At 32.8% G+C, this 115343-nt stretch carries 105 protein-coding genes and 2 tRNA genes (1 of these 107 only partly in view); 41 read left to right on the top strand and 66 right to left on the bottom strand.

Translation table 11 applies throughout. The features are described from left to right. The 22 genes in view from Q0876_RS02290 to Q0876_RS02185 are tightly spaced (at most 28 nt apart) and all read right to left on the bottom strand, a layout consistent with a single transcriptional unit that may run on beyond the window. A protein-coding gene (locus Q0876_RS02290; protein ID WP_299223601.1) for a glycosyltransferase family 4 protein crosses the window boundary here: on the bottom strand, nt 1-834 show its 5' portion. The gene continues 348 nt to the left of window position 1, outside the view; the window shows 834 of its 1182 coding nt (coding positions 1-834); it begins with the start codon at nt 832-834; its stop codon lies off the left edge, out of view. Then, a complete protein-coding gene (locus Q0876_RS02285; RefSeq protein ID WP_299223599.1) occupies nt 827-1519 on the bottom strand; it encodes a sulfotransferase family 2 domain-containing protein in 693 nt (230 codons plus the stop codon). Before Q0876_RS02285 ends, Q0876_RS02290 begins: the two co-directional genes overlap by 8 nt. Before the next feature lie 3 nt (nt 1520-1522). Beyond that, entirely contained in the window at nt 1523-2422 is a 900-nt protein-coding gene (locus Q0876_RS02280) for a sulfotransferase (RefSeq protein WP_299223597.1), read from the bottom strand. Beyond that, nucleotides 2415-3725: a flippase gene (locus Q0876_RS02275; protein ID WP_299223595.1), complete on the bottom strand. Its 1311-nt coding sequence runs from the start codon at nt 3723-3725 to the stop codon at nt 2415-2417. Before Q0876_RS02275 ends, Q0876_RS02280 begins: the two co-directional genes overlap by 8 nt. 26 nt (nt 3726-3751) lie before the next feature. Next, entirely contained in the window at nt 3752-4297 is a 546-nt protein-coding gene (locus Q0876_RS02270) for a hypothetical protein (RefSeq protein WP_299223593.1), read from the bottom strand. 7 nt (nt 4298-4304) lie between these two features. Further along, nucleotides 4305-5822 (bottom strand): hypothetical protein, encoded by a 1518-nt coding sequence (locus Q0876_RS02265; RefSeq protein WP_299223591.1) that lies wholly within the window; start codon nt 5820-5822, stop codon nt 4305-4307. A gap of 3 nt (nt 5823-5825) precedes the next feature. Beyond that, nucleotides 5826-7283, bottom strand: a complete 1458-nt coding sequence (locus tag Q0876_RS02260) for an MBOAT family protein (RefSeq protein WP_299223589.1) — start codon at nt 7281-7283, stop codon at nt 5826-5828. Between the two features lie 18 nt (nt 7284-7301). After that, the gene (locus Q0876_RS02255) at nt 7302-8555 is read right to left on the bottom strand and encodes a GTP-binding protein (RefSeq protein WP_299223587.1); all 1254 of its coding nucleotides are present in this window, start codon (nt 8553-8555) and stop codon (nt 7302-7304) included. Between the two features lie 10 nt (nt 8556-8565). Further along, nucleotides 8566-9471, bottom strand: a complete 906-nt coding sequence (cysD, locus tag Q0876_RS02250; protein WP_299223585.1) for a sulfate adenylyltransferase subunit CysD — start codon at nt 9469-9471, stop codon at nt 8566-8568. Nucleotides 9472-9473: 2 nt separating this feature from the next. Beyond that, nucleotides 9474-10067 (bottom strand): adenylyl-sulfate kinase, encoded by a 594-nt coding sequence (gene cysC / locus Q0876_RS02245; protein ID WP_299223583.1) that lies wholly within the window; start codon nt 10065-10067, stop codon nt 9474-9476. Between the two features lies 1 nt (nt 10068). Further along, nucleotides 10069-10524 carry a DUF2061 domain-containing protein gene (locus tag Q0876_RS02240; RefSeq protein ID WP_299223581.1) on the bottom strand — a complete coding sequence of 152 codons (456 nt, stop codon included), beginning with the start codon at nt 10522-10524 and terminating at the stop codon, nt 10069-10071. A 4-nt stretch (nt 10525-10528) separates the two neighbouring features. Next, entirely contained in the window at nt 10529-11326 is a 798-nt protein-coding gene (gene cysQ, locus Q0876_RS02235; protein ID WP_299223968.1) for a 3'(2'),5'-bisphosphate nucleotidase CysQ, read from the bottom strand. Then, on the bottom strand, nt 11316-12371 hold the full coding sequence (locus Q0876_RS02230) for a GDP-L-fucose synthase (RefSeq protein ID WP_299223579.1): 1056 nt from the start codon (nt 12369-12371) through the stop codon (nt 11316-11318). Before Q0876_RS02230 ends, cysQ begins: the two co-directional genes overlap by 11 nt. Before the next feature lie 9 nt (nt 12372-12380). Beyond that, nucleotides 12381-13499, bottom strand: a complete 1119-nt coding sequence (gmd, locus tag Q0876_RS02225) for a GDP-mannose 4,6-dehydratase (RefSeq protein WP_299223577.1) — start codon at nt 13497-13499, stop codon at nt 12381-12383. Nucleotides 13500-13502: 3 nt separating this feature from the next. Continuing rightward, complete coding sequence (rfbD, locus tag Q0876_RS02220) at nt 13503-14372, bottom strand: dTDP-4-dehydrorhamnose reductase (RefSeq protein ID WP_299223575.1); 870 nt, start codon at nt 14370-14372, stop codon at nt 13503-13505. Further along, nucleotides 14372-14917 (bottom strand): dTDP-4-dehydrorhamnose 3,5-epimerase, encoded by a 546-nt coding sequence (rfbC, locus tag Q0876_RS02215; protein WP_299223573.1) that lies wholly within the window; start codon nt 14915-14917, stop codon nt 14372-14374. Before rfbC ends, rfbD begins: the two co-directional genes overlap by 1 nt. A gap of 1 nt (nt 14918) precedes the next feature. Further along, a complete protein-coding gene (rfbA, locus tag Q0876_RS02210; protein WP_299223571.1) occupies nt 14919-15782 on the bottom strand; it encodes a glucose-1-phosphate thymidylyltransferase RfbA in 864 nt (287 codons plus the stop codon). A 15-nt stretch (nt 15783-15797) separates the two neighbouring features. Further along, on the bottom strand, nt 15798-16853 hold the full coding sequence (rfbB, locus tag Q0876_RS02205; RefSeq protein WP_299223570.1) for a dTDP-glucose 4,6-dehydratase: 1056 nt from the start codon (nt 16851-16853) through the stop codon (nt 15798-15800). Beyond that, nucleotides 16846-17910 carry a hypothetical protein gene (locus Q0876_RS02200; protein ID WP_299223569.1) on the bottom strand — a complete coding sequence of 355 codons (1065 nt, stop codon included), beginning with the start codon at nt 17908-17910 and terminating at the stop codon, nt 16846-16848. Before Q0876_RS02200 ends, rfbB begins: the two co-directional genes overlap by 8 nt. Further along, the gene (locus Q0876_RS02195; protein ID WP_299223567.1) at nt 17907-19598 is read right to left on the bottom strand and encodes a hypothetical protein; all 1692 of its coding nucleotides are present in this window, start codon (nt 19596-19598) and stop codon (nt 17907-17909) included. The genes Q0876_RS02200 and Q0876_RS02195 overlap by 4 nt, the downstream gene beginning before the upstream one ends. A gap of 28 nt (nt 19599-19626) precedes the next feature. Then, nucleotides 19627-21129 (bottom strand): GH3 auxin-responsive promoter family protein, encoded by a 1503-nt coding sequence (locus Q0876_RS02190; RefSeq protein ID WP_299223565.1) that lies wholly within the window; start codon nt 21127-21129, stop codon nt 19627-19629. Next, complete coding sequence (locus tag Q0876_RS02185) at nt 21129-21998, bottom strand: M23 family metallopeptidase (RefSeq protein ID WP_299223965.1); 870 nt, start codon at nt 21996-21998, stop codon at nt 21129-21131. Before Q0876_RS02185 ends, Q0876_RS02190 begins: the two co-directional genes overlap by 1 nt. 113 nt (nt 21999-22111) lie before the next feature. Between Q0876_RS02185 and tatA the strand changes: the two genes are divergently transcribed. Continuing rightward, nucleotides 22112-22297, top strand: a complete 186-nt coding sequence (gene tatA / locus Q0876_RS02180; protein ID WP_299223563.1) for a twin-arginine translocase TatA/TatE family subunit — start codon at nt 22112-22114, stop codon at nt 22295-22297. A 56-nt stretch (nt 22298-22353) separates the two neighbouring features. On the opposite strand, the gene Q0876_RS02175 is transcribed toward tatA, so the two are convergent. The 4 genes from Q0876_RS02175 to Q0876_RS02160 form a co-directional block, all read right to left on the bottom strand. After that, entirely contained in the window at nt 22354-23328 is a 975-nt protein-coding gene (locus tag Q0876_RS02175; RefSeq protein WP_299223561.1) for a DUF4837 family protein, read from the bottom strand. Nucleotides 23329-23348: 20 nt separating this feature from the next. Next, nucleotides 23349-24941 (bottom strand): LysM peptidoglycan-binding domain-containing protein, encoded by a 1593-nt coding sequence (locus Q0876_RS02170; protein WP_299223559.1) that lies wholly within the window; start codon nt 24939-24941, stop codon nt 23349-23351. A gap of 136 nt (nt 24942-25077) precedes the next feature. Next, nucleotides 25078-26265 carry a phosphoglycerate kinase gene (gene pgk / locus Q0876_RS02165; RefSeq protein WP_299223557.1) on the bottom strand — a complete coding sequence of 396 codons (1188 nt, stop codon included), beginning with the start codon at nt 26263-26265 and terminating at the stop codon, nt 25078-25080. Between the two features lie 13 nt (nt 26266-26278). Further along, the gene (locus tag Q0876_RS02160) at nt 26279-27349 is read right to left on the bottom strand and encodes a DUF2652 domain-containing protein (protein ID WP_299223555.1); all 1071 of its coding nucleotides are present in this window, start codon (nt 27347-27349) and stop codon (nt 26279-26281) included. A gap of 99 nt (nt 27350-27448) precedes the next feature. Between Q0876_RS02160 and Q0876_RS02155 the strand changes: the two genes are divergently transcribed. Beyond that, on the top strand, nt 27449-28600 hold the full coding sequence (locus Q0876_RS02155; protein WP_299223553.1) for a DNA polymerase III subunit delta': 1152 nt from the start codon (nt 27449-27451) through the stop codon (nt 28598-28600). A 35-nt stretch (nt 28601-28635) separates the two neighbouring features. Here Q0876_RS02155 and Q0876_RS02150 read toward each other — a convergent pair whose 3' ends face one another. The 5 genes from Q0876_RS02150 to Q0876_RS02130 all read right to left on the bottom strand — a co-directional run bounded on the left by Q0876_RS02150 (nt 28636) and on the right by Q0876_RS02130 (nt 36053). Then, nucleotides 28636-29154, bottom strand: a complete 519-nt coding sequence (locus tag Q0876_RS02150) for an OmpH family outer membrane protein (protein WP_299223551.1) — start codon at nt 29152-29154, stop codon at nt 28636-28638. 207 nt (nt 29155-29361) lie between these two features. Next, the gene (locus Q0876_RS02145; protein WP_299223549.1) at nt 29362-30225 is read right to left on the bottom strand and encodes a class I SAM-dependent methyltransferase; all 864 of its coding nucleotides are present in this window, start codon (nt 30223-30225) and stop codon (nt 29362-29364) included. A 33-nt stretch (nt 30226-30258) separates the two neighbouring features. Beyond that, nucleotides 30259-32130, bottom strand: coding sequence for a tRNA uridine-5-carboxymethylaminomethyl(34) synthesis enzyme MnmG (gene mnmG / locus Q0876_RS02140; RefSeq protein ID WP_299223547.1), 1872 nt, complete (start codon nt 32128-32130; stop codon nt 30259-30261). Between the two features lie 76 nt (nt 32131-32206). Further along, complete coding sequence (ybeY, locus tag Q0876_RS02135) at nt 32207-32614, bottom strand: rRNA maturation RNase YbeY (protein WP_299223545.1); 408 nt, start codon at nt 32612-32614, stop codon at nt 32207-32209. Beyond that, entirely contained in the window at nt 32601-36053 is a 3453-nt protein-coding gene (locus tag Q0876_RS02130) for a DUF4175 family protein (RefSeq protein WP_299223543.1), read from the bottom strand. The genes ybeY and Q0876_RS02130 overlap by 14 nt, the downstream gene beginning before the upstream one ends. Before the next feature lie 99 nt (nt 36054-36152). Between Q0876_RS02130 and Q0876_RS02125 the strand changes: the two genes are divergently transcribed. Continuing rightward, nucleotides 36153-37196: an alkane 1-monooxygenase gene (locus tag Q0876_RS02125; RefSeq protein WP_299223962.1), complete on the top strand. Its 1044-nt coding sequence runs from the start codon at nt 36153-36155 to the stop codon at nt 37194-37196. 53 nt (nt 37197-37249) lie between these two features. Next, entirely contained in the window at nt 37250-38761 is a 1512-nt protein-coding gene (gene gltX, locus Q0876_RS02120) for a glutamate--tRNA ligase (protein WP_299223541.1), read from the top strand. Here gltX and Q0876_RS02115 read toward each other — a convergent pair. After that, nucleotides 38758-39441: an outer membrane beta-barrel protein gene (locus Q0876_RS02115; protein ID WP_299223539.1), complete on the bottom strand. Its 684-nt coding sequence runs from the start codon at nt 39439-39441 to the stop codon at nt 38758-38760. The two genes, gltX and Q0876_RS02115, sit on opposite strands and share 4 nt — an antisense overlap. Before the next feature lie 77 nt (nt 39442-39518). Here Q0876_RS02115 and Q0876_RS02110 point away from each other — a divergent pair, with 77 nt between their 5' ends. Further along, complete coding sequence (locus Q0876_RS02110; protein WP_299223537.1) at nt 39519-40445, top strand: SPFH domain-containing protein; 927 nt, start codon at nt 39519-39521, stop codon at nt 40443-40445. A gap of 51 nt (nt 40446-40496) precedes the next feature. On the opposite strand, the gene Q0876_RS02105 is transcribed toward Q0876_RS02110, so the two are convergent. From Q0876_RS02105 to Q0876_RS02090, 4 genes are all read right to left on the bottom strand, one after another. Next, nucleotides 40497-40997 carry a hypothetical protein gene (locus tag Q0876_RS02105; RefSeq protein ID WP_299223536.1) on the bottom strand — a complete coding sequence of 167 codons (501 nt, stop codon included), beginning with the start codon at nt 40995-40997 and terminating at the stop codon, nt 40497-40499. Nucleotides 40998-41059: 62 nt separating this feature from the next. Next, the gene (locus Q0876_RS02100) at nt 41060-42214 is read right to left on the bottom strand and encodes a GNAT family N-acetyltransferase (RefSeq protein WP_299223535.1); all 1155 of its coding nucleotides are present in this window, start codon (nt 42212-42214) and stop codon (nt 41060-41062) included. A 62-nt stretch (nt 42215-42276) separates the two neighbouring features. Then, nucleotides 42277-42756, bottom strand: a complete 480-nt coding sequence (locus tag Q0876_RS02095; RefSeq protein WP_299223533.1) for a DUF1761 domain-containing protein — start codon at nt 42754-42756, stop codon at nt 42277-42279. 92 nt (nt 42757-42848) lie between these two features. Beyond that, the gene (locus Q0876_RS02090) at nt 42849-44855 is read right to left on the bottom strand and encodes a glutamine--tRNA ligase/YqeY domain fusion protein (RefSeq protein WP_299223531.1); all 2007 of its coding nucleotides are present in this window, start codon (nt 44853-44855) and stop codon (nt 42849-42851) included. A gap of 67 nt (nt 44856-44922) precedes the next feature. On the opposite strand from Q0876_RS02090, the gene folB reads away from it, so the two are divergent. After that, entirely contained in the window at nt 44923-45291 is a 369-nt protein-coding gene (gene folB / locus Q0876_RS02085; protein WP_299223529.1) for a dihydroneopterin aldolase, read from the top strand. Nucleotides 45292-45373: 82 nt separating this feature from the next. Further along, nucleotides 45374-45444, top strand: a tRNA-Cys gene (locus Q0876_RS02080). Nucleotides 45445-45481: 37 nt separating this feature from the next. Here the strand turns inward: Q0876_RS02080 and Q0876_RS02075 are convergent. From Q0876_RS02075 to Q0876_RS02055, 5 genes are all read right to left on the bottom strand, one after another. Further along, nucleotides 45482-46168, bottom strand: coding sequence for a LysE family transporter (locus tag Q0876_RS02075; protein WP_299223527.1), 687 nt, complete (start codon nt 46166-46168; stop codon nt 45482-45484). Between the two features lie 42 nt (nt 46169-46210). Continuing rightward, nucleotides 46211-46885, bottom strand: a complete 675-nt coding sequence (locus Q0876_RS02070; protein WP_299223526.1) for a head GIN domain-containing protein — start codon at nt 46883-46885, stop codon at nt 46211-46213. 84 nt (nt 46886-46969) lie between these two features. Then, complete coding sequence (locus Q0876_RS02065) at nt 46970-47266, bottom strand: YbjQ family protein (protein WP_299223525.1); 297 nt, start codon at nt 47264-47266, stop codon at nt 46970-46972. Nucleotides 47267-47327: 61 nt separating this feature from the next. After that, nucleotides 47328-49523 (bottom strand): ribonuclease R, encoded by a 2196-nt coding sequence (gene rnr / locus Q0876_RS02060; protein ID WP_299223524.1) that lies wholly within the window; start codon nt 49521-49523, stop codon nt 47328-47330. A gap of 161 nt (nt 49524-49684) precedes the next feature. Further along, nucleotides 49685-51139 carry a T9SS type A sorting domain-containing protein gene (locus Q0876_RS02055; protein ID WP_299223522.1) on the bottom strand — a complete coding sequence of 485 codons (1455 nt, stop codon included), beginning with the start codon at nt 51137-51139 and terminating at the stop codon, nt 49685-49687. A 604-nt stretch (nt 51140-51743) separates the two neighbouring features. On the opposite strand from Q0876_RS02055, the gene rpiB reads away from it, so the two are divergent. The 3 genes from rpiB to Q0876_RS02040 are packed head-to-tail and all read left to right on the top strand — an operon-like array spanning nt 51744 to nt 53544. Next, on the top strand, nt 51744-52178 hold the full coding sequence (gene rpiB / locus Q0876_RS02050) for a ribose 5-phosphate isomerase B (RefSeq protein ID WP_299223520.1): 435 nt from the start codon (nt 51744-51746) through the stop codon (nt 52176-52178). Then, entirely contained in the window at nt 52179-53096 is a 918-nt protein-coding gene (locus tag Q0876_RS02045) for a cation diffusion facilitator family transporter (protein WP_299223519.1), read from the top strand. 7 nt (nt 53097-53103) lie between these two features. After that, entirely contained in the window at nt 53104-53544 is a 441-nt protein-coding gene (locus tag Q0876_RS02040) for a GNAT family N-acetyltransferase (RefSeq protein WP_299223518.1), read from the top strand. Here the strand turns inward: Q0876_RS02040 and Q0876_RS02035 are convergent. Genes Q0876_RS02035 through Q0876_RS02020 form a run of 4 tightly spaced genes read right to left on the bottom strand, consistent with a single transcriptional unit; the run spans nt 53541 to nt 57271 of the window. Continuing rightward, entirely contained in the window at nt 53541-54386 is an 846-nt protein-coding gene (locus Q0876_RS02035; protein ID WP_299223517.1) for an OmpA family protein, read from the bottom strand. The two genes, Q0876_RS02040 and Q0876_RS02035, sit on opposite strands and share 4 nt — an antisense overlap. A gap of 54 nt (nt 54387-54440) precedes the next feature. Continuing rightward, entirely contained in the window at nt 54441-56075 is a 1635-nt protein-coding gene (locus Q0876_RS02030) for a S41 family peptidase (RefSeq protein ID WP_299223515.1), read from the bottom strand. Between the two features lie 14 nt (nt 56076-56089). Next, nucleotides 56090-56461: a ribonuclease P protein component gene (gene rnpA / locus Q0876_RS02025; RefSeq protein ID WP_299223513.1), complete on the bottom strand. Its 372-nt coding sequence runs from the start codon at nt 56459-56461 to the stop codon at nt 56090-56092. Continuing rightward, on the bottom strand, nt 56462-57271 hold the full coding sequence (locus tag Q0876_RS02020; RefSeq protein WP_299223511.1) for a S24 family peptidase: 810 nt from the start codon (nt 57269-57271) through the stop codon (nt 56462-56464). It lies immediately after the preceding gene. A gap of 346 nt (nt 57272-57617) precedes the next feature. Here Q0876_RS02020 and Q0876_RS02015 point away from each other — a divergent pair, with 346 nt between their 5' ends. The 9 genes from Q0876_RS02015 (at nt 57618) to Q0876_RS01975 (ending at nt 68429) form a co-directional block, all read left to right on the top strand. Continuing rightward, nucleotides 57618-61088 carry a hypothetical protein gene (locus tag Q0876_RS02015; protein ID WP_299223509.1) on the top strand — a complete coding sequence of 1157 codons (3471 nt, stop codon included), beginning with the start codon at nt 57618-57620 and terminating at the stop codon, nt 61086-61088. Nucleotides 61089-61281: 193 nt separating this feature from the next. After that, nucleotides 61282-62868 (top strand): hypothetical protein, encoded by a 1587-nt coding sequence (locus Q0876_RS02010; protein ID WP_299223507.1) that lies wholly within the window; start codon nt 61282-61284, stop codon nt 62866-62868. 144 nt (nt 62869-63012) lie between these two features. After that, nucleotides 63013-64857, top strand: a complete 1845-nt coding sequence (locus Q0876_RS02005; RefSeq protein ID WP_299223505.1) for a hypothetical protein — start codon at nt 63013-63015, stop codon at nt 64855-64857. Between the two features lie 5 nt (nt 64858-64862). Then, a complete protein-coding gene (locus Q0876_RS02000; RefSeq protein ID WP_299223503.1) occupies nt 64863-65669 on the top strand; it encodes a hypothetical protein in 807 nt (268 codons plus the stop codon). 12 nt (nt 65670-65681) lie between these two features. Beyond that, nucleotides 65682-65972, top strand: coding sequence for a hypothetical protein (locus Q0876_RS01995; RefSeq protein ID WP_299223501.1), 291 nt, complete (start codon nt 65682-65684; stop codon nt 65970-65972). A gap of 122 nt (nt 65973-66094) precedes the next feature. Continuing rightward, complete coding sequence (locus Q0876_RS01990; RefSeq protein WP_299223499.1) at nt 66095-66598, top strand: endonuclease V; 504 nt, start codon at nt 66095-66097, stop codon at nt 66596-66598. Between the two features lie 232 nt (nt 66599-66830). Further along, nucleotides 66831-67259, top strand: a complete 429-nt coding sequence (locus tag Q0876_RS01985) for a TIGR02594 family protein (RefSeq protein ID WP_299223497.1) — start codon at nt 66831-66833, stop codon at nt 67257-67259. A gap of 18 nt (nt 67260-67277) precedes the next feature. Continuing rightward, a complete protein-coding gene (locus Q0876_RS01980) occupies nt 67278-67724 on the top strand; it encodes a phage holin family protein (protein WP_299223495.1) in 447 nt (148 codons plus the stop codon). A gap of 96 nt (nt 67725-67820) precedes the next feature. Continuing rightward, complete coding sequence (locus Q0876_RS01975) at nt 67821-68429, top strand: hypothetical protein (RefSeq protein WP_299223493.1); 609 nt, start codon at nt 67821-67823, stop codon at nt 68427-68429. Nucleotides 68430-68442: 13 nt separating this feature from the next. Here Q0876_RS01975 and Q0876_RS01970 read toward each other — a convergent pair whose 3' ends face one another. From Q0876_RS01970 to Q0876_RS01960, 3 genes are all read right to left on the bottom strand, one after another. Continuing rightward, a complete protein-coding gene (locus Q0876_RS01970) occupies nt 68443-70239 on the bottom strand; it encodes a M1 family metallopeptidase (protein ID WP_299223959.1) in 1797 nt (598 codons plus the stop codon). Between the two features lie 103 nt (nt 70240-70342). Next, the gene (locus tag Q0876_RS01965; protein WP_299223491.1) at nt 70343-71956 is read right to left on the bottom strand and encodes a S8 family peptidase; all 1614 of its coding nucleotides are present in this window, start codon (nt 71954-71956) and stop codon (nt 70343-70345) included. 9 nt (nt 71957-71965) lie between these two features. Continuing rightward, nucleotides 71966-72826 (bottom strand): MBL fold metallo-hydrolase, encoded by an 861-nt coding sequence (locus Q0876_RS01960; RefSeq protein ID WP_299223489.1) that lies wholly within the window; start codon nt 72824-72826, stop codon nt 71966-71968. A 503-nt stretch (nt 72827-73329) separates the two neighbouring features. Between Q0876_RS01960 and Q0876_RS01955 the strand changes: the two genes are divergently transcribed. Then, nucleotides 73330-75165 (top strand): sodium:proton antiporter, encoded by a 1836-nt coding sequence (locus tag Q0876_RS01955; protein ID WP_299223487.1) that lies wholly within the window; start codon nt 73330-73332, stop codon nt 75163-75165. Nucleotides 75166-75228: 63 nt separating this feature from the next. Here the strand turns inward: Q0876_RS01955 and Q0876_RS01950 are convergent, their stop codons facing one another. The 6 genes from Q0876_RS01950 to lepA all read right to left on the bottom strand — a co-directional run bounded on the left by Q0876_RS01950 (nt 75229) and on the right by lepA (nt 83794). Next, the gene (locus Q0876_RS01950) at nt 75229-75900 is read right to left on the bottom strand and encodes a hypothetical protein (protein WP_299223485.1); all 672 of its coding nucleotides are present in this window, start codon (nt 75898-75900) and stop codon (nt 75229-75231) included. A 40-nt stretch (nt 75901-75940) separates the two neighbouring features. Next, nucleotides 75941-76597 (bottom strand): outer membrane beta-barrel protein, encoded by a 657-nt coding sequence (locus tag Q0876_RS01945; RefSeq protein WP_299223483.1) that lies wholly within the window; start codon nt 76595-76597, stop codon nt 75941-75943. A 27-nt stretch (nt 76598-76624) separates the two neighbouring features. Next, nucleotides 76625-77398 carry a hypothetical protein gene (locus tag Q0876_RS01940; protein WP_299223481.1) on the bottom strand — a complete coding sequence of 258 codons (774 nt, stop codon included), beginning with the start codon at nt 77396-77398 and terminating at the stop codon, nt 76625-76627. A gap of 30 nt (nt 77399-77428) precedes the next feature. Next, on the bottom strand, nt 77429-77722 hold the full coding sequence (locus tag Q0876_RS01935) for a hypothetical protein (protein ID WP_299223479.1): 294 nt from the start codon (nt 77720-77722) through the stop codon (nt 77429-77431). 166 nt (nt 77723-77888) lie between these two features. Further along, on the bottom strand, nt 77889-81914 hold the full coding sequence (locus tag Q0876_RS01930; RefSeq protein WP_299223477.1) for a hybrid sensor histidine kinase/response regulator transcription factor: 4026 nt from the start codon (nt 81912-81914) through the stop codon (nt 77889-77891). 83 nt (nt 81915-81997) lie between these two features. Then, nucleotides 81998-83794: a translation elongation factor 4 gene (gene lepA, locus Q0876_RS01925; protein ID WP_299223474.1), complete on the bottom strand. Its 1797-nt coding sequence runs from the start codon at nt 83792-83794 to the stop codon at nt 81998-82000. A 154-nt stretch (nt 83795-83948) separates the two neighbouring features. Here lepA and Q0876_RS01920 point away from each other — a divergent pair, with 154 nt between their 5' ends. Continuing rightward, nucleotides 83949-86363: an outer membrane beta-barrel family protein gene (locus Q0876_RS01920; protein ID WP_299223472.1), complete on the top strand. Its 2415-nt coding sequence runs from the start codon at nt 83949-83951 to the stop codon at nt 86361-86363. Here Q0876_RS01920 and Q0876_RS01915 read toward each other — a convergent pair. Then, a complete protein-coding gene (locus tag Q0876_RS01915; protein WP_299223470.1) occupies nt 86360-87475 on the bottom strand; it encodes a hypothetical protein in 1116 nt (371 codons plus the stop codon). The two genes, Q0876_RS01920 and Q0876_RS01915, sit on opposite strands and share 4 nt — an antisense overlap. A 42-nt stretch (nt 87476-87517) precedes the next feature. Here Q0876_RS01915 and Q0876_RS01910 point away from each other — a divergent pair, with 42 nt between their 5' ends. Together Q0876_RS01910 and Q0876_RS01905 are read left to right on the top strand one after the other, a co-directional pair. Next, complete coding sequence (locus Q0876_RS01910; protein WP_299223468.1) at nt 87518-88753, top strand: M28 family peptidase; 1236 nt, start codon at nt 87518-87520, stop codon at nt 88751-88753. 8 nt (nt 88754-88761) lie between these two features. Next, the gene (locus Q0876_RS01905; protein ID WP_299223466.1) at nt 88762-89151 is read left to right on the top strand and encodes a DUF4345 domain-containing protein; all 390 of its coding nucleotides are present in this window, start codon (nt 88762-88764) and stop codon (nt 89149-89151) included. Here Q0876_RS01905 and Q0876_RS01900 read toward each other — a convergent pair. The 3 genes from Q0876_RS01900 to Q0876_RS01890 are packed head-to-tail and all read right to left on the bottom strand — an operon-like array spanning nt 89135 to nt 91514. Further along, nucleotides 89135-89341 carry a hypothetical protein gene (locus tag Q0876_RS01900; protein WP_299223464.1) on the bottom strand — a complete coding sequence of 69 codons (207 nt, stop codon included), beginning with the start codon at nt 89339-89341 and terminating at the stop codon, nt 89135-89137. The two genes, Q0876_RS01905 and Q0876_RS01900, sit on opposite strands and share 17 nt — an antisense overlap. A 45-nt stretch (nt 89342-89386) precedes the next feature. Next, nucleotides 89387-90781: a radical SAM protein gene (locus tag Q0876_RS01895; protein WP_299223461.1), complete on the bottom strand. Its 1395-nt coding sequence runs from the start codon at nt 90779-90781 to the stop codon at nt 89387-89389. Next, on the bottom strand, nt 90771-91514 hold the full coding sequence (locus Q0876_RS01890) for a prolipoprotein diacylglyceryl transferase (protein WP_299223458.1): 744 nt from the start codon (nt 91512-91514) through the stop codon (nt 90771-90773). Before Q0876_RS01890 ends, Q0876_RS01895 begins: the two co-directional genes overlap by 11 nt. A gap of 81 nt (nt 91515-91595) precedes the next feature. On the opposite strand from Q0876_RS01890, the gene dusB reads away from it, so the two are divergent. Next, complete coding sequence (gene dusB, locus Q0876_RS01885) at nt 91596-92588, top strand: tRNA dihydrouridine synthase DusB (protein ID WP_299223456.1); 993 nt, start codon at nt 91596-91598, stop codon at nt 92586-92588. Here the strand turns inward: dusB and Q0876_RS01880 are convergent. Both Q0876_RS01880 and rbfA read right to left on the bottom strand, forming a co-directional pair. Beyond that, entirely contained in the window at nt 92585-93787 is a 1203-nt protein-coding gene (locus Q0876_RS01880; RefSeq protein WP_299223454.1) for an FtsX-like permease family protein, read from the bottom strand. The two genes, dusB and Q0876_RS01880, sit on opposite strands and share 4 nt — an antisense overlap. Then, entirely contained in the window at nt 93788-94183 is a 396-nt protein-coding gene (rbfA, locus tag Q0876_RS01875; RefSeq protein WP_299223452.1) for a 30S ribosome-binding factor RbfA, read from the bottom strand. A 178-nt stretch (nt 94184-94361) separates the two neighbouring features. On the opposite strand from rbfA, the gene mce reads away from it, so the two are divergent. The 6 genes from mce to Q0876_RS01845 all read left to right on the top strand — a co-directional run bounded on the left by mce (nt 94362) and on the right by Q0876_RS01845 (nt 98919). Beyond that, nucleotides 94362-94766 carry a methylmalonyl-CoA epimerase gene (mce, locus tag Q0876_RS01870; RefSeq protein WP_299223450.1) on the top strand — a complete coding sequence of 135 codons (405 nt, stop codon included), beginning with the start codon at nt 94362-94364 and terminating at the stop codon, nt 94764-94766. A 46-nt stretch (nt 94767-94812) separates the two neighbouring features. Further along, nucleotides 94813-94886, top strand: a tRNA-Ile gene (locus tag Q0876_RS01865). A 198-nt stretch (nt 94887-95084) separates the two neighbouring features. Further along, nucleotides 95085-95456, top strand: a complete 372-nt coding sequence (locus tag Q0876_RS01860) for a YciI family protein (protein ID WP_299223448.1) — start codon at nt 95085-95087, stop codon at nt 95454-95456. A 16-nt stretch (nt 95457-95472) separates the two neighbouring features. After that, nucleotides 95473-96687, top strand: coding sequence for a sigma-70 family RNA polymerase sigma factor (locus tag Q0876_RS01855; RefSeq protein ID WP_299223446.1), 1215 nt, complete (start codon nt 95473-95475; stop codon nt 96685-96687). A 129-nt stretch (nt 96688-96816) separates the two neighbouring features. Further along, a complete protein-coding gene (locus Q0876_RS01850; protein ID WP_299223444.1) occupies nt 96817-97536 on the top strand; it encodes a hypothetical protein in 720 nt (239 codons plus the stop codon). 348 nt (nt 97537-97884) lie between these two features. Continuing rightward, nucleotides 97885-98919, top strand: coding sequence for a DUF2911 domain-containing protein (locus Q0876_RS01845; protein WP_299223442.1), 1035 nt, complete (start codon nt 97885-97887; stop codon nt 98917-98919). Between the two features lie 40 nt (nt 98920-98959). Here Q0876_RS01845 and Q0876_RS01840 read toward each other — a convergent pair whose 3' ends face one another. Further along, nucleotides 98960-99415 (bottom strand): hypothetical protein, encoded by a 456-nt coding sequence (locus Q0876_RS01840; RefSeq protein ID WP_299223440.1) that lies wholly within the window; start codon nt 99413-99415, stop codon nt 98960-98962. 127 nt (nt 99416-99542) lie between these two features. Then, entirely contained in the window at nt 99543-100397 is an 855-nt protein-coding gene (locus Q0876_RS01835; protein ID WP_299223438.1) for an AraC family transcriptional regulator, read from the bottom strand. Nucleotides 100398-100783: 386 nt separating this feature from the next. On the opposite strand from Q0876_RS01835, the gene Q0876_RS01830 reads away from it, so the two are divergent. Further along, nucleotides 100784-101773 carry a YHS domain-containing (seleno)protein gene (locus Q0876_RS01830; RefSeq protein ID WP_299223436.1) on the top strand — a complete coding sequence of 330 codons (990 nt, stop codon included), beginning with the start codon at nt 100784-100786 and terminating at the stop codon, nt 101771-101773. 12 nt (nt 101774-101785) lie between these two features. Here the strand turns inward: Q0876_RS01830 and Q0876_RS01825 are convergent, their stop codons facing one another. Genes Q0876_RS01825 through Q0876_RS01815 form a run of 3 tightly spaced genes read right to left on the bottom strand, consistent with a single transcriptional unit; the run spans nt 101786 to nt 104849 of the window. After that, nucleotides 101786-102769, bottom strand: coding sequence for a hypothetical protein (locus Q0876_RS01825; protein WP_299223434.1), 984 nt, complete (start codon nt 102767-102769; stop codon nt 101786-101788). Between the two features lie 6 nt (nt 102770-102775). Further along, the gene (locus Q0876_RS01820; protein WP_299223432.1) at nt 102776-103471 is read right to left on the bottom strand and encodes a hypothetical protein; all 696 of its coding nucleotides are present in this window, start codon (nt 103469-103471) and stop codon (nt 102776-102778) included. A gap of 10 nt (nt 103472-103481) precedes the next feature. Continuing rightward, nucleotides 103482-104849 carry an alpha/beta fold hydrolase gene (locus tag Q0876_RS01815; protein ID WP_299223430.1) on the bottom strand — a complete coding sequence of 456 codons (1368 nt, stop codon included), beginning with the start codon at nt 104847-104849 and terminating at the stop codon, nt 103482-103484. 133 nt (nt 104850-104982) lie between these two features. Here Q0876_RS01815 and Q0876_RS01810 point away from each other — a divergent pair, with 133 nt between their 5' ends. From Q0876_RS01810 to Q0876_RS01785, 6 genes are all read left to right on the top strand, one after another. Next, nucleotides 104983-105753: a hypothetical protein gene (locus Q0876_RS01810; protein WP_299223428.1), complete on the top strand. Its 771-nt coding sequence runs from the start codon at nt 104983-104985 to the stop codon at nt 105751-105753. Nucleotides 105754-105800: 47 nt separating this feature from the next. After that, nucleotides 105801-106286: an OsmC family protein gene (locus tag Q0876_RS01805; RefSeq protein ID WP_299223426.1), complete on the top strand. Its 486-nt coding sequence runs from the start codon at nt 105801-105803 to the stop codon at nt 106284-106286. A gap of 200 nt (nt 106287-106486) precedes the next feature. Next, a complete protein-coding gene (locus Q0876_RS01800) occupies nt 106487-107221 on the top strand; it encodes a hypothetical protein (RefSeq protein ID WP_299223424.1) in 735 nt (244 codons plus the stop codon). Between the two features lie 138 nt (nt 107222-107359). Beyond that, nucleotides 107360-110374 carry a two-component regulator propeller domain-containing protein gene (locus Q0876_RS01795; RefSeq protein WP_299223422.1) on the top strand — a complete coding sequence of 1005 codons (3015 nt, stop codon included), beginning with the start codon at nt 107360-107362 and terminating at the stop codon, nt 110372-110374. A 2-nt stretch (nt 110375-110376) separates the two neighbouring features. Continuing rightward, on the top strand, nt 110377-111123 hold the full coding sequence (locus Q0876_RS01790) for a LytTR family DNA-binding domain-containing protein (protein ID WP_299223420.1): 747 nt from the start codon (nt 110377-110379) through the stop codon (nt 111121-111123). A 285-nt stretch (nt 111124-111408) separates the two neighbouring features. Then, nucleotides 111409-111609: a hypothetical protein gene (locus Q0876_RS01785; RefSeq protein ID WP_299223418.1), complete on the top strand. Its 201-nt coding sequence runs from the start codon at nt 111409-111411 to the stop codon at nt 111607-111609. Here Q0876_RS01785 and Q0876_RS01780 read toward each other — a convergent pair. Then, on the bottom strand, nt 111606-112205 hold the full coding sequence (locus Q0876_RS01780) for a riboflavin synthase (protein WP_299223416.1): 600 nt from the start codon (nt 112203-112205) through the stop codon (nt 111606-111608). The genes Q0876_RS01785 and Q0876_RS01780 overlap by 4 nt on opposite strands. A gap of 60 nt (nt 112206-112265) precedes the next feature. Here Q0876_RS01780 and pdxA point away from each other — a divergent pair, with 60 nt between their 5' ends. The 4 genes from pdxA to Q0876_RS01760 all read left to right on the top strand — a co-directional run bounded on the left by pdxA (nt 112266) and on the right by Q0876_RS01760 (nt 115312). Beyond that, nucleotides 112266-113312, top strand: coding sequence for a 4-hydroxythreonine-4-phosphate dehydrogenase PdxA (pdxA, locus tag Q0876_RS01775; protein WP_299223414.1), 1047 nt, complete (start codon nt 112266-112268; stop codon nt 113310-113312). Between the two features lie 73 nt (nt 113313-113385). Further along, the gene (locus tag Q0876_RS01770; RefSeq protein ID WP_299223956.1) at nt 113386-113928 is read left to right on the top strand and encodes a DUF177 domain-containing protein; all 543 of its coding nucleotides are present in this window, start codon (nt 113386-113388) and stop codon (nt 113926-113928) included. Between the two features lie 8 nt (nt 113929-113936). Beyond that, entirely contained in the window at nt 113937-114137 is a 201-nt protein-coding gene (gene rpmF, locus Q0876_RS01765; RefSeq protein WP_299223412.1) for a 50S ribosomal protein L32, read from the top strand. Nucleotides 114138-114316: 179 nt separating this feature from the next. Continuing rightward, nucleotides 114317-115312 (top strand): beta-ketoacyl-ACP synthase III, encoded by a 996-nt coding sequence (locus Q0876_RS01760; protein WP_299223411.1) that lies wholly within the window; start codon nt 114317-114319, stop codon nt 115310-115312. The last annotated feature ends 31 nt before the right edge of the window (nt 115313-115343 follow it).

Below are 115343 nucleotides of genomic sequence, written 5' to 3'. Positions count from 1 at the left end.
GGGTAAAATAACAACATTTGATGTCATTCCTTCTTTTTCTATTTTATCTTTTATATCATGTAAAAAATGCTCTTGCCCATCAGGTGGAGAGCCTACCAAACACAGTTTTACATTAGGATGATTTAAGTGTATGGTTTTGAATGCTTCTAAAAGTAGTTTATGCCCTTTTAATCTATTGAACCTTCCAATCAGACCAATTAAAATATCATCAGCATTAGATTTAAACAGCTCTGATTTTAATTGAAGCACTTGAGCATTATTAAGAAAAGGTCGAAGTCTTTCAACACCATTGAAAATCATTGTAGACTTTTTTTTCAAAAGACCTATGGTATTGGTATAGAATCTCTCAGTAGCGTTAGAGTTATAGACAATTTTATTTGCAAAAATTAACTGTAATAAAGAAAAAAAGTACTTTATATACCAAGGTGTGTCCATAATTTCATGTATGTGAAAAAGATGAACTGTATTTCTTCTGAAACAATAAATAGATCCAAACAGTGTAGCTAAAGTGTTTGAATGCACACAATGAATCTTTCTACCATTCAACTTCGCGTGAAGTATCTTCTTTGCCATCTTGTAATCTTTGAAAAATTGTTGAAATTTCAATGATTTCAGCATTTCACGCTTCAATTTCAAAACGGGCATTTCTACTATTTCTATATTTTCTCTAATTAATCTGTCTTTCAACAAGCCTTCTTCATAAGGTAAACATACGATCGGGTGAAACTCTTTTGAAAGTTTTTTTAATTGAAGAACTAGTGTAAGAAGTAGTTTAGAAGACCCATATAAATCTGAAGATATACTAATAAATACAATCTGCTTCTTATTACTCAAATTCATATTGAAATTTATCTATATCTTCTTTATATATTAGCTTTATAAGTTCTATTGAAGCTTTGTCATAAGCTTTTTTATAATCTTTAAATATAGGATTATTCGTTTTTAATCTTAGCAAAAAAGCTGGGTTTTTTAAAACTTTGTTGACACCTCGTTTTGTTTCATTTTTTGACTTATTAACATGAGGCAATACTTTTTCAGTTAAATTGGCTTTTTCAACAACTACCTTTATATCTTCTTCGATGGTTTCAAATTTTCCAACAAAGTCAACTAAAAGTTGGTTTTTATAGTATAAATAATCTGTTTGCGGAATAAAGAAGAAATGACCTTGTTCTACTTTTTTCTTCAGCACTTCGGAAAGAAAGTAATCGAAACTGATGATTTTAGAATAACCTAAGTACTTATAGTAAGAATAGGCTCTTGAATAAGGGTTTCTTACAAATGAAAACTTAAAAAATGAATCAAAACTCTGCTTGTCAATATAATTTAAATCTAAGTATTCGTATGCTTTTAGATGTGCGAGTCTTTGAGGGCCTTTCTCATTGATTCTTTTCTTTCTTAGCAATAATTCGTCCCTTTGCTTCCAGTTCAAGTTTAAATCATTCAAAAACATAGATTCAATACTTTGCCCGGCAACCTTAGGAATATGAACAAAAATGGTTTGGTGTTTTTTACTAATCATTATTTAACTCCATTTTTGAAGTAATTCTTTTTGAATCATACTTTCTAGGTTACATATATCTTCTTTATAGTAGTGTTTCAAGTTTAAATAGGTCTCTGGCTTAATTTCTTGTTTTTCAAAATTTTCACTAAAAAAGTTACGTTTCAACTTGTCTTTCAATCTATCAGACAATAATTTGTTTAAAGTTCTTTTTATTTTTTTTTGTCTTAAAAAATTAATAACGCTACTGTTTTTTAAATGGACTGTTTCATTGTGCTTTTCTGACAGATCATAATCATTAAAAGAATCTATACTTAAAAAATCATACAAATCATTCATGGTGTTTTCAATACTCTTAGTCCAGTCTTCATAAATAATAATCTTAATATTATCCTTATCGAAGAGGTCATAGTAGGGTTTAACTTGATCATGGTAAAGCCCCATTTCTAAATACAAATTGCCTCCGCCCCAAATTTTGAGTTTATCTGCTTTAATGGCATCTTCAAAAGTGGTTTCTTTTTCATAACCAGTACTCAAATGCATCAAGTAATGACTATATGCTCTATGTATTGGATTACGAAGCGAAATAATTATTTTAGCATCAGGATTGTAGTCATAAATTCTTTTTGCTGCGTCTTTATCCCATAAATATGATGGGCTTACCTCTCCTTTAAGTAGATCTCCTGCTTCAGAAAAAAGAGACTCATAAACACTATTTGAATTAATTATCTTCATATGATATTGCTTCCCTGGTTTGGGAATTTCATATACCTCTTGATCTAAAGATTCTACATTGGAAAAAAAATTACATTCTTTGACTTTCGGCACAAAAACACCTGGATGCATAGAAAGGTATTTATATATTGAGGTGGTGCCTGATCGTGCTGCTCCTACTACAAAAAAATCAACCTTAGCATTATTCATTAGCGTGTAAAAAAGTTTTTATTTTATCTTTTTTGTAAATATAAACTACGGTTGTTATATTCCAAAATATCATGCTAAAAGATGTAGAAAAAGCAGCACCATTTATTCCATAAAGCGGAATTAAATACCAATTAAGAATTAAATTCAAGAAAAAGGAGAACAGTAATATTTTTTGGAGAACGTTTTGTTTTCCTGTCATATTCATATACACACCTACTGAACCACATAATGCATTGATTGACTGTCCTGCAAGCAATATAAATAACGCAGTTTGAGCAACCAAATAAGCTTCCCCATACCACTTTAAAACAACATTAGAAAGCACAGCTAGACCTATTATAATTGGAAATGTTAATAAAAAAATTAAACGTGTAGCGCTCTTAATTATCTTGTTTAATTCTTTGAAATTTTTGAGACTATAGAGTTCTGCTATTTTTGGTGCTTGAACTGTATTGACTGAGGCCAACACAAGAGAGATCATTGTTGTTAATTTAATAGCAACAGCATAAAATGCTACACTTTCAAAATTTGTGAATTTACTAAGCAAAATAATATCTACGCTTTGCATTAAAACATAAGCGATTGAACTTATGGCCATTGGGCCAGATCTTTTAATAATGTCTTTGTATGTGATCTCAATTTTTAAACTACTGCCTTTGCCGTTAGAAAAATAAACAAATAAATAACCTGTTGAAATTATACTTAAGATCAAAAAATTCAGTAAAAATAAATCTATTAGAAATCCTTGTTCTTGAATGTTATAAATAATAATTATACCTATCAAGAAAGGCAAATACCTAAATATATTTCTGTAAAACTCAGAAATAAAAATTTTATTTATTCCTCTAAAAACATCAATATTAAGCATAGTAATGCTGTAAAAAAACAGGGTGGCAACTGTTTTTACAACTATACTTGCGACTTCTTTTTCAAAGAAGATATTAATGTAGGTGTCATCTATAAAATAAAATAAAATAAATACTACAGCAGAAATAAAAAAGACAATGACTGTCATTTTTTTATAAATACTCTTTAGACTGTCTAAGGCATTACGGGATGTAAGAAGCCCTGAATAATATATGACAGATTGATGCATTCCAAAAACACAGATACCACCTAAAAAGATTAGCAATGATCGCGTAAAATCATATTGACCAACCAGATTTGGATCAAAATAATTAGTAAGGATTAAGGTTAATGAAAAAAAAAGAACAACACCGATTATTCTTAAAAAAAGAACTTTAAGACTTTTATTTACAAGACTGTTATTAAAATAGTATTTAAGTTTTTCGATGAGGTTCATAAAAAATACCTGTCAGAACGTTAGTCTCATTTTCTTTTAAGTGTACTAATGAAGGTTTTTTTAAAAAAAATTAAGGGGTTTGATACTCCGTCTACTACTTTTGTTCTAAACGTTTTTTCTTCTAAGCCTTTTTCGATAAATTTATTGAATATGAAATACTTATTCAAATCCTCTGCAGTATTGATGTCATAATACTTATCTCCATAAGTAACTGAAATATTTATTATTTCAACAATCTTTGGCTGTTGTCCTCCTAAACTTATCAAAATATTTTCAGAAATATTACCAGATCCAAACTCAGCAACTATCGAGTCATCATGAGAGGATGGTGTAATTTCTTCGAAGATATGAATATCTTTCTTTTGTAATTCATCAACTTCAATGTTCTTCATGATGATCTTAAAAACATCAGACTTATTTGTTTTAAAATTGAATTCGATTCTTAAACTTGGTTCGACAATTTCTACCTTTGCCTGTTTTAGTTCTGTTGATTCATCTTTACTAGTAACTTCTTGACAGCTTACAATTAATAATGCTAGAAAAAATAGTGTTAGCTCTTTTATTTTAGACATGAGATTTTTATTTGATTATCCTTACGTTTTCAAGCGTAAGTGGTTTGGCTCCAGATACACTTTTTTTTGTTTTCTTGTCTTTTAGAACAATTCTAATTTTATCAAAATTGGTTATTTGACATTTCTTATCTAACATCAATAACATATAATTTTTATCGTTTATTGTAATAAGTCTAGGATAAACTTCCCAGTGTAGCTTATTTTTTTCAGTTCCTAATTGCCATTTGGGCCGTTTATCAAAATCTGCCTTGTTAATCGTTTTACTGATTAGAAAATAGAAATCATCTAAAATTGAATCATTTATAGTTTGAGTGTATTCAATCACAATATACCTATTACTCTCATCTATATTAAACACTACATCATTTAGAGAGATATCTTTATTTAATTTGTGATTTGTTTTGTAACTGACACCTTTTTTAAGTGTGTTTTCTATTTGTTTCGTTATGCTCAGAGTGACTTTCTCTTTAATATTCTCTGTTTTTCTTGGAACTACTTTTTCAAGTTCTTTTTTAAAATATACTGGGTTTTTTACTTCAAAAAAACCAAAGTCAGCAATTTTCTTAGCTAACATAATAGAGGTCTTGTATGAGCCATTGACATTCAGGTGTCCTTTATCCCAATAGTCTTCAAAAGTTAGTCCAAGCTCATTGAACTTAGTATTGAAATCAATATAGTTGATTTCCTTTTGGTTTTTAAAATATCTATTCAATAAATAATGTTTTTTATTATTCTCATCCCTGAAGAAAGCATCGAAATAAGGCGCGGAAACAAAAAGCATTTTCACATTGTTTTTCTTACAAATTTTGATGGTTTCTAAAATATCAGAATAATTTACCTCAAAGTTTTCAAGCTCTTTTTTTGAGGGAATTACTTTCAAATAATTTTCATACTCTACAATAAAATCTTTGTATTTTTCTTTCTCTTGATTACCAATCTTCTTTTTCAAATTAAAATAACCTTTGTAAAAGATTACGTTTTCATTATTTACTGGAAATTCATTTAAGCTCCAGTTTCTATTATACCATTTATCGTGATTTCTTATAGTTTCACTATATACAGACGGTAGTTCACTAAAACTGTAGATCTTGTTGATTGTTTGCACCCTTCTTTGACTCAATGGAGTATAATCAATGACTCGTAACTGAGAACCTTTTGATTTTGCTAGCTTAGGAAGCTTAATCAAAGTGGGAAATAAATCTATAATAACTAACTTAGGTTTGGCTTCTTTAATAGCATTCTCTAATAGTAAATTAGTTGTTATGTAATTTTGACCTCCAGTGCTTAAATTGTAGGTTTTTGTATTAAACACACTGTCAATAACTTTAGGGAAATAGGCGTTCTTAGCATGAGAACTCCCAACAATAATTATATCTAGAGAGTCAGAGTCATTTGAAGATTTATAGAACTCATTAAATGTTTTACTATTAGCATTAGAGTCTCTAAATACTGGGTCTAAAACATAAGCCAATATCAAACAAGAAATCAGAGTTAAAATTAAAGTTTTGAATATTAATGTTCTCATGAACTAAAACTGAAAATAAATAAATTCGCTAACCTGATTTTCACCATAAATACCAAAAACTAAAATAATGAAAACCACAGTCAAATAAAATGACCATCTAACTGGTAAAACTTGCTTAGCAAGCAACCTTTGCATATTATACGTCTTATGCATCCATTCAAATATCACTAAAAATACAATTGTAATTAAAGATAATATAAACTCAGGCTTAACTAACCCTAAACTATAAATATTTTCGTAGTTGAAAACCCCTTTCCCAATATTTGATATTAATGTAAGAGAATCTTTTAAGCTATTAGCCCTAAAAAAAATCCAAGCAAAGCAAACAATAATAAATATCATTGGAATAAACACTATTTTACTGGCTAGATTATTTTTAAGATGTAATGCTTCAAAAATCTTTATCCGTTGTTTATAAAAAGCTTTTTCTATCACTATTATAATACCGTGAATAGCTCCCCAAATCACAAAAGTCATTGCAGCACCATGCCACAAACCACTAACTAAAAACACAATAAATAGGTTGGCATAAGTTTTATGTTTTCCTTTCCTACTTCCTCCAAGTGGAATATAAACATAATCCCTAAACCAAGTTGATAATGATATATGCCATCTCCTCCAAAATTCTGTTATAGATTTTGAGAGATATGGACTATCAAAATTCTTCATCAAATCAAATCCCATAGTTCTTGCTGCACCAATAGCAATATCTGAATATCCTGAAAAATCACAATAGATTTGGAAAGCAAAAAAAATCGTGGCTAAAATCACATCAAATCCATAGTGATCCGATGGATTGTTGTATACTTGATTTACAGCTATAGCTAATCTATCTGCAATAACCATCTTTTTAAACAACCCAAAAGCCATCAACAATAATCCAGATTTGACTTGATCATAATTGAACCTGTAGGTTTTATAAAACTGTGGAAGCAAATGTGAGGCTCTCTCAATAGGACCAGCTACAAGTTGAGGGAAAAAAGAGACAAATGCAAAAAATGATAGGGCATTTTTAGTTGGTTTCAATTGTTTCCTATAGATATCAATGGTATAGCTCAATGTTTGAAATGTATAAAAACTAATTCCAACTGGTAGTATAATATTGAGTGTAGAAACTTCTATATTCTTACCAAATAAAGTAAAAGCGTCAACAAAAGTTTCTACAAAAAAGTTGGTATACTTAAAATATATTAAAAACCCAAGATTAACTAAGAGGCTAATTAATAATAAATTTTTTCTTTGTTTTGGATTTGATGTTTTATGAAGCTTGTCACCAACAACGAAATCTACTATTGAACTAATTGCTATTAAAAATAAAAACCTCCAGTCCCACCAACCATAGAAAAAATAGCTAGATATTAAAATTAGTACATTTCTATTAAATAGATTTTTAGAAACTAGCCAATAAAGAATAAATACTATTGGAAAAAAGATTGCAAAATCTATAGAGTTAAATAGCATCTATTAATATAAAAAAAATTAAACAATCATCCCGGCTGCCACAGTTTCATTTGTTGCATCATCAACGAGTATGATACTACCTGTGGTTCTATTTTCTCTATAAGAATCGAACATTAAAGGTTTTGTTGTTCTAATTTTTACTTTAGAAATATCGTTCATTTTTAATTCTTTGTCTTCACTATTTCTTTCTAAAGTATTAATATCAAACTTATAAACCACTTCTTTAATCATAGCTTTTTGCTCATTAGACGTATGTCTTATACTGTATTTGGCTCTTGGTTTTGCAGAGTTGTTATGCAACCAACATAACATCACTTCTATATCTTGAGAGGCTTCTGGTTTATTATTTGATCTCACAATCATATCTCCTCTACTAATATCAATGTCATCTTCTAAAGTAACAGAAACAGACATTGGTGCATACGCCTCATCTAAAGATTTCTCAAGTGTATCAATGCTTTTGATTTTTGATGTGAAGCCAGAAGGCATTACAGTAACATCATCGCCTACTCTAAGTATTCCACTTACAACTCTACCTGCATAACCTCTATAGTCTCTGTGTGAGTCATTTTGTGGTCTCAAAACTGTTTGAACAGGAAAACGGGCATCTACTTTATTTATATCACTACTAATATGCATCGTCTCAAGAGTATGTAATAAAGGAGCTCCTTGATACCATTCCATGTTTCTTGATCTATTCACAACATTATCGCCAAGTAAAGCACTAATTGGAATAAATCGAACATCTCTAACAAGCATTTTTGAAGAAAATTCTTCAAACTGATTAATGACTTTGTTATACGCTTCTTCTGAAAAGTCAACCAAGTCCATTTTATTCACACATACAATAACATGTGGTATTTGAAGTAGTGATGCTATGAATGAATGTCTTCTAGTTTGTTCTATTACTCCATGACGGGCATCTACCAGAATGATTGCTGCATTTGCAGTAGACGCTCCTGTAACCATATTTCTTGTATATTGAATGTGGCCTGGCGTATCTGCAATGATGAATTTGCGCTTTGGAGTTGTAAAGTATCTGTAAGCAACATCAATAGTAATACCTTGTTCGCGCTCATCCCTCAATCCATCTGTAAACAAGGCTAAGTCAACACCTTGATGCCCCTTTTTTTTACTTGTGGTCTCAATTGCTTCTAGCTGATCCTCAAAAATAGATTTTGAATCGTAGAGTAATCGTCCTATTAACGTACTTTTTCCGTCATCTACACTTCCTGCAGTTGTAAATCTTAATAATTGGTTGTTATCTAGCATGTTCTTTTCTTTAAAAATAACCTTGACGTTTTCTATCTTCCATTGCTGATTCAGAGCGCTTGTCATCACTTCTGTTCCCTCTCTCGGTTTGTCGCATCCCAGAGACCTCATCTGCAATTTTCTCTAAGGTATCAGCGTCAGATTCAATCCCTCCAGTAATAGTAATATCACCAAGAGTTCTAAAACGTATCTTTTTTGTAACTATTTCTTCATGATCTTCTAATATTAGAAACTCAGAGTTAGGAATCCAAGAATCTTGTCTCCAAACCACTTCACGCTCGTGTGCAAAATATAGTGATGGAATTGCGATGTTTTCTCTTTTAATGTAATTCCAAACGTCCATTTCTGTCCAATTACTGATTGGAAAGGCTCTAAAATGCTCTCCTTCAAAATGTTTTCCATTAAAGATATTCCAAAGTTCAGGGCGTTGGTTTTTAGGGTCCCATTGTCCAAAATCGTCTCGATGAGAGAAAAAACGCTCTTTAGCTCTAGCCTTCTCTTCATCTCGTCTTCCGCCTCCAATAGCACAATCAATTTTGTTAAACTCGATCGCATCAAGTAATGTTGTGATTTGTAATGCATTACGAGTTGCGTTTTTCCCTTTTTCTTCAGCAACACGACCTTCATCAATAGACTCTTGTACAGATCCTACGATAAGTTCAGCACCTAATTCTCTAATAATATCATCTCTAAACTTTATGGTTTCAGGGAAGTTGTGGCCTGTATCAACATGCATTAAAGGAAATGGTATTTTAGAAGGGTAAAATGCTTTCTTTGCTAAATGTGTGACTAATATAGAGTCTTTACCTCCTGAGAATAATATTACTGGGTTATCAAACTGCGCCCACACTTCACGTAAAACATAAATTGCTTCACTTTCTAATTCATCTAAATAATTTAAATAATATTTACTCATTATTATCTTGATAATTTTGGTATTATAAAATCTACAATTCGCTGAGCTGCAGATTCAACCGATTCATTTTCTGTTTTGATTTCAATATCTGGACTTTCAGGAGCTTCATAAGGCGCTGAAATTCCAGTCATATTTTTAATTTCACCAGCACGAGCTTTTTTGTATAACCCTTTAACATCACGTCGTTCACATTCCTCTACACTTGTGTTGATAAAAATCTCGACAAAGTTAACATCTTTAACGATACTTTTAATATTCTCACGGTCTTTTTTATATGGAGATACAAAGGCTCCTAACACTACTAAACCAGCATCTACCATTAGGTTGGATATTTCAGCAATTCGACGAATATTTTCGGTTCTATCTTCTGGCGAAAACGTTAAGTCATTGTTAATTCCTTTTCTTATGTTATCACCATCTAGCGTATAGGTTTTAATCCCTTTTGAAAAAAGTTTTTGCTCTACAACATTAGCTATAGTTGATTTTCCTGAACCTGAAAGCCCAGTAAACCATAGTAAGAATGAATTATGATTATTAGAATCTAACCTATCGTTTTTTGAAACCTGATAGTCATGAGGAATTATATGTTTTGACATATTATCTTTTTTTTCCGAAAAAAAATTGTCTAATTCTACCTAAAGGAAGTTTTAGCCAAAGTCTTTCGTGTAAGTAATAAAGCACAAATTTCGTAAATAATTCTGTAAGTGCAATATATAATGCTATCTCATCAAAAGCATTTAAGACCGAGCCTGAGATTAAAAATGTCATCGTAGTTGCAATAATTCGCCAAGAAATTGTTTTTTGAAGGGTTTGCCTTTGAGTAACCGCTTTATTAAATAATACTTTTTGCCAAATTCTCTCGTGCAAATAGTACACCACAAACTTAATAAGGAATTCAATTGAGCCAATCTTAATGGCGTTGTCAATACTACATTCGCCTATTAAACAAGTGATTAGTAAAACAACAAGAACTGTATCTGTGGTTGCTACAATTCTCCATGAAATACCTTTTAAAAGGCTTCTTATATGCGACTCTTTCTTATATGTAGTCATAGATTTAGTGCTTAGAGACTACAAACCATGGGTTTAATAGGTTTTCTTTATTGTATAAAAGTGGTTTATTCGTTTCTTTTGAAATTACTTCTACGCCAACAGCATTACATATTGCTTGTCCTGCAGCAGTGTCCCATTCCATAGTTGGTGCAAAACGAGGATATACATCAGCATTACCTTCCGCTATTAAGCAAAATTTAAGCGAACTACCTTTAGATACAACCTCTACTTGTTTTCCAGTATTTTTTATCGTTTCAATAAAATCTAGTGTTTCTGGGCTCATATGAGAACGGCTACCTACAACTTGTATTTGGTTCCCATTTCCGTTTTTAGGTTCTAATGGTTGTGCCAGTTTGAACACATCATCTATTGATGTGTCGTGCGATTCTAATTGTGCCTTAAAGCCTAGATTGGCTGAAACGTTTCCAGCATAAAGCATCTTCGACGCCGGAACATATATAACTCCTAAATTTGGTTTTCCTTCTGTAACCAAAGCGATATTAACCGTAAACTCACCATTTCTCTTAATAAACTCTTTAGTTCCGTCAACTGGATCTACTACCCAACAAGTACTCCATTCTTTTCTCTGCTGATATGCTACCTGTTTATTTTCTTCACTAATAACAGGGAAATCTGTATTGATAAGGTAAGAGTTTATAACATCATTGGCTTTCTTATCAGCTTCTGTTAGTGGTGATTTATCATCTTTGAGCTCTACATCAAAAGCTGAGTCATAAACTTTCATAATAACTTCTCCAGCTCGAAGGCTAGCTTCAATTGCTAACTTCAAATTAGGATTCATGTTCAACATACCATTCAAATATTTTTTTAATCCCATCCTCTAATTTCATCTTATGTTTCCATCCTAACTCATTTAATTTAGAAACATCTGTTAATTTTTGTAATGTGCCATCATGTTTCTCTGTATTATATCTTAATTCTCCTTCAAAACCTATGACCTGTTTTATTTTTTCGGCTAATTCTTTAATTGTAATATCTTCACCTGTTCCAATATTAATGTGTGTGTTTTTGATTTCTTCTTTCGTGTCTTTTGAAATGGTGTCTTTGAAGTCTCTATTCTCCATTATAAATACACACGCATCTGCCATATCCTTTGACCATAAAAATTCTCTTCTTGGTTTACCTGAACCCCAAATTTCTACACTGTCCTTTGTTACCCCTTTTGCCTCAAGCATGTCCTTTGCCTCTTCAATTGAATCTAGTTTTGTATCTCTTAGTACCTTATCAAGGTTTGAATCACTTAAAAGCTTGGCTAAATAAATTTTTCTAATTAAAGCGGGTAGTACGTGCGATTTTTCTAACGAAAAATTATCGTTAGGCCCATATAAATTTGTAGGCATAACTGAAATAAAATTGGTGTTATATTGTAAATTATAACTTTCACACATTTTAATTCCTGCAATCTTTGCAATCGCATATGGTTCGTTAGTGTATTCAAGTGTGTCTGTCAATAGACATTCTTCTTTGATGGGTTGCTTAGCTTCCTTAGGATAAATACAAGTACTCCCTAAGAATAATAACTTTTTGACATTATGAAGGTAACTTTGATGAATTACATTGTTTTGAATCATTAAGTTCTCATAAATAAAATCTGCTCTGTATTTGTTATTAGCATGTATACCACCAACTTTTGCTGCTGCTAAAAACACATACTCAGGTTTTTCTGTTTTAAAGAATAACTCGACAGCATTTTGGTTAATTAAGTCTAGCTGTTTATGTGTGCGGGTAATAATATTCGAATAACCTTTCGCTTTAAGGTTTTCTTGTATGGCACTACCCACAAGACCGCTATGCCCAGCGATGTAAATTTTTGAATCTTTCCTCATTTTCATTTCTTATTCAAAATAATTACTTATTCTATAACCACCTTCTTGAAGGTATTGTTGCTTTTTCATCATTTTCAAATCACTTGCCATCATATCATCTACTAAATCTTGTAAATCATATTCTGGTACCCAGCCTAATTTTTCTTTAGCTTTACTAGCATCACCTATAAGTAAATCAACTTCTGTGGGACGATAATACTTTTCATCAACAACAACGACCTCTTTACCTATTTCAACTTCATAAGCTGGGTTACTAGATGTTTTTACATAGCCTTTTTCATTCGAGCCGCTGCCTTTAAAATCTAATTCAACACCTACATAAGCAAAACACATTTTAACAAAATCTCTAACTGAAGTAGTTTTCCCTGTGGCAATAACCCAATCTTCAGGTTTATCTGCTTGAAGGATCATCCACATCATTCTTATGTAGTCTTTTGCGTGACCCCAATCTCTTTGGGCGTCAAGATTTCCTAAATACATTTTATTTTGAAGTCCAAGAACAATCTTTGAAGTTGCTCTTGTTATTTTTCTAGTAACAAACGTTTCGCCTCTTATTGGAGATTCATGGTTAAATAAAATCCCATTACAAGCAAACATTCCGTAAGCCTCTCTGTAATTTACTGTAATCCAGTAAGCATACATTTTTGCAACTGCATATGGGCTTCTTGGGTAAAAAGGAGTCGTTTCTGTTTGTGGAACCTCTTGTACTTTTCCATAAAGTTCAGATGAAGATGCTTGATAAATTTTAGTCCTTTTTTCTAAGCCTAGCGCTCTAACTGCTTCTAAAATTCTAAGCGTTCCAATACCGTCAACATTTGCAGTGTATTCTGCCATTTCAAAAGACACATGAACATGGCTCATTGCAGCTAGGTTATATATCTCATTAGGCTGCACTTCTTTTATTATTCTTAGTAAATTAGTGCTATCTGTTAAGTCTCCATAATGGAGAAATAGGTTTCTATCTTCTAAATGTGGGTCTTGATATAAATGATCTATTCTATCAGTATTGAACAACGATGATCTTCTTTTTATACCATGAACCTCGTAACCTTTTTTTAATAAAAACTCACTTAAATATGCTCCATCTTGACCAGTTATACCTGTTATTAATGCTATTTTTTTCTGCATAAATTAGTTGATTTTGTTATTAACGTTAATAAGCGCCTTTTTTAAGCTATCTCTCCAATAAGGAATCTTAATGTTTAGTACTCTTTCAATCTTGGTTTTATCTAAAACACTATAGTGTGGTCTTCTAGCTGGTGTTTTATATGCTTCGGATTTAATTGGATATAAGTCGATAATTGTATCATTCTCTTCAAAAATAGCTTTAGCAAAATCATACCAGCTAGCTACACCTTGATTGCTATAATTGTATATTCCGTAATCCTGATTGTTGTTTTCAATAATTTTAATTATTGTCTTAGCTAAATCTTTTGCGTAAGTTGGTGTTCCAACTTGATCTACCACAACCCTTAATTCATTTTTCTCTTTAGAGAGTTTTATCATTGACTTCAAAAAATTATTGCCATGTTCAGAGTATAGCCAAGATGTTCTTATAATAAAATAATTGGAGAGTTGCTTCATTACTTGCTGTTCTCCTTTCAATTTACTTGAGCCATAAACACCAATAGGGTTGGTTTTATCTTCTTCAGTGTATGGAGTAGATTTACTCCCATCAAATACAAAATCTGTAGAAACATGAATTAATGTTATCTGTTTTTCACTGCAGGCTTTAGCTAAATTTTTAACTCCAATTTCATTTATATTTATCGCACTTTCAGTATTGGATTCTGCCTTGTCAACAGCTGTGTAAGCAGCACAATTAATACAATAGTCAATATCATTGTTGTTAAAAAAGGTCTCAATGGTATTTGCATCGAGAATATTTAACTCTTTAGAGTTTTTATATATAAAGTGAAGGTTTTTATCGTTGCTGTAGGTTTCAATGTCCTTTATGCAAGTAGCTAATTGACCCTTCGAACCTGTTACTAAGATATTCATTACAGTATTGCATTATCTAATTTTGGCAAAAGTACATCTTTTTCAGATACAATAATCTCACTTTCTGAAAGACCCCAATCAATATTTAGCTTTGGGTCATTATAAATGATTCCTGCCTCAGATTCTTTGTTGTAATAATTATCACATTTATATGAAAAAACTGCTTCGTCACTTAACACAATGAATCCATGAGCAAAGCCTCTAGGAATAAATAATTGTTTTTTATTTTTGTTAGATAGCTCAACAGAAACTTGCTGACCAAAGGTAACAGATCCCTCTCTAATATCTACAGCTACATCTAACACCAGTCCTTTAATTACTCTTACTAATTTTGCTTGAGCATGTTTTCCGGTTTGATAGTGTAACCCTCTTAAAACACCTTTAAAAGAGCGGGATTGGTTGTCTTGAACGAAATTAATATCTTGACCAATGATTGTATTGAACTTTTCTTTATTAAAACTTTCAAAAAAATAACCTCTTTTATCTTCATAAACTTGAGGTTCTAAAATAAAGCACCCTTTAAGATGTGTTTCTGTTGCTTTCATACTATTGCTCCAAAATACTAAGTAAGTGTTTTCCGTACCCGCTTTTAATTAACGGCTGTATTAGTGTTTTTAGTTGTTTCCTATCTATATATCCCATTCTATAAGCTACCTCTTCTATAGCTCCTATTTTCAACCCTTGACGCTCTTCTATAACCTGAACAAATTGAGACGCCTGCATAAGGGAGTTAAATGTTCCTGTATCTAACCACGCAGTACCTTTGTCTAAAACACTAACTTTGAGCTTACCTTGTTTTAAATACTCTTTATTTATATCTGTGATTTCTAACTCACCTCTGTGACTTGGCTTTATATTTTTAGCTATTTCAACCACAGAATTATCGTAGAAATAAATCCCAGGAACTGCATAATTGGATTTTGGGTTTGCGGGCTTTTCTTCAATTGAAATAACGTTTCCTTCTGAATCAAATTGCGCAACACCATAGCGTTCTGGATCATGAACATGGTAAGCGTATATTATTCCTCCAACAGGGTCATTATTAGATTGTAATAATTGCTCAAGACCTGTTCCATAGAAAATGTTGTCACCTAGTATCAATGCTACTTTTTCATTTCCTATAAATTCTTCACCTATTATAAAAGCCTCTGCCAATCCTTTTGGAGCTTCTTGAACTGCATATTCAAAGTTACACCCGAATTTTTTCCCATCACCTAATAATTTTTTGAAAAGTGGTAAGTCGTGAGGTGTTGAAATTATAAGAATATCTCTTATGCCAGACCACATGAGCGTTGAAAGAGGGTAATAGATCATTGGTTTATCATAAATTGGCATTAATTGCTTACTTACTGATAATGTCAATGGGTGTAATCTTGTGCCTGATCCTCCCGCTAGTATTATTCCTCTCATAAAATAAATAAGTTTTTAGCTGTATTGTCTTTGGTAGTATGATTCGTAATCTCCACTTGTGATATTATCGAGCCAAGTCTGATTGTTCAAGTACCATTCTATGGTTTTAGATAGCCCTTCTTCAAATGTAACTGATGGGTACCATCCAAGTTCTTTGTTGATTTTACTTGCATCAATTGCATATCTTAGGTCGTGTCCTGGGCGATCTTTTACAAATGTAATTAGTTCTTCAGATGCTCCTTGTTTTCGCCCTAATTTAACATCCATTTGCTGGCATAATAGTTTTACCAAATCTATATTTTTCCACTCATTGAAACCTCCAATGTTATAGGTTTCTGAAAGTTTACCCTTGTGAAAAATCAAATCTATAGCTGTGGCATGGTCTTTAACGTATAGCCAATCTCTTGTGTAATTTCCATCTCCATATACAGGCAAAGGCTTGTTGTTGATTATATTATTAATAAATAATGGAATTAATTTTTCAGGAAACTGATTTTGCCCATAATTATTTGAACAATTAGAAATTATATAAGGTATTCCATAAGTCTCTCCGTAAGCTCTGACAAAATGATCTGAACCAGCTTTAGATGCAGAATATGGAGAATTAGGGTCATAAGGTGTCGTTTCTTTGAAAAGCCCAGTGTGTCCAAGTGATCCATAAACCTCATCTGTACTTATATGGTAAAACAACTTATTTGAAAAATCTGATTTCCATAAGTTTTTAAATGAATTCAATAAAACCATAGTGCCAATAATATTGGTCTTAACAAAGGACAGTGGGTCTGATATGGATCTGTCTACGTGTGATTCTGCTGCAAGGTGAATAACGCTATTAAATCTATACTTTTTAAAAAGCTCATCGACTAAAGTTTCGTCAGTTATATCTCCTTTTATAAAAGTATAGTTTGCTTCGTTTTCTATATCTGATAAATTTTCAAGGTTTCCAGCATAAGTCAATGCATCAAGGTTAAAAATATGATATTCAGGATATTTTTTAACAAATAATCTTACAACATGTGAACCAATAAACCCTGCACCACCAGTAATTAGTATTTTTTTTGAATTACTCATAGTTTTTAACAAACCTAACAATAATTTTAGTTAGAAAAATTAGAAATAAAGCAAGAAAGGATAAAATTGGAAAGATGATCGAATACTTCTGTAAAAAACCATTAGTCACACTACCTATTTCTTGAAAGCCTGAAACTGTATCAAAAAATACATCTTCTTCAACTTTTTGTTCATCTAATCTTTGAAGTTCTTTTCTTAGTTCTAATTCTTTATTTAAAAGTTCAAATTCTTTAGTTTTTGATTCAGCTGGCTCGATAGAAAAACCTTCTCCAATACCAATTTTCTGACTGTTGGACTTAGATTCTTGTTCTAAGACTCTTATATACACTTTTTGTAATGAATCTACAGACTTGATAGAAGATATAATGTTTTGTTTCTGAATGTATATTAAAGAATCTCTTTTCTTCATTTTCTTTTCAGAATATGTGTTTTCAAATGATGAATTGAGTCCTTTTTCTAAGTTCTTAAAAATATCTTTCTTTTTTGATTCTACTGTAATTTCATAAAAATTAGAAGAAAAGATATCTCTGTTTTCAATAAATTCATCATACGAAATCTCTTGAGCTCTTATACTATCTAATGACTTTAGGTATGTGTCGTATTCTTTTATCTTGTCATTTTCACTCTCAGGACCTATATCGATATCAAAAGCAATAACACTTTTCGAGTCTTCTTGATCGATATTGAAAATTTGTGCAAAAGTATCATATTCCTCGTTAGCTAATAAAGCATTGAAATAATTTATATTATTTACTAACTGATATTTAGAATCAAAGTATGGTTTTACAAACATAGAAGACTCATATACATCTGGCATGTATTTTTCAAGTGCGTAACCAATAATTGCAGAGCAAAATAAAACAATCATTATCAACTTGAAATTATCTATTATAGCTTTTAATAAAAAGACAAAAACAGATAAAATGGATTTAAAGATTGACTTAATAAAGTTATAAATCTTGGTAAAAAAGTTTCCTATTTGATTAAAAAAAACGATTAAATCTACTTCTTCAGATTTATTTTTATTTGTGTATTCTTCATGTATGTTTTCACTCATTTCTCAAATATTTGTTGTAAAATTTTTCTTGTTATTAAATATGTTGGTTTCACTCCAGATGTCCCCAAACCTCCAGAAGCCAGAGTGCTTCCAGTTTCTAAGGGATTATCACTTGCATAGTACGCATATCTAACTTTTACGTCTGGATTAATACTTCTTCTTACTTTAGATGCCGCTTGAATAGCCTTTTGATAATGTGCACCTTCCATCTCTAGTCCAATGACATTCCATGTCGAATTATGGAAAAACTTCAATATTTCTTTATTTTGAAGAGAAGTGCCTAAAACGGTAATCATTGAGCCTTCATAAACATCAACACCATGACCGTTCATATCTGCTTTACATAACTCATTTTCAAAAGGATAGTTGTCAGCCGTTCCTTCAAAAATATGCGCTGAAGGAATCATGATATCGCCTTTGCCTCCTTCTAAAATTCCAGCTTTCCCCATTATTGAAATTGACTCTACATTTAAATGTACCTTTTTCCCATCGGCTTTGATCGGCTTTAATAGCTCATCAATAGTTTCGTAGGCCTGTTCTCCAAAAGCGTAGTCCATAACAAAAATAACCGGTTTTTCTTTGCCTTTGTATGTTTCATTAATCTCAATGTCTAATTGAGAAAAGTCTATTTTTTCTGTATCAAAAATTTGAACATCAATATTGGTTCCAGATGTATCTTCTATATAGACCATTCCATTCTGCAACGCTTCTTTGGTTACTTTATTGCGTAAGCTTTGATTATCTTTTTGACTTAACGCCTCATAAACTTCAAAAATACTCTTTTTAGACGTTAAGTTTTTGAGTGCTGTGGGCGCAAAAATAGAATTCATTACACTGTGCATATTGGCACTGATTACATGAATTGGTCTCTCTAAGAGGTTGTTCTTATGTAAAATGCGTTTTATGTTATCTGCCCAGATCTCACCATGAATATGATGGCCAAGGCGTTCTCTCAATACAGGACTAAATGTAACTGTTCTTTTATTGTTATTTACAACTTCTTCTATTGCTAGTTTACCTAACCAATAAATGATATGTAGTAAACGTTCTGGTTTTGCTGCAGATTCAAACTGTTTATGAGCATCGGTCAGTTCATTGAAGGTTCTTCCTAAAATATTTGCTGTGTGCGTAATAGCTATTTCACGATCTTTTTGGTTTAGTTTTTTAGATGATAAAACCGCTTTTTCCAACTTCATCCAATCGCGAGTTGTTGTTCCTTGCTCATCAATCAAAACACGTTTGCTTATTTTATGAGATTCAACAAACAGAAAGGTTAAATGGGTTAATATGTCATAAATTTCTGAACGGCCACGAGTAACTTCAATGTTCATTTGTTCGTCATCTATACGATAGCAATTACGTCTTCTCTTAGGAGGAATAATAGGTTTAAAATGTGAATTTCCATAACCTTCATCACTTGTAAGGTTTATAAAGGTGCATTCTTCAATGCCCTCTGGTAATCTATCGATAACATATAATAATCCTTCAAGCTCAGCCTTTTCTTCAGCAATTGAGCCATAGATTTCTGGGCGAAGTAATAAAAGTGCTTCGCGTAAAGTCTCTCCAGAAACACCCATGGGTTTGTAGAATCCACGATTAAATAAGTGTCTCATAGTTATATACATTCTTTCAATAGCATTTGAGCTCTCTTGAGCTCTCGTTCTTTCATGACGTTTTTTCTGACTCATACACTTTGTTTAGCGAGCAAATATAACACTATTTAACTAATTTTAAACTGTATAATGTGTCTGCTATTTTCCGATCATTAGAAAGCCGTGGAAGTTTATTTTGACCTCCTAACTTTCCTATAGATCTCATGTAATCTTGAAATCCGTTTTTTTGAATAATCTTTACTTTTAGTGGCTGAAGAACATTGCCTTTGATCAAGTCTTCATAATAACTATTTTGTAATTGTAAAGACTGATCTATTTCATTGCCAAAAGTATTTAGATCATCAGGAGCCTTATCAAATTCGATAAACCACTCATGGTATGGTAATCCTGATTCAGGGTTTATTTGAGGAGCTACAGTAAATTCTGAAATTTGTGCACTAAATTTAGATATTGCTTCTTGCATAGCTTGCTCAACTTCTTTTCCGATAACGTGTTCTCCAAAAGCAGAAATGAAATGTTTTATGCGCCCTGAAACAATTACACGATAAGGTTTTAGACTTGTAAACTCTACAGTATCTCCTATATTATATGCCCAAAGACCAGCATTTGTAGAGACGATCATAACATAATTGACCCCTAACTCAACATCTTCAATAGTAATTCGCTTTTTCTGTTCGTTGAAAAACTCGTCTGCTTTAATAAATTCATAAAAAATGCCTGAATTGAGTTGTAAAAGCATGCCTTTTTCATGTTGTGAATCTTGGTATGCAAAAAACCCTTCGCTAGCAGGATATAGCTCAATACTATCTACTTTTCTTCCTATGAGGTCTTCAAATTTTGCTCTGTAAGGTTCATAATTGACACCTCCAAAAATAAACAGGTTGAAATTCTTAAAAACATCACCAACTTTCTTTCCGGTTTTTTCATTTATTTTTTCAAAATACATTTGTACCCATGATGGAATACCAGAAATAATAGTCATGTTTTCCGGTAGCGTTTCTACAACGATAGCTTCTACTTTAGTTTCCCAGTCATCAATACAGTTAGTTTTCCATGATGGCATTCTATTTCTCTGGAGATATTTAGGCACATAATGAGCAACTATTCCTGAGAGTCGGCCAAGCTGAATACCATTCTGTGTTTCTAAGATTGGGCTTCCTTGTAAAAAAATCATTTTACCATCTACAAATGAGCTATTTCCTGTTTCTGCGATATACATTAAAATTGCATTTCTAGCAGCTTCTACGTGTGTCGGCATGCTCTCTTTGGTAATTGGAATGTATTTAGCTCCTGATGTTGTTCCTGACGTTTTAGCAAAATAAATCGGTTTGCCCTTCCAGAGTACGTTCTCTTCGCCACTTACAACTCGATCTACATATGGTCTTAAAGCTTCATAATCTCTGATAGGCACTTTCTTCACAAAATCTTCATGTGTAGAGATGTCGTTAAAATTGTGGTCAATTCCAAACTTAGTATCTGCTGCTTGACTGACAAGTTTTTTAAAGACCTTGTTTTGGGTTTCAACTGGTTTGTTAGCCCATTTTAATATGGATTTTTTCACATAGTGTGCAAATGGTTTCGCTAAAGCAGATTTTATAGAGCGCATTACTTAAAATCAATAAAATTAGTTGGGTTAACCGGGTATCCTCTATTCCAAAGTTCAAAATGTAAGTGTGGCCCTGTAGTTAATTCTCCTGTATTTCCAGCCATAGCTACTACTTCTCCAGCTTTAACTAGGTCGCCTTGTTGTTTTGTAATTGAAGCATTATGCTTATATACCGAAATAAGTTCATTACTGTGTTCAATAATGATTACGTATCCTGTCTCGGCAGTCCATTCAGCAAAAATAACAGTTCCATCAGCTGTTGCTTTTACAGGAGTATCTTTTACTACAACAACATCAACTGCATAATGTTTGTCTTTGAGATCGAAAGGTTCTGAAATAACACCATTAACTGGAGGAAACAAAACAACATTTGAAGAAGATAATGCCGATTCAAAAACATTGTATTTGTCTTCCTTGTCAACAACCTCCCTTAATAAAGAATCTTCTTTTGTGGGTTTTAAATCAATGTCACTAGCATCTATAGCAGCTGCATCAATTATAGAGTCTCTGTTAAACTCAACTGTACTTACATCTCCTGTTAATACCCGCTTAATTGATGCGTAATACTGTTCATTTAATTTTATAACCTGTTCTAAAGAATCTGTTTTATAATTTAAATCTGTAGCTTTCTGTTTTAAAGCTGTTGAAGAATATCCAGGAATGTATTCTTTTAATGAAGTGAATGCTATTAAAAAAATCGTTCCTGCTATTAGTAAAATAGTAGATATAGACATAATGACAAATACATTCAATCTCGTTAGTTTTATTGCAAATCGCTCTTCAAATGTGTCTTCGTTCAACACCACTAACCGGTATTTGTGCAGTAGTTTTTTTGCTATTCGCTTTTCTTTCTGTTTTGCTGTCATTATCCAACAAAATTAATTAAAATTTAATCTACAATTCCTAGTGTTATCTTAAAGTTTAAGATAAAACGTTTATTCTTAAGTTTAATTATTAAATTTGCAATTCAAAATTATACGTTATGATAGCATCAAGCATATTTTTAGCTTTTGGAACTTGGCAAATCGTTTTAATCGTTGTCGTAGTATTATTGTTATTTGGAGGAAAAAAAATACCTGAGCTTATGAAAGGTCTGGGAAGCGGTATCAAAGAATTTAAAGACGCTAGCAAAGACGATGATTCTTCAGAATCTAAAAAAAAAGAATAAGTGTTTAAATTACAATATCTAAACAAAAAGCCAGCATGATTATGCTGGCTTTTTGTTTACTTAATTTTTAACGATTTAATAATTGCTTCAAGTTCAAACATATACTCTCTTTTGGCTACTGATGGCGCAAATACATAGCCTTCAACGATCAAGTGTCTATTATTAATTTTATCTTCTACAGCATAATTAATAAAAGGTCCAGACATAAAAGCGTTTTTTAAATCCCATAACCCTCTTGTTTCATATGCTGGTTTATTATCAATTATTGTCTCAGATATAAATGGAGAATAGGCGTCCTCAGTTCCCATATAAGTGTTTTCTAGAGTCCCTTCAATATGTATTTTCCCTATTGAATCTCGAAGTCTAACAATGTCTACAACTGCGCTGTCTCCTTTTCTTATAGCAGAGCTTGGAACATCATAAATCATCATGTCAATTGTTCCTGTCTCAATATCTCGTCTAATCCAGAAAAAATCATCTTCGTGCTTTGCTATCCTGTAAGCTGTTGGAAATCGCATTGACAATTGTAATTGCTCTTGCAAAACCTTGTCGTTAAATAGTGATTTAGAAATTCTACGTTGCTTCTCTTTAAGCTCTTCTTTTCTAAAGGCATTGACAATTTTTATCGTATTTGTTCTTATTTGTTCAATAATTTCAGCATTATTCTCTCCGGTAATTAAAACTAGTGTTTGAGGTCTAGCATAGGCGTCCTTGAGTATTTTTGTTTCTGCTTTTTTTCCTTTTTCTATTTTAAGAACTGTTCTATTCTTAGTGGCAAAACCTGAAAACACTTGAGGAGGCATTTGTCTCATTTTAAATCTTGGCTCGTCTATAGAAAGCCCTTCAATTGGTGCAGCTAATGTATCTCTTATTGCTTCTCCAACTGAACCTTCCCAAAGCATATTCTCTATTACTACAGATATATCATTAATATTTCCAGATGATTTAGAAACTGTGCGTTTATGGTCTTGATTATCACAAGAATAACACAAGGTAAGAATGATTAATAACAGTGTGATTTTTTGTTTCATAAATACATTTTTAATAGTGCTTATTTAGACACAACAAGTGTCATCCCGATTTTTAAGTTGTTACTGCGAATATCGTTCCAATCTTTGATATTCTGAACAGAAACTCCCGGAAACTTTTGAGAAATGCTCCACAGCGAATCCCCTCTTTGAACCTTATATGTAGATTTCCCTTCAGTATTTATTACTTTTTTAGATGTATTTATGCTCGATGTTTTTGAAGTGGTTGAAGGTTTTCTTGGATAAATTGTTAAACGTTGTCCGATTCTTAGGTTATTACTTCTTAAGCCATTCCATTGTTTGATTTGACTAACTCTAACTCCGTATCGACGAGCAATTTTTCCTAAGTAGTCTCCTGAACGCACACGATATCTAACTTTAGCGTTAGAATCAAAAAATTGAGGTAGAGGTTTTTCTCTCTTATTGAATTCTGCTTCAGCAAACGCATAAATTTCCGTTTCGTTATTTACAAATTTTCCTATCAAATTCCTTGGTAAACGCAACGTGTAATCTTCTCCTTTTATGTAAGGAATGATATCTAATTTGTATGATGGATTTAAGAACTGAAGTTCTTCAATAGGAACCTCTAATAACTCTGAAACCTGATCTAAAGAGATCATTTTCTTAATATGAATCGTATCTGTTTCAATGTAATGGTAGTTAGGTCTTTCTTTTTTAAATCCATGCTCTTCGGCATATTCAAAAATATACATGGTCGCTAAAAAAGCGGGAAGATATCCAGCTGTTTCACGTGGCAAGTGTGGTCTAATATTCCAGTAGTTTTCATAACCACCTGAACGCCTAATAGCTTTACTAACATTTCCTGGACCAGAATTATAAGCAGCTAAAGCCAAATCCCAATCGCCAAAAATCTTATATAACCTTGCTAAATATTTACTTGCAGCTACCGTAGATTTTATTGGATCACTACGCTCATCAACATAGCTACTAACATTTAGTCCATACTCTTTTCCTGTTCCAAACATAAATTGCCATAACCCTGTAGCTCCAACTCTGGATTTTGCTCTAGGCTTTAATGCAGACTCAACAATAGCTAAATATTTTACTTCTAATGGAATATCATAATTATCTAGTGATTCTTCAAAAAGCGGAAAATAATAATCACTCAAAGACATTAGTCGCTCCATTGATTGCCTTCTGTGTTTTAGATAGGATTTAATTACACTCTCTAAAGAAGGGTTATAAGCAATATTAAATGGTGTTTTTGCATCTAAAGCTTTTAATCGTGCTTTTAATGTGTCAGTAGATAATTCAGGGTAGTCAACAGGTTCGTATTTTAGCTCTGCTACTGATTTGTATATTGAATCAAAGAGCGTATTACTATATAATTCATCAAGCCATTTTTGGTCTATTTCAGCGGCTAATTTATGATCTTCTAAATTTCTTGCGGTTGTAGAATCTAACTCGGCTTTAATTTGAGCTTTAATTGTTTTATTTCCGTCTATAACAGTATCAATTGTAGCGATCTTATTTTCTAAAACATTAGCCTCTACAGGCTTTTCAACTTTGGTTGAATGAGGAATCGAATCCTGACCAAAACTGAAAGCACTACACAATAGAAGGCCAAAAGTTAGGGTTATGAGCTTAAGGTTCATTGGTTAAAATGTTTAACTATCTAAACGATAGGGAGGCTAAAATCGTATTTTTTTGGTTAAAATGAAAGTTTAACAAGACAATTTAACACATGATGTAAGACTATTCTTAAACATCGGTTTTGTTTAGTAAATATTCTTATTCTAATATAGCTGCTATACCTGGAAGTGTCTTTCCTTCTAAGCTTTCAAGCATAGCTCCTCCTCCTGTGCTCACATAACTTACTTTATTTTCAAAACCAAATTGTTTTACAGCAGCAACAGAGTCACCACCTCCAACAAGAGAAAAGGCTCCTTGATTAGTAGCTTCAGCAATAGAATCACCTAATGCAATGGTTCCGTTTGCAAAATTTTCCATTTCAAATACGCCTAATGGGCCGTTCCATAAAATAGTTTTACACTGCATTACAACTTGATGAAAATTTGCTATAGATTTTGGCCCAGCATCCAGACCTTGCCATCCATTAGGGATTTGAGCCACCTCTAGTACTTTTGTTTCGGCATCATTACTAAATGCATTTGCTGCAATTACATCTACAGGTAAATGTATTTGAACATTTTTAGCTTTAGCCTTTTTTATGATATCTAATGCTAAGTCCATTTTGTCGTCTTCACAAATAGAGTCACCTATGCTTCCGCCTTGCGCTTTCACAAAAGTAAAGGTCATTCCTCCACCTATAATCAAGTGATCAACTTTATCTAAAATATTTTCTATAATGGTAATCTTAGACGATACTTTAGCACCTCCAAGAACTGCTAAAACAGGTTTTTCTCCTGTTTTCATAACCTTATCTATGCTTTCGATTTCTTTAGCTAACAGATTACCAAAACACTTTTTATTAGGAAAAAATTGAGCGATAATTGTTGTTGAAGCATGCGCTCTATGAGCTGTTCCAAAAGCATCGTTTACGTAAATATGACCTAGTTTCGATAGAGCTTCTGCAAAACCTTTATCACCTGATTTTTCTTCGTCGTGAAAACGTAGATTTTCTAGTAATAAAATTTCTCCTGGATTCAAGTTGTTTGCAGCTTCTTCAGCCGATGCTCCAATACAATTTTCAGCAAACTTTACCTCAACACCGAGCACATCCTCAACTTTACTTATGATGTGTCTTAAAGAAAATTCATCCTGAGCACCTTTAGGTCTCCCAAGGTGTGACATTAGTATACAGCTTCCTCCATCTTCTAAAATCTTGATAATTGTAGGTTTAGCCGAAAGTATTCTAGTGGCATCTGTTACTTGAAATTGGTCGTTCAAAGGCACGTTGAAATCTACTCTTATTAGTGCTTTTTTATTATTAAAATCAAAATCGTTAATCGTTTTCACTTTTTAAATCTATTTAGTTGTTAGTAAATTCTTTTGTAAATCCAGAATCGATTAACAAAATAAGGTCTTTAATATTTTCTGAAATAACTTTTTGTAGGTTTTTTTTAAGTAGAGGTTTCAATAAAAACCCTAAAGGTTTGAAATCTACAAAAACTTCAATATTCAACTTAGTAAAATTATTCCCAGCATCTTCAAGAACATAATATACTTGAAAGCGTTTTGTATATGGTACTTGATTGGTAGACTCGCCGTATACCAATTGATCTTTATCTACATTTTTTTTCACAGTAGTTTGCTCAACTCGATTTTTGTTAATTAGGCATTGGTGCTTAAGACCTGCTCGGTTAACTTTATTTTTTTCGTACTCAAGTTTATCTACACCTTTCACCCATAATAACCTGTAATCAAAATTACTTATTACTTCGTAAAGATCAAGAATAGGTACTTGGATTGTTTCAGTACTATCAAATAGTTTATACTTTGGTAGGTTGTCAGGAATTGGTTTAACCTCAGGCAAGTTTGATTTTAAGTGTCCTAATGATTGGTAAGTATATGATATTGTGCCAAAATCATAATTAGCAGTTAGTTTAGCTTCTTTAGATTTATGAAAATTAGGTAAGACTTTTTCAGTAAACAATGCATACTCATCAAAAGGAACTTCATTTTTGAGTAGTCTATGTACTTGAATAACATTGGCTCCATAAGGCTTTTTGGTATGTTTTATCGAAATAAATTCAATTTCTCCATAATGAACAACAAATTTTAAACTAAGGTTGTATGCTGATGAACAAGCACCACAGTTGCAAATGCGTTGAAATTCATAACGCTTAAGGTGTGTATGAAACGCTTTATACATCTGTTCTATTTGTTTATTTATTGCATTGATGTCAATAGTCTCTTCTAATTTGTACAAGAATAAAGCATCACCTTCAATTTCAGCTAGTTGTAAGTCTATTGTGTTTTTGTCAATCAATAATTCTAGTAACTCTGTAATAATATGACGACTATGATTTATAGCAGTATTGTGTACAAACTCGGTAAACCCAGAAATGTCTGGAATGAAAAGAATAGCATTTTGCGTCATTTTTTAACCTATAAGCTTGTGGTTTGTACTATAAAAATAAGTTGATTTATCTTTAAGCGCTTACAATATTATGTTAAAAACAAAAAGTATATTTGCTTCATGTTATTTTCTGAAATTTTAGGTCAAGAACACATTAAAAACCATCTTACAAAGAGTGCTGATTTTGGTAGAATTCCTCACGCTCAATTATTTGTTGGTCCAGAAGGTTCAGGAACATTACCTATGGCTATTGCCTATGCACAATATGTTTTATGTGGCAATAAAAATTCAGAAAATACTGGTGGTAATGAGTCTTGTAATATAAAATTCACGAATTTATCTCATCCAGACTTGCACTTTGCATTTCCTGTTGCAACAAACGATAAAGTTAAAAGTCACCCTGTATCTAGCCATTTTATGGAAGAATGGCGTCAACTTATTAAAGAGCAGCCTTATGGTAACTTGTTTGATTGGTATCGCATTCTAGGAATAGATAATAAACAAGGCCAGATAGGTGTTGACGAAGCACAAGACATCGTTAAAAAATTGTCATTGAAATCGTATGAAGGTGGTTATAAGGTAATGATCATATGGATTGCAGAAAAAATGAATACCTCAACAGCTAATAAACTCTTAAAGTTAGTTGAAGAACCTCCTAATAAAACTATCTTTATTTTAATTGCTGAAGATGAAGAACAGATTATAAACACGATAAGGTCTCGCTGTCAAATATTACATTTTCCACCATTGGCTGAAGAAGTAATCACAAAAGCTCTAATTAAAAATTATCAAATTCAAGAGGCTGATGCTGTAAAAATAGCGCACCAAGCTAATGGTAATTATAACAAAGCATGTGATTTAGTATATAATGATAGTGAAGACACCCAGTTTGAAGAATGGTTTGTATTTTGGATTCGTTCTGCTTTTAAAGCTAAGGGCAATAAAAGCGCAATCCACGACCTCATCTCTTGGAGTGAAACTATTGCAAAAACTGGTCGTGAAACTCAAAAACAGTTTTTGAACTTCTGTCTAGATTTTTTTAGACAAGCCTTATTACTAAATTATAAGGTAGATAATTTGGTCTTTATTGAGCCAAAAACATCTTTTAAGCTAGAAAATTTTGCCCCTTACGTACATGGCAATAATATTATTGAAATATCTAATGAACTTCAAGATGCTATATACCATATAGAACGAAATGGGAATTCAAAAATAATTCTCACAGATCTATCTATAAAACTTACGCGTTTATTGCATAAAAAAACCAGATAAAAATGTGATTTTCAAACAATTATAAATAGTTTTCTTTATTCTTTATTCTTATACTCAGCATTTATGGCTTCAATGATCTCTTTAGAAATATCTTTGGTATCATCACCAAACATAACACTACCAGCATCATTTTTACCTAAGATAAAAGTGTAGCCATTTTTCTTTCCATAATTAGCCACAAATGTTTTTACATGGCTCAATATAGAATCAATTTCAACATTAAATTGTTGCGTTAAGTTTTGTTGCTCCATTTGCAATTGTTGCTGCAGTATTTGTTGCTTTTGCCCAAGAGCTTGACTTTGTTCTTGAAGTTTTTTCTGCGACATTTTAGCTCCATTAATTTGAAATTCCTGAACTTCTAACTGAAATGCTTTACCAATACTATCTGTACGCTTTTTAAAAGCATCATCTTTTAGCTTATATTTTGCCTCAATATCAATTTTTTCTTGGTATGCATTTATAACCTCTCCATTATCTACAAAAGCAATTTTTTGTTGTTCTTGACAAGATGTAAATGCTAATGCGATTAAAAGTATTGCTAGTATTTTTTTCATTTTATATTTTATTTATTTTTTGCAAATGTATGAAAGTGGACTTATTATTTTTTACAAAAACACCAATATAAATAATTTAAATAATTTTTGTTTTTAGTATAATTAATTTCTATGACATTTAAACTATTTAAATACAGCTTAATAACGAGAAAAGCTGCGTCAGGTAGCAGCTTATCATTTAGGCAAAACAAAGCCGCTTAAACGAGCTTAAATTTGCTTTTCGTTCTTTTTTATAATATAAATCAAAGAAGAGAACTCTCCAGAGCGTTTTGCTTTTATGTTAGAGCGCAATCCAATCCAAAAGGCTTTTATTGGATTCATAAATCCTTTTTTATATTTCTCAGAAAGTAATGATACATAATAAGCATCAAAGATCATGGGTAACCTTTTCACAACTTTCATGTTTTCTTTCTCTACCAGTTTTGAAATAGCGTTTTGAGAAAAATGCCAAAGGTGTCTAGGAACATCATAAGCCGCCCAAGAGTCTTTGTAATACTGAGCATCATAACTTTTAAAATTTGGAACTGCAATCACTAATCGTCCATTTGATTTTAATAGTGATTCAAAAATAGAGATATGTTCTTGTAATTTTGGTAGATGTTCTAAAACATGCCATAAGGTAATCACATCAAAAGTACCTTTTTTAAATTTAGACAATTGTATTGTATCAAATACACAATTATTAGTTTTTAGATTCGAAATTACTCTAGCGTTTTCATTTGGTTCAATTCCAAATACTTTCCAGTTATTATCTTTTGCTATTTTTAGAAAGTCACCTGTTCCACATCCAACATCTAACAAAGTCTTTCCTTTTAAGCTAAAGGAATTAATAAGCTTTAATTTTCGCTTTAACGCTATTCTTTTTACAAAATGGTAAATTTTTTCAAACACATTCCTGTTGGCATCAGTGTGAGAAATATAATCTTCACTTTTATAATAAGCAGGTAGGTTCATCTCAGAGGGTTGAGGTTTCGTCTCTAACATGTCTAACTCTGAATTATGCATTAAATGAAATTCTTCTCCTGATACAGAATGATCTTTTACATTTAAGAATATAGGTTTTTTTGTCATTACCAAGGATTGTTCCACGTGGAACACTAAGTGTTATCGTCCTAAATAAACTAATAATACAGACACATCTGCCGGCGAAACTCCTGAAATTCGTGAAGCCTGAGAGATCGTTACTGGTTGTATCTTTGATAGTTTTTGCTTAGCCTCGGTACTCATGGATTTCAATTGTTCGTAATCAAAACCACTTGGTATTCTAACGTCTTCTAAGCGATTTAACTTATCAGCATTATTTTTTTCTTTTTCAATATAACCAGAATATTTAATCTGTATTTCAGTTTGTTCAATAACCTCTCGATCTAATTCATGCTTTTGAATATAATCTTCAACAGCTTTGAATTGCCTCATGTCATTAATGTCAATATTGGGTCTTGAAAATAGTTTAAACATTTTATCAGACTGTTTTACAAGTGAAGAGTTTTTTGATTCTAATACAGGGTTAGCATCTTCGGGTTTGACGCTCGTTTCTTTAAAAAAGTTAACAAAATCATTAGATTGTTTTTGTTTTTCCTCCATTCGTCTTAACCTGGTGTCACTAGCTAAACCAAGTTCATAACCTTTAGGTGTTAATCTAAAATCTGCATTGTCTTGTCGTAACAAAGTTCTGTACTCAGCACGAGATGTAAACATTCTATATGGCTCCTCTGTACCTTTGGTAATTAAATCATCAACCAAAACACCTATATATGCTTCGTTTCGCTTAAGAATAAATTCGTCTTTTTCTTGAACTTTTAACGCTGCATTAATTCCTGCCATTAAGCCTTGAGAAGCAGCCTCTTCGTAACCAGTTGTTCCATTAATTTGACCAGCGAAAAACAAGCCATCGACTAATTTGGTTTCAAGCGTGTGCTTTAATTGAGTAGGCGGAAAATAATCGTACTCAATCGCATATCCTGGTCTGAAAAACTTAACGTTTTCAAAACCAACTACAGATTTTAATGCTTTAAATTGAACATCTTCAGGAAGTGATGTCGAAAATCCATTGACATAGACCTCAACGGTATTCCAACCTTCTGGTTCAATAAATAGTTGATGTCGGTCTTTATCTGAGAACCTATTGATCTTATCCTCTATTGAAGGACAATATCTAGGGCCTGTGCTTTTTATTCTTCCATTAAACATTGGTGAGCGCTCGAATCCTTCCCGTAACAAATCATGAACTTCTGTACTAGTGTAAGTCATGTGGCATGAACGCTGCTCCTTTAAAGGTTGTATGCCTTCCAAGTAAGAAAACTTTTCAGGTTGTTCGTCTCCTGGTTGTTCAATCATTTTAGAATAATCTAAAGAACGTCCATCAACCCTTGGAGGAGTGCCTGTTTTCATTCTTCCAGAATCGAATCCTAAATCTATCAACTGTTCTGTGATTCCTGTAGCAGCTCTTTCTCCTGCTCTTCCACCGCCAAAGTTCTTGTCGCCAATATGTATTAATCCGTTCAAAAAAGTTCCATTAGTTAGCACAACAGTTTTTGCTTTAATCTGAATACCTAATGAAGTTTTAACGCCTGCTATTTTTTGGTGCTCTACTAACAAACCAGAGACCATTTCTTGGTAAAAATCCAAATTTTCGGTTTGCTCTAAAAGCATTCGCCAGTCTTCTGCAAAGCGCATTCTGTCACTTTGAACTCTTGGGCTCCACATGGCTGGTCCTTTAGATTTGTTAAGCATTTTGAATTGGATGGCAGATGTATCACTAACAATTCCGCTATAGCCTCCAAGTGCGTCAATTTCTCTTACTATCTGTCCTTTAGCGATTCCACCCATAGCTGGGTTACAAGACATTTGCGCTATGTTTTGCAAATTCATCGTTATAAGCAACGTTTTGCTTCCCATGTTAGCAGCAGCAGCAGCAGCTTCACTACCTGCATGACCAGCGCCAACAACTATGACATCGTAAACATCGTTAAACATAATCTATACTATTGTTCCACGTGGAACATGTTTAAAATTTTAAGTTTGCAAATATACAGCTAAATCTTAATATGGTCTACTTTTGCTTTAGATAGAAATCTTCTTTCGAACGCATCACTTTTTTGTCGTGATCAGTTTTATCTTTATAACCACAATAATGTAGAATACCATGTACCATAACACGGTGAAGTTCTTCATCAAAATCTACATTGAAATCAATAGCATTATCTCTAACCCGTTCAACTGATATGTATATATCGCCATGTAGCTCTTTTCCTACTGAATAATCAAAACTAATAATATCTGTTAGCGTGTCATGACTTAAATACTTTATATTCAAATCATATAAGTAGGCATCGTCACAAAAGATGTAATTAACCTCTCCTTCTTTACAATTTTCCGAAGTTATAACATTAGATATCCAAGAACTAACATCATTCTCGTTTTGTATCTTAAAACTTGTTTCGTAATTATAACTGATCATTCGTTTTCTTAAAATACGCTTGAACTTTCTTTTTATAAACGTCTTGCAAAGGTAAGGCTTGTCTGTTTAAAATTTCGGTAGTATTAAAGTATTCTTTAGCTGTTGGTAGTTTGTTGTTTGTCACATTCTTGTAAACATTGCTATCAGTTTCAGACTTACGCTTGTTGTCTTCTCCTTGCATAAAGGTTGCATTCTCAAGTTTTAAAAGTTGATGTTGTAAATTCATCATCTTCTGAAGTGTTTGGTTGGTGAAGCCCTTATTAATTAAATCCAATTCAACATCTTCCATTTGTTTAATGAGCTTACTAGCGTCACCATTTTGACCTTCCTTACCAATTTTGTTTTCTAGAGCTTGTCGCAATTGTTGTTGTTGTTGGTATATACGATAAAGCTCACCATTCATATCTTCACTAGTACCTTCTCCTTCTCCATTTTGATTACCGTCTTGACTTCCTCCTTGCTGACCTTCTTTTCCTTTTTGTTTGCCATCTTCTCCTTGCTCTCCTTTTTCACCCTCACCTTCTTTCTCGCCTTCGCCTTCTTGAGGTTTTTTGCCTTGTTGGCTTTTCTGCATGCCTTCCTTCATTTGTTCATTGAGTTGTTCTTGACTCATGATAATGTCTGGTAATTGCATATCACCTTGACCTGAACCAGCTCCCATAGATGGATTCATTTGCATGTTCATGTTATCAAGGATATCACTTAAAAAATTTGCCAATTCGTTTGTAGCCGTAATGATATACTGCTGTGATGCAACACCTTGATATAATTGATTTTCAGACAATTGACCTAAAGATTTGTCAATATTATAAAATACATCTGTGATTTGTTTATTAACCTGTTCAGATATCTTTGGCTGCCTAAGTGATAAGGCAAATAAACTATCGTCGATGTGTTCAAAATGCTCTCTTAAATTGCTTTGCTTGCGCAAGAATTTACCATATTCGTTATGATTAATTTCTATGCTTTTGAATTGATCCATTAAGTTTTCTTGATCGAATGAAAACAACACTAAATTGTCTAATATTTGTCTAAGCATAGAAGCATCTTCTTGCATTTGGTCTCCTCCTCCCATTTGCATCATCTGACTCATTTGACCACTCATTTCTTTCATTTTCTGAGCAGCTTGTTTTTGTTTTTGTTGTGCCTTTTGCTGCGCCTTTTGTTGCTCTTGAGGAGTTCCTTGCTCTTGCTTTTTATTTTGTTCACTTTCTTCTTTAGGTGCATCAGCTTTTTGTTCAAGTGCTTCAGTTGCTTCTTTTTGATCTTGTTTAATTGATTCTTCAGTAGCTTTATCCTGTGGAATATCCATAGGTTTTTTTAGGTCTTTATTATCTTTTTGAAGTTGATCCATTTCTTTTTGGAACTCTTCAAACTTTTGGTTCAATTCTTTTTGGGCTTCCTTAGTGTTTTCTTCCTCTTTTGCTTGCGAAAGATTCTCTTGTTCTTCTGCTAGCTGTTCGAGTTCTTTTTGAAGTTTTTCAGCCTTCTTTGCGACATAATAACGTTTTGTAAGCTCTATTAACTGTTTAAGGCTTCGCTCTTTATTTTTGTTCTGTTTTGCTAACTGTTCAAGCTTTTGAGTCAATTCTTCTTTTTGAATTTTCTCTTGTAGTTTTTCGAGCTCTTCAAGTAATTTTTCGTCTTTCTTAAGTTGTGCTTCATTCTCTTCCAAACGCTGTTTTAACTCGTCTTTAAATTCGTCCTTTTCTTCATTTTCATTTTGAAACTGCTCTAAATTGTCCTTTAGCTTCTTGTTGAAGTTTTGCATCAGTTGTTCTTGTTCTTTCTGACGTTTTAAAAAGTTTTCAAATTTCTTTTTATCATTGAAATTGAGCTCCTCCTTTTCTTTTTGAGTTTTGGAGAACTCTTCTAATTGTTTGTCTTGCTCTTGAAGTTTTTCAAACGTTTTACCTATATCTTTAATAGTTTCATTTTGCTCTTGAAGTTGCTTTTGCTCTTCTTCATCTTTAGTGAGCTTTCTGTAATTAAAAATGGCGCTTCTCGTACTTTTATATTGATGTAGGGCATCATTATCAAACACTTGAAAATAAAACTCATAATCTACACCTTCAGTTAAGTTTAATTGATTAGGAAATGCACTTACAAACTCATCAAAATTAGATCTTGAGATTTGAATGTTTTCGAAAGATTTGTTTTCAGTATCATTTGAAGGATAATACACCAATTGTAATTTACTTAACCCATAATCATCACTTACTTGACCGAAAAAATAAAGAGTCTGGTTGTCTAGAGTGTCTTTCTCCATCTTTAAATTGATCTCAGGATAGTTGTCTTTAATGACGCGAATTGAAAAGGCTAAATTTTCATAATCTTTTAATTGTGAATTACTTGTGGTTATGCTGTAATCTGTATTATTGAATATGCGCTTAGAAGCCTCAAACTCTTTATTAGAAATATTTTTAAACTCTAAAGTGTCTTTAGAATAAAGTGTCACGCGATCTGTAGATCTGGTTGCTACTTTCCAGGTAACATTTGTCCCTTCCGGAATAGTGGAGTTTCCTGTGCTCTTTAAAACCTCATCCTTTTTTTTAGTGTAAGCTGGATAATCTAAAACCATCTCAAAATTCAGTAGAGCGGGAACTTTGGTAACCGTTAAATCATATTCTTTTGAACGAACATTATTTGCTGATAAATTAAAACGAATCGCTTCTTTAAGTTTTGGAAAAACATATTCAAACTGCCCAGAAGCTGTTTGTTGTAAAAAATAAGATTGTCCATTATAATGTATTTGAGCATTTTCCGGAATAACTTTACCAGCCGTATTGACAATCAGTTTAAAATCTTTATTTTCAATGGCATTCATATCTTCATTAACCACAAAAAACTGGAAAGGTGCTGGTGGTTCATAAGCTGTTTGATAGTTAACAACACGCTCATAACTATCACTAAACCAGTTGATCTTTCCTGTTACCATAGAAATTAACAGAATAGCTACTGGTATGGCTGCATATTTAAGATACTTGGTATTCTTTTTTAAATTTATCGCTAATTTGAAAGGAATTGGGCTTAATTCTGCAGATTTTTGTTCAATACTTGCTTCTAGCAACTCAGACTGAACACTGTTTTGATTCAATTGTAAAACATTCAGCAGTTTGTCGTTAACCTCTGGAAAATGTTGCCCAATAATTTTAGAAGCCTCTTCATAATTTATCCCCTTTTGAAGTTTAAACAATTTCGCTAGTGGAAATACAATAAACTTAGCGAAAAGAGAAATCTCAACGATAACAAATAACCAAAACAAAACGGTTCTGGCAATTGGGTTGAGCCATAAAAAATACTCAATAAGTAGCGTGACAATAAAATACAGTAAGCCAATAGCAAAAAATAGAATTGCGCCTTTAAGTAATTCATTGGTGTAATAACGTTTTATGAATTGCTCTAGTTTACCTTGTATTTCTTTAAAATTACTTATCATTAGAATAATTAACTCACTAATCTACAATTTTATTTTAAACAGCAAATGCCTAAATTTGGTAAGATTCTGTTAATTTCGAGCAGTTGTGTTAAAATTATGATGAAAGACTTAAAATATTTAGCCGCATTTTCTATTCCTTTAGTAGCTTTTATTAGCCTCTATTATAAGCAATCTTTTGTATGGTCTACACCTGTTTTTGCTTTTGTAATGATTCCTGTATTGGAATTGATTTTCCCTGTGGCTACTGAAAATTTAAATTCAGATGAAGTAAACAATAAACTTAAACGGAAAATCTTTGATTGGCTACTGTACCTGAACCTTCCCATCGTTTATGCTATGGTGTTTTATGGTATATATGAAGCAACAGCCAAAACAATAGAAACCTACGAACTCGTGGGTATCATTATTTCTATCGGTATTGTTTTGGGTGTCAATGGTATAAATGTAGCTCATGAATTAGGCCACAGGCAAACCACTAATGAACGTTTTATTGGTAAAGCACTACTATTACCAGCATTGTATATGCACTTTTATATCGAACACAATTTTGGTCATCACTTACACGCGGCTACTCCAGAAGATCCTGCAACAGCTAGATACAACCAAACCTTATATTCGTTTTGGATAACCTCAATTTTTAGACAGTATTCAAATGCTTGGCGTATTCAAAAAAAATTATTAAAAAACAACAACCATCATTTTCTTTCTATAAATAACGATATGCTTTGGTACATTTTGGTTCAAGTTTGTTATTTGGCTTTTGTGTTCTTTTTCTTTGATTATACAGGGCTAGTGATTGCATTTTTAGCCGCTGTAATTGGTTTTTTATTACTTGAGACTGTCAATTATATTGAACATTATGGTCTAATACGGCTTAAATCAAAATCTGGTCGTTACGAACGTGTTAAAGAGATACATTCTTGGAACTCCAACCATATTATTGGCAGAATAGTGCTTTATGAGCTCACTAGACATAGCGATCATCATTACAAATCGTCTAAGAAATATCAAATACTAGATTGCCATGATGATAGTCCTCAAATGCCTTATGGTTATCCTACCTCAATGGTGTTAGCAATGTTTCCACCACTATGGTTCGGTATTATGAACAAACGTGTGCCAAAGGAAATGATTTTAACTTAATTATTTCTTTTCCTAAATATCGTTTTATCTTTGCTCTTTCAAAATAAATCATAATGACGAAAGATGTTCGTGTTCGTTTTGCACCAAGTCCAACTGGACCTTTACATATAGGAGGTGTGAGAACTGCCCTTTTTAACTACCTATTTGCTAAAAAACACAAAGGTACGTTTGTGCTTCGTATTGAAGACACAGACCAAAACCGTTATGTTGAAGGTGCTGAAGATTACATTGTTGAATCGCTAGAATGGTGTAATATTCCATTTGATGAAGGGCCAAATAAAAACGAAAAATTTGGACCTTATAGACAAAGTGAACGTAAGCACTTATACAAGCAATATGCTGACCAATTGATCCAATCTGGTCACGCTTATTATGCTTTTGATTCAGCTGAAACATTAGACACGCATAGAAAAGATCACGAAGCTAAAGGAAAAACTTTTATCTATAATTGGCACAATAGACTCAAATTGAGCAACTCTTTATCGCTTTCTGAAGCTGATGTTAAAGCAAAACTAGATGCAGGTGAAGATTACGTGATTCGATTTAAATCACCTCAAGACGAAACACTTTATCTAAAAGATTTGATTCGGGGTAATATAAAGATTGACACCAATATTTTAGACGATAAGGTTTTATTCAAAAGTGACGGTATGCCGACGTATCATCTTGCAAATATTGTTGACGACCACCTTATGAATATCTCACATGTTATTCGTGGTGAAGAATGGTTACCATCATTAGCATTACACTATCAATTATATAATGCTTTTGGTTGGGAAACACCAGATTTTGCACATTTACCGTTAATTTTAAAACCAACAGGTAAAGGAAAATTAAGTAAGCGTGATGGTGATAAACTTGGCTTTCCTGTGTTTCCATTAGAATGGACAGACCCTAAAACGGGAGCTATTTCTAGAGGGTATAAAGAAGATGGGTATTTTCCGGAAGCTATGGTCAATTTCTTAGCCTTTTTAGGTTGGAATCCTGGCACCGAGCAAGAACTATTCAGTTTAAACGCATTGATTGATGCTTTTAATATAGAACGAGTCAATAAAGCTGGAGCACGTTTTGACCCAGACAAGACCAAATGGTTCAACCATCACTACATGCAAGAGCAAGACAACTATAGCTTAGCCCTAGCCTTTCAAAAATTGAGACCAGAGTTGACCGAAATTGATACACAATACATAGAAATGATAATTGCGTTAATAAAAGAACGCGCAACATTTGTTAGTGATTTTTGGAACTTAAGCCATTTTTTCTTCGTTGCACCAATAACATATGATCAAAAGGCTTATAAAAAAGCTATAAAAGAAGATACAGCAACAGTTTTAAACACCGCTAAAACATTGATAGAAAACCTTGAAGACTTTACTATTGAAAACCTTCAAAGCACCATCAAAGGATGGATTACCAGAAATGAAATAGGCTTTGGAAAAGTAATGATGCCATTGCGTTTAGCGCTTGTAGGTGCATTACAAGGTCCTGATGTTTTTGATATCATTTACATGATCGGTAAGGCAGAAACTTTAAAACGTATTGATGCAATTTTGATCGCTAATTAAAAGGTGATCATCAAAGCAAAAACCAACATGTTTTGATGACCTTCAAATTTTTCAGAAGCAGGTGTTGTGATAAGGTTTTCATCATTAAGTTTGTTAAAAACATTAGTAAAACCATAACTATAACTTGCTCTTAACCTGAAGTTTCCTAAACCTAAAGACGCGCCAACAACACCGTTGACATTGAAGGGTGAAATTTCACTAATATCATCTGCTAATAGCACATCGTATCCGTTGATAAAAAACGCTTCTTGATCGCTATTTTTAAGATCTAGCTTTCCATTATACTGAAGTTGAGGGCCGAGATCAATTGTTAAATTATCGCTTAGCACTTTTACATGTAGCATAAAAGATAACTGCACAGCCATTAAATCGTATTCAAGCATTTCACTTGTTGTTGCTGAGGCTGTTGGCCTTCCTTCAATTTCAATGGTGTTTTGAGAAAGCTGTAAGCCATAGCTCACAGTATACCATTTATGAGGAATATTGACAGTGGCAACCAACCCTCCAATAAATCCACTTCCACTTTTAGTTGTAAAATTATCAGTAGCAATATCATATTGGGTTAATCCACCCATAATACCTATTCCGTTTTTAATAGCATATCGTTTATGCTGTGCTGTAGAAACTGTAACAAAACCAATACAAATGGCTACTAATAAAATAAACTGCTTTTTTTGCATCTGCTTAACGTGTGATTTGAGCAAATATAACTTAATTTAGTAACTGATTATTTTATCTAACCATTAAAAAACTTGTCATGGGTCAATTTATTATTATTCCTATTATTTTTTTCAGCTTAATCATTTTGATTTCGTCATTTTTCATTGTAAAACAACAAACTGCAGCTATTATTGAGCGTTTTGGTAAATATCAAAGCATAAGGCACTCTGGGTTACAACTTAAAATTCCATTAGTTGATCGAATTGCTGGTAAATTAAGCTTGAAAATTCAGCAATTAGATGTGATTATAGAAACAAAAACCTTAGATGACGTATTTGTGCGTTTGAAAGTATCTGTTCAGTATAAAGTGATTAGAGACAAGGTTTATGATGCGTTTTATAAACTAGATTATCCACACGATCAAATTACATCATATGTATTTGATGTGGTGCGTGCCGAAGTGCCAAAAATGAAACTCGATGACGTATTTGTTAGAAAGGACGATATTGCAATTGCTGTAAAATCTGAGCTTAATGATGCAATGATAGAATATGGTTATGATATCATTAAAACCTTAGTTACTGATATTGATCCTGATTCACAAGTAAAAGCTGCGATGAATAGAATTAATGCTTCTGAGCGTGAAAAAATAGCAGCTCAGTTTGAAGGTGATGCTGCACGTATTCTAATTGTAGAGAAAGCAAAAGCAGAAGCTGAAAGTAAGCGTCTTCAAGGGCAAGGTATAGCAGATCAACGTCGTGAAATAGCACGTGGTTTAGAAGAGTCGGTAGAGGTGTTGAATAAAGTTGGTATTAATAGCCAAGAGGCTTCTGCATTAATTGTCGTTACGCAACATTATGATACGCTACAATCTATTGGCCAAGAAACCAATAGTAATTTGATTTTGTTACCTAACTCTCCTCAAGCAGGAAGCAATATGCTTAATGATATGGTCGCTAGTTTTACAGCCAGCAATCAAATAGGAGAAGCAATGAAAAATGCAAAAAAGAAAAATGACGAATAATCCTTATTTCATGTAAATGTATCAGCTCGTAGATTAAAATTTACGAGCTTTTTAAATCTTGATTTTTTTAGGTTGCTTCTTCTGTACCTCCTTATTTTGGTTTTCTTGGTTTGTCCAAGGAAACGTTAATGAAGTACTGGCGAATGTCGTTCCAAAATTGATATTTCCATAATACACTTGACTAATAGCGCTTCTTACCTGCAGTTCTGAAAGTTCTTTTAACGGATGAATAAAAACCACCCAAAGTATGCCTTCTGAAACTGCATATTTGACATCTAATGCGGTGTGAAAATTTGCCACTAACGCAGATTGAATAAGTTCATCGCTTAATGACTTAGCGTCTGCTATTGGAGAAATAATTCGCATCCTATTGTGGTTGGTGTCTGTAAATGATAAAAATTTAACGTCTTTAATTGAAAATTGCCACGCGCCTTCGTTGCCTTGGATAGAGTCACTAACAGAAACGAAAATCTCCTGAAGTTTTTTATTATCCATGTCTTGAGAAAACCCAAATAAAGGCACAAAAAGTAAACTGATAATTAATTGTTTCATAATCTTGTTTTCTTTTGAGTCGGAAAAAACACCTTATACAAACATGCTGTAGTCAATTTTATTTAAAAAGGGTGGCGTTCATCCCATTCTCTAACTGGGTTTGCATACTTTACAACCAATTTTAAAACAGTATTAGCAATAACGTTGTTCGTATGCTTTAAGTAAATGAACATATCGTGCGGCTTAGCACCAATAGAGCTTTTTATTTCCATAGCAGTTCTAGCAAAGATTACCTTTTTAAATTGATATTTTATACCAAAAGAAGCCATGTCAAACAGCATGTTTAAATATATTTGATGCTTATGCTGTAAATCTTGTTTATACCCTAAGAAATAGGTCTCTAATGCTTTACCGTTAAGAATTAACGTGTAAAACCCAATAATTTCACCGTTAATGAAATAACCAAAAAGTTTAAAATTGTCTTTGAGTTGTTGTTTTAAACTGTGAAAATGATGCTCATTTAGTTTAAACGAATTCACGCCTGCATTATCTGAAACATTCTCATATAGTTGGTAAATTTGTTTTGATAATGCACTAACCTCGTCTAAACACAACTCTTTGCATTGTATGCTAGTGATTTTCTTTCGTGCCGTTTTATAACGTCTCCTATACTTTTTATTAAATGCAGAAAAATAATCTTCTGGCGTTTTCCATTCATTCTTCACATGAAAGATCATGTTAGGTTGCACCTTGGCCTTATATAATTTTTCTGTTTTGAAAAATGGTTTATTTATATGAATTGGGTCATTCTCAAAGTAATCTTTAAAACCTATAATTCTAATTTTTTTTCCATATGCTTCTTTTACTGTTTTTGATAATGCTTCTAAACAGTGACAAACTGCTTTTAAAAATTCATGTTGATCTATTTTATTTGAATCAAAAAACAAACCGTGTTGCCCTGTATGCATTAAGTTTCCAACAATTAAAGCATTGCCTTTAACTATTTTTGAAATTAAAATTTTCCCACAGCGTTTGAAAAACTGATTGGAAGTTTTTCGAAACACATCGTCTAAATACATTTCCACACGCTGGATAACAGCAATACCCACTAGTGTATCTAAAGAAAAAACACCTAAAAAGTAAGTAGAAATATTTGATGGACTTGAGTTTTCTAGTGCTTTTAAAAAAGGGGTTTTTAAAAAAGCATCAGTAACAGAAAGTTGATCCCAAGCTTCCGGTAATTCTGTAACTGAACTGTATAGTTTAAAGTGTATCAATGCAAAAAGAAAGGCCGAAAATTACAATTTTCAGCCTTCAATAGTGTTAAAATTTTATAAAATTAAGCTGTCCATCCACTGATGATACTTCCCATGATTGCAAGCGCTACAATCCAATAACCAGCATTTATTAGGATGTACTTCCAACTTTTTCTTTCAAATAATGCATTAATTCCAATAATAGGTAATACCATAAAGATTCCTGCCATTGCACCATGAAGCGCACCATGTTTGAAAGAACGATATTTACCAGCCCATTCTTCCATAAAAGCTTGGGTTGTTGCGCCGTCCATTTGACCTTCTGTCATCCCAAAAACTCCTACTTCGTGTACAACTAAAAATATTGTAAAAAAAGCAAGTAATCCAGACAATAAAAGAGATACAATAAAAATAACAGCCATATTTGCGCCTTTCATTTTCTCTTCAGTCATTTCAGCTGCTCGCATCCAAGCGGTTCCAAATACTTTAGGATTATACCAAATAAATCCGAGAACAATAGGCACAACAGCAGCAACAAGAATTGCTAAAAAATTAGGTTCCATAATATTTTATTTTTTTAGTTAGTGCCTTAAAAGTACAAAAAAACCTCAAAGTAAGTTTTGTTGAGGTTTTAAAACTATATAATCTGTAAAGTTTATAAGGTTCTAGCTTCTGAAACCAAAAGCTCATTTTTGTCTTCTAATGCCTTTTCAATAAATGAATTGATATCGTCGTTTCTATCTTGTCCATTTTTAAGCAAGACACTAAGCGTTAACATAGTCGCAATGCGTGTGCCTACTTTTTTTGCAGCTGTATTAAATAATGGTTGTAGGTCTTCATAGCTCACCTCATTTGCTAATTTTAGTATCTCAGCTTTAGATTTTTCTCGTTTTGCTTCAGGTAAGTTGGTATACTTCTTCCCTAATTGCTTGATAACCTCAATAGCTGGACGCTTTTGTTGTGCTTGGCTTGTTTTATTCGTTTGATTTTGTGCTTGCTTTGGCTTTTGTTTTTCCCAAGAATCTCTTAAGCCTACTGTTTTATTAAATACCAGCTTTTCAGGTTTAGAATCGTCATCAACATTAAAATACCCTATTCGCTGGAACTGAAAACGTTCTCCAGCTTTTACATTAGCTAAACTAGGTTCAACAAAGGCATCAATCACTTTTAAAGAGTTCGGATTTAAAAATGTCATGAAGTCTTTGTCTTGGTGACTATCTGGAGCTTCATCCATAAATAATCGATCATATTCTCTAACCTCAGCTTTAATAGCGTGTTTGATTGAAACCCAATGTAATGTGCCTTTAACTTTCTTTTCAGTATCTGTTGTATAAGTACAATGGATTTCTAGAATATGTCCCTCGCTATCTTTCACAACACTCTCGCCTTTAATAATGTAAGCATTTTTTAACCTTACTTCTCCTCCTAATTTTAACCTAAAAAATTTGTTGCTAGCTTCTTCTTTAAAATCAACTCTTTCAATATATAATTCTCTGGAAAATGGTACTTTTCTTGAGCCAGCGTCATCATCTTCAGGGTTATTTTCAGCATCTAACCATTCTTCTTTGTCCTCTGGATAATTAGTAATTACCAGTTTTACAGGATCTAAAACAGCCATAACTCGTGGTGCTGTTTGGTTAAGGTCTTCACGCACGCAAAACTCTAAAAGCGAAACATCAATTACGTTCTCGCGTTTAGCTACACCTACCTTTTCAATAAATTTACGAATAGAGTTTGGTGTATAACCACGACGTCTTAGCCCAGAAATCGTTGGCATCCTTGGATCGTCCCAACCAGAAACATGACCTTCCTCAACCAGCCTAAGTAATTTACGTTTACTCATAATGGTGTAGCTTAAGTTTAAACGTGCAAATTCTCGTTGTTTAGGAAGCATTGGTAGCTCTTCAGATGCATAATTGTACACATGTGACTTAAACCAATCGTAAAGCGCTCTGTGAGGCTTAAATTCAAGTGAACATAACGAATGGGAAATCTGTTCAATATAATCGCTTTCTCCGTGTGTCCAATCATACATTGGATAGATACACCATTCATTTCCTGTTCTATGGTGGTGTTTCTTCAATATGCGATACATTATAGGATCTCGCATGAGCATATTTGGATGTTGCATATCTATCTTTGCTCTAAGAATGTGCTCTCCTTCATCAAATTCACCATTCTTCATTCGCTCAAACAGATCAAGGTTTTCAGCTACACTTCTATCGCGATAAGGACTATTAACTCCTGGTTGTGTTGGTGTCCCTTTTTGTTCAGCCATGGTTTCACTAGACTGAGAATCTACATATGCCCTACCATCTTTTATAAGTTGAACTGCCCAATCATATAGTTTGTGAAAATAATCTGAAGAATATAATTCATTTGCCCACTCATAGCCCAACCACTTTATATCACGTTTGATAGCGTCTACATATTCTTGTTCTTCTTTAGCCGGGTTTGTGTCATCAAAACGAAGATTCACAGGTGCATTGTACTTTTCGCCTAAACCAAAACTAATACCTATAGCTTTTGTATGACCTATGTGTAAATACCCATTGGGTTCAGGAGGAAAACGAAAACGCAGGTCGTTTGTAGACATTCCATTAGCTAAATCTTCTTCTATGATATGCTCAATAAAATTGAGTGATTTTTTTTCTTCAGACATGTTTTTTAAAATAATAGGCAAAGTTATTAAATATTAGTGTAATATATTTGTTTAAAATTAGAATGCTTTGGGAATAATAAAAGTAGAAAATATAAGGGTTTATGCCTATCATGGTTGTTTAACAGAAGAAACAAAAATTGGTAGTGATTACCGTGTTGATCTAGAAATAAAAGCAGATTTAGGAAACTCCTCACAAACAGATGATTTAAATGATACTGTTGATTATGTACTTTTAAATAAGATAGTTAAAGAAGAAATGTTGATATCATCTAAGTTGCTTGAAACTGTTTCTAAACGTATTTTAGACCGTGTATTTAATGAAGATCAATTGGTTGAAAAAGCTACAATTAGTGTGAGCAAACTAAATCCACCTATAGGAGGAGATGTGGAGATGGTCACCATAAAAATGACTGAAAAACGAAAAAAACAAAAGTAAATAGTGTAAAAAGGTAATTTTTTTTACATTTGCCTTCCTCATTTGTTATTATAACTTGAGTTTTCTATATTGATAGAATATTGGCGTCTTGGCCGAGTGGCTAGGCAGAGGTCTGCAAAACCTTCTACAGCGGTTCGAATCCGCTAGACGCCTCAAAAACCTTCAGGAAATTTCCCTGAGGGTTTTTTCTTTAATCACCTATTGGATTGACACGTTCAATTTGCTCCTTGCTTTTTTCGTATAATTCAGGAAACAAGCCCTGAGTTAGTAATAGTACTCCAAAGCCTAATATTACTAAAGCGATTACTTTTTTAGTTTTAAAAATAAGCCTTGGCGTTAATTTATTCTTTAATCGTTTTGCTAATGCTATCTTAACTAAATCTGTTAAAAAATAGACACTCAGCATCGTAACAATGAAAATGGTTACACCGTTTTTAGATTCTGTTATTGAACTACCAATAACGATAAAACCCAACCATCCTAAAAGCACACCAATATTAATAAAGTTGAGTAAAAATCCTTTAATAAATAATTTGCCAAAAGCATTCTTTTTTATTTCAACTTTATGATACTCTCTGACTATAGATCGAAACGATTTGGATGTTTTTACAAATGATATCAAACCATAGACCACTAATAAAACTCCTCCAAATATTAAAAAGTTGGGGTCATCCTTGATCTTATCTATAAGTTTATTGGTACTGTAAAAAGCTAAAATTATGAAAACAATATCGGCTAAAATAACACCTAGATCAAATATTAAAGCGCTCTTAAAACCTTTAGTAGCACTGGTTTCTAACAGTACAAAAAATACTGGACCAATAGTAAAGGCAAGAATGATTCCGAAGGGAATAGCTGCAAGAATATCATCAAACATACAGGAAATAGCTTTCCTACAAAACTAATAAAAAAGAAAATACTAGTTCATGCGTTTTATTCGTCCTCCCAAAGTTGTTTTTTCCTGTATACTTTCTGGGTTGCCGTAAATAAAAATATCGCCTCCTGCTAAGACTTTTGCTTCTACTACTTGAGACGCATATACATCTGCTTCACCAGCAGCTTTTATATTAACAGTCGTATTTTGGGTTTGAAATGATTTTCCTTCGTAAATACCTCCAGTATTTAAGGTAATGTTTTGTGATATCGCTTTTCCTCTTGTTTCTACGACACTTCCAGTAACTGCTTTAATGTCAACTTTGTCGACATCTAAACCTATCTTAAGCCGAGCACCTTCTTGAGCTCTCAATTCAATATAGTTTTGCTTAATCAACTCATTAGAAGAGATATAGGCGCCTTCATTCCCGTCTATGGTCTTTAAATTAGTATAATATACAGCCACAAATGTTCGATCACCATTGAATATCTTGTCTGTTTTCATTCTAACTTTTAACTTCCCATCTTTATTGATAACGACAACATCTTGGATGTCGTCTCCAGTAATTTCTACTTTAGCTTTATTTGATTTGATCAAATTCACTTCTATTAAGTCAAAAACTTTAACTTCTGTAAAATCACCTACGTCTTTTTCTTTTGGGTTTTGAGCTATTACTATTGAAGTTGTAACTAATAATATTATTGCTAAAATATGTCTCATTGGGAATTTATTTTATAGTATTTACGGTTTGTGTGCCTTATAAGGATGATACAAAAATTAAAACGTTACAGTTTATTCCATATTTTAAACTACATGAACCGCTGTGCCAGTTACAGATACCATAGCATAATTACTTGTGGTTAGTTCAATCTCTACTTTAATACCAACGATAGCATTAGCGTTGAGTTGTTTGGCATTATCTTTTAATCTTTGAAATGCTTGCTCTTTTACACTATCTATACTTTCTTGAATGGCTTTATAATATTTAGACACACTAAAACCCATTGCTAATTTTTTTTCGTTCATTGCTACACCTGTTACTATACCTTTATATTCAGAAATTTTAAACCCTTCAATAGAATTTGTCGTTGTTAAGATCATAATTTATCGGTTTACTAATTGGTATTTGCTTTAGTTAAAATGTTACGAATGGGTTTGGGATTTAATTTGTTTCGTATTTTCCAATTAAAGTGAAATCTAGGTGTTTTTTAACCAAATCGGTGTTCTTTACTTTAACAACAACTTCATCACCAAGTTGATACATGGTTTTAGTGTTTTTTCCTATTAGAGCATAATGATCTTCATCAAATTGATAGTGATCATCTTTCATGTCTCTAACACTTACCATGCCTTCACATTTATTTTGAATAATCTCTACATAAATTCCCCAATCTGTTACACCAGAGATTACGCCCACAAATTCCTCGTTTTTGTGATCTTCCATGAAACGAATTTGCATATATTTTATGGAGTCTCGCTCTGCTTTGGTCGCTAAGTTTTCCATATTACTCGAATGGTTGCATCGTTCTTCGTATAGCTCTTCATTAGCTGATTTTCCACCATCTAAATAATGTTGTAATAAACGATGTACCATCACATCAGGATACCTACGAATAGGGGAAGTGAAATGTGTATAATGGTTAAAAGCTAATCCGTAATGGCCTATGTTATGTGTGGTGTATTCGGCTTTACTCATTGTCCTTATAGCTAGTGTATCTACCAAGTTTTGTTCTTTCTTTCCAACAACCTCCTTAAGTAAGTTATTTAGAGAACTCGATACACTTTTTCGGTCTTTAAAGTTAAGCTTATATCCAAAGCGACCAACCACGTTTTGTAATGATGCAAGTTTACTATCGTCTGGTTCGTCATGAACACGATACACAAATGTTTTTTTAGGATTTTGTTTTCCTATAAATTCGGCTACTTTTTTATTAGCTAACAACATAAACTCTTCAATAAGTTTATTAGCGTCTTTGCTGGTTTTAAAAAAAACACCTATAGGATTTGCTGCTTCGTCTAGATTGAATTTGACTTCAACTTTATCAAATGAAATTGCTCCAGAGCTCATTCGTTGACGTCGCATTATTTTTGCAAGTTTATCAAGTTTTAAAATTGCATCTGTAACTAATTGGTCTGCTTTGTAGGATTTACCTGTTAATGAAACTTCTTTTGGAATCACATTGGTTTTTGTCTCAATAATACGCTGTGCTTCTTCATAAGCAAACCGCGCATCAGAATAAGTGACTGTTCTACCAAACCACTGGTCTTTAATTTCAGCTTTATCATTCATTTTAAATACTGCTGAAAACGTATACTTTTCTTCATGTGGTCTTAATGAACATGCGCCATTTGATAAAATCTCAGGAAGCATTGGTACTACTCTATCAACTAAATAAACAGATGTTGCTCGTTCATATGCTTCATCGTCTAGAATCGTATTTTCTTGTAAATAATGAGACACATCAGCGATATGTATACCAATTTCAAATAAATTATCTCCTAGAACTTTAAAAGATAAGGCATCATCAAAGTCTTTAGCATCTTTTGGATCAATAGTAAAGGTTAAATCGTTACGCATATCACGACGTTTAGAAATTTCCTCTTTTGTAATAGATGTATCTAATGTATTCGCATAATTTTCAACATTATGAGGAAATTCATAAGGTAACCCATATTCTGCTAAAATGGAATGAATCTCTGTATTGTGTTCGCCGGGTTTTCCTAGTACTTTTAACACCTTTCCGTTTGGAGAATCTGCTTTTTCAGGCCAATCTTCTAGAGTAACTAAAACCTTGTCGCCCTCTTCGGCTTTATTAATCTTATTGATTGGTACAAAAATATCGGTATACATCTTATTCCCATCAGGTATTACGAAAGCATAATTTTTGTGTATTTGAATCACACCTACATATTCGCTTTTAGCGCGTTTAACAATGTTGGTTATTTCACCTTCGATTTTACCACGTTTTCTTCGTTTATACGCATAAAACTCTACCTCGTCACCATCTAAGGCTTTGTTGATGTTATTAGATGCTATATAGATATCTTCATCAAAATCGTCGCTAATGATATATCCAGAACCTCTTGCAGCCATATCTAATACACCAGTATGATACTCGGTATTAATAATGGCTTTAAATTTACCACGATCTACTTCTTCTATTTCTTGTTTAGCTTTGAGTTGCTGAAGTTTTTTTATGATTTGGTTTCTGCTACTCGCATCGTTGACACCAAGTTTAGCAGCAATTTGTTTGTAATTAAAAGTTTGGTTTCTTTCTTTTTTTAAAATACTAAGAATTGTATTTGTAAGGTTGGAAATCTTGTTATGTGAAGGCTTCCTTTTTTTTCGTTTTGTCATTATTATTTGTAATCTATTTTCGTTTCCTAAAAGTGTTAGGAATTCATTCTAAAAACTTAATAAAAGGAGGAAGAAATGTTATTAAGTTTTTACAAATCTACGGTTTAAATATTTAATTGTGTTTTGTTAGCGTTAAATTATTACGAAAATGATGTAAACTATTATTCAATAATGAGTTTTTTAGAGGCTTTACCTTGAGTGGTTTGAACCTCTACGATGTACGTTGCAGAAGTAAGTGATTTGGTGTTTATTGTTAATTTTTTTGATGTTGATACTTCTTGTCCTAACATGTTATAAATCGTTACTTTTTCTAAAATAGAAGTATTATTTAATTTAATTGTAAACTGATGTGTTGTTGGGTTTGGGAAAAGGTTGAAACTTAAAACTGAATATTTTTTGGTTGAAAGTAAATCTTCAATACTAAATACTTTAGCTTCACCTGCACTATTCCCTATGTTACTATAAGGAGCTCCAACTACTACTAAAGACCCATTTAGGTTTAACTCTATAGAAGTGCCAAATTCAGCACCTTCAATATCACCTAATATATTTCCAATTTGAGACCAAGTATCATTACTTAAACTATAAATTCTTACACTTCCTGCATTATTTCCTCCATTATTACTAAAATCAGAAGCTACTAAAAGATCACCTTCTTCATTAATTTCTATATCCCATCCAAAACCAATACTGTTTATGGTATTAGTAATATCGTTACCAACTTGAATCCAATTATTATTGATGTTTTCATAAACTTTTATATACCCTAATAATGGTCCGTCAGCATCGCTATCTGTAGAAGAAATAGCGACTCTATTTCCATTTTGTGATAAACTCAATGAGTATCCAAACCAGTCATCTTCAGAACCATTTATATTACTTCCAATTTGTGACCAAGTATTATTTATATTTTGATAAACTCTAACATGACCAGCAGCAGCTCCATTAATATCAACAAAAGGTGAACCGATTGCAATAGTATTTCCATCAATACTTAAATCGATTGACCAAGCTGATTGTATTCCATTAATATCACCTTCTATATCTTGTCCAATTTGAGTCCAAGTATTATTAATAAATTCGAAAACCCTTACATGACCAGCATTATTGCTAATACCATCATTAAAAGAAGCAGTAATTGCTATGATATTACCTGAAGCATCAGAACTAACTGTAAATCCTGATTGATCTCCAAATGCTTCTCCTATAATATTCTGCCCTTTTTGTACCCAAGTATCATTACTATTTTCAAATACTTTTACATGACCAGAATTCGATCCATTATCATCATTATAAGGAGCACCTAATACAATAATACTACCATCATTATTTAAACTTGCAGAAAAACCTAAACTATCAAAATCAAAATCTCCGACAATGTTTTGGCCTATTTGAACCCAAGAATCATTAATCTTTCTATATACTACAGTATTACCTTTACCATTATTAAAACTAAAAGATAAAGAACTAATTGCTATTACATTTCCATCATGACTCATACATACTTTGTTTCCAAAACGAGAATCTAATGGATCTCCAATTAAAGTTTGTCCAATTTGAATTTGACCTAGACTAAAAAAAGGAGTTAAGAAAAATAAGAGTATAAGTTTTTTCATTGATAGTTTATTTATATTAAATATAAAGATTTTAAAATAACACATTATTAATGTTATCAACATATATAATTATATCATCTTTTTTCTTTTTAAAATTTTAAAAATAAATGATGGTTATTATAGTGTGTTGATAGATATAATAACTTTTTTGAAGTTTTGTTTGAAATATGACTTATAGAATTCAATTCATATGTAATTAACATCGTTTTTAAAGTTAACTCATTCATTATAAATAGAATTTAGATAACTATTAACAGCTGTTGAAAAGTACTGTTGACAACTAAAATTTAATAACTATTGTAAAAAGTAATGTTGGTATCTTAGTATTTTTATACTTATAACTCGACTAAAAAAAACAACTAACTTTTTAGGTTATTCTATATTATATATTGTTTGTAAAAATTACCTGATTATCCTAATAAAAGTTTTAAATACTTAAGAGAAGATATTAACAAGTAATAAAACATAAAACACTAAGAAGTTAACAACGCTTATATAGGTATTATTTTTTAAAATTATTACTTATGGATAAGTAAACTGTTTTTAAGTTCAATTTTTTATTAGCAATTAGTAACTTTATATTTTTAAACAACACTTCATAACTATGACTATTTCTATAGGTAACGATCATGCAGGAACAGAGTATAAACAAGCGATTCAAACATATTTAGAATCTAAAGGATTTACAGTTAATAACTATGGAACTAATGCGAATGATAGTGTAGATTATCCAGATTTTGTACATCCTGTAGCTGCAGATGTATCAGAATCTAAAGTAAAATTTGGCATCTTAATTTGCGGCAGTGCTAATGGCGTTGCAATGACGGCAAACAAACACCAGAAAGTAAGAGCAGGAATATGTTGGACTAAAGAAATTACTGAGTTAACAAGACAACATAATAATGCTAATATTTGTTGTATTCCTGCACGTTTCACAGCTATACAACAAGCCATTCAAATTGTAGATATTTTTTTAAATACCGAATTTGAAGGTGGTCGCCATCAAAAACGCGTTGATAAAATTCCTATTTCATGCTAAATGGGTCATTCTCATTCTCATAATCACTCACATTCTCATGGCGATTTAAAAGGAAGAAATCTTTTTATTTCCATTTTATTAAATATTGTCATTACTGTGGCTCAAGTGATTGGAGGGTTACTCTCTGGGAGCTTGTCACTTCTTAGTGATGCACTTCACAATTTTAATGATGTCATTTCCTTAATTGTAAGTTATATTGCTAATAAACTTACTAAAAGAAAGGCATCGCTTCAAAAAACATTTGGTTATAAGCGTGCTGAAATTTTAGCCGCTTTTATTAATGCAGCAACGTTAATTATCGTAGCAATTCTGTTAATTATTGAAGCTGTTGAGCGTTTTCAAAATCCGAAAGAAATTGAATCTAATTTAGTGATATGGTTATCTCTAGTTGCTATTTTTGGTAATGGTTTTAGTGTTTTACTTCTTAAAAAAGATAGCACTACTAATATGAATATGAAGAGTGCATATCTACATCTCCTTACAGACATGATGGCTAGTGTAGCAGTATTTATTGGTGGATTATTAATGAAGTTTTATCAGGTATTTTGGGTAGATAGTGTTTTAACTTTTGCTATCGCTGTTTATTTGGTTATAATGGGTTATAATCTACTTAGAGATTCGTTTAAAGTATTAATGCTATTTACACCAGAATCTATTCAAGTAAAAGATATTGTAAAAGCGATACAACGCATAGCAATTATAAAAAATGTACATCATGTACATATATGGCAGTTAAATGAAGAAGAGATTCATTTAGAAGCACATATTGATTTTAAAAACGATATTTCTTTATCAGAATTTGATATCGTATTAAAAGAAATTGAAGTACTAGTATATCAAAATTTTGGAATCAATCATGTGAATATTCAACCAGAATTTGGAAAATGTGATGCAAAAGATGTAATTGTACAAGACTAATAAGTTAATGAAGATTTATACTAAAACATATAACGATTTGACAGTTAATGAGTTATACGATTTACTTCAGTTACGTGCTGAAGTTTTTGTAGTTGAGCAAGATTGCGTATATCAAGATATTGATGGTAAAGATGAAAGTGCATTACATGTCATCGGCTATAAAAACAATAGGTTAGTAGCGTATACGAGAGTTTTTAAACCAGGAGATTATTTTGAACATGCAAGTATAGGTAGAGTAGTAGTTAAACAATCAGAACGCGACCATAACTACGGTTATGAAATTATGAATGCATCAATTAAAGCTATTGAGCAACGATTCAATGAAACTAGAATAAAGATTTCGGCTCAAACCTATCTAAAACGCTTTTATAATAACTTACAATTTTTTGAAGTAGGAGAGGAGTATCTTGAAGACGATATTCCACATATAGCTATGATAAGAACTTAATTACCTTGACTTTCTCCAACATAAGTCACTAAGATTTCTACACGACGATCAAATTTTGGATCACCACCTAAAGGAAATTTTCGACGCATACCAACATATTTCATACGCCTAGTACTAACTCCTTTCTTAGCTAAGTAATCATAGATAAATTTTGCTCTTGCTACAGATAGATTACGTTTTTTAGTCTTTCGATCAATAGCATCTCTACTGTTTTGAGTACAACATACATGACCTTGAATTGTAAAGTAAATATCTTTTCGCTCTAAAAGGGCTTCTGCAAGATTTTCGAGTACTGGTTTAGATTCAGGTAAAAGCTTACTATAACCTGTTTTAAATAAAATATTATCTAGCGTAAATTTGTCACCAGCTTTTAACTCTCCTTTGATAATATCTTCAACTTTAGGCTTTTCTTCTAAAGCTTTTTGAACACGTGGAGGATTATAGGGCTGAACAATAATTTCAACCTTTCGATTTAAACCTCTAATTTTATGAATATCTTCTTCCTTTACTAATTTAAGTAATATTTCACCTTTTCCATCTACATTTGTGATAATCGATTCATCAAACTCATTATTAGAAAATATAGTTTTTATTGAATTGGCTCTATTTTGAGATAAAACTAAATTATAAGAATCACTTCCTCTATCATCAGTAAAGCCGTAAATAGACACTTTTTGAATATCAAGAGTTTCAATTTCTGATAAAAATAAAAGCAATCTGTAATGCTCTGTAGGTGGCACTTCGAATTTGTCAGTTTCAAAATATACCTCATGCGTCATGGTTTCTGTCTGTGCAAACAAAAACGATGTAAAAAGCAATGTGATGAGACTATATATTTTCATTTTACTTATCAAACACGCCCAATAAATATAGGCTATTTTATTTTCATTCAAAAGTTAATCCAAGTACCCTTTATAATTAGAGTTTGAACTTAAAATTTCAGTTCCTTTTTGAATCTCAGGATTTGTGGCTTTGTAATAGGTGTATAGACCATCTCTATAAAAATAACGTTTTACAATTTCATCAGATAATAATGATAATAATTCTTCTTTATTACTATCTATAGCTTGTGTTTTATAATGGTTTAATGCATTCAGTAGATCTTCATAATCAGAATCAATAGCAGTTCCAATTTTTTCTTCTTTAGCGATAAGAAATGCTTCAGCAAATGCTTTTTCTGCTTTGGTTTCGAAATTAAAATTATTTGAGTTTAAAAAGGCTTTAAAATCATTAAAATCTGAATCTGTAAGCTTAAAACCATTTAGGTCATTTAACGTGTTGTTGTAATAATATGTTGTAGCATATTTAAAGATCAGGTTTTCGTTTAAAATAGCTTTAGTTATCGGACTAAGTTTTGTTGCCTCAAGTTCTAGGTCTGGTTGAATACCTCCTCCGTCATAAACCATTCGTCCTTTTTTAGTTTTAAAGGCATTATAGTTTTCTCTTTTTACTCGAGTTGCTTTTCCGTTTTCATCTCTATTCCAATAATCTAACGCTTGTATGCATCGACCAGATGGTGTGTAATACCTCGAAATAGTAATCTTCATTTGAGTACCATAGGTAAGTTTTTTAGGACGTTGTACTAAGCCTTTACCAAAACTTCTAGCACCTATAACTACTGCACGATCTAGATCTTGAAGTGCACCAGCAACAATTTCGCTGGCAGAAGCGCTTGAACCATCAATTAATACCACAAGAGGTATTTCTGTGTCTACAGCGTCTCTTTGCGTGTAATAGGTCTTGTTATATTTTTTAACCTTAGATTTTGTAGTAACCACCAATTGATTTTTTGGAACAAAAATATTGGTGACATTTACAGCTTCAGTTAATAAACCACCTGGATTCCCTCTAAGATCAAGGATCAATTTCTTAGCGCCTTGATTTTTTAATGCTCTTACAGCGCTTTTGGTTTCTGATGAGGCTTTACGGTTAAATTTAGTTAATACTACATAGCCAACCTCATCATTAATCATAGAAAAATGAGGAACAGCTTGTATGTCAACGGCTTCTCTTTTAATAGTAGCAGTTTGTGTTTTGCCTTGCCTTACATAAGTAACCATAACTTCAGATCCAGCCGCACCTTGTAGTAAGTTACCAGCATCATCTTTAAAATCTGCTACGCTAACATTATCTACTTTTACGATTTCATCACCTGCTTTCAAACCCGCTTTGTCAGCAGCATAATCTTTGTAAGGCTCAATAATAACAAGCTTGTCTTTTAAAGTAAGTACATTAGCACCAATCCCTGTATAATCACCAGAATTATTTATTCTTGAGGCCTCAACGTCTTGTTCGTTATAATAATTAGTGTAAGGGTCCAGATCATTTAACATGCTTTTAATAGCCGTATCCATCAAATCACCAGGATTAGTATCATCAACATAATTCATGTTGAGCTCTTTAAATAATGTGGTGAAAATTTCTATTTGTTTTGCAATCTCAAAGAATTCACTTTTAAAAGCGGTTCCACTAAAGAATATTGCTATAGCTAATAAAGGAATAGCAATACGTTTATGTAATCGATATTTCATTTGTAGGTTTATTGTTAAGACGCTTTTTTAGAAAAAACATCTAAAAGTTGTTTCATTTTAGCGTTAATGGAATCAAAATCTGTTCCATCTTTACCAATGTACAAAATCATTAACGCATAACAAGACGAAATGTTGTTAAAATATGAGGTTTTATTGAGCCGATATGCTTCTCGCAACAATCGTTTGATCCTATTTCTATCAACAGCATTTTTAAAATGACGTTTACTAACAGAAACCCCTGTTTTAAACTGAATGTCACCTTCAAAAGAAGTTGGTAAATAGACCAAGCGCAAAGGAAAAGCCGAAACAGACTTACCTTCTGTAAATAGTTGGTCGATCAGTTTTTTGCTTTTTAACTTTTCCTTTTTAGGATACGATAACGCCATTTAGTTTTTAGCTTTTTCTGATACCATCTGTTCTAAATCAACGATCTTACTTTCTAACTCATGTAACCTATCGTAAACATCTACAGGTTCAGGCATTTGTTTTGAAGCAAACATGGTTACATACCAAACTTCCATAATTTCATCGGCATTAATGGTATATGTTGGGTAATTACCATCTTTATTATCGCTTTTAAGAATTAGCTTACCACGCTCTTCAATACGATTAATTACACGCTTTAAGACTACACCATCATTTTTACTTATAATAATATACACACGACCATCTTTAATATCACTAAAATCTTCGACGTATTTTCCAAAGACTAGATCACCATCAAAAAAAGTTCTAACCATAGAGTTGCCTTGAACCTCAAAACATCTAAAGGTTCCATTTGTAAGTTGAGGCATATGAAAGGCAGGTAAGGTTTCTATGTATTCTGCATCACCATAACCATCTAAATAACCCGCTCTAGCTTTTGCTGGCACATAAACTACATTTTCTTCGCCTTCAGGGTTTGTAGAAATCACTTGAGGCATTCCAGAATATGTTGGAGTATTTGGTATATCAGACTTCAGCATAACATCGCTTTTACCAAAAAGATAATCAGGATTAATATCAAATTCATCAATAATTGCAGACAAAACATCATAACCTGGTTTTGTTTTTTTTCGAGTGCCGTCTGATTGTGGTCTTCCATTAACAATACTATCAATAGTGGTTCCTGTAACACCTATTCGCTTTGAGAACGCATAATTGTTTAAATGAAAATAATTAATAATAGCCGTGATTTTTTCGTCAATCTGTTCCATAATAACAAAAGCTATAAAATTTAAACTTTTTACAAAAAATTAAACATTTTGTTTGATTTAATTTGTAAAATGTTATATATTTGTCTTTTAAATAAATGCTAAGATAGTAAAATAAGTTAAAAATCAAACATTTGTGATACTTTATTAGTGTTTCTTCAGGTTTTATCTAAAAAGACGTCTTAATTAAAATCTATTTGATGCCGTATTCAGCAAGGTGTTGGAATGCGGTAAAAGTTTATGCCTTAGTTATTAAGGCTTTGTGTTGAGTAAACTGTTAGAGAAGCGAAACAAAAACAGTTCTTAATTGAGCATAATAGAAACAAGTATAAACTTTAAACAATTTACAATGAGTAAAACAATTAAAAACAATCTATTTAGGTTTGTAACTTTAAGAAACCCGCAGTTAATAGATAAAAAGGAAGAAAAACCTGGGTTTGTTTTTCACCCAGATGAAGATAGCGGAGCTTTTTTTCAAGCAATTAGAGGAATAGCCCTTGAAGATATTCCGGTAAAACTAAAATCAACAAGTGAGAGTTTTTCGGCATTAAAAACAAGAATAGAAGCGCGCCAAATTAATGAGAAACTATATCTATTCTCATCGTGGTTAATGCGCAATAAAAATACATTAACATTTGCTGAGATTAATAACAATTCAGATGGGGTTACTACATTAGATTTAAATCAATTATTACTAGTTTGGGATAATTTAATTTATCAAACTATTGAAAAGAAATCGAGCTATGTCAGAGAAGCAATGATTCAACTTTTGGTAGCAAACCAGTTTTTAGATGAGTTTATTAGATTTTCTGAAGGATTAAGTGATGATATTACGTTTACTGAAGATCAAGAAAAAGAATTTATTAGGCGTGCTAACGCAAGTGTAGTAATGTCTAAATTATTATTTAGTAATACAAAAACACCTCAAAATCAAGACCCAAAAGTAACACCTCAACAAGAAAAAAGAATTCTTGATACCACCGATGTTGTTATGGCTAAGGAGCGCATTAAAAGGAAAAGCAAACTTTTTGATGAGTTAAAACGCTTGCAAACGGGTTACAATAAAAGCATTCAAAAAGCTTATGACAAAGACTTAAAAGTGCATAATGCGTTAGTAGAGGATTTGTTAGATAATGCTGTTCCTAAATTAGTTGATGTAGTAGATCCTAATACCGGCGAAATAACAAGAACAACAACATATCCCGACCTAGATATTCCAAAATTTGAGTTTATAGCAACAGAAGCAATTACTAAGAGCTATATGGACGGCAGGCTTTCAGACGCATCTTTGTCTGAGTTCATTTCTAATGAATTAGAGATGTATGATGACTTTCCAGAAACTTTAGATGCTATTAAGAAGAGCATCGATAAAGACTATAAATTGGTTTTTAATAAAACACCAAAGACATCTAAAAAAGTAAAAGTTGGAGGCGCAATATTAAGAGCGTCTAACAGTTCTATTAGCGACTATGATTATAACATTAGTCCGCTATCATATGTTTATCCTTCAGGAGAAAGAGAAGTCTTTATGCTGTTTTTTAACTACGTGCAAGAGTCGCCAATCCAGAGTATAGATTACACAATTATTTTTGACAATGGAACCGAAATAAACGATACTGAGTTTGATATTATTTCTAGTTCTAATGAAACCACATTTGTTAAACTATTTCCTTCTCTAATTCCTTTTCCGTCAGGCACCCAAACTTACACCTTAAAAGGGCAGGTGACTTTAGAAGATGGCAGAATATTGAGTTTTGAAAGATTGGTTGATTTAAAGAGTCGCTTAAATTTAGGGATGTTTGATCTAGTAACCGATTTAGAAGTACCTGTTGAAACTGTTGAAAAACCAAAATTATATGGTGTTACAAATCTTGGGATTGCTGATTTTAGAAGGGTTGAACAAGAAGTGTGTTGTTATGTGCCAGGAGAAGTATCTCATATAGAGAATGTTATGGCTCGCGAATATAAAGAGCGCTCAACACGTAATTTGGTAAGTTCTGAAGTCACAACTGAAAAAACCGATGAAAGAGAACGAGAAAACTTAACAGACACAACAACAACAGAACGTAATGAGATGCAAACAGAAGTGGCTTCGGTTCTAAATAGCGACCAATCTCAATCTCAAGGAGGAAGTGCCAGCGTAAGTGGTGGAGGCAAAATGTTTAAATTCTCTGCAGATGCTCATTTTGACACTTCTAGCTCAAGTTCTACATCAAACTCTAATACACAAGCACAAACTTATGCTCAAGAAGTGACAGAACGAGCTATGGAGCGTATTGTTCAAAAAACACAAACCAAACGTACCTCTCGAATCTTAAAAGAGTTTGAAGAAAATAACAAACATGGGTTTGATAACACAAAAGGAACTGAACATGTATCGGGCGTGTATCGATGGGTGGATAAGATTTATAAAAATACCTTAATTAATTATGGAAAACGCTTAATGTACGAATTTGCAATTCCAGAACCATCACGTTTCTTTAAGGAAGCAATTTGGAGAGAGCTTGAAAACGACCAATTAGAGTCTGGTATTATTCTTCCTGAAGCGCCAACACACCCAAGTTTACTTGATGAACCTATTAACAGTGCAGACGATTTGAATGAATCTAATTACCAAATTGTTGCATCAGAATATAATGCTGATGTTGTTCCTGCTCCTGCTTATTTTACGAAATTTAGTAAACCATATAAGTTTGATTTCATACAAAACAAAAGCAATGAAGAGGGTAGTTCTATTGATAAAATTATTGAAATACCTGAAGGTTATGAAACAACTAATGTTAAAGTGAATGGTAGTTTCTTTTATGAAGGAGGTAATAACAATAAAAAAATAAACATTGCTATTGGTAGTACATCGTTTACAGGGTTTAATTCCAATTCTGACACTTTTGAAACGGATCAGGTTTCATTAACAGGTTACGAAAGAGAGTTAGCAGTTACGGCATCGACATATGATGTCTTAACAGCAAGCTTTAATGTGACTGTAGATTGCATTCGAACAGATAAGGCTTTTGAAGCATGGAAAGACGAAACATATAAGGCAATTATGGATGCTTATAATGATCGTTTACAAGAGTATAATGATGCACAAAATCAAGATGTAATTCCATTTACAGATAAGGAAAAAATTCTATTTAATCCACTACACAATAGAAGCCTTGAGAAAAAAGAACTAAAGCGCATTGCTATAGAATTGATAACAAAACCATTTGAGGTTGAAACAGCAAAAGATAATTATTTTTCTGGTCCAAATCCAAGAGTAAAAAGAGATCAAGCATTTCAAGATCATGCGTCGACTGTTAAGTTTTTTGAACAAGCTTTTGATTGGGATATTATGGCCTACATTTTTTACCCATATTTTTATGGAAAAGAAACAAATTGGGAAGAATTGTTCCAAGCACAAGATGCTGCAGATCCATTATTTCAAGCCTTCTTACAATCAGGCATGGCAAGAACTGTAGTTCCTGTGAGACCAGGCTTTGAAGATGCTGTTAACTGGTATATGGAGACTGGAGAAATCTGGAATGGTCAAGGTTTGGTTGTTGATCAAGATGATGATTTATATGTGTCTGTGGCTGAAGAAATGCAGACCATTGAAGGTGTTGTAGAAGGTACTTGGGAAACACGTTTACCAACAAGCCTAACAGTCATTCAAGCAGGCAGTATTGGTTTAAACGTAGAAGGTCTTCCTTGTAATGAAGAATGCAGACAGGTGCTGTTTGAAAGTGACAGAAACCCAATTGAACCATCTAATAATATTATTGGAGGAGAAGAAGGCGTAGGTTCTGATGCTGTAAGCGGAGTCATTACGGTTGAATAAAGAATCATTAGCGATTATAACACACAACATTCACACCTTACATTTTAATAAACGTATTGCCTTTTCTATTTTTTATAATAGAAAAGAGTAAGGTGTTGTGTTGGTGTTTTTAATCATGTCTTAAAATAATGTTGTAGAAAGGACCTCTTTAGAGGAAGAGGTAACAAACACAAATAATTAAATACAAACAACAATGAAACAGAATAAAGAAACAATAAAAAGTTATTTTGAAACAGGTGATAAACCTACCCAACAAGAATATCATGATACATGGGATTCTTTTAGACACAAAGACGAACAAGTTCCTGCCGAACTTCTTGAAGGACAAATAAAAACAGAAGATAATGGCATAAACGTTAACCCAACTACGTATAACGATTTGTCAAAAGGAATCACATTTGGTGATGGAGATACAGGTGTTTTTGAAATTAGTGACGATAAGTTAATATTGCAGACAGGCAGTACAAGTTCTGGGTTGCAAATTCAAGGTGGCTCTGGAAACGTAGTGCAATCAAATAATTCAAACGGTTTTAGAACAAAACAGGTTCAGTCACAAACGGACCCTACGTACTCTTCTAGAGCAGATGAAGACACTGGTGTTGGTTTTTCAGGAGAAGATACAGCGCATTTAATTGCTGGTGGTACAAATACATTGACATGGAAATCTGATGGACAAATTACGGCACCTGCAACAACTAATGCTGTAATTGATACTGAATCATCAGGCAAAGTATTAGTAACAAAAGAATGGATTGATGCTCAAGGTTTTGTTGACGGAACAACTCTAAATTTACAGCAAATAACAGATGTTAATAATAGCACTAGTAATGATATTGAACTGGTTGGTGGTAATCTAAGCATAACCGATGGAGACGCACCCTCCAACCCATTTGATGGTAATCTTAACATCAGTTATACTGATGAAAATACGGGCAATGTGTTTTCTATTTATAATGCTGTTACGAAAATAAAATCAGCCGCTAATCAATTTCTATATGGTATAAACAACCTAATATATCACAACGCACCTGAAGATATTGGTTATGTTTATGGTGCTTTCAATAGAGCAAGAACATTAAACTCTGGGACTCCAACAGATATGATAGGAACTTTTAATGAAGCATCTTATCGAAACACAGGTTCAGGTACTATAAACCTATTAAGCGGGTCTGAAAACTATGTTAAGGTTGATGATTTTGGAGGCACAGGAACAATAGCTAATACTATAGGTGTTAGAGGAAAAGTGATTCAAAATAACGCCAATGTAACATCATCTAATGTTAATAGTGGTGTTTTTGGATTAGACCTTGAAGATGGTGTTGTTAACTCATGGACAGGTGTTTTGATTGATCTAAATCAATCTGGAGGAACGGTAAATTCGGGCGCATATTTAAAACTAGATATTGGAACACAATTGCCCAATGTAAATATGAAGGCTATTGAATCTATAGTTGACTTACCTTCTTATTTCAAAGGATCAATTGAAAGCGATGTAACAATTGCTCAAATTGACACAGCAAGCGATAAGGTTTTAACAACTAAAGAATGGGTACAAGCGAATACTGCTTCAAAGTTTTCATCTACTCTTGGTGATGGCACCTCTACCACAATCAATGTGAGTCATAATTTAGGATCTGAGGATGTGATTATTCAGTTAAGAGACGTGAGCTCAAAGACGGTTTCAGAATCTATAATGACTATTGTAGATGCCAATACGATTAGTTTAACCTTTGATACAGCTCCAGCTTTAGATGAATATAGAGTTGTAGTTATGGCATAAACAATTCTTACAAATCAAGGTATAGTTCACAACCTAGATTAAACCCATTCTGGTTAAGACAGTAGACACTAAAGTAATCTTTGGTTAGGGAGCTTATGCCTTGATTTTAAAAACAAAAAACAAACAAATAAACATAAATGAATTATGAGTAATCTTAATAACGACAACTTTTTTGATAGTAGTCTTTCAGAGGTTTCAAATGATATCGCATCAAATGTACCTATTTCTAACTCTATATTCCACACTTGTGATACAGACAATTTTTTAAAGTATTTTTTTACTGATAGTGTGTGTATACAGAGCGCATCAATGACAGGTAAATTTGGAGGAGAAATTATAAAAGAAACCTATGCAGATGGTGGACTCGAAAATGTATACCGAACAAGCGTCTACACTAAAGTGGATGGTAAAAGAACAAAAACCGGCACAGTTGTTTTGATCATTGGAACAGATGGTGCCGAAATTATAAAAACGCATAATGGAATAGTTCCAAAAAAGGATGAACAAATCATTCTAATAGAAAAAAATGATGGTGACATATTCTCAGAAGCAATCATGCGTTTCAAACAAGGGAAAGAAATTAATGTAAATAAATCTGCTGCATCATTGAAATCTTTCATTAATAATCGCTATGAAATTTCAGACGAGCAGTTTTCTAATTTGATTAATAGAATCGATGGAACTAATGAGCTTAATAGTTTTTTGAAAGCTATTATTAAGACTGCAAAATTTTCTGGTACTATTGGGTCTATAACATTATTTGAAGCGAACAAAGTTATGGACTCAGCGATTAAAGGGTTTGATGATTTTGTAAATAACAATTTAAAGATTAGTGAGAGCTTTTGGAACCCTAAGAATAAAGACTTTAAGAAAAAAGTAAATATTACCAAACAAGACATAGAAGGAATAACCTCAAAGCTAGATGAAATTGAAGCTCAAATAGACGGTCTTAGCTTTAGACAGATAGTTGCATTAGGTGGTTTAGCCACCTTGTCAACGGGTCCTTTTGCTATTCTATTAGCTCCAGTTGGAGTTGTAGCAAGTTATCAGTTATACTCTGGCGAAATAAGCATTGTTTTTGATAGCGCTAAAGCTCAAATTAAAAGTGCAATTACGCAATTAAAAGAGTTTTTAAACATAAAACTACTTGAAATCCTTAACGGTGTTAATGTTGTGATAGATGCAGTTTTAGCCTTTATTTCAGGTGTTTGGTCTGGGTTGGTAGATTTTGTTGCTGATGTGATACGTCTGTTTTTGTTCCTTATAAAAATTGCTATAGCTGGTGCTGCTAAATTAACAGGAGCTTTAACTACAGTTGTTGAAGATGTGGGAGACTTAACAAAAAACTTTGGACTGTATTACAACTTGATCTTAGAAAACTTTGAGAACATGCTTCAAGGTTTTGGTGCCGTAAGTTGGATTGATGTTTTTGAAACTTGTGTTAAAGGATACTTATTTTTAAGCACTTCTATCTTAATAAAAGTCTTTAAAAGCACTGCTAAAACAGTTGAAGGGCTGAACCATGCTGAGTGGTCTTACTACATTGCTTATGGTATTATCATCATTGCAGACATTGTGCTTTCCTTTTTCTTTCCAGCATTATTAACAACCAAATTAGCTAAGGCAGGAAAAGCAGGTAAGGTGTTGGCTAAAATAATTTTAGCAGTACAAGAGGCTATGACTACTGTCTTTAAAATTAGTTTTAAAGCTGTTGGGTTCACGATTAAGAGTATTATGAATGTTTGGTCAATGTTGGTTAGTATACTGCGCAAAGGAACAGATAGCATAAAAGAGTTTATAGCACTTGTCTTTAATAAATTGGCTAAGGTACTTGACGAGCTATTTAATGGTGCAGCTAAGGCTGTACAAAAGGCCTTTGATGACCTTTTTGATAGAGCTACTAAGCGATATTTTAAAAAGGTTGACATAAAACCTACTGCTTACGATGAAACCACCAAAGTATTCACCTTTTGTACAATTAAAAATTAAGAGCTATGTGTTGGAAATATACAGGAGATAAGAATATGATTGGAGATATTGTCATAGATGATATTTCCATTGCAGAAGGATTAAGTCACAAACAGTTTTTAGAATATATAAAGAAAAAAACAGACGAAGCTGAAGAGTTAGGTATAACTATTGATGAGCATTTAAAAGAATTGGCTAAAAACCTTTCAAAAAAATCATTAAGATACAAGAAGGTTTATATTGGAAGAGAATTACAAAGCCTAGTTGATGAGGTAAAAGCATTTAAGCTACATGGTAGAATAGGAAAACAAACTGTTGGTAAAGTAAATAGAGAGGTTGATAGGCTAATTATTGAATCATCACCTACAAGGTTAGATAAATTAGTTATGGTTAGCGGCATGACGTATCAATCTGGAAATAAAATATCAAAAACATTTGTAAGACCAAACTTTTTAAAAGGTGAAATTGGAAAAAAGACAGATTCATTGAAATATGTTGATGGATCAGGAAAGCCATCAGCTTTTCAGTTATTTTTAGATAAATTGCACCCAACATTAAAAAGCCGTTTTAACACTCATTTGGATGAGTTTGAGAAAGGCATAAATGCTATTCCTAAAGACATTAAAAGAGCAGCGATTGCTGGAACACATGGAGAAATTAGAGCGCTTGACGATTTGTTAAAAGAAATAGACCCATTAGGAAAGTTAGGCGATAAAGTATTTAACGATATCATTGGTTATAATAGGTTTTTGAGAATGGGAGCAAATAAAGTTCAACCACCTTGCGCCCACTGTTTCTACCTAGCTGATTTAGTTACATTTATAGGATTATAAAAAATTTAAGAGATGAATTTAAGAATAAAAGAAGAAGATTTAGAACTTATAGGCATTGATAGTGGAGGAAACGAGATTCTTCATTATCAAGGAGGCCCATTTACAGGAATTATGTATAAGAATGCAGACAATGAAAGTTTAGCATATGAAGTAGAATTTCAAAACGGATATAGGGAAGGCCGGGTAAAATACTATCATTCAAATGGACAACTACAAGAAGAGTATCAATTACACGATAATATAGTTGTTGATGGAACTTTTAAAAGTTATGACGAAGAAGGTAATTTAATTGAGTCTTTTTAAGCCTTTTTTGTATTTGTAAAGTGAAAATAATATAGTTCGGCTTAGAACCTGTAATTAAACAAACGAAAAAGCCATAGTATAGATACTATGGCTTTTGTAATTTAGAACTCCAAAACAAAACAATGTTTCTAGCCTTAGATGTTCACTACAAAACCAACTACGCTAAAAGCGTAGGTCTAAACTTTTTAAATAAAGGTGATGAGGTGGCTCAAGAGACTTTTATTGATATTATTAATGAGGTTGCGGCTTATGAGCCAGGTCAGTTTTATAAGCGTGAACTTCCATGCTTATTAAAAACCATTTCTAAAGTAGATTTAAGCATTATTAATGCAATTATAGTAGATGGTCATGTTTATATAGACAACGATCAAAACTATGGCTTAGGTGGGCACCTTTACGAGACTTTAGATAAAAAAGTACCTATTATTGGTGTGGCCAAACGTGCGTTTCATGCTAATAAGGCAACCGTCAAAGAAGTTTATCGTGGCACAAGCCAAAACCCATTACATATTTCTGCGATAGGAATCGATCTAGATACAGCGGCTTATTTTATTAAATCTATGCATGGCAAGCATAGGCACCCAACACTTTTTAAAACCTTAGACAAACTCACTAAAATCACATAATAACAAATTACAAAATTTAACATATTTAATTTGTAAAATGTTTGCATTAATTATGTAATATGCTTATATTTGTATTCGCTTTTCTAACAATGTTTACGTTAGACACTAACAATTCGTGTTAAGTAGAAACTCATAAAACCTAGATTAATCCTATTCTGGTTAAGAAATAACAACACCTAAAGCAATCTTTGGTTAGAGTTTGGTCTGCTTAAATTAAAAATCAAACATATGTATGAAAATAATAGTTAAAGCGCTATCAGAATATGGCGTTAAGGAAATTGTTGGCTCCAAAGACAACCTTAGAATTTTAAAATACTTTAATGAAATGGGCTTTGATGGCTCAAAGCTCAAAGATGAAACGGCTTGGTGTAGCGCGTATGCCAATTGGGTTGCCAAAACCTCTGGATACGAATACTCTAGCGAACTCACCGCAAGAAGTTGGTTGCGTGTTGGTACATCAACACACAATCCAAAAGTAGGAGATATTGTCGTGTTTTGGCGCGAATCTCCTAAAAGCTGGAAAGGGCATGTTGGTTTTTTCATTAAAGCCACAAAAAACTATGTGTATGTACTTGGAGGCAATCAGCGAAACATGGTATGCATTAAAGCATACCCAAAACATCGCGTGCTAGATTACAGACAACTAGCACATATTGAGTAACCATATAAACAAACAATTATGATGGAAAAAGCAATCAAATTCGTGTTTTGGTTACTTGCGCTTCTGTCTCCTGTAAATGCAGTTATTGTAACGATGATCTTTTTGATCATTGTCGATTTTATAACTGGTGCGTATGCGTCATTTAAAAATCATGTTACCATTCGTAGTTCGAGAATTGGTCATACCATTTCAAAGTTCTTTATCTATAATCTGGTCATTCTAGCAGCATTCTTTCTTGAAGAACACATTGTTAACGAAGTGCCTTTTTTAAAGATCATTGCTGGATTTATCGCAATTACAGAGATTAAATCCATACTAGAGAACTACAATGTGATTTATGGTAAAAACCCATTTAAAGCTCTAGTGAACCTTATCAAGCTCACACCTTTAAAAGAAACCATAGAAACTCTTACAGAAGACGATGCCCCTAAAGAACAAAAAGGAGGTAAAAGTAATTCAAAATAGGTTAAGCCGATGACATTCTTGGTCTAGTTTCAGGAAGCGAAACAGACCAAGAATAGAGGCTTTTTTTATTAAAAATTCCATTTAAAAGATACCATTATGAAAATAGTAACACTACCTAAATACAATATCACACTCGTTTTTATGCTTGTTGCAATTCTATGTTATGTATTGGTCAAGCAATGTAGCAATACACCAATAACAACTCAAGAGTTGCCCAAAGTTACCATTGTAAGAGATACGGTTTGGCAAACCAAGATTGATACATTCAGAATACAAACCCTTCAATATAAAACCGTATACGTAAACAAAGATGAGGTGCAGACTGTTTTTGAAGATCGCACAAAAATCAAAGATTCTTCAGCTTTAATAGAAGCAAAGGCTTACAAAGATACGCTTCGCAGTGACGACATTGATATCTTTAGCTATGCCTTAGTAGAAGGCAATCTTTTAGACAGCAAGATCTCATACCAATTAAAAGTACCTCGAGAAATTACAGAAATCAAAACCATTGAGTATCCTAAAACTTACAGAGGTGGTGTATACCTTTTTTCTGAAGTTGGCGGTAATGCAAATCAGTTTGACAACCTAAGCTTAGGATTGCAATATAACCGAAAAGGAAAATGGTTTGTGAGTTATCGGATTAATCACGATCCAATTAATCAAGTCACGCACAATATTGGAGTTGGTGTAAGATTATTCAATTAGAAAGGATCTTGTTTTATTGTTGAACAATAGGAAATCTATCATTCTCAGCATTGACATCTGCCATTAAACCAGAGGGATCGATCGTTACTGAAGAAACTCTTTTTTTGGTTTCAAAACTATAGGTAGGATAGGCCCAAGCCCAATCTTCGAGTAAAGTTGCCGAGGTTAGCTTTTCGCCACGCATTTCACGTAGTGGAATGTAAAAATCTTCAGTACTACCGTCATTATACGTTACTGTAAGGTCTATTGGCATTGGCATTAAACCTATGCGTTCTAAGGTTACTTTTTTATTGCTAACAGCTTTTACAGCATAATCTATAGTATTTGTTGTTTGTGTAAAATCTACCAAATACCAATCGAGTTCCAAACCAGAAACAGTTTCGGCTACTCTAATAAAATCTATAGGTTTTGGGTGCTTGAAAGCCCATTTTTTGTAATAGGTCTTTAAAGTTTGTTCTAGGTTGTCTTCACCAATAACATAGCCTAATTGTGCTAAAAATACACAGCCTTTATAATATGAGGCTATAGAGTACAATTGGTTTACTATGTACTTATCTGCATAAGTGGTTTGTGGTTGCTCTGCGCCAGAATTGGCAATGTATTTGTAATAAGCATACGACTTTTCCCAGGGATTTGGTTTATTCTCGTTATAAAAGGCATCCATTGCTTTATATTCAATATAGGTCGCAAACCCTTCGTCCATCCACTCGTGCTTGGCTTCGTTAGTTGCTAATAAAAATTGAAACCATGTATGAGCCATTTCATGAGATACGGTCGATCTGAACATACCTTCTAGCTTGCCTTCTCCAGAGATCAATGTACACATGCCATATTCCATGCCACCATCACCACCTTGTATGATCGAGTACTGTTCGTAAGGATATTTGCCAACCAGATCACTATAATAGGTCATGAGTTCTGCAGCTTTTGGTTGCAGTTGTTTCCAGTTGAGTAATTTGTCTGGAGACATGGTGTTCTTGTATAAGAAATGTAGTGTAGGACCATTTTCTACCTGAAGTGTATCGTGGTTATAATCTGGATCGGCAGCCCAAGTGAAATCATGAACATTAGGTGCTACAAAATGCCAAGTGAGCACATCGCCTTTTGGAGGCGTAACAACAGATGTTTCGTAGCCATGACCAATTTCATTAGGGTTTTGTAAATAACCAGTACCACCAATAACATAGTCTTTATCAATGGTAATCTTCACATCATAATTGCCCCAAACACCATAAAATTCTCGAGCGATGTAAGCGTCTGCATGCCAACCTTCGGTATCATATTCTGCCAATTTAGGATACCATTGTGCCATAGACAAAGCAACACCTTCATTATTATTGCGTCCAGAACGACGAATTTGTATTGGCACTTGGCCATCAAATTCCATATCAAATATCACACGCTCTCCTGGCTGAATAGGTTGCCTCAGGGTAACTTCAAGCACAGTGCCAACAACATCGTATTTGAGTTTTTTGCCATTTTGTTTTAAAGATAGCACCTTTATATAACCCATTTCATTAGGCTGTAATTTGGCTATTCTGCTTTCATATACAGGCTTTTCTTTGGTGCCAATATTTGGTGCCATTCGTCGATCTGGATCTGCAATAGCTTGCACTCTAGCATCCATTTCACTTCCTGGCTGAAAGGCATTGAAATACAAATGATAGAAGACTTTATGGAGCACATCAGGAGAGTTATTTGTATACTCAATACGCTGTTCTCCTTTGTATTGATAAGTCTCTACATCCATAGTAATATGCATGATATAATTTGCTTGTTGTTGCCAATAAGTAGCTGTTTTATAGACCATTTTTGGAACTTGTGCATTAATCTCACTTAAAAAAAAAGCTGTTCCAGCTAACAGTATAAAAGTGATAAGTAATCGCATAAGTAGGTGTTTTTAAATAGTTTTATTATTGATTCGCCAATTGCGACGCCATGATCAAAGCATTATAGGCATTAACAATTTTTCCAGAGGTTGAAATTTCAGATAGGCTTTTTGCCTCTCGACTGTCGCCAACAATAACCTTAGCTTTAATTGGTAAACCCGAGTCCATTAAAATTTGTTTGACTTGAGGCGCAGTTAAGTTTGGATATTGTGATCTAATTAAAGCAGCTACACCAGTTACATTTGGAGCAGCCATTGAGGTACCATCTTTAGATTGATATTCATTTTCAGGTGTTGACGAATACACACTAGAGCCAGGAGCAAACACATCAACATTTATTTTCCCATAGTTTGAGTAATCTGCAACCATTCGTGAGCCATACTCAGGTTCTAATGCACCAACAGTAATAAAGTTATCAGCTATTTCTGGACTAGTACCTAAAGCGTCATTTGGAAAGTTTTTGTTTTTGTCAATATTATGACCATCATTTCCTGAGCCGTGTACTATAAGAACATCTTTTGTTGCAGCATATACAATAGCATCGTTTACCCAATTGCTATGTGGTGAGAACGATTTACCAAAGCTCATGTTGATGACCTTAGCACCATTATCTGCAGCATAACGTATCGCTAGAGCCACATCTTTATCATATTCATCACCATTAGGTGTACTACGAATAGCCATGAGCCTCACATTATTAGCGATGCCTTTTATGCCTTTATTATTATTGCGTTCGGCCACTATAATACCACTTACATGTGTACCATGACTTTCAGTCTTAACCGTTGGTCTAGGGTTATTATTACCATAACCAACATCTGTAATATCATTTGGGTCGTCATTTGTTTTTCGTCCTTTGAAATTTTTATTCAAGTGATAATTTAGTCGATTATTGATGTTAACCAAGTCTTTTCTAATAACCTTTTCTATAGCTGCTACAGACTCAAAACCTAAACCATAAATATTTTTAACTATGGCTACAGATTGCTGCAAAGATTGATCTTCTGTTTTGATAGCAAAGACCTCTTCTTTGGTATAATTCTCTTTATTCAAGTGTTTTGAAACTGCATCATTTGCAGTGACTACTTGTTGTAATATTTGATTAGACTGAGCTTTAAGCCCAGAATATTTTTGGTACTCCCTATTGTATATAGCCTCAGCTTCAGTATATCTAGGATCGCTAGTATCGCCAGAAGCGAGTAATCTTACATACTCAAGCTGCTCATAATAGGTGTCGCCAATAAAATTCCAACCATGAATATCGTCAACGTAACCATTATTGTCATCATCTTTTCCATTATTAGGAATTTCGTCTTCGTTAGTCCACAAGACATCATCAAGGTCTTCATGGTCTATATCTGTAGCCGAGTCAATAACCGCTACAATTGTTGTTTTACCTTTTTTGTTTTTTATAAATTCGTTATACGCTTTTTCAACTGCCATTCCAGGGACGGTGTCATTTACAAGATCTAAATGCTGCCATTTTTGTAATTCATCTTCTGTTAATTCTGAAATTTTCAAAGGTGAAGAGTCAATGTTTTCTATTGGTGTTGAAATAAGGCTAGAAGTGCCTCCGCATCCATAAAGAAAGACCGATAAGCATAATGTATAAACAAAGGATTTTATAAAATAAGTCATAGAAATTTGTTAATTAAAAATAGCGTTTGTAGTATAAATGTCTTTGAGGCGCACTCCTTTTTCTGTATGTTGTACGGTGATGATTTGGTTGTGCGCATCATGTTCTAAAAACAGATAGAAATTATTATCTGCAGCTAGGTTCAAGAATTTTTCTTTTTCATCTAAGGTAAGCAGTGGACGCGTATCGTAACCCATTACAAAAGGAATCGGCAAATGTCCAGCAGTAGGTAATAAATCTGCCATAAAACAAATAGTTTTACCTTTATAATGAATCATAGGAATCATTTGCTTTTCGGTATGACCATTAGCAAAAAAGATATCGAAACCCAATGCCGAATTTTTTAAAATATCATTTTGCGGAAGTGATGTGAATTTTAATCGCCCACTTTCCTCCATAGGCAAGATATTCTCTTTAAGAAAAGATGCTTTTTCTCTGTTGTTGGGTTGTGTTGCCCACTTCCAGTGTTCTTTGTTACTCCAAAACTGAGCATTTTTAAAAGCAGACTCATAACCAGTTCGGTCTTTATTCCATTGAATACTGCCACCACAATGATCAAAATGTAGATGTGTCATAAATACATCTGTAATATCATCACGATGAAACCCATGAGTTTTCAGCGATTTGTCAATGGTATCATCTCCCCATAGGTAATAGTAGCCAAAAAATTTCTCGCTTTGTTTATCACCCATTCCTGTATCAATCAAAATAAGGCGATTTCCGTTTTCGATCAATAAACAACGTGCAGCAATATCTATCATATTATTAGCATCTGCAGGATTCGTTCTTGTCCATAACGATTTTGGTACCACACCAAACATAGCGCCTCCATCAAGCTTAAAATTTCCAGCGTTTACAGGATATAAATTCATAAGTGCAAAATAATAAATAGGACTGTTAGGTAGATGCCTTTTAGCAGTTTATTAAGAAATAACTTGCTTTAAACGCTTTCCAAAGTCAAAAAAGCGCTTTGATTTCTTTGGTAGCAGTTAAAATAACATCGACAAGGTTGCCGAGTTTGAAACAATTTCAAAATCTATTTTTTCAGTAATGAAAAGTTTTAAAACCTTAATAATATGCGTTTTTTTTCAGGCAATTTTTTCCAACATGAATTAATATCAATTTACTTTCAAGAAGCAAATCTAAACGCAAAGCTTCTTAGATATTTTCCTTTAAATTAGGAGAAAAAGCAATACCAATGCCAACGGTGTGAAAGATTTTGTTTGTCAAAAAAAAAAGTCGCTATTAAAGAATTTGATTGAGTTGGAAAGACAGCATTTTTGTAAGAACTTAATTCATATGACTTTTTCAATGTTTTGTAAAATTATTTGAAGAATGTTAGGTTTCAATTATCTTTAGCCATAAATACAAATCTATGTTAGAATTAGCAGGAATAATTATTTTAGGAATATTAGCGCAATGGGTTGCATGGAAATTTAAAATTCCAGCAATACTGCCTCTAATTTTAATAGGATTATTAGTTGGTCCAATAGCAGCAGAATTTTTATCTGAAGATAAAACCAAATGGATAGAACCTGTTTGGAATGGAGAAAAAGGATTATTCCCTGGCGAAAGCTTATATTACTTTGTGTCGTTAGCTATTAGTATTATTTTATTTGAAGGCGGTTTAACCTTAAAGCGCTCTGAAATAAAAAACGTTGGTCCAGTAATTACGAAATTAATTACCCTTGGATCAGCAGTTACTTTTTTTGGGGCAGGAATCGTTGCTCATTTTATTTTTAATCTAAGTTGGGATTTGTCGTTTCTGTTTGCAGGATTGATCATTGTTACTGGCCCAACAGTAATCACTCCTATTTTGAGGAACATTCCACTAAAAAAAGACATCTCTACGGTTCTTAAATGGGAAGGTATTTTAATAGACCCAATTGGTGCGCTAGTTGCTGTTTTAGTATTTGAATTTATTAGTGTAGAAGGCGACAGCGGGTTTACAAAAACGGCATTGTTAGAGTTTGGAAAGATCATCCTCTTTGGAACCACTTTCGGATTCACATTTGCTCATGCCTTAGCATTTGCAATTAACAAAAAACTAATTCCACACTATCTATTAAATGTGGTATCATTATCAACCGTATTGCTAGTGTTTGTCGAATCTGAGATTTTTGCTCACGAATCGGGTTTATTAGCTGTTGTGGTCATGGGAATGGTTTTAGGAAACGGAAAACTTCAAAATATAAAAGAACTACTCTATTTCAAAGAATCTTTGAGTGTGCTCCTCATTTCTATTCTTTTTATTCTTTTAGCGGCTAACATAAATATTGAAGACTTGCTATTACTCTACACATGGAAAACAGCAGTGTTGTTTGCTATTGTTGTTTTTGTCATAAGACCCTTAGCTGTTTTTTTAAGTACTTCAGGATCTAAACTTAAACTTAATGAAAAACTATTTATAAGTTGGGTTGGACCTAGAGGAATTGTAGCAGCTGGAATTGCTTCTCTTTTCGGAAGTAAACTCATGAAACAAGGTGTTGAAGGAGCTGAATATATAACACCACTTGTATTTATGATTGTTCTTGGAACGGTTTTACTCAATGCAACCACTGCACGTTTATTTGCAAAATTAGTAGGTGTGTTTTTAACTAAATCTAATGGTATTTTAATCGTTGGTGCCTCAAAAGTATCTCGTTTATTAGGGCATTATTTAGAATCTAATGGACGACACGTTGTTCTTATTGATAGTAACGAAAGTAATATTAAAAAAGCGCAAGATTTAGGTATAGAGGCTTTGAGTACTAATATTTATTCAGAAACACTTACAGACAATATAGAGCTCAATGATGTAGGTTACCTTATGGCTATGACTGGCAATTCTGATATTAATAAATATGCAATTAATAAGTTTAGTAAACAGTTTGGAGAAAACGGCTCGTTTAGACTGGTTACTCAAAATGAAATGAACAACCCAGAAGACAATCCTAAAGAGGGCTTGTTTTCAAACACAGATGATTATAATAAACTACTTGATGTGACTCGAAAGCACCCATCCATACAAGAAATAGATATAGAAGACAAGGCTCATTATAATAACCTTATCGAGATTACGAAAACTGATGATGAAATCATCCCTATATTTCTAAAAGATGACGAAGGAGAACTACATATAATATCATCATACAATGATGAGGTAGACTCTATTGGCGAAGGCTGGCAATTGGTATATTTAGGAAAACCTTTTGATGTTGAAAACGTATAAAACAAAGAGGCTTCAACCTAAGTTGAAACCTCTCGTGTTAAGACCAATTCAAAATAATCAATTTTAAAAACTGTGTCTCACAACTATCTTAGCAGGATTGTTCTTGTTTACAAGTAATGTTGTATTGTCTAAACTAAACTCATCTCCCATTTCTGGCTCAAATGTATAATCCTCATAAATAAATACAGGCAATTGAACACCAACAGACCATTGTGTACTAACTCTTATATTTACACCTGTATAAGCGCATAATATCAAACCTGTAAAGTCATCTTCAAACCCATTATTATCATTATTTCCAGTGGCAAAATTACCCATAAGACCAACGGCTAATTGTGTCTCTTGACTTGGTGTTATAGGTGTGTTATATTGAATTTTTGGACCAAATTTTAAAGTGTTAGATGAAAACTCTTCGAAGCTAGTTGTTTCGTAAGTAGCTTCTGCGCCAACATAAAGCCCTTTTTTATCACTAGAATTGATCTGTCGTAAATATTCTAAAGAAAAACAAAGAGTCGACTCCTTAAAATCTTGACCAAAACCAGCACCAACGGCTAAACCAATGGTTTGCTTTTGAATTAGCTCATCTACAGAAATAAACTCTCGTTCACCTAGATCTTCAGCAGAAATTGCAGATACCGAGTTACTTAAACCCCTTTTCTTCCCTCTTTGCGCATTGGTTTCACAAATGAATAAACAGATAACACCAATTAGAGTAATTATTTTCTTTGTGTTCATAATCATGCTTTTTAGTTGATTTATCTAAGCGAGGCTTAGCTTAAAAACTGAATAATAAAGCTAATGCAACAACATTATCTTTATTTATTCCAAACCACGTTTTGTCTACATCTACTTCACCTCCTTCAAACTCAAGCGTACGGCTTAAAGTTGTAAAAACAGGAGCATCTACTCTAAGAGATAAGTTTTCGTTGAAGTTATAATTTAGACCTACAACCGCTGAGCCTCCGAATCCAGTAATGTCGTCTTTAAACATTCCTATTTCTCTATCCCCAGTTTCTGTAAAAATATCAACACCATAGACCGCTTGAAGCCTACGTGATGGTAGAATATGATCATAATAACGAGCACGTACTCCTCCTCTAATAATACTTTCATCCCAATCGTCTGCACTTGTCGTGTGATAGCTTCCATATAAACCACCATAAAGAGCTCCCTCATCTCCACCTATAATGTTATACATGAATTCTGCTCCAGCACAAAAGGCAGAAACAGTATCATCATCGCTAGAGTCTGAGCCATAACCAAGTGATGCTCCAGCAGAAAATTGTGCCCAGTCACCTAATGAGGCTCCATCTCCAGGAGGGGAAACAGTCATGTTCGATCGATGCAGTGGAACTGCACAAGAAAAGCAAGTTGCAATAATTGTTAACATGATATATGTCAACGGTTTTGAAAAAATAGTTTTTGTTTTCATGATATGTGATTTAAAAAAATTAATTGATTAACGATTTCTATTTCTAGATGGCAGCGTGAATACTAAGGATAATAAAAGCAAGTTGTTCTTATTTATTAATCCAAAGGTTTGACTGTCTTTAATTTCACTATTGTCTTCAAGCTCTGTAGTTTGCTCTTGATATGTGAGAAGGTTGGTCTGGACCATTAATGACCATTGTGGCGATAATAATATATGAAGCCCAACGAGTATCCCTAATGAGAGCCTTGTAATATCATTTTTGTATCCGTTCTCAAAATCAATGGATCCAAAGGCATATTTTGCAAAAACACCATATTGAGCTCGCACTTGCTGAAAACGTTTTGCAAGTAAGGAGAACATCAAGACCTTTAATGAAACGTCTAAGATGCTAGATGTTATGAAATCACCACTAATACCATTATATCCAACACCAGCAGAAGCATATAAGGCCTTATTTCCTAACATTGCTAATCTTAAATAATATGCAGCGTGTAAACACCACAATGTTTCTAAGTCTGTAAAACCAAACCCAACACCAAAGGCAATCATATTAAGTGCAAATGCTACAGCATTATCTTGAGCATCACTTTCTGTAATGCTTTTAGGTGCTTCAGAAATATCATAATCAAGATTAAAATCGTCTACATCAATTTCGTAGTTTCTAATGTCTACGGTTTCTGAAGAAATTTTAAACTCTGAGGTAGAAAAATCAGTTTCAAATAAATTTTGAGAAAAGGACTGTTGTGTTGTGCTTATAAAAAATAGAATTAACAGCGCAGAAATTAATTGTTTGGTTTTCATTATATAAAGGATTGGTTAATATCTTCTATTTTATAATTTAATTTTATCCACACAGAAGGCATGATATACTCTTGCATCTTTAGCACGAATTTTAATATTCGATTTTGCTTCAAATTCCCACGAATCTGGTTCATCTTGAGGTGCTTCTTTATCTCTACTAAATAAACGTGTTGAACAAGCTTTGTTCTTACATTGCGTATTCCCTTCACACCAAACAAAACCATTATCATGGATCACTTTCTTTTTAGAAGCACTACAAAATTGATAACCGTCTAAAATGACAATTGCTTTTTCTTTAAAAGAAGTAGACACTTTTTTAGCCACTACGCGTGATTTGAAATTTAATTATGTGTTGAAATTAGAAGAAGATGACTGTGAAGACTTTAAGTATTTCAAAAAAACACCACAGTAATGTTGCATGAGTGTATATTATACTTACACTATTATTGCATTTAGTAATTTAAAACCTATTTAAATATTTAATTTTCAGCTACTTGCGTATTTCATTAGGCGCATAGCCAAATTCTTCTTTAAATGCTCTACTAAACCACCCTGGACTATTGAACCCTGTTTGATAAGCGACTTCAGAAATGGTAAATTCTGAATTTTGAAGTATTGTTTTGGCTTTTTGCAGACGAACTCTTCTTATAAAAACAGCTGTAGAAGCATCGGTTATTGCTTTTAGTTTTCTGTATAATTGAGATTCACTTAGATCTAATTCTCTAGATAGGCGCATTGAGTTGAATGAGGCATCATCTAAGTGTTGCTCAATACAAAACAAAACTTTGTTCATAAACGCCGCATCTTTATCTTCAAGGTTCTTACTTGGAATAGCGTCCCAAGAAGAGGCGCTAGAGTATTTTTGATATAATAAGACTCTTAGTTTAATAAGTTCTTGTATCCTCACAAAAAGTTCTGCCTTATTAAAAGGTTTGGTAACAAATGCGTCAGCACCATTAGAAAGGCCTCTAATTTTGTCCTGCTCTGATGCTTTTGCTGTTAATAAAATGATTGGAATGTGTGATGTTCTTTCATCATTCTTAAGCGTCTTGCATAGTTCAAATCCATTTTTTTCAGGCATCATGATATCGCTTATTATAACATCTGGTATGATCTCAATGGCTTTTTCGATACCTATGTTACCGTTTGTGGCTGTAACTATGTTGTAATGAGATTTTAATGAGGTATGCAATAAGTTTAAAATATCGGTATTGTCATCGACTACTAATACAATAGCATTCTCTTTTACAGGTTTATGATTGTCTTCAATGTCATTTTTTTCAAGATGATGCGATATAATTAAAGCATCTAATAATTGCTCTTTTAGCGTTTCCATTGGAGCATTGTTCGTTATTGGAAGTGTAATACTAAATGTAGTCCCAACGTGAATTTCACTTTCTACATTTATTGAACCATTCATCAATTGAACTAACTCTTTTGTTAATGTGAGTCCAATACCAGAACCTTCTTCGGTGTATTCAATAGAATGATCAACTTGATAAAAACGGTCAAAGATATATGGTAAATCTTTGGTATTGATGCCTTTGCCAGAATCCTTAACATTTATTAAAACGCTACTGTTTTCAGTTTTCAGATGCACAACTATTTGATCATTCTTTTGGCAGTTCTTTATTGCATTACTCAAGAGATTACTCATTATTTTTTGAATCGCTTGGGCATCAAAATCGGTAAGTAGCTCCTTAGTTTCGCTATAAAATGTAAGTGTTATTTCTTTTGATTGCGCATAAGACGAAAAATGATTTGCGATATGTTTAAGATACCAAACTAAATCTGCTTGAATAGGATTCAAGCTCATTTTTTGTCGATCTATCTTGGCCAAATCCAACATTTGGTTGACAAGTTTTAAAACCATATCGCTATTATGTTCAATAGTTTTTAACGATTTTACAGCTTGGAAATTCTTATGGCTTTGAAAGTCACTTTTTAAGTTAGCAGAAACGCCTTTAATGACTGTTAGTGGTGTTCTGAACTCATGTGTGATATTGGTGTATAATTTGGTCTTTAAAGTGTCTAATTCTTTGAGTTTTAGGTTTTTTTGTTCTTGTAATTTTTTTTGTAATTGAAAATAGTACAATGCAGAAATAAAAGACAATAAAAGCAATGTATATATTATGTAAGCTGTATAAGTTCTCCACCAAGGAGGTGAAACTTCTAAAGCAAGTTGCAAGGGTTTTGAAGTCCAAAGTTTTCCTCTAGTTTTCCCTTGTACTAAAAGGGTATAATCTCCAGAGGCCATATTTAAAAATTGAATTTCCTTACGACTTTGTAGATTATTCCAATCTGTATCATTTGGCATTAGTTTATAAACATAACTATTGTTTTTTTGAGGATTGAAATCTAAGTCTGAAAACTCTAAATAGAAAGGGAATTGATTATAAGCTAATTGGATTTTCGCCTCTTGACTTACATTTTTATTTATAAGCGCATTAAAGTATTGGTTTGTATCGTTTATTTTTACATTAGTAAATGTAAGAGAGCCATCGTTGTCTAATTTGCTAATATCCTCTGGATTAAAGTAATTGTATCCATTTGTACCACCAAAATACAGTATACCGTTTTCATCTTTAAAACTTGCTCCTAAATTAAACTCATTGCCTTGTAGGCCATCATTAACATTATAATTTCTAAACAGTCCTGTAGCTTTACTAAAGCTAAATATGCCTGCATTAGTGGTTAACCAAAGCATCCCTGAGGCATCCTCCTGTATGGCATAAATTACATTATTGGTAAGCCCATTAGACTCGTTATACGTTTTGAATGAATTATTTTTCTTATCATACCTATTTAAGCCGTTTAGTGTACCTATCCATAATATATCGTCAACATCTTCATAGATACTAAGTATAGTGTTACTGCTTATTGATTGGATATTTTCCTCTTCATTTTTAAAATGAGTGAATATCGGGTTTTTAAATTCTGAAGCACCAAATTGTAATTTATTCAAACCATTTTCGGTTCCTATCCAATAAGTGTTAGAACGATCTTTATAAAACACATAGTTTACATTTGTGCTGATACTATTATCATTGTTTGGTGTGTTCCTAAACTGTTGAAAACGGAAATCGTTTTGATCTATATCACCAGTAAATCGATGAGTTCCACCACCAAGCGTAGCTATCCATACATTTCCATTCGAATCTGTATGAATGTTCCTTACTTTTGGATTACTTAAACTCAATGAGTCTTCGGTGTGTTTTTCAACAACAATAAAATTAGGAGCTCTAGGATTTAAAGAATCAAGTTTCGCTACAGCAACACCCTTTTGAGTACCGATCCAAAGGTTGTTTTTAGTATCAATGGCAACGCTTCTTACTGTATTATGGAGAAAATTATTATAGTAATAAGTGGTATCACTTGTACGTAAATGCAAGCCATCTAAAGTGCCAACCCAAAGCCCGTGTTCACTTTTCGCAAAGGTGTATACGTGTTCATTATTCAAGGTGCCTTCTTTAGGTCTGTTCTTTTGAACTAGAGAAAACACTTGCTTTTTCAGAGTTGCCTGATAGAGTTTATCTGCTCCTAGCCAGAGAAAATCATCTTCTACAAATACACAATTAATTCTGTTGGTTAGTAACCCTGTTTCTTTACTTGAACGAGTATCAAATGTTTTAATCAAGGAAAATTTACTGTTAGATATTTCAAAACCTTGGCACCGAAAGAAGCCAGAGTCTGTAGCTAAAAACACAGTATTATTTTTTGAAAAAACATCAAAAACAGCAATAGGTTTATTTGTGTTTAAAGTTATAGGATTAACATGTTTATTGGTTTCATTCAAGTGAAACAAGCCATTATCTGCACCTATCCATATACCGTTATACGACCTATTGAAAGCATGAATTTTTTGACTATTAAAACTAAAATTTAAACGCTTAAAGTTTGAAGTCTTATCAGTAGCATTGGTATAATAGACTTTACCTTCTCGTGTACCAACCCAGACAGTATTGTTGATGATATTTAAAGCTGTAATATTTGCTGGAGTTGAATTGAAAAACGGAATTTTAGCGACATTGATTTTAGTACTTGAAAAAGTCACTATTGCCAAACCTTGATCTAAAAAAGCAGCATAGAGATTTCCCGAACTGTCTAATGAAAGCTTGTTACATTGTGTATTATTAGAGAGACCATCAATTTCAATTTTTATGAATTCATCAATATCAGGAGAATAGTAGCAAAGGCCATTGTTTTTAGTTGCTATCCAAATACGACCACTTTTATCTTCAACTAAATCGTTTATGAAGTTTCCAGAAATACTCTTAGGGTTGTTTTTTTCTGCTTTGTAAACTTTAAATGAATGTCCGTCAAAACGATTTAGACCATCTTGTGTTCCTAGCCACAAAAAACCATTGCTAGCTTTTAAAATTGTATTAATTGTTTCTTGAGACAGACCTTTCTCAACACCATATTTATAAAAATCTAGCTGTTGTGCATTAAGTGTTAAGCACAAAAAACCGAGTATATAAACTACTAATTTTAGAAAAGAACATCTAAAACTCATGCATTGTAAGGGTTGGTTGTGATAAATGTACAAAAAAACCGAGGTGGAATACTTCGGTTTTTTATAAAGATATGCTTATGAGGCTAATCATTCAACTTTAAGACTGCCATAAATGCTTGCTGAGGTATTTCTACATTACCTACTTGACGCATACGTTTCTTACCCTTTTTCTGTTTTTCTAGGAGTTTACGTTTACGTGAGATATCTCCTCCATAACATTTCGCAGTAACGTCTTTTCTTAAAGCTTTTATCGTTTCTCTAGCTATAATTTTAGCTCCAATTGCAGCTTGGATAGGAATATCAAATTGTTGTCTTGGGATGAGTTCCTTTAATTTTTCAGTAATTTTTTTACCAATGGTATAAGCATTGTCTGCATGTATTAGTGCTGAAAGCGCATCAACAGTTTGCCCATTTAATAGTATATCTACACGTACCAGTTTAGAAGCTCGCATACCAATAGGTGAATAGTCAAAAGAAGCGTATCCTTTAGAAACGGTTTTAAGACGGTCGTAAAAATCGAATACTATTTCTGCTAAAGGCATGTCAAAATTAAGTTCAACTCGTTCAGTAGTAAGGTAAGTTTGATTAGTAATAATTCCTCGCTTCTCTATACAAAGAGACATTACATTACCTACAAAATCAGCTTTAGTGATAATCGTTGCTTTTATATAAGGCTCTTCAACACGATTTAAAGTGGAAGGCTCTGGCAAATCAGAAGGGTTATTTACGATTACGATTTCATCAGGATGTTTATTGGTATAGGCGTGATATGATACATTAGGTACTGTGGTTATAACAGTCATATCAAACTCACGCTCTAGGCGTTCTTGAATGATTTCCATGTGTAACATGCCTAAAAACCCACAACGAAATCCAAATCCTAATGCCGCAGAACTTTCAGGTGTAAACACTAAAGAGGCATCGTTTAGTTGAAGCTTTTCCATAGAAGCACGAAGCTCTTCATAATCTTCAGTATCTACAGGGTAAATACCAGCGAAAACCATTGGCTTTACATCTTCAAACCCTTCTATAGCATTAGTCGTTGGTGTTTTAGCATCTGTAATGGTATCACCAACTTTTACTTCCTTTGCCTCTTTAATTCCAGTAATAACATAGCCTACATCACCAGCTTTTATTTCTTGTCTAGGAAACTGTTTCAGTTTTAGAGTGCCTACCTCATCGGCACCATACATTTTGCCTGTGGCAATAAATTTAATTTGTTGATTTTTTTTTATGGAACCATTAATGACTCTAAAATAGGTTTCAACACCTCGAAATGGATTATATACCGAATCAAAAATTAATGCTTGGAGCGGTTCGTCTATATTTCCTTCAGGAGCAGGAATTCGATTAATAATGGCTTCAAGAATATTATCAACTCCAAAACCTGTTTTGCCACTTGCGTGAATAACTTCTTCTGGATCACACCCAAGCAAATCAACAATATCATCGGTTACCTCTTCTGGGTTCGCACTTGGTAGGTCAACTTTGTTAAGTACCGGAATAATTTCCAAATCATTTTCTAATGCTAGGTATAAGTTTGAAATCGTTTGTGCTTGAATACTTTGGGCGGCATCCACTATAAGTAGCGCGCCTTCACAAGCAGCGATGGATCTAGATACTTCATAAGAAAAATCTACATGACCAGGTGTGTCGATTAAGTTAAGTATATAATCTTGACCTTCGAATGTGTATTCCATTTGAATGGCGTGCGATTTTATTGTAATGCCTCGTTCTCGCTCTAAGTCCATATTATCCAAAAGCTGATCCTGCTTTTCTCTTGCAGTAACTGTTCCGGTGTAGTCCAGTAAACGATCGGCGAGTGTACTCTTACCATGATCAATATGTGCAATAATGCAAAAATTCCTAATGTGCTTCATATATCAAATCTTCTTTAAAAAGATGCTGCAAATATAATTCTTTTATTATGCATAAAACGTTATAAAAGCTCACAAAAAGCTTAAACAGTAAGGAAAAACCGTAAATTTTATTTAAAAACAAATGTTATATTGCAGTTCAAAACCCTAACCAATTTTGAAATCCCTACTCAATATTGTACTTTTTTTGGTATGCTCAATTGTGAGTTATGGACAAGATGCATCTGTTTCTGGAACTATAGTTGATGCTAAAAATAATCCAATAGAATTTGCAAATGTCATTTTAATTACTGAAGATGAAAGCGCTATTTTAAAAGGCGTTTCATCTAATGTTAACGGGTACTTTAGTCTAGGCTCAATTGAGCCTAACACATACATCATCAATATAAGCTATATAGGATTTGAAGACTATAAACAAAAACTAATAGTTACGGGTAATTTAGATTTGAAAACGATCAAATTAAACGAATCGTCTGAGACATTAGATCAGGTTAATATAACTGTAAAGAAACCAACATTGAAGCGGGAGGCAGACCGATTTATTTTCAATGTTGAAAATACAGCTTTGGTTGAAGGCACTATATTGCAAGTGCTAAAAAGCACACCTGGTGTATTAGTTATTGGCGATGATATCACAGTTAAAAATTCTACACCAACAGTTTACATTAATGATAGAAGGGTAAATTTAACGTCGGAAGATTTAAAACAGCTGCTAGAAGGCTCTTCTGCAAATTCAATACAATCAATTGAAGTAATTACGAACCCTTCTGCAAGATATGATGCCGAAAGCGGTGTTGTGTTAAATATCATAATGAGTAAAAACCTAATCACAGGTTATAGAGGAAGTGTTTTTACTAATTATACACAAGGTGTGTTTCCAAGGTATAACGCTGGAACAAGTCACTTTTTTAAGAATGAACATATAAATTTTAATATCAACTATAATTACCATAACAATAAAATAAATAGAGATGGTGATGACACGGTTAACTATCTGAATAACTCAAATACTACAGATGAAAGTTGGCGATCACTAACCAATAGAAATACATGGTATGAAACACATAATTTAAATGCTAATTTTGATTTTTTTATCAATGATAACAATACACTAAGTATATCTTCTAATGCATTGTATTTACCTTATTTTAAATACAAAATCACTAATAATACATTTATTAGTGATGCTAATGGATCTTTTTTATCACGATTTACAGCTGATAATTTATCTAGAGACAGTAAACATAATCTAGGCTTTGATGTAAATTTTAATCATAATTTCATTAAAGGCTCTCTAGCCTTTAATGTACACTATACCACTTATAATTATGAAAGAAATCAAAATGTAGTTAGTAATTTTTTTGATGTAAACAATGCATTTCAAAATGCAAGTGCTTTTAATACAGATAACAATCAAGATACTGATATTTTTGCTGGAAAAATAGACTATAACTTGCCTATAGATGATTCTTCAAACGTTCAAGCAGGAGGAAAGTTCTCTAACATTCAAACAGAGAGTGATATCACCCAATTTGACATTGATATAAGTACAGCTAATGAAACTATTGATCCACTCAACTCTGACGCTTTTGATTATGATGAACATGTATATGCTGCGTATGTTAATTATGATTCAAATACAGAGAACTGGAGTATTAATGCAGGTCTAAGAGTAGAACAAACCAATGTTGAAGGTAAATCACCACTAACTAATATAACCAATACACAAGACTATTTAGAATGGTTTCCAAATGCTAGTATACAATACAATATAGCAAAAGGGTATAACGTGTATTCAAACTATAATCGAAGAATAGCGCGACCAGGTTATGCTGATTTAAATCCATTTCGATTTTTCTTAAATGACAATTATGTGGTCTCAGGAAATCCTTTTTTAGTACCAACATTTACAGACCATTTTGTAATAGGAACAACATTAATGGACGTGATAACTTTTGAAGCATACTATAAGAATTATGATGGAGCCATTTCAGAAATACCAAGACAGAACAACACGACAAATGTTGTTGAATATATATCGGTTAATTTTGATAAAACAGTAGAATTTGGTTTTGATCTTGCTACTAATATTAATGTTAATGATAGGTGGTTTTTGTACGCAGTAACCTCATTTTATAACTTTGAAGAAGAAACAGATTTTGGTCAAGGAAGAGTTATTCAAGACCAGTGGGCAAATTACTCTGTGCTACAAAACGATTTTACTTTTTTAGAAGATAATAGTCTCAACGTTAATTTAACATTTACTTGGGTTGGTAAAAATTTGCAAGGGTTTCAAATTGTTGAAAACAGGCTGTTTTCTGAATTGGCAATCTCTAAAACCATTTTAAATAAAAATGGAGTCTTATCCCTATCTGTGAGTGATTTGTTTAACACACACGATTTTGATTATGGAACACAGTATCAAAATCAATTTAGCTTTGGACAAACAGATATTGATGATCGTTATGTAAGATTAGGATTTCGCTATAAGTTTGGAAATACCAAATTACAAACTAATGAGCGAAAGATCGATACTGAAGAACGAAGTCGTTTAACAGAAAAAAGCAACTAATCTTGCCATTCTGCAATAAACAGGTTAGTATCTCTTCCGCCTCCATTATTTCTGTTAGATGAAAACGCCAAATAGTTACCATCGTTTGAAAATACAGGAAATGCATCAAAGGTCTCTCCATGGGTTACGCGTTCTAAATTCTTGCCATCAATATCTATCAAATACAAATTAAAGGGGAATCCACGCTCTGCTTCAAAATTAGATGAGAATAAGATTTTATTTCCAGATGGATGAAAAAACGGACTCCAATTTGCATTTCCTAGATCCGTTAATTGACGTAAATCGCTTCCATCAGCATTACAAATGTATAACTCCATTTCTGTAGGTTCTACTAAGCCTTCGGCTAGAAGTTCTTTATAAGAACTAATTTCTTCCTCAGTTTTTGGACGAGAAGAACGAAAAATCAGCTTTGTACCATCTGGAGAAAAGAAAGCGCCTCCATCGTAACCTAGTTCATTCGTTATTTGTTTTACATTACTACCATCAATATTCATGGTATACAACTCCAAATCACCACTTCTTGTTGAGGTGAATACAATTTTATCTCCTTTAGGAGAGACTGTTGGTTCAGCGTCATATCCAACTTCATTGGTTAGTTGTTTAACAATATTACCCTCTAAATCGGCTACGAAAATATCATAACTATCATAGATAGGCCAAATATATTTTCCGTTTTTACGTAAAGGGGTTTCAGGGCATTCATTTTGCTCTAAATGTGTAGAAGCATAGATAATATGTTTATTATCAGGCAAGAAATAAGCACAAGTCGTACGCCCTTTTCCTGTACTAAGCATTGGAGGTGCAATACTATCTGTAAAGGTATCATTAGCATTCATTAAAAACATTTGATCACAGCCTACATTCCAACCTTTATTATTTGATTGAAACACCAATTGTTTATCATTAAAACTCCAATATGCTTCAGCATTATCACCACCGAATGTGACCTGCCTTATAGATTTAAAATGCTTTTCCCCTGGGTATATTAATGGGTTTTCAATAGTATCAACAGCATTGGACTGTATTTTTTCTTCTGTCTCGTTGGTAGCTTTATTGTCGCTTTTACAATTTAAAAAGAAAATAGTTATAAGGATGATTAACGTGTATTTCATTGTATTATTAACTAAATTTGTGCAAAATTAAGATATATAGCTATGAAAAACCTAATTGTTGTTCTTTTTTTGATTGTTTTAACGGCTTGCAAAACAGATTCTGGAACAGAATATAAATCGGTAAGCTTAAAAGAAGACGTATCATTCTTAGCAGATGACAACCTAGAAGGTAGACAAACAGGTACCGATGGAGAGAAAGCTGCTGCAGACTATATTGCTAAACGTTTTAAGAGCATAGGTCTTACAGCAAAAGGAACCAATGGATACTTTCAAGACTTTACATTTAAGCCTAAGACAGACCCTCATCAAGAGGTTAATTACAATGTAAAGAACGGTGATAGTACAATTACAGGTACCAACGTGATTGCATTTTTAGATAATAAAGCTGAAAACACCATCATCATTGGTGCGCATTACGACCATTTAGGTTATGGTGCTGAAGGCTCATTGTACAGAGAAGATACAAAAGTAATTCATAATGGAGCAGATGATAATGCGAGTGGAATAGCTGTACTGTTAAATTTAGCAGAAAAACTAAAACAAGAAAATAAGGGGAACAACTATTTATTCATGGCATTTTCTGGTGAAGAAATGGGCTTGTTAGGCTCAAATTACTTTACAAAAAACCCAACCATAGATTTATCTAAAGCCAATTATATGCTCAACATGGACATGGTAGGTCGTTTAAAAGAAGATAACACACTAGCAGTTTATGGTGTTGGGACTTCACCAATTTTAAAACAAGTAGTAAAGGCCAATAACTCGAAATTCAAAATAATTGAAAATGAATCAGGAGTTGGACCAAGCGATCACACATCCTTTTACAATAGCGATATTCCTGTATTACATTTTTTTACTGGTCAGCATGAGGATTATCATAAACCAAGTGATGATATTGAAAAGTTGAACTATGAAGGTATGGCAACCATTTCGATGTATATTTTTGACATTATCTCAGATTTAGATGATAATGGTAAGCTGCCTTTTAGAAAAACGAAAAATGAAAGTGAAGATGTGCCACGATTTAAAGTTGGGTTAGGCGTAATTCCTGATTATTTGTTTGATGGGAAAGGTATGCGAATTGATGGCATTAGCGAAGATAAACCAGCTCAAAAAGCAGGTCTCCAAAAAGGAGATATTGTGATTAAACTAGGAGATAGTATAGTTACAGACATGATGAGTTACATGCGTGCACTCTCCAGTTTTGATAATGGTGACAAAACAAAGGTTGTTGTGAAACGCGGAGAGAACGAGGTAGAGGCTAGTATAGAATTTTAGAAGAATAAATGCTAAAAAGCAAACAAGATGTAATTAATAAAATGCATTTGATCATTTCTGTGATTTTTGTAATTCCTGCAGCTATTGTTTATGGGTTTTCCCCAAATACTTTTGAGTTGTTTCCTCGCAGGATTAATGCATATAGTTTCTGTAAAGCAGTAATGGGATTATATCTTGGGTTTTCTTTACTTTGGATGTTAGGTGTTTTTAAATCAGCACATTTAAAAAATGCACTTATTTCAAATATGATTTTTATGCTAGGCTTAGGTTTTGGTAGGGTCTTAAGTATGATATTTGATGGAGTACCTACAGTTGTGTATGCACTTGGAGCCATTGGAGAATTATTCTTAGGTGTATATGGCGTGTGGGTTTTAAAGCGTCTTAAACACCAGCAATAAGTGCTCCACATATTCCAAGACTAATAGTGACATAAACTGCTGCTATGATAAATAATACTTTTGCTGCTTTTTTATTTTTTTTTAGAACAGCTAAGCCAATAATGGTTAGTAAAATAGCAGGACCAAACATGATTGCCAAGATCAAAAGTACTAATCCATCGAGGTTTCCAATTTCTAGTAAAAAATTCATATTAGTTTAATTTAAAACCTAAACATCATTGAGGTTTAGGGTTAATTATACAATATCAGCTCTAAGTTTTTCCAAATATTCTTTTTTATCATCACGATAAAATAGATTCATTGTTTCAAAAGGAATAACTTTATTATCCTTATCTACAATGTGTACACAAGACTTTTTTATGGTTCGAATATCAAAATTGTAAGCATCAATAAACTGCATAATGATAACACGAAATAAATTGTCGTAACCTAATTGAGGAGCATCTATATTTGGCAAACAACACATAATAGATTTTAGATGTTCTTCAGCTTTTTCAACAGAGTTTCCTGTGCTAAAAAGCTCAATCATTTTTCCATGAAGTTGTTCATCTTGCTCATAAATAATAGTGTTTTTGCTATTATCTAGTAGATCGTTTGGGTTGATATACCGTGTTAAAGGAAACACTTCACCATCTAATTTTAAAGCATACCCCATAACTAGGGCATCAGGATTGCATGGCACAGGTAGTAGATCGTCTGCATTGAAAAGAACGGTCTGTTCCATAATTTTTCGTCGTACTTCAGTTAGCGTCATACGATCAGTTTCTGGATTGAAATTGTCTAATCGACCAGCAATTTGCGTAGGTTGAAATGTGACACCTCGAACACATTTTTGTTGTAATGCATAATCTATAATCTTTCCAATTTCGTTGTCGTTCAAACCTTTTTGAAGTGTTACCACGAGAGTAGTAGATAAATTAAGTGTGTTAAGGTGGTCTATAGCCTTTTTGCGAATGTCGTTTAGATCAGCGCCACGTAATTCTCGCAACACCGAGTTTTCAAACGAATCAAATTGCAAATAAATCTCAAAATCTGGAGCATAGGCCTTCAATTGCTTAGCAAAATCAAAATCCTTAGCAATTTTGATTCCATTAGTATTCAACATTAAATGCCTGATAGGTATTGATTTAGCGTAATCTAAAATTTCCCAGAACTGAGGATGAATGGTTGGCTCACCTCCAGAGAGCTGTACAACATCTGGTTCTTTTTCATTTTTGACAATAGTATCTAACATTAATTTAACTTCTTCTAAAGTGCGATGCCTACCGTAGGTTGGAGACGATCCTGCATAGCAGGTTGGGCAGGTTAAATTGCAGCGATCGGTAACTTCAACAATCGTTAAACAGGAATGTTGCTCATGATCTGGGCATAAACCACAGTCATATGGACAGCCATAATGGGTTTTAGTATTGAATGTGTGAGGTGTTTCACTTGGTTTGTTGTAATTTCTTATATTTTTATAATACTCAATATCATCTGCAATTAACACTTTACTGTTACCATGATCGTTACAGCGTTTTAGCATGTAAACATTTTCATCTTCAAAAACAATCTTTGCATCTACACGTTTTAAACATTCAGGACATAAACTTAAAGTGAAATCGTAATAGGTATACTTTCTAACTGGCATTGATTAGTTTTTGGTAGATAAATTTTGAATAATATAACCAACAAATTACACATAAAAGTTGAATGGAGCTTAATCCAAATATGTAAAATACATTTGGTTTTAAAAACTCAATACCAAATCTGAATCCGAAATAGCATATCATAAATACTTTAAAGTATTCACCATTTTTCATCGATGTGTTTTTATGTAGCAAACGTAAAGCAAAGAATAACAATATTAAAAACATCAGTTCATATAGAGACGTAGGATGACGTAGTAGACCATCGCCTAGATCCATTCCAAAAACGGAAGCCGTTACTTTTCCATAGGTAAACTCATTAACACCAGATAAGAAGCAGCCTATTCTGCCAATAAAGATGCCTAAAATGATAGGAAACACAAATAGATCACCAGACGATTGCTTTTCTCCAATTAGTTTCTTGGTAAGCTCTACACTCAATAACCCTCCAAATAGGCCGCCCATTATTGTTTTAGTGTTTAATAATTGTATGATATTTGTTTCTGACATATTAACCAACGGGTTTTCAAGAAACCCAAATACTCGCGATCCAATTAAAGCACCTATAGCTGCGCCAAGAATAATAGATAAACGGTTGTTGGAAGAGATGTGATCCTTTTTTTTACGGCGTAAAACAACGTAGTACCTAAAGGCTATAAAGAATGCAAGATACTCTAGAATCAGATGAATATTTATGGAAACACCAAGGACTTCAGGTTCGAAAGGAATTGTCAATTAGTAACTGTATTTAGTTAAACTAAGATGAAGATAAGCAATTAGTTAAAAAACTGTAATTTTGCACAAAATATTTTGAATTTGGTTAAAATAGGTGACATAGAACTTTCTAATTTCCCATTACTTTTAGCGCCAATGGAAGACGTTAGCGACCCTCCATTTCGCGCTTTATGCAAAGAACAAGGGGCAGATGTTGTGTATACTGAATTTGTATCTAGTGAAGGTTTGATTCGTAATGCGGCAAAAAGTGTTATGAAACTTGATATTTACGAAAAAGAACGCCCAGTTGGAATACAAATTTTTGGAGCTAATATGGATAGTATGCTGCAAACTATTGATATTGTTGAAAAATCTAATCCAGATATTATTGACATTAATTTTGGTTGCCCAGTAAAGAAAGTCGTAAGTAAAGGCGCAGGAGCTGGTATTCTTAAAGATATCTGTTTGATGGAAAAGCTAACAGCCGAAATGGTAAAGCGAACACATTTGCCAGTGACTGTAAAAACACGATTAGGTTGGGATCACGACTCCATAAAAATAGTTGAGGTTGCAGAACGTCTTCAAGATGTAGGTTGTAAAGCCATTTCTATTCATGGAAGAACTAGAGCTCAAATGTATAAAGGAGAAGCCGATTGGAAACCTATTGCTGCTGTTAAAAACAACTCAAGAATGCATATTCCCGTCTTTGGAAATGGAGATGTAGATTCTCCAGAAAAAGCAGCTTTGATGCGCGATAGTTTTGGTTTAGATGGCGCTATGATAGGTCGTGCTACAATTGGAAACCCTTGGTTTTTCAAGCAAGTAAAGCATTTTTTTAAAACAGGAAATCATTTACCACCAATATCTATGGCAGAACGAGTAGAAGCAGCAAGACGCCATCTACAAATGTCTATAGATTGGAAAGGCGAGAAGCTAGGTGTATTTGAAACTAGACGCCATTACACCAATTATTTTAAAGGAATTCCGAACTTCAAAGAATACCGAATGCGAATGGTTACCAGTGATGATTCAAAAGATGTGTTTGCGGCTTTCGACGAAGTATTAGATAAGTTTTCAAATCATCAATTTGCTTAACTTTTAACCAAATTTTTAGTAATTCGTTGAGAAGCGATCTTCGAAGCCAATATACCTAGCGTAAAAATAGTGGCCAATACGATAAGAAAATTAATTCCTTTTATAACCACTGGATAAGGCTCAGATGGAATGATCATTACAAGTGAAAATTGTTTTTGAAGAAAAACAATAATGAATCCCAAAACTAAACCAATAAGTCCACCAAGAATAGTCATTAAACTTCCTTGAAGAAAAAAAATACGCCTGATCTCTTTTGTAGTAGCACCTAAATTAAAAAGTGTGTTTAAAGATTCTTTTTTATCTAAAATCATCATGATCAATGCGCCAATAACATTAAACAAGGCAATAATAATCACCAAGGTGAAAATAAGATAAACAGCTACGTTTTCGGTGTTGAGCATCTTGTACAATGCATCGTTAAGCTGGGTTCTGTTCTTTATTGTTATGCTACTTCCAAATATAGTGTTCAATGCTTTTATAACTTCAGCTTCATCAGTATTGGGCTTTAATTTAAACTCTATAGCTGATACTTGATTTGGTTTGTAGTTGAGAAGCTGTTTTACCATTTGAATATCAACATAGATGTATTCGTAATTGAGTGTTTCGTTAATATTGAAAACACCAATATTAAATGCATTAATTGAGTTAAAAGCGCTTTTTACTGATGTAATTTGCCCTTTTCCAGGTTTAGGCACAGAGATTGTTAATCGCTTGGTCATGTCTAAAACACCTAAAGAAAGTTTGTTAGAAATACCACCACCAGAAACCACTTGTGAGGTACCACTTTCTAGCCATCTTCCGTAAATAACCATTGAATCTATTGCAGTAACTTTAGTATAGTTTTCATCAACGCCTTTAAGTGTTACGATTTGTCTTTTATCATCAAATTCAACGATAGCGCGCTCTTCAATTATTTTTGAATAAGAAGCTACATCTTGAAGTGTATTTAAAGCGGATAGCTCGGTTTCAGAAAGGGAGAACCACTTCCCTTTTACAGGAGTAATTTTTAAATCTGGATCAACATAAGACGAGAATTGTAGACTAAATTCTTTCAATCCAGCAAAACCAGATAATACGATAAATAATGCAGCTGAAGCAACAATAGTTCCTGAAGCTGCAATAATAGTCATGATGTTTATAGCATTATTACTGCTTTTTGAAAATAAATAACGTTTTGCTATGTAGAGCGCAAAATTCACCTATGATTTTTTGCGTTTATCTAAAAGGTCTTGATCTGTAATGGGATTGTCTTCACCTTTTAACGATTTTTCAATTTGATCAATATATTCTAAGGAGTCGTCTATAAAGAATTCTAAATTAGGCATACGTCTCAATTGATTTTTAGTGCGTTGTGCTAGTTCATGCCTAATCAAAGGTTTGTTTGATCTAATGCCATCCAACAAAACATTAGCATCTTTATTTGGAAAAATACTTAAGTAAGCTTTAGCAATAGATAGATCTGTAGTTACGCTTACTTTACTTACTGAAATAATAACGCCTTTCAAACCACCATCAGTAGCAGCCTTTTGTAGCACTTCTGCTAAGTCTTTTTGGAGAATACCTCCTATTTTTTTCTGTCTCTGTGTTTGTTCCATAACGAAAAATTTAAGTCGTTTTCAATCGTTCACCTTAATTCTAATATAACGCCTTTGAATTAATTATAAGTAATCCACTGCAAAAGTAGATGATATTTAAGGATTATCTTATTTTTAACAGCAAAATTCATACCTTAAGCTATGATTTTTGTTTTAAATAAACTCAATTGAATTATAAATGAAAAAAATTGAACATATTGGTATCGCTGTTAAAGATATTGTAGCTTCAAACGATTTATTTTCAAAGCTCTTTGGAAAGCCACATTATAAAATTGAAGCTGTTGAAAGTGAAGGTGTTATGACTTCTTTTTTTAAAGCAGGACCTAACAAGGTCGAGTTGTTACAGGCTACAAATGAAAATAGTCCAATCGCAAAATTCATTGAAAAAAAAGGTGAAGGGATTCATCATATTGCCTTCGCTGTAACAGATATTAAAAAGGAAATTGTGCGACTTCAAGGTGAAGGTTTTAAAATGATACACGAAAAACCAAAGAAAGGTGCAGACAATAAATTAATTGCTTTTTTACATCCAAAAGCTACAAATGGCGTTCTCATTGAGTTGTGTCAAGATATTAAGGAATAAATTTCTTGTAGAGTTTTAAAATATGTAGTAATATTGCAGCCTTATTGGTCCCATAGCTCAGTTGGTTAGAGCACCTGACTCATAATCAGGTGGTCCTTGGTTCGAGCCCAAGTGGGACCACTTTTAAACCTCAATAATCAGTAAGATTATTGAGGTTTTTTTATTAAACTTGATTTTGCTCTTAAATCGCACTGCACGAGAGTGATCTATAATTATTTAACAGAGAAAACTTTCAAAAGAGATGTGATAAAAATCTGTTAATATATTTCAACTTAAAAAAACATCTATTACTTTAGGATGACTATAACATAATCATCTATGAAAGAATATTTACTTTTAATTCATGGCACTGGCTATCCAGATGAAGCGTCTCATGAGGTTTTAAACACACACATTGAAAAATATCTAGCTTGGGTTGAAAAATTGTCGGCAAGTGATCAATACATTAAAGGCGCTAGATTAGAAAATTCTGGTCATGCAGTTATTAATGATGGTGAAAGAATTGTTTCTGATGGCCCTTATTTAGAATCTAAAGAAATCGTTGGTGGTTACGTATTAATTAGAGCTCATAGTCTAAATGACGCTATTTCTCTTGCTCAAGATTGCCCACTTAGTAAAGATTTTGTTATCTCAGTAAGATCAATGTATAACTGGCCTATTGGCCTCAAATATAATATAGCATCTGAATAAAGAAGTTAAACACATAGTGGATGGCCTCTTTCGTAAAGAATATGGTAATATTGTCTCTTTTTTGACCTCTAAATTTGGGTTTAATTTTTTAGACTCAGCTCAAGATATTGCTCAAGATACGCTACTCACAGCGTTTCAAAAATGGAGTGATCATGGGATACCAGAAAACCCTAAAGGTTGGCTATTCACTGTAGCTAAAAATAAAGCACTAAATTTTATTAAAAGGGAAAATAAGACCGAAACCTTTGATGCTAGTCAATTAAAAGAACAACATGTTTTTACAGATCATATAAAGCTGAATCAACAAATAGAAGACAGCATGCTTGAAATGATTTTTGCATGCTGTTCAGATGTAATAAGCGTAGAAGGTCATATCATTCTTATCCTTAGTACTTTGGGCGGTTTTACTAGAAAAGAGCTTGCTTCAGCATTAGTTTTGGAAGAGGAAACAATCAAAAAAAGACTTTATCGAGCTAAAAAGAAAATTCGAGACAGTAGTTTGTCATTACAAATCCCAGATTTAGATAAGCTAAACACCAGATTATATAGTGTATTGAATAGTTTATATCTGTTATTTAATGAAGGCTATAATTCGTCAAGTAATAATAATTTGATTCGAAAAGATATTTGTTTAGAGGCATTAAGGCTTACGCAATTGCTATCAAAATATTTTGATAAGGATAATAAGGTAAGGGCATTATTTGCATTGATGTGTTTTCATATCGCAAGATTTGAAAGCCGTATTGATGTTAAAGGCGCCATTGTATTATTCAAAGATCAAGATCGAAGTTTATGGAGTAAACCGCTTATTAATAAGGGTATTATTGAATTATCAGCCGCCTCAGAAGGAAATACGTTAAGTTCATATCACTTAGAAGCAGGCATCGCTTTACAACATTGTATTTCTTACAGCTATGAAAGTACCAATTGGCAAACAATTAAAAAATTGTACACGCAGCTATATAATTATAAGCCGTCTCCAATAATTAAGTTGAATATAGCTATAGTAGAAGGAATAATAGAAGGCCCAGAGAAAGCAATCGAAATTTTAGAGACACTTAAAAGTAACAAGAGACTTTCTAAATATTATCTTTTATATGCCACTTTAGGAGAATTTTATGGGAGACTCTGTAAAACAGAAATAGCTAAAGCAAATTTTGAAAAAGCAATCCAACTAACCAGTAATCAAAAAGAGAAGGCCCTTCTTTTAAAGAAAATAAACAATAAATAAGTAATCGCCTCACTTATCTGCAAACCAATATACTGCTACTTTAGCGCGCAATTTGTTTTGGTACGACTTTTAAAACATTTTTTGTCCCCAATTATATGGGATGGTTGTTTTATAAAAAAAACACAGACAATGAGATACTTCAAAATTTTCATGTTATTTATCATAACTAGCGCATGTGCCCAAACAAAACCCTTGAACACTATTGTTTTCCCTATTGATCTAGAAAGAGATATAGCATTAAGTGCTTTACCTGAACACTTAAGGGATAGTTCAGGAATTTATTTGTTTAATATAAAGGAAGGTTATGAGCTCGTAAAGAAAAGTGAAAATGGGTTCGTAACAATGGTACAGAGAATTCCAGGTATGGATAATGCTTTCGTTCCAGTTGCATATGATAAAGTTGGTCAAAACCATCAAGTAAAAAGAATATTGAAAATCGGCAAGTGGATTGCTGAAGGCGTGGAGCCTAATGAGATTAAACGTAGAGTTGCAAAGGGGTTTAAAGACGGAACCTTTAGTGCGCCTAAAGAGTTAGGTATTTCATATATGTTATCACCTGTTAACATGGTGCCTAGATCACCTTTAGGTATGCCTGCTATATATTATCCGCATTACATGATATACGCACCAAATTTAGAGCATGAAGACTTAGGGTTGCCAAATTTTCAGTGGCATGGGTATGAGCCATTTATTAATAATCGAGGACCTCATGGTCATTTGATATTTAGGGTTGGTGATAAAGAAACTGAAGAAATAAAGGCAAAGCACAACGACTTGATCAAAAGAGTAGAAACGTTTTTAGGAAAATCGTTGTCTTCCTTTGAAGTTCCGAAAGATCGAAGTAATTAATAGTAGATCCTGTTTCTATCAAATAAGCTTATAGTGCCAAGGCTTTCAGAAATTTGAATTTCGATTAGTTGTTATGAAGCCATAGGTGGCAGGTTGTCAACGTTTCGCTGGATATGTCGTCATATTTTGTAGTTGGGCTTTTCAGTAAAAGTGATTATATTTTTATGTAAGACTAAAAAGGAGGTATTGTTCTATAGACCCTTTAAAATAGCAATTAATTAACCTTTTAAATGTCTTAAATTCTGCTCTTTTGTATAATTAACATTAATACTTAAGATCATGAAGCAATTATTATTGATAATTACCGCCCTATCTTTTTTTGGTTTTTGTCACGCACAATTCCATTCCATGAAGATACCACAAGCCAGTAATTTGGTTTCAGAGTCACAACGTTTAGGAGTTACAGACATCACGATTAAGTATAGTAGTCCTTCAGTTAACGGCAGAGATGTTTGGAATAGCAGTGTGATACCTAAAAACGGAGACCCAATAGCATGGCGAGCTGGAGCAAATATGAATACTACAATAGAGTTTTCTACAGATGTTGCCATAAATGGTCAGCCTTTAAAAGCAGGTAAATATGGATTTCATGTCATACCAGGAGACAATACGCATACACTTATATTCGCACATGCTAACAATCTTTGGGGAAGTTACTATTTAAACATGGAGGAAGATATCTCTTTAAGGGTTGAAGTCGCCTCTAGACCTTGCCAATTCAGCGAAAAATTAGATTATGAATTTTTGAATTGGGAAGAAGATGCTGTCGAAATAGCTTTAGAATGGGCTGATAAGCAAATACCTTTCAAAGTATCGGTAGATCTAAACACAACGGTAATTAATAGTTTTAGAGCTGAATTGAGAGGAGAGAATACCAACCGATGGCAAGCTTGGAACGATGCAGCATCTTGGTGTATTAACAGAAATATTAATTTAGAGGAGGCTTTAGAGTGGGCAAATAGATCTATAAATGGTGGTTATGGAGGGTTTGCTGCTAATAAGAATTTAACCAATGTAAGCACAAAATTCTATGCGCTGTCGAAATTAAACATAAAAGAGCAGCTAAGTGCTATGATAGAAGAAATTGCGGCTTTAGATTACAGCGATGGAGATGCATTTTATTTAAGTAAGAGCTTAATAGATTCAAAGAACTACGCACTAGCACTAGACCTATTAAAATTGGCACATCAAAAATATCCTGACCAGTGGTATTTATATACCAATGATGCTGTTTCCAACTATTTTCTAGGTAATCATGAGAAAGCTGTAGAACTAATGAAAAAAACATTAGATCTTTCTCCACCACAACAGCATATAGCTAGAATAAATGAAGTTATTTCAGAGATGGAGTCAGGAACATATCAAATACCAGTACGATCTTAATATGAGATTGGTTCAACATATTAAAACTCAAGTTAGATTTTTAATTCCATGGTTCTGTAGTGAAAATTAAGGAAACAAACTTCCAACCGTTAGATGTTTTAATTGCTGAATAAAACTCATGTCCTTGATGTGATTTTTTGCCATCAATTTTTACATAATAATAGGTAGATACTGTAGCTCTACCGTTAGAGAGCAGATTCACATTTACAAAATCGAATATTTGTTCTAATGGCTTATTAAAATTTTTTACAAAATCTGAAAGTCCTTGCGCAGTATTGAGTTCTTTTGAGTAAGAACCATTAGATAAACCAGAAAAAGTAGAATATATCAGCGCAGATGGATGGACAAAGGCATTTGATATAGCTTCATGGTTTTTAGTATTTACACCTTTAGCTATAGAATGCGTTAGATCTTCAAGGTGTTTAATATCATCCTTGTTTTGAGCGTGATATGAATTGTAGATAAACAATAGTAGCACAATAAATAAATTTTTCATTTTTGATGAGGTTTTATGTGAGCAAACAAAATATGTTTTAGAGGAATTGATAAGGGTTAAAAAACTGCTAATCTAGATTTAGATTGTATAGAAGCTTATTTTTTAAAACGTTCAGAAAAATAAAAAGTTAAATTCTTTTATCAGAAGGGCAAAAGCCAAATTCATTTTTAAAAGAATGTGTAAAGGTACGTCGCTGTTTAAAACCTGTGATCAAAGCAATTTCTTCTATTGATAAATCTTTATCTAATAATAATTCTGTAGCTTTATTAAGTCGTGTTTGAACAAGCATGTTGTAAGGTGTAATGCCATATATTTTTTTAAAGACCCTTATTAAGTGAAATTTTGAAACGCCAGCTTCTTTTGAAATTTCATCAATGCTAATATCTTCTTGATAATTTTCATTGATATATGCTCTGGCTACTTTTGCCTTGTGATATAACTCTAACTGTGTTATTCGATGTATCGAATTTAATTTAGACAATACCTGTTTTACTCCTTTTTGATGTAAAATCAATTGAAAAGACAGCTCATGATAAAAAGCGTCTAGATCAACAGGTCTGTTATCTATAAACCAATTTAATAAATGACTTAGATGATCATTACGATCAAAATTATATTTTCCGGAAATAAAATTGAACTGCTCATCCTCTTTTTTATCATCAAAATAATTTGTTTTGATAACAGAATTATAGACGTTGTTAAGTACTTGATTGTCTATATAAATGCATTTTCCTTCTACTTCTTTTTTCGAATCTATTGTGCATTCTATTGATTCTCCAGAATTCACCAAAAGAAAATGGCCAGAGCTAATAGTGAGCGCTTTAGAATTTACCTTGTAATGTTCTTTACCACTTAAAGCAATCTTTATAGAATAAGGAGACTCGTGTACTTTATGATACAGCCTTTTAACAGAAGATTGAATGATTTGATTTCCTCCTTTTTCGTTAGTTTGAATAAAGGTATTTGGACTATATGTAAGCATCCTTGATTGATAAGAGGTCAAAAATTACTTCTTTGTACCACAAAAAGGAAGTTGTTTAACATAATTTTATGAGGTCTTGCTTAAAATCAGAACGACATTATTGCACTAAAATGTAGATATATTTATAAAAAAGGCGCATAGAAACTACGACTATGCGCCCAAGTATACAATCCAATTAAAAAGAGGAAACATCTATATAAAAAATTAAAAATAGACCTCAAACTATACAATCAATTAAATGGATGAATACGTTGTAAAAATAATTTTTGCTTCCGTTGATTTGGGTAGAAAAATTGCTATTGTATTATTTAAACAATAGCAATTTTTTGACCTATTGATAGAAATCCTATTGTTTGTTTTGTGGCAAACAATTTAAAAAGAGACCCATGAAACAAATAATTTTTCTATTTAGTTTAATCTGCTTTACAGCTTCTTGGGCACAAAATAATCGTCTTGTAGGAAAATCTTTTTATAATGTAGACGATAATAATCTAGCACTAAAAGGTTACGATCCTGTTAGTTATTTTGATGGCGAACCTAAAAAAGGAAATTCTGAAATCACCTACGAATATGAAGGGCTTATTTATAACTTTATTGGCAAAGCTAATTTGAAAGCTTTTAAGAAATCACCAGAAAAATTTTTGCCACAATATGGAGGCTACTGCGCGTTTGGTTTGGGAGCACCATCAGGCAAATATGGATTTAACCCTCAGCGTTTTGATGTAAATCCAGAATCTTATTTGATCAAGAATGAAAAACTATACTTGTTCTTTAAAAACCCATCGTTTGATGCAAAATCATTTTGGATGGCCGAACCTGAGAAAAATATGTTGCAGCAAGCAGATAGTATTTGGAAAGTTACAGAAGATAAATATAAAGGTTTAAAAATCCCATTTGGGATGAGTGCTAAAGCGCCTCCAGAGACATTACAAATGGCTTTTTTGGTAGGAAATTGGGAGGTCAATTATAAGCAAAAAAGAAATGATGGTACTTACAGTGAAACCAAAGGAAGATGGTACGGACAGTTTACTCCAGATGGCATGTCTATAATTGATTATTGGGGGAAAGGAATGCCAGTACAAGGAATTAACGTGAGAACGTATGACGCAAATTTAGGTAAATGGAGTATGACTTGGGTGCAAAACAATACACTAGGTAATAAAGCATTAATAGAAGGAGAATTGGTTAGTGAAAAAATGATATTTCAAACGAAATACTGGGAGCTAGACCCATCAGGTCAATACCTAAACAGGATTACTTTTTACAATGTCACTAATAATTCATTTCAATACCATATAGACACCTCTGTTGATGGTGGAAAAAATTGGATTGAGAAAACAACAATCATTGAAGCCTCTAGGTCAGCAAATCACTGATGAGCAAATAAATTAATGATCAATAATTTCCATACCCAATCGTTTTGCCCTTTTCTTAATTGCTTTGATTTGGAGTTCGTCAGTTACCTCAGGAAAAGTGGGTGTAGAATCTAATTGATTAATATTTCCTAAGTATAGGAATGCATCCAAATGATATTTAACTGATTGTTTCGGTTTCTTTTTTGGTTTTTCTCCAAATTCTATAGTTTCATTGTAGAGCAGATCATCAGATAACTTACCAAGTTCATGTGTTTTCAAGAAAATAAGTTCTGCATGAGAAAGCTCTATTGCTTGTGAAACACCTTCACTAGATTCAATAAACTCAAGATCATTTGAACTTAGTGCTCTTACAGTAAAAACCTTATAGCCTTTTAATGCTATGAGATTATTAATACTTCCTTCGGTATTTAAGAAGTGATCTCCACCAGCTATTAATAACGCTTTTCTCTCTTTTTTTAGACTCTTTTCTATCGTTATATTTGCAAAATGAGCCTCTCTATTTTGAAACTTTTGCCAATCGGAAAAAGAGTTTATTTCATCCCATTTTATAGGAGGGTCTCCAAGCAAAACTCTAATTTTATGTGTTTCGGCTAATGCTGAATTAATAGATTTGATTTTTTGCAAAAGAGTCTCGTAAAATGGGCAATCACCAATTCCTAATTGTGTGGTATCAAACCATATTTTTTTTAATTCATTTAAAGATACGTCTTTGTTGTTCAATATATAGTCATCAACCAATTGCTGATATCTAACATTACCAGCTTCAATAACAATATCATTTATATAGTGTGAAAAAACCTTATTGTTTATTAGGTCTAATATAAAGTGATCGTCACTACTCATACTATGGTTTTCAGAAAAGGCTAAAGCATCATAATTTTGGATTACCTCAAGTAACTTATTGGCGGTTTCAACATAAGTAAAGTTCTTTTCTTGACTCTGGCTACAATTGATTGTTACTGTTAATAGGGGTAAAAATATTAATAATCGTTTCATCTTAGGTTAGGATTTAATTTTGAAAAGTACATCGTCCATATCTAAATTAAACTCAATTGAGGTAATAATAATTTTTGCTTCACCCGCTGGTGATTTTATGTGTGTTTCATGGGGAAACAACATACCATTTACAGTCTTATAATCTTTAAAGAGTGTTACGACATTACTTTTTATATTTTTTATTTGAGTAAGTGTGTATGTTTTTTTATTTATCCATACATGTTCTTCACCAATACCTTGTGTTTCGAGTTTGAGTTTGTAATGTTCCTCATTTTCTAGTAGTTCGATGCCTATGTATTCAAAAGCAGCATTATTGTTAACATATGATTTTATTCTTGAGTCTAGATTAGCACTAATTTTTATAGAAGCAACTTGAGCATCATTAAAAGCTTGAGGCTGCGTATGACCAGCAAATTGATTTTGTTCCCAACCATTATTTTGATTAAACACTACAGTATGATTTTGACCGTTGAAAGATAAAACTTGCCTCATTTTATCAGCTCTTTTTTGAGCAACATATAAATCAACCTCAAAACCATTTTGATACAAAATACCCTTAGTTGTTTTAGATGTTAAATTTGATATTTTATCTTGATTGATCACTTTAAAATGTTCTTTTAAAATGTTATCTACAGTTTGCGCACTTGATAAATAGGAAATGGTAAAAACCATTATAAAAACGAATTGGATGTGTTTTTTCATGATGTATAAATTAATTAGAAATAGTTTCTTTGATCCAGTCTGAGATAGCGTCTATAGCCTTATGGTTAAAATGCGTAGGCATGAGTGCTCCTATATTACCACCTCTATTTATTTGGTAGCTTTTTTCAATAGTTTCTATCTTTAAAAAGTTGTGATCTGTATCTTTTAATTCAAGAAATGTGGCGTTTTCAGGGTGTTTTGAGTTGATAATATTTACCAATTCTCTATGTGAGAAATCATTAAGAGTTTCAATATCGCTTTCTCCCCAAACCGATAGTACTTTAGTGTCAATTTTTAACCAAGCCTCAATCATATTTTTATCATTTAAAGATTGGCTGAATTTAATGTCTCTTCCGAGAAACATATTGGCATCTAATGTCCCGAAATCTCTTAATAATAGCCTAGCAAAGTCTTTGTTTGTCGTAATCATCTGTAGCGGTGTTTTTTTGTTAACCAGTAGTTGATGCAAAAGATTGTCGTATAGTTTTAAATCTTTTTCACTTTGTAAATAATCAACCCTTAGTCGAGGCAATTGATTTCTCAGCATTTCTATAAGATATTCTTTCCAATACTTGATGGTGATTCCCATTGAAATAACACCTTTAACATTAAAGCCGTCAACTATAAAAGGCGCTTCCATACCTCCTAAAGAATGCCCGAAAATGAAAATGTTATCCACGTCTGTTTCTGGATGTTGGTAAAGGGTTTCTAATGCTTTTCTATATGAATCAATTTCAGTATTGAAGTCAATTTCAGTGCATTTTTGTTTGTTACTAGAGTCTCCAATACCTAGTTTTTCTGCACGCATCACTAAAAATCCTTTTTGTGCTAAATCATAGACAATCTTTCTATACGGATGATGTATATTCATGTTGTCTAAAGAAAAACAAGTGTAACCAGGTACAAATAGTATTGCTGGTTTTTTTTGAGGAGATCCATCAGAAGTAAAAATTGTTCTTACTCGTCCTTCATCAAAAGCATATGAATCATAGTCAAAGACGAGGCCCTCAAAATGTTCTTTTGAGTTCCCAACCATTTTCACCTTTAATGTTAAGGCTTTTCCATCTCTTAAAACAGAATAAACAGAAGTATCTCCATGAACGCGTTTAACCTCTTTGTGTCTAAGAGCTTCAAAGCTATTAAGCTCAATATTATTAATACTTAATATGACATCGTTATGAATTATACCTGCTTTGTCGGCATTACTATCTGGAAGCACATATTGTACGGTCATTCCTTTTGCTTCAATCATTCTATATTGAGAAGCAGTAGTACTATCTACTAGGTTTAGTGTAAAGCCATGTGATGCTTGACGCTTTAATTCTTGTGAATTAGACACGTAAAACGATAAAAGAAAAAGAATTAAGCAAACTTTCATGAAGATCATTTTCATTATAAAAAAAGACATACGTGTTGGTATTTATGGTAGAAAAATTGCTAAATATTATAATTAGCAATTTTTCTACCTAGAACTGATTTTGTCAGAAATATTTTTATGAAAAACATAAGAAATGAGAGTGATAATTATGATTCTGATTTGCTTAGCATATAATATAATTTTTGGGCAAGATCATGTAGTAGAAAAGTTTGAATCAAACAGCGTTGAAGCACTAAAACATAGTGGATGGAAAGACATCATTGAAGTATCCATTCCTGCTACAGCTCCTGATCCCTCTTTTCAAATCATTGAAACTAAAAATGAAAAAGATAAAATCACTTCAGCAGTTCAGTTAAAGAAAACAGTGTCTACTAGTTGTGGTATGTTTAAGGCTATTAAAGAAAGAGGAGATTATTACATGCAATCAGATGTTAGAATAGATTCATGGAGTAATTCAAGTCGCCCTTTTTTTACGGATTGGGCAATTGCAATTGGGTTTTTTACAGTAATTGAAGGCTGGGATTTTAATGGAGGACCACAAATAACCTTCGTGGCTCAGCCAGTTTCTAACAATTTGGTTTTATACGCCTTAAGAGCAGATGCAAAAGCTAATGAATTTTTCAACATTGAGTTTCCAGAAAAAGTAGAACTTAATGTTTGGTATTGCTTTTCAATTTATGTTGAGAATAAAACCGGGAAAGTTCACACAAAAGTTATTGAAAAAGACACAAACAAAACCATACACAATACTACAACTTTAATCCCTGATTGGGATTCAGAAAATTCGGGGAATTTTAAAAATTTCGGTTTTTGGGATGGTGAATATAATACTGATGCTACTAAAGGAAACCAAGTAACTATTGACAATATTTTATTTTCTCGTAAATCAAAGAAAGACAAATGAATTAGCACCAAAATTTTAGTAAATTTAGAAGTTGAAAAACTTAATAAATGAAATACCATAATTATAAAGTTTCTATCGAATGGACAGGTAATAAAGGAAATGGAACTTCTAGTTATAAATCTTATAGTAGAGCTCATATCATTTCAGTTGAAAATAAATATGAAAGCATTAAAGGTTCATCAGATCCATCATTTTTAGGCGATAAAACCTTATATAACCCTGAAGAACTTTTCCTTTCTTCAATATCTACATGTCACATGCTATGGTACTTGCATTTGTGTGCAACACAAAAAATCATTGTTACTGAATATTTAGATAATGCTAATGGTGTTATGCGAGAAACAAACTCGGGAAGTGGTAAATTTGAAAGTGTAATGCTAAACCCAAAAATCACTATAAATGATGAACGTTTTGTTCAAAAAGCAATAAATCTTCATCATGATGCTAATAAAATGTGTTTTATAGCCAACTCTTGTAATTTCAAAATAGAACACAACCCTCAAGTAGTCGTTAAGGTTAAAAACAATAATTAAAAAGACAATTACTTGCAATAACTAATCTTTGCTTAGGTTTTAACAACTAAGTCTCAAACATTAGGATTTATCCTAAAAAGCACTATATACAACAACGAATTCTAGTTTTATCTCAACGAATTCTAGAAACGCTCAAATTACACTCAGGTGTGAATATATCTTTGAAGTAAATTAAGTATAAACCCATAAAACATAATACTATGAGAACTTTAAAGAACACCAAGACACAAAACAAAAGCGAATCTACCATTAAAAGAATTTTTCAAAGCTTTTTAATCCTTGCTATGCTATTTATTGCTTCAGATGTTTTTGCTCAAAACAAAGAAGTTGAATTTGACGTTTACACCAATTCTGTAACTAAAGCTTCAAGATATTTGATGGCAGATGATGTAGCGTTGAGAGATTGTCCTTCTGTGCAATGCGAACAGTTAACTACAATTAAAATAGGAACCAATGTTAGGTTGCTAGCTAAAAGTGAAAAACCACAAACCATTAATGGCGTTAAAAGCAGGTGGTATAAAGTAAAAATGGGCCCTCAAGTAGGTTGGCTATGGGGAGGATTTATTTCTCAGAAAACCATGGTAAGTACAACTAACCCTGAAGTGAAATTTATGTTTGGAGAAGCAGGATTTGACTACAAAGGGAATAAACGGTTTCAAATTAGAGCAGTGAAAAATGGAGTAGAGTTAGATAAAATTGTTTTTCCATCAAAAAGCTTGTGTTATACAGCAGTCGATTTAATTAATAAAATGAAAATGCCTGGGACAGATATCATCAGTTTAACTAGTAATAATGAATCATGCGATGTGGTTGATGGCCCTCTCTATATCGTATTTAAAAACGATAAACTTCAACAAAAAGAAACATTAGCTTCAATTGAACAACCATTATTTAATGAAACAGGCTACGTGTATTACTCACAATGTGAAAATTAATTGATGTTTGATAGATGTTTTGGCGCTGTATCTCCCATAGAGTGCAGCGCTTTTTTCATTGATATTAAAAATCCATATACTTGAAACCTTAAAACTGCGATCAAAATTGTAAGTTGCACGTAGATAAATTATCGACTATTGAAATCTTTTCTATTATATTGTTTTTTTGTTTTAGGAGGTGTGTATGTCATACAATCTCAAAATAAACAATTTAGAGCATATACCATTGAAGATGGGTTGCCTCAATCTCAAATATACGCTATGGCTCAAGACCACAAAGGATACTTGTGGCTTGGCACTCAAGGAGGTGGTTTAGCTCGTTTTGATGGAAGTGATTTTAGCGTTTGGAACGAAACAAAAGGACTAGGGTCAAATTACATTCATGCGCTTAAAGCCATAAACGACACTTTGCTTATAGGAACCAGGCAAGGTCTTTCGATTAAAATAAAAAAGAGTTTTTTAAATATTGATCTTCCTCAAGTCAATAAGATTATTCAATTTCATAAAAAAACCTACGTATTAACCAATGAGGGTGTTTACAAAATTAAAAATGACCTATCTGTCGAGAAGGTAACACTTCATAACGAAATAGATCATACCCAAACTAAGGATGCGCTTTATCTTGATGAACACTTTTGGATAGCAACTCAAAATGGACTTTGGAAACTTAAAACTCTTGAGTCTAACCCAACACTTATAGAGAAACTACAAGTGAGTGATTTCACATCTTTAGTTGGTTTCAACAACAAGATATATGCATCTACTTTTAATGATGGCACTCTAGTTTTTGATCCCAAAAATTTTAATGATGCTGTTTTAATACAAGAACCACTACGAATCAACTCAATTTCAATACAAAACAATAATGAGCTTTGGGTAGCTACAGACAATGTTGGGATTTCGATTATTAATACAAAAACACATAAAATTTTATACACGCTTAATAGTGCGAACGGATTATCTGTTCCTCATGTGAGGCAAGTATTAACAGACCAACAATCCAATCTCTGGATTGCTACATCTGGAGGTGGTTTATACAAGTACTTTCAAAATGATTTTAAACATTACAATACAGAAACTGGTTTAAATGGAAATCGTATTTATGCTGTTCATAAAGCCAAAGATGGTATTTGGATATCAAACTCTGAAGCAGGTTTAATGCGAATTGATCCAATGGGAATTCACGATATTGAAATGCCAGAGACCTTTTCAGATGCAAAAATAAAAGCGATTACCAGTGACGATAATGGAAATATTTGGGCTGGATCAGATGGTAATGGTCTACTGTTTAAAGGAAAAATAACTAAAGACTCAATAGTTGTAGATTCTTTAAAAAAATCAAAAACAAGATATCCTATAGTGATTGAGAAAGAAAAAGTTTTGAGTACTGAAACAGGTTTTCCTTTTGATTGGATACGCGCGATCTGTGCAAAAAATGATACCGTTTGGGCAGCAACATATGCTAGCGGAATAGTAAAATTTGGTTATTATCCTAATCATGATAGCTTGGCTGTTTTTAATACGTTTTCAAAGTTTGATGACATTGAAGACTTGTATATTAAAGACATGATTGCAGACAACAACAAGCTTTGGTATACAACACAAAATGGTCATATAGGTTATTTGGCAGATAATAAAGTAACTCACATTGGAGAGGTCTTAAATCAAAAAATAGCAATTAACAGCATTGTAATTCACAATAATATTTTGTTTATAGGCACAGCTGGCCAAGGAATTTGGTGGTCAAATGAACAAAGTTTAGGTGCTTTTAAAAAGCTTAAAGGCAATAAACAGATAACATCAGATAATATATATCAACTTATTTTTGATCAACAGGGTTACCTTTGGGTAGGTACAGAGCAAGGTGTAGATAAAATAGAGCTAGACCAAGATACTAACATTAGTGATGTGTTTCATTTTGGAAAGAATGATGGTTTTTTAGGCATTGAAACGTGTTTGAATGCTGTAGACTTGGACAATAAAGGGCATTTGTGGTTTGGTACCATTTACGGGCTAACCGAATATCAACCATCAACAATTAGTAAAGAATCTCAAAAGCCAAATCTATTCATAGAAGAGATTAGCGTAAACAATAAAAGCATCGATACCATTGACTTTTCTTCTTGGATCAATACCGATAAGGTTTTAAAATTCAATCCTAACCAAAGGCAAGTTAGTTTTACATATAAAACAGTTGATTTAGATCATCCAAAAGGTGTAGAGTATCGCTACAAACTAAATGATAATGATTGGAGTTCTTGGACCACAAATAGAATTCAAGATTTGCCAGAACTTAATTTTGGTGCTCATAGCTTTATAGTTCAATCAAGAAATTACAGGTGGAAACAAAGTGATCCAAAACGTTTCTTATTTTATATTGAAAATCCGTTATACACTAAAGGATGGTTTTTAAGTGTAATAGTTGTGATAGCTATTATTGTATTAATAATAGCTATACGTTCAAATATTAAAAGGATTCAACGAAAAAATACTAAAGCACAAAAACAGCTGCAATTAGAAAATCATTTATTGACTTTAGAACAAAAAGCGTTGCGCTTGCAAATGAATCCTCATTTTATTTTTAATGTTTTAAATGGAATAAAAGCCATGGCACCAACCAAACCAGAAAAAATGAACGATACGGTTAATAGCTTTGCTTCATTATTAAGAGAAACATTAACCAATTCAAGGAAAGACACGATCAGTTTAGATCAAGAAATAAAAACATTGACACATTATATTGAAGTAGAACAATTGATGGCCGAAAAACAGTTTGACTACCATATTGAATTGAAAACAGATATTGATGTAGATGAAATACTAATACCTCCAATGCTTGTTCAACCCTTTGTTGAAAATGCCATAAGACATGGAATTTTAAAAGGGCCAAGATCTGGTGTATTAGAAATAACATTTGAAACAATAAATGAAACCCTCAAAGTAACTATTACAGATAATGGAATAGGCATTTTTAACTCTCGAGACCAAAAGCCAAAAACAGACCATCAATCTATGGCATTGAAAGTGACTAAAGAGCGTTTAATCTCTATTAGTGGGGAAAATACTTTGGAAATTAAAGAAGTAAAACAAAAAGACGGAAGTACTATTGGCACAACCATTACGTTTAAAATTCCGTTACAAACAGATTATTAATTATGCTCACGGCAATTATAGTAGAAGACTTTTTAGAAGCTATGCAGCTTTTAAAAAGTGATATAGAAACCAACCACCCAGAAATTCAAATTATTGACACAGCTCAAAGTGTAGTAGAAGCCGCTAAAGCACTCAGAAAAACACAGCCAGATATATTGTTTTTAGATATCATGCTAGGAGATGGGACAGGGTTTGATGTTTTAGAAATTTTTCCGGAACTTAAATCTAAAATCATTTTTGTTACAGCTAGCGATGAATTTGCAATCAAAGCCTTTAAATTTGCAGCAATAGACTATGTATTAAAGCCTTATAATAAAGAAGAATTAGCCAACGCAATTCATAAAGCCAAACACCAAATACAACCTAATACGGAACGTCTGAGTATATTGAAACGTACACTTTCATCACCTGAAAAAGTACCAGATAGAATTTCACTACATACGCTTGATAAAATTACAGTAGTACTTATAGACGATATTGTACGTTGCGAGTCAGACAGTAATAATACCATGTTCTATTTACATGATGGACAGAAAATTTTCGTGACCAAAACATTAAAATATTTTGCTGAAATACTTAAACCCTGTGGGTTTTTAAGAGTACATCAAAGCCATTTGATAAATGTCAAATACATCAGTGCTTTTATAAAAACTGATGGCGGTTATTTAATGCTTAAAAATGGTGATAATGTACCGGTTTCAGTTAGAAAAAAGGCTGAGGTAATTGAAGTTTTAGATCAAATGTACTGATAGCGCTTTAATTTGTTCTTTTAAACTCCTTTTTTAGCAATTAAAAACCAAAATCATTATTCTTTCGTAAGTATTTGAGCATTAAATTAAAACACGACTCAAATTAAAATTAAAATAACCTTGAATTGCTTTTAATTAATACAAAAAAGTATATATTTGAGCGTAGTAAAAGTTAAATAAATCTTATCAAAAAGCTGCATTTCGTCGATGTTTTTTGCTTTTTAAAGATGATTTTTTGCTATTTTATTTTGTCAGTACCGTTTTTTTTATACTTTTACCGAACTAATGAGAATACAAAACAAGACATATTTAGCCTCAATCTTATTTGTATTAATAAGTTTTGTATCTACAGCTCAAGGCGGAACACCTCCACCACCAGGTCCACCTCCACCTCCTGGGTTGCCTATTGATGATTACTTACCATTGTTTTTGGTTGTAGCATTGATCTATGGGATTATTCGACGTATAAAACTTTCTAGACACTAAGAACGCATCGCATGGTTCTCGTGTAACCTTTTGATATATTTCCCAATAAGATCAAATTCTAAATTTACTAGAGTTCCTTTGGTAAACATTTTGAAGTTAGTATGCTCATACGTATAAGGAATAATAGCAACGCTAAAAGTACTAATTTTTGAGTCTACTACTGTTAAACTTACGCCATTTACAGTGATCGATCCTTTTTCAATAGTGATATTATTTAGTGATTTATCATATTGAAAAGTAAACACCCAACTTCCGTTAGCAGTTTCAACAGATGTACATATAGCAGTTTGATCAACATGACCTTGTACCATGTGACCATCAAGTCTATCACCTAGCTTCATAGCGCGTTCCAGGTTTATAATATCACCTACCTTTAACACACCTATATTGGTTTTATCGATAGTTTCTTTAATGGCCGTAACAGTATAGCTATCATTTAAAAGTTCTACTACAGTTAAACAAATGCCATTATGAGCTACGCTTTGATCAATCTTCAATTCTGAAGTAATATGACTTTTTATCGTTAAATGAAGATTATCTCTGTCTTTAGTAAGCTTTGTAATGACGCCAAGATCTTCGATGATTCCTGTAAACATAGTGTCGAATAATTGGTTAAATTTGCAGTTGTAAAATTACGGACTATAGATTACATCTAAATGGAAAAAGACAAAAAAATAAAACTAGGAATCTCAATTGGAGATCTAAACGGAATTGGGTCAGAGATTATCATAAAGACCTTTGAAGACAATCGAATGTTAGAGTTTTGTACCCCAGTTATTTTTGCATCAATTAAAACCATGTCTTTTTTTAAAAAACATTTTAAAAGTAGCATAAATTTTCATGGCATTAATCACCTCGATCAAATAATTGCAGGTAAAATTAACGTGCTTAATGTTTGGAAAGAAGGTGTGATCATAAATTTTGGTGAAGAAAATACAGAAATCGGATTGTATTCAGTTAAATCGCTTGAAGCAGCAACCAATGCATTAAAGGATGGAAGTATAGATGTTCTAGTTACTGCGCCTATTCATAAACACAATATACAATCTGAAAGTTTCAAATTTCCTGGACATACAAATTACCTTGCTGAAAAATTAGAAGGCAACAGTTTAATGTTTATGGTGACAGAATCATTAAAAGTAGGATTACTTACAGACCATGTTCCTGTAAAGGATGTTCCACAACACATCAACGCTGAATTGATTGAAGAAAAAGTGGCAACAGTTTATGAGTCATTAGTTAAAGACTTTAGAATTAGTAAGCCTAAGATAGCTGTACTAGGCATAAATCCTCATGCTGGAGATAATGGTGTTATTGGAGAAGAGGATGATACTGTTTTAAAACCTACACTTGAGCGTATAAGGGAAGATAAAAAATTGGTATATGGTCCATATTCGGCCGACAGCTTTTTTGGTTCAGGTAATTACAAGAATTTCGATGCAGTTATTGCAGCTTACCACGACCAAGGTTTAATTCCGTTTAAAACGATAGCTTTTGGACATGGCGTAAATTTTACGGCTGGCTTAAACAAAGTTAGAACATCTCCAGATCACGGAACAGCTTTTGAAATAGCAGGAAAGGGGGAAGCAGATAATGGGTCATTTAAAGAAGCCGTTTTTACAGCTATACACGTTTTTAAAAACAGAAGAGAGTACGAATTAATGTCTAAAAACCCATTAAAACCAAGACCAAAAAAGATATAAACATTTTTTGTTTATAAACAATCGTAGAATAAATAAAAATGCATATATTTGCAGGCTCAAAATGAATGCGATGATGAAGCCTTTAAAGGAATTTACGATACCTTATGTTGGTCTTAAGATAGGAAAGCACCATTTTGATTATCAAATTGATAAAACGTTCTTTGAACATTTTGAGTATGATGATTTTAATGATGTAAACATTAACACAACGTTGGTTTTTGAAAAGAAAACGACTTTATTGGAACTACATTTCGATGTTTCAGGTTTTGTAAATGTAAATTGCGACCTTACAAATGAACCCTATGATCAATATGTCAAGGGCGATTTTGATTTGGTTGTTAAATTTGGCGAAGCATATAACGATGACTTTGAAGATATCGTTATTTTGCCTCATGGTGAATACGAAATAAATGTAGCGCAATACATTTATGAATTAATTATTCTATCAATGCCAGCTAAACGCATACATCCTGGTATTGAAGATGGTACATTGGATTCAGAAATACTTAAAAAGTTAGAAGAATTAAGCCCTAAAGGTTTAGAAGAAAGAGAAGAAGCATCTGAGGATATTGATCCTCGTTGGAATACATTAAAAAAACTATTAACGGATAAATAACATATAAAATGGCACATCCTAAAAGAAAGATATCTAGAACAAGAAGAGATAAGAGAAGAACACACTACAAAGCGTCTGTTCCTACTATAGCTACATGTCCTACAACAGGAGAAGCACATCTTTACCATAGAGCACATTGGCATGAAGGTAAGCTTTATTACAGAGGTCAGGTTTTAATAGATAACTCTGAAGAAGAAAATTTAGCATAAGTATTATGTACGCATACAATAAAACGCTCAATATTGAGCGTTTTTTTTATGTTTAATTTCTCAAAGTCTTAAAAACGACTTAATTTGCGCCATATTCGTTCAAAATTTAGTAAATTCATTAAAATTTTACCTTTTTTTGACGATTTTTGCCTTTTTGAGACTATTTTTAAAAATTTAGTATGAGTAAAATCACAGCTGCAATTACAGGAGTAGGAGCTTATTTACCTGAATATAGGTTGACCAATCAGATTTTGGAAACGATGGTTGATACTAATGACGAATGGATTACAACGCGAACAGGAATTAAAGAACGTAGAATTCTTAAAGAAGAAGGTAAAGGCACCTCTTACTTAGCTATAAAAGCTGCCCAAGATCTTATCGATAAAAAAGGAATTGATCCTAAAGAGATAGAATTAGTAATTGTTGCAACCGCTACACCTGATATGAAAGCCGCTTCTACTTCGGCTTTTACAGCTACCAATATAGGAGCTACTAATGCATTTTCTTTTGATTTAGAAGCTGCCTGCTCAAGTTTTCTTTATGGCATGTCTGTTGCCGCACGCTATATCGAATCTGGAAAGTATAAGAAAGTATTGCTTGTAGGAGCTGATAAAAATTCGTCAATGATTAATTATGAAGATAGAGCTACATGTATCATTTTTGGTGATGGAGCAGGTGCTGTTTTATTTGAGCCTAATCATGAAGGGTATGGTTTGCAAGATGAATTATTAAGAAGCAATGGCGAAGGACGTGAATTTCTTCATGCTCAATATGGTGGATCTTCGTATCCATCAACTCCAGAAGCTGTTGCAGAAGGAAAACACTTTGTGTTTCAAGAAGGTAAAACGGTTTTTAAGAATGCTGTATTTAATATGGCTGATGTAACAGAACGTATCCTAAAGCGAAATAATCTGACCAACGATGATATATCATGGTTAGCTGCTCATCAAGCCAATAGAAGAATTATCGAAGCAACTGCTAATAGAGTGTCTTTAAATCCTGAAAAGGTAATGATGAACATCCATAAATATGGAAATACAACATCAGCGACACTACCATTACTATTGCACGATTATGAATCACAATTAAAAAAAGATGATAAAATTATATTCGCAGCCTTTGGAGGCGGATTTACTTGGGGCTCTATTTATTTAAAATGGGCTTATAATTCATAACCAACTTTTAACTAACTAATTAAAAAGACTA

Source organism: uncultured Psychroserpens sp., from assembly GCF_947503375.1.
Lineage (GTDB): Bacteria > Bacteroidota > Bacteroidia > Flavobacteriales > Flavobacteriaceae > Psychroserpens.
This window is presented reverse-complemented; position numbering and strand designations above follow the sequence as displayed.

Excerpts from the sequence above, each read along its gene's own strand:
- Q0876_RS01970 (WP_299223959.1), bottom strand. The coding sequence starts at position 70,239 with ATGGTCTATAAAACAGCTACTTATTGGCAACAACAAGCAAATTATATC.
- Q0876_RS01810 (WP_299223428.1), top strand. The coding sequence starts at position 104,983 with ATGAGAGTGATAATTATGATTCTGATTTGCTTAGCATATAATATAATT.
- Q0876_RS01805 (WP_299223426.1), top strand. The coding sequence starts at position 105,801 with ATGAAATACCATAATTATAAAGTTTCTATCGAATGGACAGGTAATAAA.
- Q0876_RS01955 (WP_299223487.1), top strand. The coding sequence starts at position 73,330 with ATGTTAGAATTAGCAGGAATAATTATTTTAGGAATATTAGCGCAATGG.
- Q0876_RS02040 (WP_299223518.1), top strand. The coding sequence starts at position 53,104 with ATGAAGATTTATACTAAAACATATAACGATTTGACAGTTAATGAGTTA.
- rpmF (WP_299223412.1), top strand. The coding sequence starts at position 113,937 with ATGGCACATCCTAAAAGAAAGATATCTAGAACAAGAAGAGATAAGAGA.
- Q0876_RS02045 (WP_299223519.1), top strand. The coding sequence starts at position 52,179 with ATGGGTCATTCTCATTCTCATAATCACTCACATTCTCATGGCGATTTA.
- Q0876_RS02130 (WP_299223543.1), bottom strand. The coding sequence starts at position 36,053 with ATGATAAGTAATTTTAAAGAAATACAAGGTAAACTAGAGCAATTCATA.
- rfbC (WP_299223573.1), bottom strand. The coding sequence starts at position 14,917 with ATGAAAGCAACAGAAACACATCTTAAAGGGTGCTTTATTTTAGAACCT.
- Q0876_RS01835 (WP_299223438.1), bottom strand. The coding sequence starts at position 100,397 with ATGCTTACATATAGTCCAAATACCTTTATTCAAACTAACGAAAAAGGA.
- Q0876_RS02105 (WP_299223536.1), bottom strand. The coding sequence starts at position 40,997 with ATGAAACAATTAATTATCAGTTTACTTTTTGTGCCTTTATTTGGGTTT.
- Q0876_RS01950 (WP_299223485.1), bottom strand. The coding sequence starts at position 75,900 with ATGAACACAAAGAAAATAATTACTCTAATTGGTGTTATCTGTTTATTC.
- Q0876_RS02010 (WP_299223507.1), top strand. The coding sequence starts at position 61,282 with ATGAAACAGAATAAAGAAACAATAAAAAGTTATTTTGAAACAGGTGAT.
- Q0876_RS01815 (WP_299223430.1), bottom strand. The coding sequence starts at position 104,849 with ATGAAAGTTTGCTTAATTCTTTTTCTTTTATCGTTTTACGTGTCTAAT.
- Q0876_RS02285 (WP_299223599.1), bottom strand. The coding sequence starts at position 1,519 with ATGATTAGTAAAAAACACCAAACCATTTTTGTTCATATTCCTAAGGTT.
- Q0876_RS01770 (WP_299223956.1), top strand. The coding sequence starts at position 113,386 with ATGAAGCCTTTAAAGGAATTTACGATACCTTATGTTGGTCTTAAGATA.
- rbfA (WP_299223452.1), bottom strand. The coding sequence starts at position 94,183 with ATGGAACAAACACAGAGACAGAAAAAAATAGGAGGTATTCTCCAAAAA.
- tatA (WP_299223563.1), top strand. The coding sequence starts at position 22,112 with ATGATAGCATCAAGCATATTTTTAGCTTTTGGAACTTGGCAAATCGTT.
- Q0876_RS02160 (WP_299223555.1), bottom strand. The coding sequence starts at position 27,349 with ATGACGCAAAATGCTATTCTTTTCATTCCAGACATTTCTGGGTTTACC.
- Q0876_RS01980 (WP_299223495.1), top strand. The coding sequence starts at position 67,278 with ATGATGGAAAAAGCAATCAAATTCGTGTTTTGGTTACTTGCGCTTCTG.
- Q0876_RS01850 (WP_299223444.1), top strand. The coding sequence starts at position 96,817 with ATGAGATACTTCAAAATTTTCATGTTATTTATCATAACTAGCGCATGT.
- Q0876_RS01990 (WP_299223499.1), top strand. The coding sequence starts at position 66,095 with ATGTTTCTAGCCTTAGATGTTCACTACAAAACCAACTACGCTAAAAGC.
- rnr (WP_299223524.1), bottom strand. The coding sequence starts at position 49,523 with ATGACAAAACGAAAAAAAAGGAAGCCTTCACATAACAAGATTTCCAAC.
- Q0876_RS02175 (WP_299223561.1), bottom strand. The coding sequence starts at position 23,328 with ATGAAACAAAAAATCACACTGTTATTAATCATTCTTACCTTGTGTTAT.
- rnpA (WP_299223513.1), bottom strand. The coding sequence starts at position 56,461 with ATGGCGTTATCGTATCCTAAAAAGGAAAAGTTAAAAAGCAAAAAACTG.
- Q0876_RS02095 (WP_299223533.1), bottom strand. The coding sequence starts at position 42,756 with ATGGAACCTAATTTTTTAGCAATTCTTGTTGCTGCTGTTGTGCCTATT.
- Q0876_RS01940 (WP_299223481.1), bottom strand. The coding sequence starts at position 77,398 with ATGAAAACCAAACAATTAATTTCTGCGCTGTTAATTCTATTTTTTATA.
- Q0876_RS02265 (WP_299223591.1), bottom strand. The coding sequence starts at position 5,822 with ATGAGAACATTAATATTCAAAACTTTAATTTTAACTCTGATTTCTTGT.
- cysD (WP_299223585.1), bottom strand. The coding sequence starts at position 9,471 with ATGAGTAAATATTATTTAAATTATTTAGATGAATTAGAAAGTGAAGCA.
- Q0876_RS01910 (WP_299223468.1), top strand. The coding sequence starts at position 87,518 with ATGAAAAACCTAATTGTTGTTCTTTTTTTGATTGTTTTAACGGCTTGC.
- Q0876_RS02020 (WP_299223511.1), bottom strand. The coding sequence starts at position 57,271 with ATGGAACAGATTGACGAAAAAATCACGGCTATTATTAATTATTTTCAT.
- Q0876_RS02230 (WP_299223579.1), bottom strand. The coding sequence starts at position 12,371 with ATGAGGAAAGATTCAAAAATTTACATCGCTGGGCATAGCGGTCTTGTG.
- Q0876_RS02200 (WP_299223569.1), bottom strand. The coding sequence starts at position 17,910 with ATGAGTGAAAACATACATGAAGAATACACAAATAAAAATAAATCTGAA.
- Q0876_RS01785 (WP_299223418.1), top strand. The coding sequence starts at position 111,409 with ATGAGAATACAAAACAAGACATATTTAGCCTCAATCTTATTTGTATTA.
- Q0876_RS02090 (WP_299223531.1), bottom strand. The coding sequence starts at position 44,855 with ATGTCTGAAGAAAAAAAATCACTCAATTTTATTGAGCATATCATAGAA.
- Q0876_RS01965 (WP_299223491.1), bottom strand. The coding sequence starts at position 71,956 with ATGACTTATTTTATAAAATCCTTTGTTTATACATTATGCTTATCGGTC.
- Q0876_RS02145 (WP_299223549.1), bottom strand. The coding sequence starts at position 30,225 with ATGACAAAAAAACCTATATTCTTAAATGTAAAAGATCATTCTGTATCA.
- Q0876_RS01915 (WP_299223470.1), bottom strand. The coding sequence starts at position 87,475 with ATGAAATACACGTTAATCATCCTTATAACTATTTTCTTTTTAAATTGT.
- Q0876_RS02015 (WP_299223509.1), top strand. The coding sequence starts at position 57,618 with ATGAGTAAAACAATTAAAAACAATCTATTTAGGTTTGTAACTTTAAGA.
- Q0876_RS02030 (WP_299223515.1), bottom strand. The coding sequence starts at position 56,075 with ATGAAATATCGATTACATAAACGTATTGCTATTCCTTTATTAGCTATA.
- Q0876_RS02240 (WP_299223581.1), bottom strand. The coding sequence starts at position 10,524 with ATGACTACATATAAGAAAGAGTCGCATATAAGAAGCCTTTTAAAAGGT.
- Q0876_RS01800 (WP_299223424.1), top strand. The coding sequence starts at position 106,487 with ATGAGAACTTTAAAGAACACCAAGACACAAAACAAAAGCGAATCTACC.
- Q0876_RS01845 (WP_299223442.1), top strand. The coding sequence starts at position 97,885 with ATGAAGATACCACAAGCCAGTAATTTGGTTTCAGAGTCACAACGTTTA.
- Q0876_RS02155 (WP_299223553.1), top strand. The coding sequence starts at position 27,449 with ATGTTATTTTCTGAAATTTTAGGTCAAGAACACATTAAAAACCATCTT.
- Q0876_RS02115 (WP_299223539.1), bottom strand. The coding sequence starts at position 39,441 with ATGCAAAAAAAGCAGTTTATTTTATTAGTAGCCATTTGTATTGGTTTT.
- Q0876_RS02065 (WP_299223525.1), bottom strand. The coding sequence starts at position 47,266 with ATGATCTTAACAACGACAAATTCTATTGAAGGGTTTAAAATTTCTGAA.
- rfbD (WP_299223575.1), bottom strand. The coding sequence starts at position 14,372 with ATGAATATCTTAGTAACAGGTTCGAAGGGTCAATTAGCTACTTGCATA.
- cysC (WP_299223583.1), bottom strand. The coding sequence starts at position 10,067 with ATGTCAAAACATATAATTCCTCATGACTATCAGGTTTCAAAAAACGAT.
- rfbA (WP_299223571.1), bottom strand. The coding sequence starts at position 15,782 with ATGAGAGGAATAATACTAGCGGGAGGATCAGGCACAAGATTACACCCA.
- Q0876_RS01960 (WP_299223489.1), bottom strand. The coding sequence starts at position 72,826 with ATGAATTTATATCCTGTAAACGCTGGAAATTTTAAGCTTGATGGAGGC.
- Q0876_RS01780 (WP_299223416.1), bottom strand. The coding sequence starts at position 112,205 with ATGTTTACAGGAATCATCGAAGATCTTGGCGTCATTACAAAGCTTACT.
- Q0876_RS01900 (WP_299223464.1), bottom strand. The coding sequence starts at position 89,341 with ATGAATTTTTTACTAGAAATTGGAAACCTCGATGGATTAGTACTTTTG.
- Q0876_RS02070 (WP_299223526.1), bottom strand. The coding sequence starts at position 46,885 with ATGAGACATATTTTAGCAATAATATTATTAGTTACAACTTCAATAGTA.
- rfbB (WP_299223570.1), bottom strand. The coding sequence starts at position 16,853 with ATGAGTAATTCAAAAAAAATACTAATTACTGGTGGTGCAGGGTTTATT.
- Q0876_RS01930 (WP_299223477.1), bottom strand. The coding sequence starts at position 81,914 with ATGAGTTTTAGATGTTCTTTTCTAAAATTAGTAGTTTATATACTCGGT.
- Q0876_RS02125 (WP_299223962.1), top strand. The coding sequence starts at position 36,153 with ATGAAAGACTTAAAATATTTAGCCGCATTTTCTATTCCTTTAGTAGCT.
- Q0876_RS01945 (WP_299223483.1), bottom strand. The coding sequence starts at position 76,597 with ATGAAAACAAAAACTATTTTTTCAAAACCGTTGACATATATCATGTTA.
- Q0876_RS02110 (WP_299223537.1), top strand. The coding sequence starts at position 39,519 with ATGGGTCAATTTATTATTATTCCTATTATTTTTTTCAGCTTAATCATT.
- Q0876_RS02170 (WP_299223559.1), bottom strand. The coding sequence starts at position 24,941 with ATGAACCTTAAGCTCATAACCCTAACTTTTGGCCTTCTATTGTGTAGT.
- Q0876_RS02000 (WP_299223503.1), top strand. The coding sequence starts at position 64,863 with ATGTGTTGGAAATATACAGGAGATAAGAATATGATTGGAGATATTGTC.
- Q0876_RS01840 (WP_299223440.1), bottom strand. The coding sequence starts at position 99,415 with ATGAAAAATTTATTTATTGTGCTACTATTGTTTATCTACAATTCATAT.
- Q0876_RS02255 (WP_299223587.1), bottom strand. The coding sequence starts at position 8,555 with ATGCTAGATAACAACCAATTATTAAGATTTACAACTGCAGGAAGTGTA.
- Q0876_RS02280 (WP_299223597.1), bottom strand. The coding sequence starts at position 2,422 with ATGAATAATGCTAAGGTTGATTTTTTTGTAGTAGGAGCAGCACGATCA.
- Q0876_RS01860 (WP_299223448.1), top strand. The coding sequence starts at position 95,085 with ATGAAAGAATATTTACTTTTAATTCATGGCACTGGCTATCCAGATGAA.
- Q0876_RS02035 (WP_299223517.1), bottom strand. The coding sequence starts at position 54,386 with ATGAAAATATATAGTCTCATCACATTGCTTTTTACATCGTTTTTGTTT.
- gltX (WP_299223541.1), top strand. The coding sequence starts at position 37,250 with ATGACGAAAGATGTTCGTGTTCGTTTTGCACCAAGTCCAACTGGACCT.
- pdxA (WP_299223414.1), top strand. The coding sequence starts at position 112,266 with ATGGAAAAAGACAAAAAAATAAAACTAGGAATCTCAATTGGAGATCTA.
- Q0876_RS02270 (WP_299223593.1), bottom strand. The coding sequence starts at position 4,297 with ATGTCTAAAATAAAAGAGCTAACACTATTTTTTCTAGCATTATTAATT.
- Q0876_RS02275 (WP_299223595.1), bottom strand. The coding sequence starts at position 3,725 with ATGAACCTCATCGAAAAACTTAAATACTATTTTAATAACAGTCTTGTA.
- Q0876_RS02190 (WP_299223565.1), bottom strand. The coding sequence starts at position 21,129 with ATGCGCTCTATAAAATCTGCTTTAGCGAAACCATTTGCACACTATGTG.
- Q0876_RS01975 (WP_299223493.1), top strand. The coding sequence starts at position 67,821 with ATGAAAATAGTAACACTACCTAAATACAATATCACACTCGTTTTTATG.
- ybeY (WP_299223545.1), bottom strand. The coding sequence starts at position 32,614 with ATGATCAGTTATAATTACGAAACAAGTTTTAAGATACAAAACGAGAAT.
- Q0876_RS01985 (WP_299223497.1), top strand. The coding sequence starts at position 66,831 with ATGAAAATAATAGTTAAAGCGCTATCAGAATATGGCGTTAAGGAAATT.
- Q0876_RS02260 (WP_299223589.1), bottom strand. The coding sequence starts at position 7,283 with ATGCTATTTAACTCTATAGATTTTGCAATCTTTTTTCCAATAGTATTT.
- Q0876_RS01790 (WP_299223420.1), top strand. The coding sequence starts at position 110,377 with ATGCTCACGGCAATTATAGTAGAAGACTTTTTAGAAGCTATGCAGCTT.
- Q0876_RS02150 (WP_299223551.1), bottom strand. The coding sequence starts at position 29,154 with ATGAAAAAAATACTAGCAATACTTTTAATCGCATTAGCATTTACATCT.
- Q0876_RS01825 (WP_299223434.1), bottom strand. The coding sequence starts at position 102,769 with ATGAAACGATTATTAATATTTTTACCCCTATTAACAGTAACAATCAAT.
- cysQ (WP_299223968.1), bottom strand. The coding sequence starts at position 11,326 with ATGAATCCTAATTTGAAGTTAGCAATTGAAGCTAGCCTTCGAGCTGGA.
- Q0876_RS02055 (WP_299223522.1), bottom strand. The coding sequence starts at position 51,139 with ATGAAAAAACTTATACTCTTATTTTTCTTAACTCCTTTTTTTAGTCTA.
- gmd (WP_299223577.1), bottom strand. The coding sequence starts at position 13,499 with ATGCAGAAAAAAATAGCATTAATAACAGGTATAACTGGTCAAGATGGA.
- Q0876_RS01905 (WP_299223466.1), top strand. The coding sequence starts at position 88,762 with ATGCTAAAAAGCAAACAAGATGTAATTAATAAAATGCATTTGATCATT.
- Q0876_RS01895 (WP_299223461.1), bottom strand. The coding sequence starts at position 90,781 with ATGCCAGTTAGAAAGTATACCTATTACGATTTCACTTTAAGTTTATGT.
- rpiB (WP_299223520.1), top strand. The coding sequence starts at position 51,744 with ATGACTATTTCTATAGGTAACGATCATGCAGGAACAGAGTATAAACAA.
- Q0876_RS02075 (WP_299223527.1), bottom strand. The coding sequence starts at position 46,168 with ATGTTTGATGATATTCTTGCAGCTATTCCCTTCGGAATCATTCTTGCC.
- Q0876_RS01995 (WP_299223501.1), top strand. The coding sequence starts at position 65,682 with ATGAATTTAAGAATAAAAGAAGAAGATTTAGAACTTATAGGCATTGAT.
- lepA (WP_299223474.1), bottom strand. The coding sequence starts at position 83,794 with ATGAAGCACATTAGGAATTTTTGCATTATTGCACATATTGATCATGGT.
- Q0876_RS01820 (WP_299223432.1), bottom strand. The coding sequence starts at position 103,471 with ATGAAAAAACACATCCAATTCGTTTTTATAATGGTTTTTACCATTTCC.
- mnmG (WP_299223547.1), bottom strand. The coding sequence starts at position 32,130 with ATGTTTAACGATGTTTACGATGTCATAGTTGTTGGCGCTGGTCATGCA.
- Q0876_RS01830 (WP_299223436.1), top strand. The coding sequence starts at position 100,784 with ATGAAACAAATAATTTTTCTATTTAGTTTAATCTGCTTTACAGCTTCT.
- Q0876_RS02005 (WP_299223505.1), top strand. The coding sequence starts at position 63,013 with ATGAGTAATCTTAATAACGACAACTTTTTTGATAGTAGTCTTTCAGAG.
- Q0876_RS02195 (WP_299223567.1), bottom strand. The coding sequence starts at position 19,598 with ATGAGTCAGAAAAAACGTCATGAAAGAACGAGAGCTCAAGAGAGCTCA.
- Q0876_RS01760 (WP_299223411.1), top strand. The coding sequence starts at position 114,317 with ATGAGTAAAATCACAGCTGCAATTACAGGAGTAGGAGCTTATTTACCT.
- mce (WP_299223450.1), top strand. The coding sequence starts at position 94,362 with ATGAAAAAAATTGAACATATTGGTATCGCTGTTAAAGATATTGTAGCT.